The sequence below is a fragment of the Chungangia koreensis genome, assembly GCF_042651785.1.
Lineage (GTDB): Bacteria > Bacillota > Bacilli > Bacillales_A > Planococcaceae > Chungangia > Chungangia koreensis.
On record NZ_JBHSEC010000019.1, the window covers coordinates 646,130 to 748,867 of the forward strand.

98 protein-coding genes, 1 other RNA gene and 1 pseudogene (1 of these 100 running past the window's edge) are annotated in these 102,738 nt (G+C 40.1%); 30 read left to right on the forward strand and 70 right to left on the reverse strand.

Going from position 1 to position 102,738, the window contains the following annotated elements:
• Positions 1-61: the beginning of a CAP and S-layer homology domain-containing protein gene (locus ACFOZY_RS12450; RefSeq protein WP_378155916.1), read on the reverse strand. It extends 1,013 nt beyond the left edge of the window; 61 of the gene's 1,074 nt are visible here — the first part of the coding sequence; the start codon lies at positions 59-61; the stop codon falls past the left edge of the window.
• Between the two features lie 200 nt (positions 62-261).
• Here ACFOZY_RS12450 and ACFOZY_RS12455 point away from each other — a divergent pair, with 200 nt between their 5' ends.
• The 11 genes from ACFOZY_RS12455 (at position 262) to ACFOZY_RS12505 (ending at position 9,874) form a co-directional block, all read left to right on the forward strand.
• On the forward strand, positions 262-1,497 hold the full coding sequence (locus ACFOZY_RS12455; RefSeq protein WP_378155919.1) for a substrate-binding domain-containing protein: 1,236 nt from the start codon (positions 262-264) through the stop codon (positions 1,495-1,497).
• Positions 1,498-1,591: 94 nt separating this feature from the next.
• Complete coding sequence (locus ACFOZY_RS12460) at positions 1,592-2,365, forward strand: ABC transporter ATP-binding protein (protein WP_378155921.1); 774 nt, start codon at positions 1,592-1,594, stop codon at positions 2,363-2,365.
• Positions 2,343-3,080 carry an ABC transporter ATP-binding protein gene (locus ACFOZY_RS12465; protein WP_378155923.1) on the forward strand — a complete coding sequence of 246 codons (738 nt, stop codon included), beginning with the start codon at positions 2,343-2,345 and terminating at the stop codon, positions 3,078-3,080. The genes ACFOZY_RS12460 and ACFOZY_RS12465 overlap by 23 nt, the downstream gene beginning before the upstream one ends.
• A complete protein-coding gene (locus ACFOZY_RS12470) occupies positions 3,064-3,924 on the forward strand; it encodes a branched-chain amino acid ABC transporter permease (protein ID WP_378155925.1) in 861 nt (286 codons plus the stop codon). Before ACFOZY_RS12465 ends, ACFOZY_RS12470 begins: the two co-directional genes overlap by 17 nt.
• A gap of 4 nt (positions 3,925-3,928) precedes the next feature.
• Complete coding sequence (locus tag ACFOZY_RS12475; protein ID WP_378155928.1) at positions 3,929-4,933, forward strand: branched-chain amino acid ABC transporter permease; 1,005 nt, start codon at positions 3,929-3,931, stop codon at positions 4,931-4,933.
• Positions 4,930-5,940 carry a 3-oxoacyl-ACP synthase gene (locus ACFOZY_RS12480; protein WP_378155930.1) on the forward strand — a complete coding sequence of 337 codons (1,011 nt, stop codon included), beginning with the start codon at positions 4,930-4,932 and terminating at the stop codon, positions 5,938-5,940. Before ACFOZY_RS12475 ends, ACFOZY_RS12480 begins: the two co-directional genes overlap by 4 nt.
• A gap of 13 nt (positions 5,941-5,953) precedes the next feature.
• Positions 5,954-6,835: an intracellular short-chain-length polyhydroxyalkanoate depolymerase gene (gene phaZ, locus ACFOZY_RS12485; protein WP_378155932.1), complete on the forward strand. Its 882-nt coding sequence runs from the start codon at positions 5,954-5,956 to the stop codon at positions 6,833-6,835.
• A gap of 12 nt (positions 6,836-6,847) precedes the next feature.
• Positions 6,848-7,588: a 3-oxoacyl-ACP reductase FabG gene (gene fabG, locus ACFOZY_RS12490; protein ID WP_378155934.1), complete on the forward strand. Its 741-nt coding sequence runs from the start codon at positions 6,848-6,850 to the stop codon at positions 7,586-7,588.
• A gap of 21 nt (positions 7,589-7,609) precedes the next feature.
• Entirely contained in the window at positions 7,610-9,091 is a 1,482-nt protein-coding gene (locus ACFOZY_RS12495) for an AMP-binding protein (RefSeq protein ID WP_378155936.1), read from the forward strand.
• Between the two features lie 46 nt (positions 9,092-9,137).
• Complete coding sequence (locus ACFOZY_RS12500; RefSeq protein WP_378155938.1) at positions 9,138-9,563, forward strand: acyl-CoA thioesterase; 426 nt, start codon at positions 9,138-9,140, stop codon at positions 9,561-9,563.
• Positions 9,563-9,874: a hypothetical protein gene (locus ACFOZY_RS12505; protein ID WP_378155940.1), complete on the forward strand. Its 312-nt coding sequence runs from the start codon at positions 9,563-9,565 to the stop codon at positions 9,872-9,874. Before ACFOZY_RS12500 ends, ACFOZY_RS12505 begins: the two co-directional genes overlap by 1 nt.
• 67 nt (positions 9,875-9,941) lie before the next feature.
• Here the strand turns inward: ACFOZY_RS12505 and ACFOZY_RS12510 are convergent, their stop codons facing one another.
• On the reverse strand, positions 9,942-10,229 hold the full coding sequence (locus ACFOZY_RS12510) for a HesB/YadR/YfhF family protein (protein WP_378155943.1): 288 nt from the start codon (positions 10,227-10,229) through the stop codon (positions 9,942-9,944).
• 38 nt (positions 10,230-10,267) lie between these two features.
• Complete coding sequence (plsY, locus tag ACFOZY_RS12515; protein WP_378155946.1) at positions 10,268-10,870, reverse strand: glycerol-3-phosphate 1-O-acyltransferase PlsY; 603 nt, start codon at positions 10,868-10,870, stop codon at positions 10,268-10,270.
• Between the two features lie 271 nt (positions 10,871-11,141).
• Between plsY and parE the strand changes: the two genes are divergently transcribed.
• The 5 genes from parE (at position 11,142) to ACFOZY_RS12540 (ending at position 18,127) form a co-directional block, all read left to right on the forward strand.
• Positions 11,142-13,112: a DNA topoisomerase IV subunit B gene (parE, locus tag ACFOZY_RS12520; RefSeq protein ID WP_378155948.1), complete on the forward strand. Its 1,971-nt coding sequence runs from the start codon at positions 11,142-11,144 to the stop codon at positions 13,110-13,112.
• Positions 13,109-15,547 (forward strand): DNA topoisomerase IV subunit A, encoded by a 2,439-nt coding sequence (parC, locus tag ACFOZY_RS12525; protein WP_378155950.1) that lies wholly within the window; start codon positions 13,109-13,111, stop codon positions 15,545-15,547. Before parE ends, parC begins: the two co-directional genes overlap by 4 nt.
• Positions 15,548-15,767: 220 nt before the next feature.
• Complete coding sequence (locus tag ACFOZY_RS12530) at positions 15,768-16,004, forward strand: hypothetical protein (protein ID WP_378155952.1); 237 nt, start codon at positions 15,768-15,770, stop codon at positions 16,002-16,004.
• Positions 16,005-16,069: 65 nt separating this feature from the next.
• Entirely contained in the window at positions 16,070-17,293 is a 1,224-nt protein-coding gene (locus ACFOZY_RS12535; protein WP_378155954.1) for an MFS transporter, read from the forward strand.
• A gap of 441 nt (positions 17,294-17,734) precedes the next feature.
• The gene (locus tag ACFOZY_RS12540) at positions 17,735-18,127 is read left to right on the forward strand and encodes a DUF1259 domain-containing protein (protein ID WP_378155956.1); all 393 of its coding nucleotides are present in this window, start codon (positions 17,735-17,737) and stop codon (positions 18,125-18,127) included.
• A 73-nt stretch (positions 18,128-18,200) separates the two neighbouring features.
• Here the strand turns inward: ACFOZY_RS12540 and ACFOZY_RS12545 are convergent, their stop codons facing one another.
• The 14 genes and pseudogenes from ACFOZY_RS12545 to ACFOZY_RS12610 form a co-directional block, all read right to left on the reverse strand.
• Positions 18,201-18,470, reverse strand: a complete 270-nt coding sequence (locus ACFOZY_RS12545; protein WP_378155958.1) for an excalibur calcium-binding domain-containing protein — start codon at positions 18,468-18,470, stop codon at positions 18,201-18,203.
• A gap of 182 nt (positions 18,471-18,652) precedes the next feature.
• Complete coding sequence (locus ACFOZY_RS12550) at positions 18,653-20,032, reverse strand: sensor histidine kinase (RefSeq protein ID WP_378155960.1); 1,380 nt, start codon at positions 20,030-20,032, stop codon at positions 18,653-18,655.
• Positions 20,010-20,723, reverse strand: coding sequence for a response regulator transcription factor (locus ACFOZY_RS12555; protein WP_378155963.1), 714 nt, complete (start codon positions 20,721-20,723; stop codon positions 20,010-20,012). The genes ACFOZY_RS12550 and ACFOZY_RS12555 overlap by 23 nt, the downstream gene beginning before the upstream one ends.
• A 25-nt stretch (positions 20,724-20,748) precedes the next feature.
• Complete coding sequence (locus tag ACFOZY_RS12560; RefSeq protein ID WP_378155965.1) at positions 20,749-21,438, reverse strand: polysaccharide deacetylase family protein; 690 nt, start codon at positions 21,436-21,438, stop codon at positions 20,749-20,751.
• A 7-nt stretch (positions 21,439-21,445) separates the two neighbouring features.
• Complete coding sequence (locus tag ACFOZY_RS12565; protein WP_378156161.1) at positions 21,446-22,000, reverse strand: glycosyltransferase; 555 nt, start codon at positions 21,998-22,000, stop codon at positions 21,446-21,448.
• A 144-nt stretch (positions 22,001-22,144) separates the two neighbouring features.
• Positions 22,145-22,637, reverse strand: a pseudogene (locus ACFOZY_RS12570) (MGDG synthase family glycosyltransferase); the annotation flags it as partial.
• A gap of 20 nt (positions 22,638-22,657) precedes the next feature.
• Positions 22,658-23,833, reverse strand: coding sequence for an MGDG synthase family glycosyltransferase (locus tag ACFOZY_RS12575; protein WP_378155967.1), 1,176 nt, complete (start codon positions 23,831-23,833; stop codon positions 22,658-22,660).
• Between the two features lie 179 nt (positions 23,834-24,012).
• Complete coding sequence (locus ACFOZY_RS12580) at positions 24,013-24,600, reverse strand: DedA family protein (RefSeq protein ID WP_378155969.1); 588 nt, start codon at positions 24,598-24,600, stop codon at positions 24,013-24,015.
• 208 nt (positions 24,601-24,808) lie between these two features.
• Positions 24,809-25,912, reverse strand: coding sequence for a VTT domain-containing protein (locus ACFOZY_RS12585; RefSeq protein WP_378155971.1), 1,104 nt, complete (start codon positions 25,910-25,912; stop codon positions 24,809-24,811).
• 421 nt (positions 25,913-26,333) lie between these two features.
• Positions 26,334-27,443: an acyltransferase family protein gene (locus ACFOZY_RS12590; protein WP_378155973.1), complete on the reverse strand. Its 1,110-nt coding sequence runs from the start codon at positions 27,441-27,443 to the stop codon at positions 26,334-26,336.
• A 409-nt stretch (positions 27,444-27,852) separates the two neighbouring features.
• The gene (locus tag ACFOZY_RS12595) at positions 27,853-28,596 is read right to left on the reverse strand and encodes an ABC transporter ATP-binding protein (RefSeq protein WP_378155975.1); all 744 of its coding nucleotides are present in this window, start codon (positions 28,594-28,596) and stop codon (positions 27,853-27,855) included.
• Position 28,597: 1 nt separating this feature from the next.
• Entirely contained in the window at positions 28,598-30,229 is a 1,632-nt protein-coding gene (locus ACFOZY_RS12600) for an ABC transporter permease (protein ID WP_378155977.1), read from the reverse strand.
• Between the two features lie 71 nt (positions 30,230-30,300).
• The gene (locus ACFOZY_RS12605) at positions 30,301-31,365 is read right to left on the reverse strand and encodes a Fe(3+) ABC transporter substrate-binding protein (protein WP_378155979.1); all 1,065 of its coding nucleotides are present in this window, start codon (positions 31,363-31,365) and stop codon (positions 30,301-30,303) included.
• 484 nt (positions 31,366-31,849) lie between these two features.
• Positions 31,850-32,752, reverse strand: a complete 903-nt coding sequence (locus ACFOZY_RS12610; protein WP_378155981.1) for an aminoglycoside phosphotransferase family protein — start codon at positions 32,750-32,752, stop codon at positions 31,850-31,852.
• Positions 32,753-32,905: 153 nt separating this feature from the next.
• On the opposite strand from ACFOZY_RS12610, the gene hpaB reads away from it, so the two are divergent.
• Positions 32,906-34,372, forward strand: a complete 1,467-nt coding sequence (hpaB, locus tag ACFOZY_RS12615; protein ID WP_378155983.1) for a 4-hydroxyphenylacetate 3-monooxygenase, oxygenase component — start codon at positions 32,906-32,908, stop codon at positions 34,370-34,372.
• Between the two features lie 720 nt (positions 34,373-35,092).
• Here hpaB and ACFOZY_RS12620 read toward each other — a convergent pair.
• The 4 genes from ACFOZY_RS12620 to ACFOZY_RS12635 form a co-directional block, all read right to left on the reverse strand.
• A complete protein-coding gene (locus tag ACFOZY_RS12620; RefSeq protein WP_378155985.1) occupies positions 35,093-35,266 on the reverse strand; it encodes a hypothetical protein in 174 nt (57 codons plus the stop codon).
• Positions 35,267-35,350: 84 nt separating this feature from the next.
• Complete coding sequence (locus ACFOZY_RS12625) at positions 35,351-35,692, reverse strand: hypothetical protein (protein ID WP_378155987.1); 342 nt, start codon at positions 35,690-35,692, stop codon at positions 35,351-35,353.
• A 41-nt stretch (positions 35,693-35,733) separates the two neighbouring features.
• Entirely contained in the window at positions 35,734-36,918 is a 1,185-nt protein-coding gene (locus ACFOZY_RS12630; protein ID WP_378155989.1) for an AI-2E family transporter, read from the reverse strand.
• Between the two features lie 48 nt (positions 36,919-36,966).
• Positions 36,967-37,926 carry an LCP family protein gene (locus ACFOZY_RS12635; protein ID WP_378155991.1) on the reverse strand — a complete coding sequence of 320 codons (960 nt, stop codon included), beginning with the start codon at positions 37,924-37,926 and terminating at the stop codon, positions 36,967-36,969.
• A 129-nt stretch (positions 37,927-38,055) separates the two neighbouring features.
• Between ACFOZY_RS12635 and msrA (ACFOZY_RS12640) the strand changes: the two genes are divergently transcribed.
• Both msrA (ACFOZY_RS12640) and ACFOZY_RS12645 read left to right on the forward strand, forming a co-directional pair.
• Positions 38,056-38,583 (forward strand): peptide-methionine (S)-S-oxide reductase MsrA, encoded by a 528-nt coding sequence (gene msrA / locus ACFOZY_RS12640; RefSeq protein WP_378155993.1) that lies wholly within the window; start codon positions 38,056-38,058, stop codon positions 38,581-38,583.
• Positions 38,584-38,670: 87 nt separating this feature from the next.
• On the forward strand, positions 38,671-40,275 hold the full coding sequence (locus ACFOZY_RS12645; RefSeq protein WP_378155995.1) for an ABC-F family ATP-binding cassette domain-containing protein: 1,605 nt from the start codon (positions 38,671-38,673) through the stop codon (positions 40,273-40,275).
• Between the two features lie 40 nt (positions 40,276-40,315).
• Here ACFOZY_RS12645 and ACFOZY_RS12650 read toward each other — a convergent pair whose 3' ends face one another.
• Positions 40,316-40,804, reverse strand: a complete 489-nt coding sequence (locus tag ACFOZY_RS12650; protein WP_378155997.1) for a YkvA family protein — start codon at positions 40,802-40,804, stop codon at positions 40,316-40,318.
• Positions 40,805-40,911: 107 nt separating this feature from the next.
• On the opposite strand from ACFOZY_RS12650, the gene ACFOZY_RS12655 reads away from it, so the two are divergent.
• A complete protein-coding gene (locus tag ACFOZY_RS12655) occupies positions 40,912-41,607 on the forward strand; it encodes a hypothetical protein (protein WP_378155999.1) in 696 nt (231 codons plus the stop codon).
• A gap of 141 nt (positions 41,608-41,748) precedes the next feature.
• Here ACFOZY_RS12655 and ACFOZY_RS12660 read toward each other — a convergent pair whose 3' ends face one another.
• Together ACFOZY_RS12660 and ACFOZY_RS12665 are read right to left on the reverse strand one after the other, a co-directional pair.
• Entirely contained in the window at positions 41,749-41,949 is a 201-nt protein-coding gene (locus tag ACFOZY_RS12660; RefSeq protein WP_004230088.1) for a cold-shock protein, read from the reverse strand.
• A 207-nt stretch (positions 41,950-42,156) separates the two neighbouring features.
• Positions 42,157-42,462 (reverse strand): DUF1033 family protein, encoded by a 306-nt coding sequence (locus ACFOZY_RS12665; protein ID WP_378156003.1) that lies wholly within the window; start codon positions 42,460-42,462, stop codon positions 42,157-42,159.
• A gap of 203 nt (positions 42,463-42,665) precedes the next feature.
• Here ACFOZY_RS12665 and ACFOZY_RS12670 point away from each other — a divergent pair, with 203 nt between their 5' ends.
• Together ACFOZY_RS12670 and ACFOZY_RS12675 are read left to right on the forward strand one after the other, a co-directional pair.
• A complete protein-coding gene (locus tag ACFOZY_RS12670; RefSeq protein ID WP_378156005.1) occupies positions 42,666-43,319 on the forward strand; it encodes a 5-bromo-4-chloroindolyl phosphate hydrolysis family protein in 654 nt (217 codons plus the stop codon).
• Positions 43,309-44,499 (forward strand): toxic anion resistance protein, encoded by a 1,191-nt coding sequence (locus ACFOZY_RS12675; protein ID WP_378156008.1) that lies wholly within the window; start codon positions 43,309-43,311, stop codon positions 44,497-44,499. Before ACFOZY_RS12670 ends, ACFOZY_RS12675 begins: the two co-directional genes overlap by 11 nt.
• A gap of 45 nt (positions 44,500-44,544) precedes the next feature.
• Here ACFOZY_RS12675 and ACFOZY_RS12680 read toward each other — a convergent pair whose 3' ends face one another.
• The 8 genes from ACFOZY_RS12680 to ACFOZY_RS12715 all read right to left on the reverse strand — a co-directional run bounded on the left by ACFOZY_RS12680 (position 44,545) and on the right by ACFOZY_RS12715 (position 55,898).
• Positions 44,545-46,434: a vWA domain-containing protein gene (locus ACFOZY_RS12680; protein WP_378156010.1), complete on the reverse strand. Its 1,890-nt coding sequence runs from the start codon at positions 46,432-46,434 to the stop codon at positions 44,545-44,547.
• Positions 46,435-46,444: 10 nt separating this feature from the next.
• Entirely contained in the window at positions 46,445-47,308 is an 864-nt protein-coding gene (locus ACFOZY_RS12685; RefSeq protein ID WP_378156012.1) for an ATP-binding protein, read from the reverse strand.
• Between the two features lie 54 nt (positions 47,309-47,362).
• Positions 47,363-47,551 (reverse strand): DUF6501 family protein, encoded by a 189-nt coding sequence (locus ACFOZY_RS12690; RefSeq protein WP_465251164.1) that lies wholly within the window; start codon positions 47,549-47,551, stop codon positions 47,363-47,365.
• Positions 47,552-47,566: 15 nt separating this feature from the next.
• Positions 47,567-48,199, reverse strand: coding sequence for a DedA family protein (locus ACFOZY_RS12695; protein ID WP_378156017.1), 633 nt, complete (start codon positions 48,197-48,199; stop codon positions 47,567-47,569).
• A gap of 174 nt (positions 48,200-48,373) precedes the next feature.
• Complete coding sequence (odhB, locus tag ACFOZY_RS12700) at positions 48,374-49,618, reverse strand: 2-oxoglutarate dehydrogenase complex dihydrolipoyllysine-residue succinyltransferase (protein ID WP_378156020.1); 1,245 nt, start codon at positions 49,616-49,618, stop codon at positions 48,374-48,376.
• Positions 49,619-49,641: 23 nt separating this feature from the next.
• Entirely contained in the window at positions 49,642-52,446 is a 2,805-nt protein-coding gene (locus ACFOZY_RS12705) for a 2-oxoglutarate dehydrogenase E1 component (RefSeq protein ID WP_378156022.1), read from the reverse strand.
• 187 nt (positions 52,447-52,633) lie between these two features.
• Positions 52,634-54,679: a PAS domain S-box protein gene (locus ACFOZY_RS12710; RefSeq protein WP_378156024.1), complete on the reverse strand. Its 2,046-nt coding sequence runs from the start codon at positions 54,677-54,679 to the stop codon at positions 52,634-52,636.
• A 139-nt stretch (positions 54,680-54,818) separates the two neighbouring features.
• Complete coding sequence (locus tag ACFOZY_RS12715; protein WP_378156026.1) at positions 54,819-55,898, reverse strand: undecaprenyldiphospho-muramoylpentapeptide beta-N-acetylglucosaminyltransferase; 1,080 nt, start codon at positions 55,896-55,898, stop codon at positions 54,819-54,821.
• A 136-nt stretch (positions 55,899-56,034) separates the two neighbouring features.
• On the opposite strand from ACFOZY_RS12715, the gene ACFOZY_RS12720 reads away from it, so the two are divergent.
• The gene (locus ACFOZY_RS12720) at positions 56,035-57,381 is read left to right on the forward strand and encodes an MATE family efflux transporter (RefSeq protein WP_378156028.1); all 1,347 of its coding nucleotides are present in this window, start codon (positions 56,035-56,037) and stop codon (positions 57,379-57,381) included.
• Positions 57,382-57,428: 47 nt separating this feature from the next.
• On the opposite strand, the gene ACFOZY_RS12725 is transcribed toward ACFOZY_RS12720, so the two are convergent.
• From ACFOZY_RS12725 to ACFOZY_RS12765, 9 genes are all read right to left on the reverse strand, one after another.
• Complete coding sequence (locus ACFOZY_RS12725; RefSeq protein ID WP_378156030.1) at positions 57,429-58,514, reverse strand: Ger(x)C family spore germination protein; 1,086 nt, start codon at positions 58,512-58,514, stop codon at positions 57,429-57,431.
• Positions 58,511-59,533, reverse strand: coding sequence for a GerAB/ArcD/ProY family transporter (locus ACFOZY_RS12730; protein WP_378156032.1), 1,023 nt, complete (start codon positions 59,531-59,533; stop codon positions 58,511-58,513). The genes ACFOZY_RS12725 and ACFOZY_RS12730 overlap by 4 nt, the downstream gene beginning before the upstream one ends.
• Positions 59,530-60,960, reverse strand: a complete 1,431-nt coding sequence (locus ACFOZY_RS12735) for a spore germination protein (RefSeq protein ID WP_378156034.1) — start codon at positions 60,958-60,960, stop codon at positions 59,530-59,532. Before ACFOZY_RS12735 ends, ACFOZY_RS12730 begins: the two co-directional genes overlap by 4 nt.
• 241 nt (positions 60,961-61,201) lie before the next feature.
• Positions 61,202-62,074, reverse strand: coding sequence for a CAP domain-containing protein (locus ACFOZY_RS12740; protein WP_378156036.1), 873 nt, complete (start codon positions 62,072-62,074; stop codon positions 61,202-61,204).
• Between the two features lie 160 nt (positions 62,075-62,234).
• The gene (locus ACFOZY_RS12745) at positions 62,235-62,510 is read right to left on the reverse strand and encodes a hypothetical protein (protein WP_378156038.1); all 276 of its coding nucleotides are present in this window, start codon (positions 62,508-62,510) and stop codon (positions 62,235-62,237) included.
• Positions 62,503-63,408 (reverse strand): CobW family GTP-binding protein, encoded by a 906-nt coding sequence (locus ACFOZY_RS12750; protein WP_378156041.1) that lies wholly within the window; start codon positions 63,406-63,408, stop codon positions 62,503-62,505. The genes ACFOZY_RS12745 and ACFOZY_RS12750 overlap by 8 nt, the downstream gene beginning before the upstream one ends.
• A gap of 9 nt (positions 63,409-63,417) precedes the next feature.
• Entirely contained in the window at positions 63,418-64,959 is a 1,542-nt protein-coding gene (locus ACFOZY_RS12755; RefSeq protein ID WP_378156044.1) for a lmo1851 family serine protease, read from the reverse strand.
• A gap of 69 nt (positions 64,960-65,028) precedes the next feature.
• Positions 65,029-65,733 carry a purine-nucleoside phosphorylase gene (gene deoD / locus ACFOZY_RS12760; RefSeq protein ID WP_378156046.1) on the reverse strand — a complete coding sequence of 235 codons (705 nt, stop codon included), beginning with the start codon at positions 65,731-65,733 and terminating at the stop codon, positions 65,029-65,031.
• A gap of 81 nt (positions 65,734-65,814) precedes the next feature.
• Positions 65,815-66,042 (reverse strand): YozE family protein, encoded by a 228-nt coding sequence (locus ACFOZY_RS12765; protein WP_378156048.1) that lies wholly within the window; start codon positions 66,040-66,042, stop codon positions 65,815-65,817.
• A gap of 105 nt (positions 66,043-66,147) precedes the next feature.
• Here ACFOZY_RS12765 and ACFOZY_RS12770 point away from each other — a divergent pair, with 105 nt between their 5' ends.
• Positions 66,148-67,995, forward strand: a complete 1,848-nt coding sequence (locus ACFOZY_RS12770) for a methyl-accepting chemotaxis protein (RefSeq protein WP_378156050.1) — start codon at positions 66,148-66,150, stop codon at positions 67,993-67,995.
• A gap of 422 nt (positions 67,996-68,417) precedes the next feature.
• On the opposite strand, the gene msrB is transcribed toward ACFOZY_RS12770, so the two are convergent.
• From msrB to ACFOZY_RS12790, 4 genes are read right to left on the reverse strand one after another with little or no spacing between them, the layout of a single operon-like run.
• A complete protein-coding gene (msrB, locus tag ACFOZY_RS12775) occupies positions 68,418-68,840 on the reverse strand; it encodes a peptide-methionine (R)-S-oxide reductase MsrB (RefSeq protein ID WP_378156052.1) in 423 nt (140 codons plus the stop codon).
• On the reverse strand, positions 68,833-69,366 hold the full coding sequence (gene msrA / locus ACFOZY_RS12780; RefSeq protein WP_378156055.1) for a peptide-methionine (S)-S-oxide reductase MsrA: 534 nt from the start codon (positions 69,364-69,366) through the stop codon (positions 68,833-68,835). The genes msrB and msrA (ACFOZY_RS12780) overlap by 8 nt, the downstream gene beginning before the upstream one ends.
• 1 nt (position 69,367) lies before the next feature.
• Entirely contained in the window at positions 69,368-69,949 is a 582-nt protein-coding gene (locus tag ACFOZY_RS12785) for a YpmS family protein (RefSeq protein WP_378156057.1), read from the reverse strand.
• 14 nt (positions 69,950-69,963) lie between these two features.
• Positions 69,964-70,779 (reverse strand): GDSL-type esterase/lipase family protein, encoded by an 816-nt coding sequence (locus tag ACFOZY_RS12790; RefSeq protein WP_378156059.1) that lies wholly within the window; start codon positions 70,777-70,779, stop codon positions 69,964-69,966.
• 186 nt (positions 70,780-70,965) lie between these two features.
• Between ACFOZY_RS12790 and trhA the strand changes: the two genes are divergently transcribed.
• Positions 70,966-71,601 (forward strand): PAQR family membrane homeostasis protein TrhA, encoded by a 636-nt coding sequence (trhA, locus tag ACFOZY_RS12795; protein ID WP_378156061.1) that lies wholly within the window; start codon positions 70,966-70,968, stop codon positions 71,599-71,601.
• Positions 71,602-71,692: 91 nt separating this feature from the next.
• Here the strand turns inward: trhA and ACFOZY_RS12800 are convergent, their stop codons facing one another.
• The 10 genes from ACFOZY_RS12800 to ACFOZY_RS12845 all read right to left on the reverse strand — a co-directional run bounded on the left by ACFOZY_RS12800 (position 71,693) and on the right by ACFOZY_RS12845 (position 79,580).
• Positions 71,693-72,175 carry a dihydrofolate reductase gene (locus ACFOZY_RS12800; protein WP_378156063.1) on the reverse strand — a complete coding sequence of 161 codons (483 nt, stop codon included), beginning with the start codon at positions 72,173-72,175 and terminating at the stop codon, positions 71,693-71,695.
• Between the two features lie 18 nt (positions 72,176-72,193).
• Positions 72,194-73,138, reverse strand: a complete 945-nt coding sequence (locus ACFOZY_RS12805) for a thymidylate synthase (protein WP_378156065.1) — start codon at positions 73,136-73,138, stop codon at positions 72,194-72,196.
• A 116-nt stretch (positions 73,139-73,254) separates the two neighbouring features.
• Positions 73,255-73,926 (reverse strand): YpjP family protein, encoded by a 672-nt coding sequence (locus ACFOZY_RS12810; RefSeq protein WP_378156067.1) that lies wholly within the window; start codon positions 73,924-73,926, stop codon positions 73,255-73,257.
• A 180-nt stretch (positions 73,927-74,106) separates the two neighbouring features.
• Positions 74,107-74,880 (reverse strand): class I SAM-dependent methyltransferase, encoded by a 774-nt coding sequence (locus tag ACFOZY_RS12815; RefSeq protein ID WP_378156163.1) that lies wholly within the window; start codon positions 74,878-74,880, stop codon positions 74,107-74,109.
• A gap of 2 nt (positions 74,881-74,882) precedes the next feature.
• Positions 74,883-75,320, reverse strand: a complete 438-nt coding sequence (locus tag ACFOZY_RS12820; protein ID WP_378156069.1) for a BrxA/BrxB family bacilliredoxin — start codon at positions 75,318-75,320, stop codon at positions 74,883-74,885.
• A 346-nt stretch (positions 75,321-75,666) separates the two neighbouring features.
• The gene (locus ACFOZY_RS12825) at positions 75,667-75,828 is read right to left on the reverse strand and encodes a hypothetical protein (RefSeq protein WP_378156071.1); all 162 of its coding nucleotides are present in this window, start codon (positions 75,826-75,828) and stop codon (positions 75,667-75,669) included.
• A gap of 97 nt (positions 75,829-75,925) precedes the next feature.
• Entirely contained in the window at positions 75,926-77,047 is a 1,122-nt protein-coding gene (locus tag ACFOZY_RS12830) for a conserved virulence factor C family protein (RefSeq protein ID WP_378156073.1), read from the reverse strand.
• A gap of 18 nt (positions 77,048-77,065) precedes the next feature.
• The gene (locus ACFOZY_RS12835) at positions 77,066-78,946 is read right to left on the reverse strand and encodes an ABC-F family ATP-binding cassette domain-containing protein (protein WP_378156075.1); all 1,881 of its coding nucleotides are present in this window, start codon (positions 78,944-78,946) and stop codon (positions 77,066-77,068) included.
• A complete protein-coding gene (locus tag ACFOZY_RS12840; RefSeq protein ID WP_378156077.1) occupies positions 78,943-79,221 on the reverse strand; it encodes an HD domain-containing protein in 279 nt (92 codons plus the stop codon). Before ACFOZY_RS12840 ends, ACFOZY_RS12835 begins: the two co-directional genes overlap by 4 nt.
• 77 nt (positions 79,222-79,298) lie before the next feature.
• Positions 79,299-79,580: an HD domain-containing protein gene (locus ACFOZY_RS12845; RefSeq protein ID WP_378156079.1), complete on the reverse strand. Its 282-nt coding sequence runs from the start codon at positions 79,578-79,580 to the stop codon at positions 79,299-79,301.
• Positions 79,581-79,736: 156 nt separating this feature from the next.
• Here ACFOZY_RS12845 and ACFOZY_RS12850 point away from each other — a divergent pair, with 156 nt between their 5' ends.
• Positions 79,737-79,946, forward strand: a complete 210-nt coding sequence (locus ACFOZY_RS12850) for a cold-shock protein (RefSeq protein WP_378156081.1) — start codon at positions 79,737-79,739, stop codon at positions 79,944-79,946.
• Positions 79,947-79,987: 41 nt separating this feature from the next.
• Here the strand turns inward: ACFOZY_RS12850 and ACFOZY_RS12855 are convergent, their stop codons facing one another.
• Positions 79,988-80,188, reverse strand: coding sequence for a zinc-finger domain-containing protein (locus tag ACFOZY_RS12855; RefSeq protein ID WP_378156083.1), 201 nt, complete (start codon positions 80,186-80,188; stop codon positions 79,988-79,990).
• Between the two features lie 172 nt (positions 80,189-80,360).
• Here ACFOZY_RS12855 and ACFOZY_RS12860 point away from each other — a divergent pair, with 172 nt between their 5' ends.
• Positions 80,361-80,753, forward strand: coding sequence for a ribonuclease HI family protein (locus ACFOZY_RS12860; RefSeq protein ID WP_378156085.1), 393 nt, complete (start codon positions 80,361-80,363; stop codon positions 80,751-80,753).
• Between the two features lie 4 nt (positions 80,754-80,757).
• Here the strand turns inward: ACFOZY_RS12860 and ACFOZY_RS12865 are convergent, their stop codons facing one another.
• The 6 genes from ACFOZY_RS12865 to ACFOZY_RS12890 all read right to left on the reverse strand — a co-directional run bounded on the left by ACFOZY_RS12865 (position 80,758) and on the right by ACFOZY_RS12890 (position 88,375).
• Positions 80,758-81,948, reverse strand: a complete 1,191-nt coding sequence (locus tag ACFOZY_RS12865) for an MFS transporter (RefSeq protein WP_378156087.1) — start codon at positions 81,946-81,948, stop codon at positions 80,758-80,760.
• 5 nt (positions 81,949-81,953) lie between these two features.
• Entirely contained in the window at positions 81,954-82,358 is a 405-nt protein-coding gene (locus ACFOZY_RS12870) for a MarR family winged helix-turn-helix transcriptional regulator (RefSeq protein WP_378156089.1), read from the reverse strand.
• A gap of 117 nt (positions 82,359-82,475) precedes the next feature.
• A complete protein-coding gene (locus ACFOZY_RS12875; RefSeq protein ID WP_378156091.1) occupies positions 82,476-83,066 on the reverse strand; it encodes a metallophosphoesterase family protein in 591 nt (196 codons plus the stop codon).
• A gap of 19 nt (positions 83,067-83,085) precedes the next feature.
• On the reverse strand, positions 83,086-83,778 hold the full coding sequence (locus ACFOZY_RS12880; RefSeq protein ID WP_378156093.1) for a DUF421 domain-containing protein: 693 nt from the start codon (positions 83,776-83,778) through the stop codon (positions 83,086-83,088).
• Positions 83,779-83,947: 169 nt separating this feature from the next.
• The gene (locus ACFOZY_RS12885; protein WP_378156095.1) at positions 83,948-84,760 is read right to left on the reverse strand and encodes a sulfurtransferase; all 813 of its coding nucleotides are present in this window, start codon (positions 84,758-84,760) and stop codon (positions 83,948-83,950) included.
• A 3-nt stretch (positions 84,761-84,763) separates the two neighbouring features.
• Positions 84,764-88,375, reverse strand: coding sequence for a dynamin family protein (locus tag ACFOZY_RS12890; RefSeq protein ID WP_378156097.1), 3,612 nt, complete (start codon positions 88,373-88,375; stop codon positions 84,764-84,766).
• Positions 88,376-88,527: 152 nt separating this feature from the next.
• Here ACFOZY_RS12890 and ACFOZY_RS12895 point away from each other — a divergent pair, with 152 nt between their 5' ends.
• On the forward strand, positions 88,528-88,983 hold the full coding sequence (locus ACFOZY_RS12895; protein WP_378156099.1) for a chemotaxis protein CheX: 456 nt from the start codon (positions 88,528-88,530) through the stop codon (positions 88,981-88,983).
• A 126-nt stretch (positions 88,984-89,109) separates the two neighbouring features.
• On the opposite strand, the gene ACFOZY_RS12900 is transcribed toward ACFOZY_RS12895, so the two are convergent.
• The 8 genes from ACFOZY_RS12900 to ACFOZY_RS12935 form a co-directional block, all read right to left on the reverse strand.
• Positions 89,110-90,612 carry a carboxypeptidase M32 gene (locus ACFOZY_RS12900; RefSeq protein ID WP_378156103.1) on the reverse strand — a complete coding sequence of 501 codons (1,503 nt, stop codon included), beginning with the start codon at positions 90,610-90,612 and terminating at the stop codon, positions 89,110-89,112.
• 49 nt (positions 90,613-90,661) lie between these two features.
• Positions 90,662-92,581, reverse strand: coding sequence for an ATP-dependent DNA helicase (locus ACFOZY_RS12905; protein WP_378156106.1), 1,920 nt, complete (start codon positions 92,579-92,581; stop codon positions 90,662-90,664).
• Positions 92,582-92,636: 55 nt separating this feature from the next.
• Positions 92,637-93,770 (reverse strand): THUMP domain-containing class I SAM-dependent RNA methyltransferase, encoded by a 1,134-nt coding sequence (locus ACFOZY_RS12910; RefSeq protein ID WP_378156108.1) that lies wholly within the window; start codon positions 93,768-93,770, stop codon positions 92,637-92,639.
• Positions 93,771-93,922: 152 nt separating this feature from the next.
• Positions 93,923-94,301, reverse strand: an RNA gene (gene rnpB, locus ACFOZY_RS12915) — RNase P RNA component class B.
• Positions 94,302-94,360: 59 nt separating this feature from the next.
• A complete protein-coding gene (gene gpsB, locus ACFOZY_RS12920) occupies positions 94,361-94,651 on the reverse strand; it encodes a cell division regulator GpsB (RefSeq protein ID WP_378156110.1) in 291 nt (96 codons plus the stop codon).
• Positions 94,652-94,712: 61 nt separating this feature from the next.
• Complete coding sequence (locus tag ACFOZY_RS12925; RefSeq protein WP_378156112.1) at positions 94,713-96,011, reverse strand: ribonuclease H-like domain-containing protein; 1,299 nt, start codon at positions 96,009-96,011, stop codon at positions 94,713-94,715.
• A gap of 1 nt (position 96,012) precedes the next feature.
• Positions 96,013-98,286, reverse strand: coding sequence for a DEAD/DEAH box helicase (locus ACFOZY_RS12930; protein WP_378156115.1), 2,274 nt, complete (start codon positions 98,284-98,286; stop codon positions 96,013-96,015).
• The gene (locus ACFOZY_RS12935; RefSeq protein ID WP_378156117.1) at positions 98,273-98,644 is read right to left on the reverse strand and encodes a YppE family protein; all 372 of its coding nucleotides are present in this window, start codon (positions 98,642-98,644) and stop codon (positions 98,273-98,275) included. Before ACFOZY_RS12935 ends, ACFOZY_RS12930 begins: the two co-directional genes overlap by 14 nt.
• A gap of 199 nt (positions 98,645-98,843) precedes the next feature.
• On the opposite strand from ACFOZY_RS12935, the gene recU reads away from it, so the two are divergent.
• Together recU and ACFOZY_RS12945 are read left to right on the forward strand one after the other, a co-directional pair.
• A complete protein-coding gene (gene recU / locus ACFOZY_RS12940) occupies positions 98,844-99,455 on the forward strand; it encodes a Holliday junction resolvase RecU (protein ID WP_378156119.1) in 612 nt (203 codons plus the stop codon).
• A 34-nt stretch (positions 99,456-99,489) separates the two neighbouring features.
• A complete protein-coding gene (locus ACFOZY_RS12945; RefSeq protein WP_378156120.1) occupies positions 99,490-102,147 on the forward strand; it encodes a PBP1A family penicillin-binding protein in 2,658 nt (885 codons plus the stop codon).
• The last annotated feature ends 591 nt before the right edge of the window (positions 102,148-102,738 follow it).

Genomic DNA, 102,738 nt, shown 5'->3' on the forward strand with positions numbered 1-102,738 from the left:
CCGGAATTATTAACGATATCGTCAGAATTGATGCAACAACCTTCTGTTTCCAGTTCCTCACAAACCATCATCCCCTTTTACAGTATTGATAGAGATTCCCATCCATTACCACCACTATAAGAGATTCCTAAGGAAATTAACAGAGAAAGGGGAAAACTTGCGCTTAAAACATAAATTTGCAACTCATTTGTAACTCTCTTTTTCTATGATGATAGCGAGCAAGGAAAACGCTTACATTCCACAAAGGGAAAGGGGATTACTATGAAAAGAAAACCGTGGTTGCTTGCCAGCTTGGCTTCATTACTATTGTTCAGTGCAGCTTGCAATAATTCGGGTACAGGTACAAGTTCAACTGATGGAGACGAACCAGCGGAGGCAGCTGAAGGCGGCACGATCAAAATCGGTGTCTTAGCCTCCTTAACTGGAGCTCTTGAATCCTACGGAAAACAAACGAAAAACGGATTCGATCTTGGACTCGAATATGCTACTGGAGGAACAAATGAAGTAGCAGGAAAGAAGATTGAAGTTTTCTACGAAGACACCGAAACAAAACCTGAAGTAGCTGTTCAAAAGGCGACAAAGTTACTTGAAGAGAATGAAGTAGACTTCTTAGTCGGTTCTTCCAGCTCTGGAGATACATTGGCTGTTCTACCTCTTGCTGCAGAATACGAAAAGATTATGATTGTTGAACCTGCAGTAGCTGACAGTATTACAGGTTCAGAGTTTAACGAATACATTTTCCGTACTGGACGTAACTCTTCTCAGGATGCTGTAGCGGGTGCTGCTGCGATTGCTGGCGAAGGAGTGAAAATTGCTACATTCGCACCTGACTATTCATTTGGTTGGGACGGAGTAGCAGCATTTAAGACAGCTGCTGAAAAATTAGGCGCTGAAATCGTATTGGAAGAGTATGCTGATCCTGCTGCAACGGATTTCACATCCAACTTGCAAAAGATTATTGAGGCAAAACCTGATTTTCTATTCGTTGTTTGGGCGGGAGCTAACTCTCCTTGGAACCAAATTGCGGATATGAAGCTACAAGACAAAGGGATTAAAATTTCTACAGGGGCACCTGATATTCCGGCACTTAGCGTTATGGAACCACTTGTTGGAATGGAAGGGTTCTCAGTTTACTACCACACACTTCCTAACAATAAAATCAACGACTGGTTAGTTGAAGAGCATAAGAAGCGCTTCGATGGGGCAGTACCTGACCTCTTCACACCGGGCGGCATGAGTGCTGCAATCGCGATTGTTGAAGCATTGAAGAAATCCGAGGGGGATGCGGATGCGAGCAAGTTGATCGACATTATGGAAGGTATGTCATTTGACACACCAAAAGGAACGATGACATTCCGTGAAGAAGACCACCAAGCATTACAACCGCTCTATTCGATCCAGCTTGAAAAACAAGATGGTGTAGATTATCCGGTACCAGTCCTAATCCGTGAACTATCAGCGGAAGAGACGGAGCCGCCAATCTTAAACAAGAAATAAATCAGTTGGGGCAGCCTTCCATTGGAGGGCCTGTCCCTCTATATACGAATAGGAACTCTCGCATATAGAGGGATGGCAGAAAGGGGATGACCACATGGAACCAATAGTGAAAACGGAAAATTTAACGATTCGTTTCGGCGGCCATACAGCAGTCGATCATGTCAATTTTGAAATGCCAGAGAAGCACTTCAAGTCGATTATTGGCCCGAATGGTGCCGGGAAGACGACTTTTTTCAATTTAATCAGTGGTGAGCTGAAGCCGAGCGAGGGAGAGGTCTACTTTAAGGGACAGCCGTTAACAAAGCTTTCTTCAGTAGAAAGAACAAGACTGGGGCTTGGACGTTCATTCCAGATTACGAATGTTTTCCCGAACTTGACGGTCCTTGAAAATGTAAGGTTGGCGGTTCAATCCAAGGAAAAGATCCGTTATCAGATGTTGAAACATTTCCGTAGCTATCAACTTATTACGGAGCGTGCCCATGAGCTGCTCGAGCTTGTACTCTTATCCTCGAAAGCGGATGCTTTTGCAAGCCAATTATCACACGGTGAAAAGCGAAAGCTTGAGATTGCTATGTTACTTGCATTGGAAACCGAAGTTCTCTTATTAGATGAACCGACAGCCGGTATGTCATTGGAAGAAGTACCTGCCATTCTGGAAGTCATTCATCAAATTAAGAACCGTGGTGATCGAACCATTTTACTCATTGAACACAAGATGGATATGATTCTCGATCTTTCCGACTCTATCATGGTGTTATTCAACGGCAAGTTGCTTGCTGACGGAACACCGGAAGATATCATGAACAATGAGACGGTCCAAAATGCGTATTTGGGAGGGTTATACGATGACAGTCTTGTTAAAAGTTGATGATGTCCATACACATATCGGCCAATACCACATCCTTCAAGGGGTTTCATTTGAAGCGAAGAAGGGAGAAGTAAGTGTTTTGTTAGGGCGGAATGGAGCTGGGAAAACGACAACTTTAAAAACGATTATGGGGCTGACTCCGAATTCGAAAGGGAAGATTCTTTTCAATGGCGAAGAAATTTCTAAAAAGCCTACATACAACATTGCTAATGGCGGAATCGGCTACGTTCCGGAGGATCAAGGCATATTCGGTCCACTGACTGTTGAGGAAAATATGAAAGTTGCCATGCGTAAAGAAGATGATGCCGCATTTGAACGGCAGGAATACGTACTAAACTTATTCCCGGACTTAAAAAAGTTCTGGAAGAAGGACGGTGGCCATTTATCCGGTGGGCAGAAGCAAATGCTCGCCATGGCCAGAGCTTTTGTCAATGACAGTAAGTTGCTTCTAATCGATGAACCATCGAAAGGACTGGCTCCAATCGTTGTAGAAAAGGTAATGGAAGCAATAGTGGAAATGAAGAAAAGGACAACGATTGTTTTAGTAGAGCAGAACTTCATCATGGCCAGCCGGATTGGTGATACGTTTACTCTGATCGACGATGGTGAAACGGTTGAATCGGGCAGGATGTCAGAGCTAATCGAAAATGATGAATTGAAACGTAAGTACTTAGGAATTGGGCAAAGGGGGGCTGAGCATGGAGTTGCTCATTAACTTAACCATTAACGGACTCGCGACAGGCATGCTCATCTTCTTACTGGCAGCAGGACTAACCCTCATATTCGGTTTAATGAGCGTCTTGAACTTTGCACACGGAGGCTTGTTTGCCTGGGGAGCTTTTGCCGGGGTCTGGGTCTACGGGATGACTGGCAACTTCTTTATCGGAATTGCAGGTGCACTCATTACAGGTGCAATCCTCGGATTCTTTACAGAGAAATTGATCATTAAGCCGGTTTATGGCAACCATGTTCAACAGATCTTAATCACTCTCGGTCTCATGCTCGTTTTGCAGGAGATGATTAAGGTAGTATGGGGCCCGAACCAGATTGCTGTTAAAACACCGGACTATTTAGCGGGCAGCTGGGAAATCGGAGATGTCATTTTGATCAAATATCGACTTTTCATTATCATAGTAGGAATGATTGTTTTTGGTATCTTCCAGTATATCTTAAAACGTACAAAAATCGGGCTGATCGTCCGTGCCGGAGTCATCAACAAGGATATGGTCCAGGCGCTCGGCATTAACATCAAACGTGTATTTTTACTTGTATTCATGACCGGTTCTGCACTTGCTGCACTTGGAGGCGTATTGATGGCCCCATACTCAGGTCAAGTATATGCGGAAATGGGAATGGAATTTGCTATCTTAGCGTTCATCGTCGTTGTCATCGGCGGAATGGGGTCTTTCCCTGGTTCGCTATTAGCGGCTATTCTAGTCGGTCTTGCAGGAAGCTTCATGGCTTACTATGTTCCGGCACTATCACTTGCGGTCAATATGATCCTGATGGCAGTTGTATTAATCTTCCGTCCGCAAGGTCTATTTACCGCAAAGGGGTGACGAAATGAAAAAATTTCAATTTAATTACGTAATTCTTTTACTAATCGTCACGGCACTGGCAATCTTCCCATTTGTCATGGAATCGCGCACATGGACGATATTGCTGACTCAAGTATTCATTTTCGGTATTTTAGCTATGAGCTACGACATTCTTCTTGGATATACCGGGATTGTGTCTTTTGGGCATGCCATGTTCTTCGGAATGGGCGCCTACACTACAGCAGTTATGTTAGATCGAATGGAACCGACAATCGGTTTGTTCGTTCTCTCCATCATTGCAGGTATGGCGATTGCTGGTGTCATCAGTTTTGCCGTTGGACTCTTGACACTACGGCTAAAGAGCCACTTCTTCGCTATGCTGACCATGGCATTATCAGGACTATTCTTAGTCCTTGCGGAAAAATGGCGAAGTTTAACTTTCGGCAACGATGGATTCACATTCAAGGCACCGGAAGTCTTCCGTGATCGGATTGTTTTCTATTTAGTCGCATTAGGTTTGCTCGTCGTCATCTATTTGTTCTTACGTAGATTCGTGAATTCTCCATTAGGTAAGATTCTTGTTGCCGTCCGGGAAAACGAACCGCGTACTCGTGCCTTAGGGTACAATACCCTTCATTACAAAGTTATTGCATCAGTTGTTGCCGGTGTTGTCGCCAGCTTGGCGGGATCGCTTTACGCTGTATCACTACGATTCGTCAATACGAGCGTATTAACAATGGATATAACACTTGATGCCCTACTTATGACGATTATTGGCGGGGTCGGAACACTGATCGGTCCTTTACTTGGAGCTGGAATCATCGAACTGGCACAACATTATTTATCTGACTTGGCCTCCACGCATCCGATTTTTGAACGCTGGATTATCTTCTTTGGGATTATTTACATTTTAGCGGTTATTTTCTTCCCGATGGGGATCGTCGGGTTCTTCCGAAACCTTAAAATGAAACGAAAAAAACGAGTAGAAGCTTCCGTCATATCTTCTAAGAGCAAGGAGGCTGCATCATGAAAGTCGGAATCGTAAGCACGGGAATATATTTGCCGGAAAAAGTGATGACAGCTGAAGAAATCTCTTCCAAATCCGGTGTACCGGTAGGTGTCGTGAGAGAGAAGCTGGGGATTATCCAAAAACCAATCCCCGGTCCAGAAGATCATACGGTGGCAATGGGAATAAAAGCTGCAAGGGAAGCACTCCGAAAAGGAAATGTCGATCCGAAAGAAATCGATCTCATCATTTATATCGGAGAAGAGTATAAAGAATATCCGCTATGGACCGCAGCCATCAAGATGCAAGAAGAGCTTGGTGCGTTTCATGCATGGGGATTCGATGTTGCGCTTCGATGCGGTACAACGATTATGGCCATGAAAGTGGCTAAAAGCATGATGGAATCGGATTCATCCATTCGTACAGTTCTCTTGGCAGGTGGCTATCGGAACGGGGATTTTATTGATTACGAAAACGAAAGAACACGGTTCATGTTCAATTTAGGAGCCGGTGGTGCAGCAATGATCCTTCGAAATGGTCACCAGGAGAATATCCTCTTGGAGTCTGAGATTGTCACAGACGGTTCTTTTTCCGAAGATGTAGTGGTTCCCGTTGGTGGAACAATGCATCCTCTGACAGCAGAGTCTCTCACAAACGGCGAGTACCGACTTGACGTATTGGATCCTGAAGGAATGAAGGCACGGTTAGAACAAAAGTCGATGCAGAACTTCCTTCAAGTAATTCGTAGTTCCGTAGAGAAAAGTGGATTCAAGGAATATGACATTGATTACTTGGCCATTTTGCACATGAAACGTTCTGCGCATGATTATGTTCTTCAGGAATTAGGGCTATCAGAAAACAACTCAACCTATTTGAATGAATACGGCCATATCGGACAGATGGATCAAATTCTTTCATTAGAACTTGCCGAACAAAAAGGGCAGCTTAACGACGGTGATCTTGCAGTATTAGTTAGTGCTGGAATCGGCTATGCATGGGGAGCCATCACAGTTAAATGGGGCAAATCATAAGGGAGGAAGAGTAATGGCACTTCAAAAAATCATGCTTGAAAACAATGAGGTTATTACATATCGGGAACGATATGGCGGAGAAAAAGTAATAGTTTTAGTTCACGGTAATATGACATCATCCAAACACTGGGACGTTCTGATGGAAACGCTAAGCCCGAAATATAAACTCTATGCTTTGGATTTAAGGGGGTTTGGCGGTTCTTCCTATAATAGCCGCATTACTTCCATCAAAGACTTCTCAGATGATTTAAAAGGATTTGTGGATGCACTTGGACTCGAGGACTTCCATCTGATTGGCTGGTCTACTGGCGGAACAGTGTGTTTGCAATTTGTAGCGGATTATCCAGGGCTATGCGACAAGTTAGTATTACTTGCGTCTGGCTCTACAAGAGGGTATCCGATGTATTTAACAAAAGAGGATGGATCTCCCGACTTAGAAAACCGATTGAAAACAATCCAAGAAGTAGAAAAGGATGGCAAGACCATTGGGGTTCAAGGGCTCTATGATACGAAGAATCGTGATGGCCTGAAAGCTGTCTGGAATGCAGTAATTTACACGCATAACCGACCGGATGAAGAAAAATATGAAGAGTATATCGATGACATGTTCACCCAGCGAAATTTGGCTGATGTCTACCATGCACTCAATACATTCAATATCAGCTCACAACATAATGGAGTGAACGATGGAACAAATCAGGCAAAAGATGTAACAGTACCAGTATTAATCTTAAGAGGTGACCGCGATTATGTGGTGACCGAACAAATGACCCAAGAAATCGTAGAAGACTTGGGAAACAACGCGAAGTACGTTCCATTAAATGATATGGGACACTCCCCATTAGTTGATAATTTGCCAGTGTTAAAGAGAGAAATCGAAGAGTTTTTAGGATAGGAGTTTGGAAGAATGAGATTATCTGAAAAAATAACAATCATTACCGGAGGAGCGAATGGAATCGGCCTGGCTGCAGTCAGGCGTTTCGCTTCCGAGGGGTCGAAGGTCATTATGGCAGACTTTGATGAGAATGCAGGAAAAGAGCAGGAACAAGCCCTTCGCAAGGAAGGGTATGACGTTACATACGTACAAGTGAATGTCGCAGATCGAGAAAGCGTTGATCAAATGATTGGAAAAACGATCGAAACGTATGGAACGATCGATATTCTCATCAATAATGCCGGAATTACCCGAGACGCTATGCTGACAAAAATGGAACCCGCTGATTTCCAACGTGTTCTGGATGTCAATTTGACCGGCGTTTTCAACTGTGCACAAGCAGTCATTCCTTACTTAATCGAAAAAGGAAAAGGAAAAATCATTAATACTTCATCCGTTAGTGGTGTGTACGGGAATGTGGGCCAGACAAACTATGCCGCTACAAAGGCTGCGGTAGTCGGAATGACAAAGACTTGGGCAAAAGAATTAGGGCGCAAAGGTATAAACGTAAACGCAGTAGCACCAGGTTTCACCGCAACTGCTATGGTTGCGAAAATGCCTGAAAAGATTATCGATCAGATGAAATCAGTCGTTGCATTGCAACGCTTAGGACAGCCGGAAGATATAGCGAACGCATACCTATTCCTGGCAAGTGATGAATCGGACTATGTCAACGGGCATGTTCTTCATGTCGATGGTGGAATCATGATGTAAATGAGAAAGGGGGGAACGCTCGTGTTAACAGAACTGAATTGGATTATAAAACGTGCCGCGATGTCTCCCACACACACCGCTTTAGTGAATGTTCATTCCGATGAGCACTGGACATATAAAAAACTGATTGGCCGCATATCATTCTGGCGCAACGTTTTTACAACTGAAGGACTAAGTAAGGGAGATCGGATTGCAGTCCTTTCTCCTAATCATCCGGAACTTTTCGCGATTCTATTCGCCTGTGGATTGGATGGATATATCTACGTACCATTGAACTGGCGTTTTAGTGTTCATGAGTTGCAATATGTAATAGGGGATTGTCAACCTTCCTATATAGTTTTTGATGAATTAATGGAAGATGTCGCAAACCAATTGAGTGTCTCCACTTCGCGCTCATTATCAAACAGTGATGCTACCGTACAAGAGGTATTCCAAAGTTCAGTAGAGCTCAAACCGGAAGACCCTTGGCTTCTCATTTACACAGGTGGAACAACCGGTAATCCAAAAGGAGTCATTCTTTCATTTGAAGCTGTCAACTGTAATTCCATCAATACGATTATCAGTTGGGGATTAACCGAAGAAGATACCACGATCAATTATATGCCGTTATTCCATACAGGCGGAATCAATGCATTAAGCTTGCCAATTTTAATGGCTGGCGGTACGGTCGTGATCGGTAATCGATTCGATGCGGATATGGCATTACGTGCCACGGACCGATACGAGGCTACGATTTCCTTATTTGTTCCGACGATGTACCAGCAGATGATCCAGGAAAATTATTTCAAACAATCATCATTTCCGTCTATGAAGGTCTTTCTTTCGGGTGGTGCTCCTTGTCCACAAACGATCTATAATCGATTCACTGAACGGGGATTTAAGTTTAAAGAAGGCTACGGGTTGACTGAAGCTGGACCAAACAACTTTTTTATCCGCCCGGAGCTAGCTGAAACTAAGAAAGGTTCAGTCGGTAAAAGCATGATCTTCAATTCTGTGAAAGTCGTGGATGAAGAGGGTAATCCTTGTGGACCAGGAGAAGTAGGCGAATTATATTTGTCAGGCAAGCATATTTTCACGGCATACTGGAATAAGCCGCTTGAAACTTCGGCTGCGTTCGATGATGGATGGTTAAAGACAGGAGACTTAGCGAAATTCGACGAAGACGGAGATTATTATATCGTCGGACGGAAAAAGGAAATGATCATTTCAGGCGGTGAGAATATTTATCCGCAGGAAGTGGAGCAATGCCTGATCCATTTCTTAGGGATCCGGGAAGCAGCAGTAGTTGGGATTCCCGATGAAAAATGGGGTGAATCGGTTACGGCCTTCATCGTCTTGGATGATGGTATTGAGTATGAAGAAGAAGCCTTGCTGATCCATTGCAGAAAGTATTTAGGCTCTTATAAAGTACCCAAAAAAATAGTCATCTTAAGTGAACTTCCAAAGACACATGTCGGAAAAATCGATAAGAAGAAGTTGCAGGCATTCGAGCCATCACGTTGAGCCTCTTCACCTTTCTCCTGTATAATATGGAGAGAGGTGATTTTTCATGTTTGTTAGCGAAAAAGAGATTGAGGTCCGTTATGCTGAAACGGATCAGATGGGAGTCGTTTACCATGCGAACTATCTGGTCTGGATGGAAATCGGACGGACAAGTCTTATTCAGGACCTCGGGTTTACATATCATCAGCTGGAAGCAGACGGCTACGTATCCCCGGTAACGGATTTAAATATTCAATATAAGAAAGCGGTAAAATATGGCGATCGACCGACTGTCCGTACATGGGTAGAGACACATGGTAAACTACGGACGGTTTATGGCTATGAAATCGTTCACGAAGATGGAACGTTAGCGGCAACAGCGAAGTCAGAGCATGTCGTGATTCGGAAAGATAATTCAAGGCCAGTACCTCTCTCTAAATTAGATCCAGAATGGAATGCGAAGTATACGGAAATTGCACGGAGCGGCAACTAATGGCATTCGGAATTAAACGGGAGGAGCTTCAAGCTTGGAAAGCGGCCGTGAAAAATGAGGAAATTGCCTTTTTGACCCACTACTGGCTTGATGATCGTTTCCCAGGCTGCAACACTGTTACTAAAGTGGGTTGTGCGAATTTGACTAAGCTGATGGAATGGGGAAAGAAATACGACTTGAAACCGGAATGGATCGATCAGCGGGGGAACTATCCACATTTTGACCTATTCGGAATTCATCAAGAACGTATTTTAAAGAACGAAGGTTTAGGTGAGCAATTGCTAAAATTTAAGAAATGGGAGGGATCCTGAACGGGATCTCTTCTTTTCTTGCCATTAAAAAATCTCCAAACTACGATGAGTTCGGAGATTTTCTATGCTATTCATAACGGTAGGACAGTTCGTTTTTGGTTTCGTCGACACCGACATACAGATCATGGCCGCTAAAATACCACACATCCTTTTCCTCAATGAAAAAAGTGATGTCATTCTCTTTCGTTTCCACCGCTGCTTCCATAGGCTGATCAATCATAACGCCCAACGAAAAACCTTCATGTAATGGGCTTGAACCACCGTAGCGGGCATAAAAGCGTACCATATCGCCTGGTTCCGCATCCATTTCATCTTGAAACCATTTCTTCGCCTCGTCGGAAATATGGATTTTCATACGAGTCACCAACTTTCAGTCAAGTTAGTTCTATTATATTATATCCATTTTATTTTTGGCTCAGTTCCTGCCTTGATCCTCTTAATATTCTCTCGATGACGGTAGAAAATGAATATCGACACAATAAGAATCAATAGAAGGAGGGAATAATCTCCCGTATTGATTGTGTAAATGATAGTATAGATAGTTGCAATGATCGTCATAATCATAGACGACAGCGATACCATTTTCGTGATTTTCAAAAAGATGAAAAAGCTAATGATTAAGATCAAGAATAGAGGCCAGTGGTAACCAAGTACCACTCCTCCAGAAGTTGCTACAGCTTTCCCGCCGCGGAATCCTGCGAAAATCGGATACATATGTCCGATCACCGCAAGCGATCCTAATATGAGCGGATGAACAGGTGAATCTGCAAAAAAAGGTATGAGTGGAAGTAGAGTTGCTGCTGTTCCTTTTAAGATATCAATGATCGTAACAATGAGACCAGCTGTCTTTCCTAAGACACGAAATGTATTCGTACCGCCTAAATTCCCGCTGCCGTGCTGCCTTATGTCCGTTTTATAAAACCACTTTCCAATCCATAGTCCGGACGGTATTGATCCAAGCAGATAGGCTATCAATATGATCATGACTGTTTCCAATGTGTTTGCTCCTTTTCCGTTCGAGTCATTAGGACTTACTCCTAACAGTTAGCATTAGTTTACCATGTTCATAGAGTCTTCTACAACGGAAATTTTGTAGCTCAAGATTACGGAAACAGCGTCATATCGGGAAATTGAATTGCCAAGATCGTTCGAATTGATTTACAATGAATGAAGCCACATAGCAATCAGCATGAAATTGACATGCTTTTGTATAAGCTGTACGATTAAAAGAAAATAGGGAACAAACGTTTTGTTTGGGGGCGAGATTTTGGCAAAACAGCAAGCTTCAACGGTATATAATGATGATTCCATCCAGGTCTTGGAGGGATTAGATGCCGTTCGTAAACGTCCAGGGATGTATATCGGTTCAACCGATGCCCGGGGACTTCACCATTTAGTATATGAAATCGTAGATAATGCCGTTGACGAGGCTTTGGCCGGTTACGGAAACCATATCATTGTGAACATTCACGAAGACCAAAGTATCAGCGTACGGGACTTTGGCCGTGGAATGCCAACAGGGACCCATAAGACAGGTAAATCTACAGTTGAAGTCATTTTAACCGTCCTGCACGCCGGAGGTAAATTTGGCCAAGGCGGCTATAAAACAAGCGGCGGACTCCACGGGGTCGGTTCATCAGTCGTCAATGCACTTTCTTCTTGGTTGGAAGTGACCATTCACCGTGAAGGAAAGCTCTTCCGCCAGCGTTTTGAAAACGGTGGTAAACCGGTAACGCCATTAGAAGAAATCGGGAAAACGAAAGAAACAGGAACTATTGTACATTTCAAACCGGATCCTGCTATTTTTTCTGTCACGAAATATAATTTTGATACGCTTAGCGAGCGTCTCCGTGAATCTGCATTTCTTCTCAAAGGCCTGAAAATTGAATTACATGAGTTAGCTACCGAGAAAACGGAAGTCTATTTTTATGAAACAGGCATCGAAGCGTTTGTTGAATATTTGAATGAAGAAAAAGATGTGCTGCACCCGGTTGCTTTCGTGGAGGGTGATCAGGATGAAATAGAAGTAGAATTTGCATTTCAATTCAACGACGGTTATTCAGAAACGATTCTTTCCTTCGTCAATAATGTCCGTACGCGGGACGGCGGGACGCATGAAACAGGTGCAAAGACTGCAATGACCAAGGTCTTCAATGAATATGCACGAAAAATTGGCCTTCTGAAAGATAAGGATAAAAACTTGGAAGGTTCTGATATCCGAGAAGGGGTCTCAGCAGTCATTTCAGTCCGGATTCCGGAAAATCTGTTGCAATTTGAAGGGCAGACGAAAGGTAAGCTTGGGACAAGCCAGGCAAGAACAGTAGTCGATTCCGTCGTTTCACAGAAGTTGATGTACTTCTTGGAAGAAAATGCGGAGCTTAGCGCATCATTAGTCCGGAAAGCAATCCGTGCCCAACAGGCTCGCGAAGCTGCTCGTAAGGCACGCGAAGATGCCCGTTCCGGGAAAAAGCGTAGAAAAGATACGCTCCTTTCAGGCAAGTTGACACCTGCCCAATCCCGAAACGCAGCTAAAAACGAATTGTTCTTAGTTGAGGGTGACTCTGCAGGGGGATCTGCCAAACAAGGCCGTGACCGTTCATTCCAAGCGATCTTGCCGCTCCGTGGAAAGGTCGTTAATACGGAAAAAGCGAAATTGCAGGATATTATGAAAAACGAAGAAATATCGACGATTATCCATACAATCGGCGCAGGAGTCGGTCCGGAATTCACCATTGATGATGCTGCCTATGACAAAGTCATTATCATGACCGATGCTGACACGGACGGGGCACATATCCAAGTGTTGCTCTTAACATTCTTTTATCGCTATATGCGTCCGTTAATTGAGGCAGGGAAGGTCTATATTGCCATGCCACCGCTGTACAAAGTCTTTAAAGGTTCAGGCAAGAGTGAAAAACTTGAGTATGCTTGGACGGAAAAAGATTTGGATGCAGCCATCAAGAAAATCGGTAAAGGTTATATGCTTCAGCGCTATAAAGGTCTTGGAGAGATGAACGCCGATCAATTATGGGAAACGACGATGAATCCGGATACCCGGACATTGATACGTGTTCAGATTGACGATGATACACGCGCGGAACGCCGGATCACGACATTGATGGGTGATAAGGTAGAACCGCGCCGTAAATGGATTGAAGCGAACGTCGACTTCAGTTTGGAAGATGAAACAAACATCTTGGAAAATGATTTATTGGTTGTAGAGGAGGAACATGAATGAGTCAAACCGAGCGCTTACAGGACTTACCGTTAGAAGAGGTGATCGGTGACCGGTTTGGCCGCTACAGCAAATACATCATCCAGGACCGGGCTTTACCAGATGCACGAGATGGCTTGAAACCCGTTCAACGACGGATTCTCTATGCCATGTTTCATGAGGGAAATACGAGCGACAAAGCGTTCCGGAAGTCTGCAAAGACCGTAGGTAACGTAATCGGTAACTATCACCCGCACGGAGACTCCTCCGTATACGAAGCAATGGTCCGGATGAGTCAGGACTGGAAGGTCCGCCACGCATTGGTAGAAATGCATGGTAACAACGGTTCCATCGACGGTGATCCGCCTGCTGCGATGCGTTACACTGAAGCGAGGTTATCAGCGATAGCCGGAGAACTATTGAGGGATATCGGAAAAAGAACGGTTGAATTCATTCCCAACTTTGACGATTCCGAAGTTGAACCGACAGTATTACCTGCAAGATTCCCGAATTTGCTCGTAAATGGCTCAACCGGTATTTCTGCCGGTTATGCAACGGATATTCCACCACATGCACTTCATGAGGTATTGGATGCAGTCCTCATGCGTATGGACAACCCTGAAGTGACAGTCGATGAACTTATGACTGTCATCAAAGGGCCGGATTTCCCGACTGGCGGTATTATCCAAGGGATTGACGGAATTAAAAAGGCTTATGAAACTGGAAAAGGTAAAATTGTTGTCCGTTCCAAAACAGAGATTGAAGAGCTCAAGGGCGGAAAAGAACAGATTGTCATCACAGAAATCCCTTATGAAGTGAACAAAGCGAACTTAGTGAAGAAAATCGACGAAATTCGCTTTGATAAAAAGCTTGATGGCATTTCTGACGTACGTGATGAATCCGACCGTTCCGGACTTCGTGTCGTCATTGAATTGAAGAAAGAAATCGATGCGAATGGAATTCTTCAATATCTCTTTAAAAATACGGATCTCCAAGTAACTTATAACTTTAATATGATTGCCATTAACGATCGACGTCCGATGCTTATGTCACTTCCAAAGATGCTCGATGCATATATCGGACACCAAAAGGATGTCGTTACAAAGAGGTCCGAGTATGACCTGATTAGAGCAAAAGACCGTCTACATATCGTAGAAGGCTTAATGAAAGCTCTAAGCATTTTAGATGAGGTCATCCAAACAATCCGTAAATCGCAAGACAAACGGGATGCAAAACAAAACTTGACGAAAAAATTCGACTTCAGCGAAGCTCAAGCTGAAGCGATTGTTTCCTTGCAGCTTTACCGTTTGACGAATACGGACATTACAGAGCTTCGTTCGGAACAAGAAGAGTTGAACAAACTGATCGAGGAATTGTCTGCAATCTTAAACAGCGAGAAAAAGCTCATTAAAGTCATCAAAAAAGAATTGCTCGATATTCGTAAACGATACTCTGAAAGTCGCCGATCAGTCATTGAAGATGAAATAGAAGAGATCAAGCTTACTCTTGAATTGTTAGTGCCAAGTGAAGATGTCGTAGTAACAGTTACAAAGGATGGGTATGTCAAACGGACAAGCCTTCGTTCCTATAATGCTTCGAATGGGCAAACCTTCGATATGAAGGAAAGCGATTATTTGTTATATGAAGCGACGATGAATACACAACACCAATTGCTGTTATTTACATCGCACGGCAATTATATTTATCAACCTGTCCATGAGATGCCGGATATCCGCTGGAAGGACCTTGGCCAGCATATTTCAAGTATTGTCGGACTTGAACCGAACGAGCACATCATTTCAGTGGTGGGTGTTGAATCATTCGAAGAAAATGAGCAACATATTCTGAGTGTATCTAAAAATGGTATGGTGAAGCAATCCAAACTGTCTGACTACAAAGTGCAGCGTTATTCAAAGACCTTAAAAGCAATGGGTCTAAAAGGCGACGATGAAATGCTCACGGCAATTCCTGTGAATGGAACAGAAGATGTGTTCATTTTCACTCACAATGCATATGCAGTCAGATTCCCGCTCAGTGAAGTTCCTGTATTAGGAGTTAAAGCAAGCGGTGTCAAGGGCATTAATTTGAAAGACAGTGACTATGTCGTTTCTGCTGCAGCCGCGAACGAGCAAGCTGATTTGTCTATGTTGCTCATCACACAACGTGGTGCCGTTAAACGGATGAAGCTGAGCGAATTGGACGCTGGAACTCGTGCGAAACGGGGAGTCGTAGTATTGAAGGAACTTAAAGCGAATCCACACCGGGTAGTCACAGTCGATATTGTAGATGATCAAGAAGTGTATGTTTTGGAGACAAATAATGGCGGACGCGTTGATGTTGAAGCATCCACCATCAGATTTGTAGACCGCTATTCTAACGGAACCTTCAAGGTAGATGAGAAGGAAAGTGGTACCGTCGTCCATGTATTTAAAAAAGTGAGTCTACCTGAAACTAAATAAGTTAATATTACCCCTGGGTCATTTCGGATCCAGGGGTATTTTCATTGAAATAGTTGATAGTTATACAATGACCTTCGCACCTTTTCTATGTATACAAGACAAGCAGTATTTCATAGTTTAATAAAAGTGAATTTTTTAGCTGCTACTCTAACAACGTAAATAGTTATGAATTCAAATGATCTTATTTTTATTGCATTTATAAATTATTAGGCGGTGTACTGTGAAAAGGGATTTACCTTTAATGTTAGGTGCCGTTTCCATATTGCTTGCGATTCTTCCATTTTTCCCAAGGATTTTCTTTGCAATCGGGGCACTTGCTGGCTTTTTAGGTATCGTTTTAACGTTTAACGATATGAAGAGATACCGTCGGCAACATACTAATATGTTAAGAGTTGCCCAAGGTTTGTGCTTTGTCGGTACTGCTGCATGTGTATTCATTCTCATTTATTTTGTCTAAATACTTAATGACAAACTTCGAAATCCGAAGTATAATAGGCCGACAGATAACAGAAAAAATGGGGAATGGGTATGTGGAAGGACCGGAATGTTTGGATCATTCTTTGCGGAGAAATGATCGCGGGGCTTGGATTATGGACTGGAATCATCGGAAACTTAGAATTCATGCAAGAAAAGATTCCATCGGATTTTGTAAAGTCACTGATTATGGGTCTTGGACTTCTTGCTGGAATCCTTGTAGGACCGTTAGTAGGCAAGATTATTGACCAGTCGCGCAAAAAGAACATATTACTTTTAGCTGGGGCAGGAAGGCTTGTCAGTGTCGGATTCATGCTAATAGCCATTTGGACCGGCTCCATTTGGTGGATGGTAGCCTTTATGGTAAGTATCCAATTGTCAGCAGCATTCTATTTTCCGGCATTACAGGCTGCAATTCCACTTGTGGTGAAGGAAGAGAACCTGTTGACGATGAATGGGTGGCATATGAATGTAGCAACCATCGCACGAGTAGCAGGAACAGCGTTAGCAGGTGTTTTACTGGTCTATTGGCCAATATCAACGCTTTACCTAATATCCATGGTAGCTTACGTAGGACTTTTGTTCTTTACATGGATGCTGCGCATTGATGAAGGAAAGGGGAGGGAGGCACAGGTCAAAACGACCGCAAAAAGCGGTGGTTTCATGGAAGTGTTTCCTGTGTTGAAGTCATATCCAGTCGTAACAATGACGGTGATCATGACGTTAATCCCGCTATTATTTTTAGGATCATTTAACTTGATGGTTATCAATATAAGTGAAATCCAAGATTCTTCAGCCATCAAAGGAATGATTTACGCCACAGAAGGATTTGCGTTTATGCTTGGGACGATGACCGTGAAATATCTTGCCAATAAATGGAAAACTCAAACAATCTTATTTATATTCGTGTGCCTAATTGGTTTTGCTGAAATGATGTTAGTCTTTGCTGATCAGCAATTTTTGACATTAGTAGCATTCGCGATATTCGGATTTTCCATTGGATGCTTTTTTCCAACAGCAATGGTCATTTTCCAAAAACAAATGCCAAAAGAGTTCCATGGGCGATTTTTCTCGTTTCGTAATATGTTAGAACGAGTTGTATTCCAAATCGTATTACTGGCAACCGGGGCGTTGCTGGATCTAATCGGGCTTCAATCGATGGTCGTTGTTTTCGGTACAATGAGCTTAGGCTTAACAGTAGTATTCTTTATACAACTAAAACGGAAAAATATCATATTAGATCAAATGAAACCAGCCGCTAAAAGTGCATAACTTTTGGTGGTTTTTTCTTTTCTGTCTCACTATTTCAAGTATACTTTGAAACGAGATTCAACTTCCTATAATTTATATTATGTAAACTAAAATTTAAAAAAAGAAAAAGGAGGCTTTTTAACCTCTTATACCTTTCGCCTGCTTCTAATTTCATTGTGTTTTTAATTCCTGTATTGTCTAATTTCTATTTGTAAAATATTTTTTCTTTCAAGAAATAAATCGCTGTGATTATAAAACCTCTTACTTGATCTTCCATCACTAATATAAACTCTAAAATGATTTGTATGTTTAATAAGATTTGCTTCAAAATCCTGTTCTTCCAAGTTCTTCATTAAGCTAAAGAATGCTCCTGTTTGTATGCTGGCTAAAAAAACATCTACCTAATTTACACACAATAAAGTTAATGGGCATAAACTTATACATGATGATTGGAGGTTAAAGATGACTGATTTCAAGGAATTATGCCAACAATTCTCCTCCATTCTTGGTGGAGAATTGAATATTAAAAAGGGCGTATGCACAGTTCAAAAAAAACGTTCCCATATTAATGTAAAAATCATGGGAAGACCCGCTAACTCTGTTCTTCAATCTTTTTGCTCGTTTGAATCAATCGACCACCAAGGGAAAGCTTTAAACTTAGGAGAAATAGCACTTCTTCAAGAAGAGGTTTATCCATTTACCTGGAGCTTACAAAGATCCGGAATAATATTGACTGCCTTGCATAATCATTGGTTATTTGATAATCCACGTATTTTGTATGCACACTTCATTTCGGTCGAAGATCCATTATCTTTTGCACATAAAGTTGCTGAAGCATTTCAATTGCTCAAATGATATTCCAATACGAACGATGTAGTTACAAGTGAAAGAATCTAATGTTCCATCGCCCATGATAAATTTCAATTCATTAACGTTCACACGCTATTGAATCTTTATCCCGATCCATCTTTTTATTCGCGTCATATAAAGCTTGAGAAACAAATGGTGTATATTTTGTCTTTCCGCCTTTGTTTTTGACGTTGGCCGCTCTTGCCAATCCGCCTTTATACACCTTATTCAACTCAGTGCAGTTTTTGTATGTCACGACTTTCTCACTTTTCGCTTCAACAGATATATTGCCTGCTGCGAAAATAAGTGTAAGCAATATAGCAGAACAGATAATCGCCATCTTCTTCATAACAACAGCCCCCTATTTCCTAAATATTCCTCATATCTAAAAATACAATAAACTATTAACTCTATATTGTCCAAGCAAATTTCTATACGTACTCTAACAGCCATATAAAAAAATCCCGAAAAAATCAGGATTTTTGGAGTATCTGCATCATTCATTTGAACATTGGGCTTGTTAAAATCATTCTATTGATGTAAGTTGTCTTCCGAACTATTCGATATAATTAACTCTACAACCGTTCCCTCATTTTCCACGCTACTGATCTTTATCTCCCCATGATGTAATTTAATCATCTTTTTAGCAATATGAAGGCCTAATCCCGAACCTCCTGTTTCACGATTTCTTGCCTTATCAACTCGATAAAAACGGTCAAAAATGTTTTTAATCTCTTTTTCTGGAATACCAATACCATAATCGGTCACACGAATAATTGAAAATTCTTCATTACCCTCTAAACAAATTTCAATTTTGTCCTGACTATATTTAATCGCGTTGTCGAGTAAAATAATGATGACCTGCTTGAGTTTTAATTCATCTGCCATTATAAGTATCGGTGATTGATTGTAATGCAGAAGGATATCTCTTTTATAGACCTCTTTCATTTGTTTTATAATCTCTTGACATAGCAATACAAGATTCACTACGTCTAAGTCGAGTTCAACTTCTTTTTCTAATGAAGCCACTGCCAAAAAAGTCTCTGTCATTTGCTGAATTCTTGTTGCTTCAGAGTGTATAGCATGGATCGCTTCCTCTGCTAATTCTTTATCATTAAGTCCATGCCGTCTTAACAAATTTGCATAGCTTTTTATCACTGTTAATGGTGTCTTTAATTCGTGGGAGGCATCTGAGACAAATTGTGATTGCTTTTCAAAACTCCCCTCCAGTCTATCAATCATCCGGTTAAACGTATTTGCCAGCGTTTCAAGTTCATCTTTAGTATCATTCACAATGTTAATCTTCTTAGGAACGCCACTGCGTTCGATATCTTCCATCGTATTAATCATGTTGGTAATTGGACGCATAATAATATTCGACAGCCATTTGCCGCTCAACAACGACAAAATAACAGCCAGCAATGTACTAAATCCCAGAATCCACAAAAGAATATCTTTTCTTGTTTCAAGGCCTACCAATTCTTCCCCAATTTCGATACTCCCGTTTAAACTTGGTATATTTTCGATTGGAGAACGAACAATGATTATTTGCTTTTCTTTTTTTCCAACCTTTATTGCACGTCTCTCAGCTTTCTGTGTTTGAACAAACTTACCCTTAACTTTGTCCGATAATTCCTCATTATTGGTTATTTCATATAAAACCTTTCCATCAGGCTGTAAAATTCGAATATAAGAATTCTCAGTGAGATTATTCTTCACATCAGCATTAATTTGAACAGTTTCATTAACCTGGATGTTTTCAATAAGATCTGCTGCTTTTTGAAAAACCCTATCCTCTTCCATATTAACAGTCGTTTTCATAAACAATATAAAGACTAAAATATTAATCAAAATTAGTATTAAAAGCATCCATGCGGTTGTTAAAAGATTAATCTTTTGGGTAATCCTCATCTACGTTCTCCTTTATAGTATAGCCAATCCCTCTAACCGTGGTTATTAGAGGTTTAGCAAAACCTTCTTCAATCTTTTTTCGTAAATGTCGGATGAACACATCAATCACGTTGGTTTCTCCTTCATAGTCGTAGCCCCAAACATTAAAAATGATGTTTTCCCTTGTTACAACTTTGCTTTTATTTTCTATTAAAAACACTAATAAGTCGTATTCTTTCGGTGTTAATGGAATGGTCGTTCCATTTCTTTTAACATCCCGAGTATCAGTATTAATAACGAGATCCTCTATTGAAAGAATTGAATCATTCATTGGTTGTTCATGAGAAGAATAATGACGGAAACATGCACGAATTCTTGCCAAAAGTTCTTCAATTTCAAATGGCTTTGTAACATAATCATTCGCGCCCTGATCAAGTCCTGCAACCTTATCAAATGTAGTATTTCGAGCTGTTAAAAGAATAACGGGTATGTTTTCCTTTTCCTTTCTTAATCTTCTTAGTACCTCTATTCCGTTTAATTTTGGAAGCATTACATCTAATATAATGAGGTCAATATCTGTGTGTAATGCCGTTTCCAAGCCCGCCTTACCGTTATATTCCACTGTGACTCTGTAGCCTTCATATTCTAATTCCATTTTGAGAACTCGGGCTATTTGAATTTCATCCTCTACTACTAAAAGATGTTTTTTCACTTCTCTCCCCCCAATGATAAAACCTTTAATTCAATTCATCTACGCGAACACAAGTATACCCTTTTGCCCTCACAGTTAATAATACATCCTTCAAAGCATTAATCGTGTTCAAAGGTGCATCAATTTCTGCTCCGGGTGTATCTCCACAATCATGAAGAAGAATGATGTCACCGCCCTTTATTTTTGATAATCGGTTCTTAATCTTATTAGATCCGCCAGAAGTCCGCCAATCTTCCGCCATGATCGACCAAAGGATAATTCTATATTTCCCCTTATTGACCATATCAAATAGATTAAGCATTCCCCACGGCGGACGATAATAGGAAGATTTAATGCCAGTAATTCCTTCAATTATTTTAGCAGTATTCTCTACACCTTTTCGTACTCTCCATGGAGACATAAACCAATTCGAACGGTGAACATAATTGTGTATACCGATCAAATGGCCTTCATTATGCATTCGCTGAATGATTTCTGGGTGCTTTTCCGCTTTTGAACCAACAACAAAAAATGTGGCTTTCACATCATTTGTCTTTAAGAGATCCAGAAGCATATGTGTATAGATCGGATCCGGGCCATCGTCAAATGTAAAGGCTATCTTATTCTTTTCGTGTCCTCTTTTTAATACATTAAGCCCTAACCCTCTTGATAAGGCATATGGAATTACCGTATACAATAATAATAGAAAAATAAGTACCGAAATTATCAATCCCATAATATTTTCATCTCCACACCAAGTTCTTCTTCACTATGCTTTTGTTTTTAATCTTAGGTGATTGACCACGATTTTCCGCCTCAACAATCAGATGAATTGCATCTCTTGCTGAAGATGTAGAGTGATTTTGCTCGATTCTCACTTTCATCCTTCTTAATGGTGCTGAATCATAAATAAGCTGATTAATTAGTTCACTCAAATCTTCTTCAGTTTTCGCAATGAATGCGTAGCCAGAACGATATAAAAACTCCATATTTTCTTCTTCCTGACCGGGGAGATGGTGAAATATCAATAGCGGCAAATCCATTGCCATGGCTTCCGAAATTGAAACTCCCCCAGGTTTTGTAATCATTAGATCCGAAAGGGCCATTAATTCCTGGATATTCTCAGAGAATCCAAAAATTTTTACATGATGCTTGGAATTTATCAATTCCACTTCCAATTGCTTTCTCAGCTTATTATTCTTGCCGCAAACGATCAAAAACTGAATTGGCACTGAAATTGATTCCAGAAATCGGAATGAGGGGAATTCTTTATTAAACAAACCGTCTCCCCCTCCCATAATTAAAATAGTGAACAAATTTGGATTTACTTTATATTTATCGGCAAGAATTTTCTTAGTTGGAACATCGTTGAATTTTTTCCTAACAGGAATTCCGGAGTGGATAATATTATTACTCTCTATTCCTAACGAAATTAAACCCTCACGTACGTCAGCCGATCCAACCACATATAAATCGGTATAAGGATAAATCCAAAATGAGTGATTTGTGAAATCAGTGATGATTGTAATCGCCGGAATATCGATCAGCCCCTTTCTCCTTTAACTTTGACATAATACCGGCAGCAAACGGATAAGTGCTAATGACCACTTTCGGTTTTATTTCTTGGATATGCTTAAGTACTGTTTTCATCCCCAATAAAAATAATAAATTCAATTTAACTGAAAATGAATTTCTTTCATAGGTTTTCCTATACAAAAAGCTATAAACATAAGGAAATTTTTTGATTCCTTTTGTATAGATGAAATTACTAATTGGATAGGAATAGGGATGAATAGATTTCATGATATCAATGATGATCGGCTCTGAATTAGCCAAGCTCTCAATGGATTCGCTTATGGCATTTGCCACCTGATTATGTCCTTCGCCATAAGTTGCAGATAAAATTAGATATTTGTCGTTTCCATGTTCGTTCATTCCAGTTTCCTCCAAACAACTTATGCTCTTGCCAAATGGTAGACTTTTGAATCAATACGTTTTCTTGCTGGGCTAATAGAATCAATGTCAAGAATCTCTCTCAAAAAACCCACAATTTCCTCTGAGTCTGCCAGTTCAATACTATTTTCAAAAGATTGGATGGATCTTTCCCAATTACTCATAAGCTCCTTGTTTTGTAAGAAACTTAATAATTCCACTTCTGATAAATCTTTCTCATTCAATTGAAAAACAAGTCCTTTTTCTAAAAGATACTGTAAGTTAATCTCTTCCTGACCTGGAAGTACGGAGTGGACAAAAATAGGCAACCTCTTTTGTAGTGCCTCACTAATCGTAACCCCACCGGGTTTTGTTACAATCGCATCCATTTCATCATATAAATGGTTCATTTCTTCTCGTGACGAAATATAAGGAAGAGGATGAATATGTTCCGATTGCCATGAACTTATTTGATTGAATAGTCTACTGTTCTTTCCACATAAAACATAGAAATCGCATCTTGAATCATGTCTGGATTCTCCCAATAATTGAGCTATACCTCCAAGACCATTATTTCCTCCGGACATTAATATCTTTGGTCTGTTTAAAGACTTTTTTATTGAAGTGTTTTTAGTTATATCCTGGTGAACCGGTATGCCGGTAACAACTAATCTTTGTCCTTGTATTTGAACCTTTTTACTAAATTCTTCTTTATTATCTTTATGAGGAAGGAAATGATATTCGATTTCCTCTCGTCCCCAAACTTTATTAATAAAGAAATCCGTATACGCGTTTACTACAGGAGTATTGCATTTTCCTCTGCTTTTTAATTGGCTCAATAAATAGGATGGGAAACCATGTGTACAGACAATTAAGTCTGGTTTCTCTTCCATTAATAATTGCTCCAGTTTTTTGTAAAAGTAAAAAAAGTACCACTTCTGTGAATGTTGAACGCTTCTGGACGGTGAAAAGAATAATTTCTTGTAAACGAGATCATATGTGGATGGAGCATAGTTGATCCAATTCAGATAAGATGAAGTAATTAACTTTTCCATCATTGGGCTGGCATAGCTCATGAGATCAACTTTTTTCACAAAAATCCCTTGTGTTTGTGTTTGAACCATATCCATTAATGCCTCGGCAACTTGATGATGACCAGACCGCATTTGTAAAAATGGTAAGAATAATATTTTTTTCATTTTCTTCATCTCCTGTTCAAAAGTCATTTTAACTATGATTTCTACCCATTTAATGTAACATCAAACTTTTTACAACCTACCTTTTTCATCAATTTTTAATGGACTGAAAAGATAAAATTAAGACAAACAAAAAAGCGTCAAGTGCTCCATCTGGCACAAGACGCCTTAAACTTCCAAGGTTAAGTATTTCTTTTTTTAGAGTACTTTACGATACCAAAAACGATAAAGAGCAGCATGAGGAACAATCCTATATAGGGCATATACTCCAGATTAATATTAAATACACCGGATGTATAATAACCGATCAGAATAAAAGGCATTGTCCACACTAACGTTCCCAATACGGATGTATAAAGGAACTGCATAAAAGGGACCTTATTCATTCCCGCAAAATATGGACTTATTTGACGGATTCCAGGAATATAAAATCCAAACACTATCGTTTTTTTGATATTTCCTTTATACTTTTCTTTTACTTTTATCCAACGCTCTTCAGTTATTCCAACATATTTCCCATATTTATGAACAAAAGGCATTCCTACATATTTTCCGATTGCATAGGCGAATATCATGCCTGAAAAAGCTCCAAAAAAAGCCGACAGTCCCGCAGGTATGAATGCTAAACTACTTTGGTCAATTAGCACTCCAATAAAAAACAACAAAGACTCTTCCGGTGCAGGAATACCAACGATGCCAAAAAATAAAAATATACAAATAATAATATAACCATAGGTATTAATATAGCTTAAAAAAGTTTCAATACTCATAGTTCCCTCTTTTGTACAAAGTTTTTTAAAATCCTCTTCGAAATGGCAGGAGTATTGTTATAGGTTATTTAGTCACACTCTCTCCATCTCTACCTCCTTCAACAGTTTTAATATCTCGATAAAAATAATATTCACGCCTAGCCAGACTCCTCCAAAAACATACCCGGCAACAATGTCACTTGGAAGATCGATGCTAAAGAACAAGCGGCTAATGGCAATGAACATTAAAAAAAAGTAACGTAATGATTGGAATAATAGTTCGATAGTAGACAGGTTTTAAGGAGCGGACAACTATTAAAACCGCAAAGCCGTAAATGACGAAATTCATTAATGATTGTTCACTTGGGAAATTACTAAATAGATGTTCCGTAAACGAATAGGAAATAGGAGATAAGTTTTGAAAAACTCTCCTTAAAATTTCTTCGTAAATTTCTCCACCAAGGATCACAATGATAAGCGAAAGTAATTCTAATGTTTTTTTCTCGCTTTTCCATAAAATCAAAATGAAAGTAACTCCAATGATGAAAAATTGTATTTCCCTTGATCCTAATAATAAAAATGCTTGCATAATCTGTGTCCAATCATTATTGAACACCGACTGAATCAATATACGTGTGGCTGTATTGAAAGTGGTGAATTCATTTCCAAGATAATCCTGGATTAAACCAAACATGAAAATCGAAAGAACCAATGATAGGAAGGAAGTGATGGTTATTAGGAGTACTACCCTTCTTCTTGTATGAAATATGGTTAAAACCAGATTTAAATATTCGATAATTTTCTGTTTAATCTCAAGATGATATTTTTTGTAGATGTAAATAGCAATGAGTATAAAGGCTGCTGCAATGCCCCCTATAATGAGGTATCTTTTAATGGAGCTATGAAATGTTTCCCATTGGGGGCCCAATAATTTTCCAAGTGAAATAAATACGCTTACCCATATGAATGCACCAATATATGCAAAAATGGCATAAGTCCGGTATGGAAGCCGGGTCGCTCCTGAAAAATATCCCGTAACATGTCTAATTCCAGGGATAAAATAGGCAATCAGCAGTAATTTAGCCCCATATTTACTAAACCAGTAGGAAAGTTTTTTATAACGTTCCGGGCCTAAATGAAATCGATAACCATATTTTTTGAAAAATGGTTGTCCTAATTTATACCCGACCCAATAAGAAATAGTCATTCCGATACAAGATCCCACACCAGCTATCAAAATACTGAGTATCCAGTTAAACTGTCCTTGGAAAACAAGGTAACCTGCATAACTCATAAGCACTTCTCCTGGCAAGGGAAGTGCGATTAATTCCAATAACAGTGCTACAAAGAGAACAATGTATCCGAACTGGTCGATATAAGATGTTATAAAACCCACCACTTATCACCCTCTATTTTCTGATTGTTTCCCAATTCGATCACATCATCTTCATCTTTTAGCATTACTTTTTCATCTTTGTCCTTATCTTAATACATTCAAAACAACAGGTTTTACTCTTAACCGAACATTAATCTTTTATTAAGGAAAAGATTAGATTTCAATTTTCGATTCAACAAACTTTACTTCTCAAGTGAAATACTCGGTATTTATAAAGAACTAAAAATAAACTGATTGGTGTCTTAGTACCAAATCAGTTTATATAATAGTGGCTTTCCCTTCAAATAGTGTTTATATGTGTGAATAACATTTGATCGTTGGCGTTTAATCTTTAAAGAGTCAATCTAAGATTACTTTCCTATCCTAACACTCGTCTCGTATAAGGAATTAACCTGAGAACATGCGCAAAAGCAAATGTAGTTACAAGTGAGAGCAGGCTAACAATTACAAACTTACTGATCGCTGGAATGTCCAATGTATGAAACAATATAGACCAGCTCACTATGACAGGAGGATGCAAAATGTAAACTGTAAATGCATTATCTGATAACCATTTTATGAAATTAGGCATATCATTATATTTCTTCTTGAATAGTTCTATCAGGAGTATTGATAATCCAATACAAACAAAAGGCTCCCAAAAAGCATAAATAATCGCTTGGCTGTTCCATCCCCCATTCACCTTTAGAGGGCCGCTTAATGCGCCAGTAAAGACCAAACCAATTGGGAAAATAGGAATTGCAATGAGAGTAATCCATTTCCATATTTGCAGCATTTCTGACGTTATACTTTCTATCCAATCATTCCGATACGCAACAATGCCAATATAAAACAACAAAATATAAGACGGAAAATAGCCAAATTGCAGCCCTAAGATTCCAGTACCCACCGGAAAGACTAAGCGTATTGCAAAGGCGGCAATACCTAATAAAATCGCAGTGCCCAAAAGTACTCGGTTAGTCGGGAAACACAGAGATTTACTTGGCTTTTTTATAATCTTTTTATAAAGTACATAGACTATCGTGAAAATAAGCAATGCTTCTACGAACCAAAGCGGGCCTATGAAAAATTGATGGAAAGATAAGATTTGTGAACGGTAAAATTCTACCAAGCTCATTTGATGTTTAACGTTGAGGAAATACTGGATGAGAGGTCCTATGATGAATAGATAGAATAACAGTGGTATGCCAAGACGAATAAAACGATCCTTTAAAAATTTGCCTGTTCCCTTTCGTTCGTAAGATCTTGGCACAAAATAACCAGATAGGAAGAAGAAAAGTCCCATAAAAAAAGCCTGATTTATAGCTGTGAATAAGGAAAGCATGATATTGGTCACTGTTGTACCTTCTTCGGCATCTATAAAAATCCATGACCCTGATGCTCCATAGGCAATTGCTGTATGATGCAAGATTAAAAGAAACGTTAGAAAGACACGCAATCGATCTAAAAAATATAAACGATTACTCAAGAAACATCCCCCTTGAATGAGAAAAATGGACTAACCGAAATAATGGTACCATAGAACCAAATTAAGGTATATAAAGATTTTTAGAGTGGTTTATTGAATTGAGTTTTACTCTTGAAATTTTGTAATAAAAAACAAAATAATTGTCATACCATTCCTCAACGTTCATTTTTTTGTTCAACGCTCCCCCCTCCCCCCTTCTAATAACATGATAAGAATTACCTCATACGAATTTTACCAGTAGCATCCACTCGTATATTGCTTCCCTGTATTTTAAATTATTCTAAAAAACTGTAGGCAAAACGGACTTCCCTCCGTTTGCCTACAGTTTTTTTATGGAATATAAATGCCCTGTTAATACGCTTGTGGCGGCACTCGCAAACTTGTTTGCTACCTCAATCCAAAAAATAATTCAAACACTTTGCAATTCCAACTCGTGTTGTAACAGGTCAGTTGGTTTCATGGACTGCTGTCCGTCAACAAGCAAATCGCATGGACGTCCGACAACTTCAATACAGCCGTCTTTCAATTTTACGATGCGATCTGCTATTGCATAGGCATCATTTTCGTCATGTGTAACTAAGATTGACGTTATTTTGGCTTTTTTAAGAATATCCCGTAATTCTTTCCTAATTTTGACTTGTAATTCTGCATCCAGATTACTGAAAGGTTCATCCAACAAGATCAAATGAGGATTCGGTGCAATTGCTCTCGCTATAGCCACACGTTGTTGCTGTCCCCCGCTAAGCTGATGAGGATAGCGTTTTTCAAACTCTTGAAGTTCCACTAATTCCAAAACTTCCCGAAGCCGTTTTTTCTTTTCTTCATTTTTCAATTGTGACAATCCAAATAGTATATTTTCACGGACCGTCATATGAGGGAACAATGCATAATCTTGAAATACCATTCCGATTCCACGTTTTTCAGGCTGCAAGAATGTAGTACCATCAAAAACCACTTGTTCTTGTATCGTAAAGGAACCTTTTGTCGGTGCTTCAAGACCAGCAAGGAGGCGTAGCATGGTGCTCTTACCGCTTCCACTTCTACCTAATATGGATATGACTTCCCCTTTTTCAATTGTTAATGAAAAATGATCAATGGTTGCCCGATTTGCATTTGGGTACGAGAAACAAACATCTTGAATGGAAATTGACATGTCAATCCGGCTCCTTTTCGAGAAACTTATAAAAAACAATGATGGCAAGGGCACTTATACAGACAATTACTAACGAAGCTTGTGAGGCTTCCATAATCTTCTCATCACTCGCATATTGGAATGCTTTTGTTGATAGTGTATCGAAATTAAAAGGACGTAAAATCAGGGTCAATGGAATTTCTTTTAAAATATCAATAAAGACTACAATAAAACCACTGATAATGGCGCCTTTCAGCATGGGTACATCGACTTTAAAAAATGTTTTTGTAATCCCCGCTCCAAGCAGTCTTGAAGCATCCCTAAAATCAGTCCCTATTTTATCGTATCCAGATTCAATTGAATTATAACCAATTGCAAAGAACCTAATAATGTAGGCCGCGATTAACATCGTTAGGCTTACGCTAAGCACAAGTGTGGTGCCAAGGCCCAATATACCATATATAGGAGCTAAAAAACGATCCAATGCTATAAAAGCAGTTACAACAGCTACTGCGATTACAGCCCCAGGAATTGAATAACCAAGAATCGTTATTTTAGGCAGAAGTTTCGCAACTTTACCATGCACCAAACGGTTGAAATTACCTACAATCAAGGCGAAGACGATGATCACCGTTGCACTGATTCCTGCTACTGTTACCGAATTTTTGACGTAATGAAGAAAATCTTCAGTCGGAATGGTTCCAAATGTTAAAAGCATCCAATCAATCAGCTGAACAACAGGAATGATAAATCCCAAGGATAAAATAATCAATCCATAGCTCGTAGCCATGAAAGCTTTCCAACCCTTTAACTGAATTAGAGGCAATGGCCGAACTTTAGTGGTCGAATAACTGTATTGCCGTTTGCCACGTAATAATTTTTCAATTATGAGTACAAAGATGACAAACCCCATGAGGGATGCAGCAAGTTTAATTGAAGTCTCGATATCACCTAAACCAAACCACGCTTGAAAAATTCCCGTTGTAAATGTTTGGATCCCATAGTACTTTACAACACCATAATCATTCAACACTTCAAGCACTACTAAACTTGCTCCACCAATAATAGAGACCCTGGAAATAGGAATAACGACTTGAAAGAAAATACGCAAAGGACCCTTTCCAAGCATGCGTGCACTTTCGATTAAGGAAGCAGATTGTTGAGATAGGAAAATCCTCGTAATTGTATATACATATGGATATAAAAACATTGTATAGATGAAAATGGCACCAGGCATATTCATGATATCAAAGTACGCAGGATTTAGTTCCAAGCCAAATGTATTCCGAAGTGTAGTTTGGATGATGCCAGTGTAGTTGACAATACCATGGTACGTATAGGCCCCAATAAACGGCGGTATGGATAATGGAAGTATCAATGCCCATTTTAAAAATCGGCGTAAAGGAAACTGATATTGGGCTATAATCCAAGCCAAGCTCAAACCGATAATAATGGTTAATACGGCTGTAGCACTTATTAGGATTAGCGAAGTTGTAATGAATGATTCTAAAACAAATTCCTTCATATGTGCCCAGTTTTCATTTGATGGAGAAAAAATGCCTGTGACAATCGTTAAGTTGGGCAACAGTAATAGAATCATGATAATCATCGCCGTGACCGTCCATATGTTGATATTTGCCAGTCTACGTTGCATATCCGAACACCTCAATCTATCTACAAGAAATCCCTTGTCGCGTCTTACTAACGACAAGGGCATATTAATTATTATTTCCAGCCGACTTCATTAAATATTAAAATCGCTTTTGCGTTGTTGTCGCCCAGAACGGATAAAGGAATATCCTGTTCTTTGAATTCACCCCAGGATTTAAGCAATTCAGTTGGTTCAACTGCTTCATTCACTGGGTATTCGTAGTTAGCTTCTGCAAATATGCCTTGAGCTTCAGGTGAAGATAGGAACTCAAGTAATTTAATTGCATTTTCTTTATTCTTCGCTGATTTTACAACACCTGCACCACTAACATTTACGTGCGTGCCCGTTGTGTCTTGGTTAGGGAAGAAAATACCGAGATTTTCTGCTACTTTTACTTCTTCCGGATCTTCGGAATTCAGCATTTGACCAAAATAGTATGTGTTCATAATCGCCACATCGCCGATACCAGCTGCAATTGCTTTCGCTTGGTCACGGTCGCCGCCTTCAGGATCCCGGGCAAAGTTCTCTACTAACCCCGCTGCCCACTCTTTTGCTTTTTCTTCGCCATTAATTTCGATGAAAGACGCTAACAAAGATTGATTATACACGTTTTCGGAGCTTCGAATCAAGACACGGCCTTTCCATTTGTCATCTGTCAACGCTTCATACGTTGATAATTCCTCAGGTTTTACCGTTTCTTTGTTATAGATAATTACACGTGCACGTTTTGTTAAGCCATACCACATTTGATCTTTATCTTGGAATTTCGCTGGAATTTGTTCATTCAATAGATCACTTGTTACAGGTTGCAGTATTCCGTCAGATTTTGCACGGTGTAATCTACCAGCGTCAGCCGTTAAAAATAGATCAGCTTGAGATGCATCCCCTTCACGTTTAATACGCTCAAGCAATTCATCGGCTTCCCCTTTTATGACATTCACTTTAATACCTGTTTTTTCTTCGAATTTTTTATAAAGCTGGTCGTCAACATCATAATGACGGGCTGTATATAGGTTTACTTCTTTACTTTCTTCTTTTTTGGTTTCATCATTTGCATTATTTGTGGAAGGTTTTTCATTTCCACACGCAGACAATGCGAGTAACGCAATAGTTAAAAATAAAATTAATACCTTTTTCACTTAAAAATCCTCCTTATGAATGGTTCATCACCAGTTGAAAATGATTCTCAATATCAATTATAGATACTTCACTTTTAAAGTCAACAAATATATTGAAACGTTTTCAAACAACTTTACCAATCATAATAGCTTTATGTACATAAACCTAAGTTATTAAGCGCTTAACTAAAGGATGGGTTACTTTAATCATTTAATACCATCACATTTAATGTCGCGAATACAGCTGCAATCATAATATCAAGACTTATTTGACAAAACATCAAGAGATATATCTTTGTACATATTAGTTAATGATTAACAATGACACTTTTAATTTATTTAAACGTTAACATTTCTCGTAGCTGATATTGATAATGCCACTTCCCTTGCCAAGTCGCTTCTAAGCAAATAAAGAAGCAATTCCCCATGTGAAAAACTAAGGAATTGCTTGTGTGTATATCAATCTATCTATAGTATGATCAATAAATTTCTAAGCCCTTTTCTCCTATTTACAAGTACTACTTAAAATAAACTCATCTAACCACTCTGCACATGTAAAAGTATTTAGTGCCCCTTCGTTATCCTGATCTTCCATACCCCAGCAGGCGTAAAGCATCGCCATTGCAAAGGAGGCTCTCAAAAAACGGTCCCTGTCCAAATTTAGTAAGGAAATTAATCGATTGATCCGAAATTCGAATACGCTTTTGGGATTCGCCTTTTCAAATAGATGATTCGTAAGAAATGAGGTCAGGTCAAAATATGGATCACCGACAACACCTTTTGGATCAATAGCGGACCATCCCTTCTCATCCGAATAAAGAATATTTTCATGATGTAAATCGCCATGCAGTAACTCCAAGTTTTCTGAAGTCTTCATCAAGTCATCAAAGATTGCTTTTGCTCGCTTCACCATTTTGACAGGAATCCTTTCTTCAGATGATTTTACGTAATCCAAATAGCGGTCTAAACCCTTTGACCAGTCCAATATTGTCGGAAATGGCCAGTCTGGAGGGAAAGGTCGTCTAATCGACTTCCATACTTCTGCGAAATGCTCTACTGCTTCCTTTTCACTTAGTTCAAAGAGCATCATACCCGGTTGAAGCCTTTCTAAAAGCATAGCACCTGCTTGGACATCCTCTCTCAATAACTTCGCGCAGCCTTTTCCATTATATGCCCGTACAGTAATTGCCTCATTTTTAAAATCAAAATTAGCAACTCCTATTTTCAATATCACAGGCATAGAGTTTTGATCAATCGCTTTAGCAACATAGTTGTAAGAAAGATTTTCAACATGCCCTTCAATCGTTAAATCCCAGTGTTCAGAAATTTTTTTGATCTTCTCCTCTAAACCTTTTAAGAACTCTTCTCCCTCTTTCCCGAATGCCCCAATAATTTTTTGAGTAAACACGTTTGGCAGCTTCAAATACAACAATCCCCTTTTTACTTTTCATTATTTTATCGACTTGTATTCTTACCATCTCTTTTAATAAACGTAACAGACTTTTATCTTCATTAATATGATAAAAAATGGACGCTTCCTTCAATGAACAGGAGTGGATATATGGGAGTTATAAACGGAAAACAATTTATTGACAGGCTAAATAATCTGGAAACGGAAATATGGATGGATGGACAAAAGCTCACAGGATTGAAATCTGAACATCCTGCTTTTAAAGGCATGCTGCAAACGAAAGCTTTACTCTTTGATTTACAGCAAGATCCGGATTTTAAAGAGGAAATGACATTTGTTGATCCGAAATTCAATGAAGATATAGGTCTTTCATTCTTGCGGCCGAAAGTAAAAGAAGATCTAATCAAGCGAAGAAAGATGATGGAGCACTGGGCTAAACTCACGAATGGCATGATGGGAAGGACTCCGGATTATTTAAACTCTGTAATCATGAGTTTCGCTGCCTATGCACCTTCCCTACAAGGAAAGGTTAACTGCTTTCCAGAAAACATTATGAATTTATATGAACTTGCAAAGAAAAATGACTTAACGTTCACTCATACATTTATTACGCCACAAGTGAATCGATCCTTATATTATTTTCGAACATCACAAGATCCGGTTACAGCAACAGTTATTGACACGAACGACCGAGGAATCATCATTAAGGGAGCACGCCTACTTGCAACCCAAGGTGGTCTTACAGATGAAGTATTAGTCTTCAGTATCCCAAATTTCAACATCGACGAGAACGAAGCGTTTGCCTTTTCAATCCCCTCGGATACCAAAGGCATAAAATTTATATGCAGGGATTCTTTTGTAGGCGGATCTTCCTCATTCGATCATCCACTGAGCTGCAGATATGAAGAAATGGACTCCATTGTTGTCTTTGACCATGTTCTTGTACCATGGAATCGTGTGTTTTTTTACGGAAACATAGAAGCATCGGCAAACTTCATAAGGAAGTGTCCCTTCAACTGCTTTGCTCTTTTTCAAGCAGTAAATAGACAAATTATCAAACTTGAGTTTATGTTGGGACTTGCGGAAACTATTGTCGACACGATTAATGTAAGCGAATATCTCCATATACATGAAAAAATGTCGGAAATCATTATTGGCCTTGAAACGATGAAAGCTTTACTTGATCGAGCTGAAAATGAAGCTGAGGTGGATGAATACGGTACTTTGCGCCCTAATAGCCTACCGCTCCAAGTAGCCAGTAACATATTTCCTAAAATCTATCCCCGTTTTTGCGAAATAATCCAGTTGATCGGGGCCAGCGGATTGGTCTCGCTGCCCACCGAAAACGCGTTCAACTCAGAAAACCGTCATGACTTGGACCATTATCTACAAGGTGCAACGAAAACAGCCGAGGAGCGGGTAAAAATTTTCCGATTAGCTTGGGACCTTACGATGAGTCCATTTGGAACGAGGCAAACCCAATATGAACGTTACTTTTTTGGTGATCCGGTCAGATTGTCTAGCACATTGTATAAAACGTATAAGAGTGATCAATATGTAAAAACTGTTTTAGATTTTCTTAATATAACTAAAGATGGTATAACTCCTGAAGGATAGAGATGTTACATCTTTTGATTAAAACTATTATCGAATAATAAGTAGCCATCCCCGCTGTTATGAAACGGAGATGGCTTTTAGTCCTATCATAAAGTAGTACTTCTTACGGACAAGTTTATAAAAACCGGGGCTAAACTTCTCAATTCCCAATCCATAACAAATTTAATTTAACAGCTATTCCATGCCAAAGGTACATTTTTTGTTGTTTGGACAACTTTATTGTCATATTTTTCTCCATGCGAACATATATATGTATAATAACCAAAGTATATCCATTAACTACCATTTAGTTTTTATTTAAAGTAAATAATCCCAAAAAATTTACAATCGCATACTGGGCGGACGGTTGGCTGCTTCTATCGTGAATTGCATGAAAACTCGCGAAAGCGAAAGGAATGCATAACCCGTTTAACGGGCACCGGAGGTGGTTACAATGACGATCTATGAAACGATGAGTTTGTTGTTTCAAGCATTTGCAGGAGTCATTACATTGTTGTCTTTAATGGTTACATTAGTAGTAGTAATAACCAAAAAGAAATAGCCGTCCCCCGGTAAAGGTAGACGGCAATGTCTGGAACTCAATGGCCTCCCGCGTGTCATGCCTGATTGGCATAACTCGAATCTGCCCGGTCAGCAATTGAAAGGAGTTAGTGTTCGAGCACTAACTCCTTTTTATCTTATGCGATGAATTGACAAAAATACCTGCAAACTATGAAACTTTTACACACCCATTTTTCTTCGAGTAGTACCGACCTTTTTAGACTGCTGACTTTTCATTTTCATAGAAGGCTGATCATTAAATCCGACTTTCCCGCCAGAAGCTTTAGATTTTTTAGCTTCAAGTTGTTGCTTAACGAGTTCTTGCAAGCTCTTTTTTTCCTTTTGCGTGTCCATATAATCCCTCCCCGGGTGTTTGAGAAGATTATAGCACGTAACACAATTGACATCTAAACTTTATCCAATACTTTTTTGAAGTTTTTAACCGTACGTGATTTCCACTTCGCCTAAAAGATCTTGGTTCAACCTTTTTAGCGTTTGTAGAATGATTTTCTGTTCCTCAGTAACTTCCCACCGTTCATCCGGTATAAACATGAATGGGATTTTTCTGACTTCCTTTGATACATTATCCCCTACCGGATTCAAAGAAATCGTATCAAGTACTTCATCTTCTCCATTTTTCTCACGTTTAATGACGACTATATCAATTTCCCCATCAAAAGGCTCAGGCTCACTTAAATAGACCGAACCAGTGATGGTTTCACCTAATTCGAAGTGGGATAAATCCACAATTGTTTGTACTTTCACTTGGCTATTTTCCATAGTTCTCCTCCCGATGCATAGCAAGGAGCTATTCCACTCTCTTACTTTTCATACGTCCGATATTGCTTGAGAGGATCGAATTCGTATCGATCATATCGACGTTGGAACAATTTAAAGAGATGTGAAACAACTACTTTTAATAATGCATACCCTGGAATCCCTAAAATTACACCAAATACACCGAATAGGGAACCGGCTGTTAAGAGAACAAAAATAATCGTAATCGGATGGATGTGAAGCGATTTACCCATAATTTGTGGGGATATGAATTTCCCTTCGATTAATTGAACACATGTCCAAACAATCAGCAACTTAACCAGCATAAATGGAGAAGTTACGAGTGCGATAATCGCTGCTGGTGTTATTGCGATGACTGGCCCCAAGTAAGGTACCACACTTGTTAACATTGCCAGCACACCTAATAATAGCGCGTATTCCAATCCGATGATTCGGAACCCGATTGTTACCATGATTCCAATACAAATCGAAACTAAAATTTGTCCCTGTATATACGAACTAATTTGGTGGTCTGCCTCTCGCATGACTTCCTGCGCATCGTCACGTAATCGCGGCGGCAAAATACGGTAGATAAATTTCGGCAATTTTTCTCCTTCTAAAAGTAAATAGAAAAGGATGAACGGAACGGTCACAAGTGAGAGAACAAAACCTGCAAATGCTGAGATGAAATTTGTGATTCCAACAGCCAATCCTGAAATGGCACCGGTCAAGAAACCTGAGATCTCCTGAATTTTTTGTTCGACAAGCTTTGGAATATTAACATCCAACTCAGTATAATAAGGAGCAAAGATGGAGTTCCGTAAGAAATGATCAATATCTAAAAGAAGCTTCTTGAAATACATAGGGAAATCTTTGATTAAATCTTGAAATTGTCCCTTTAAAAATGGATAGATAACGACTACCAATGTTGTCAGAATACCGATTAAAATTAGAAAGAGTAGTAAGATTGCCCATACTCTTGGAATCTTTAACTTTTCGTTCATGATTTTGACTATCCCTCTAAGTAAATAATACGCAATCGTGGCTACAATTAAAGGAAAAACAATTGTCGAAATCAAAACAATAATCGGTTCGAATATGAAGGATATTTTACTGAAAACAAAAATGATCAGACCTAACAAAAGAATACTGATCAATAAAAACAATGTATTCTTTCCGCCTAAAAAGCGGATGAAATTTGTCGCAAACAGGGATTTCTCTTTATCCATCCTTAAGCCTCTCTTTCTATAATGAAACAAATGTGGAATACCCCTCTATCATCTTAGCGGCATCCCGATAAATTTGCTGATGGCCTGTTTGTTCTGATCCAGGTCAAGTTCGATTACGGAACCAGCGTGACTATAAGAAGCAAATGAGTAGCTTCCTTCTACAGGAACGGTCATTTTATCAATTTCAAGACCTCCTCCTGCCATGATTTCGATTACTTTCCGAATTTCTTCCCCCGTCGTCAGATCAGTCTGTATATAGCCATTGACTGCACCGGCAAGTTTAGGGATTCGTGGTAAGCTGGAAGGTGATAATAATTCCTCTTTTAACGCTTCAATTACTTTCTGCTGACGCGCCACACGGCCGAAATCCCCTTCCTGGTCTGCACGGAATCTCGCATAGCCCAACAGCTCTTTACCAGATAACTGCTGAGTACCAGGCATTAAGGTAACGCCGATCTTCTCGGACATTTCTTTCTCGACATTGACCTCTACGCCATTAGGAGCTGCAATGTCGATCAAAGTCTCGAAATTATCAAAATCGATTAATGCGTAATGATGGATTGGAATCCCGAACATTCCAGTCAATGTGTCTTTTAATAATTGTACACCATCAAGATAGTAGGCGGTGTTCAGCTTATAGGATTCGTAACGTGGTATATCTGCATAAATATCTCTCATGAAAGAAATGAGTTTTACAGTATCATTATCCTTATTCCATGATGCCACAATCATCGTGTCAGATCGTGATTTGCCGCTTCCATCGTCATCTACACCAATTAATAAGATGTTCTCAATATGCATATATTTCGGATCCTTCGTGTCTCCGGTGAAATCCTCATCTTCAGATGCTCCATTTTCACCCGCCAGATTTGAACCTTCCCTATACTGTAAAACAGAAAAGGTGGCCATTCCGACGACTGATAGCAATAGAATCAGAAAGAAAAATCGTCCAAAGCGGAATCGCCTTTTCCTTCTCCCGGTTCTTGTTTCTTTATGTTCAATTTCCATGATGGTTCCTCCAAACGAAAACTTCACAACTAATGACGAAATGCGTGTTTTTAAGTTCCTGCCGTATTGTAGTGCATCCCGTCAAAATGCTACAATACTCCTTGTATAGGTACAAGGAAGGTGAATAGTATGTCTAATCGTTTAGAAAAAGCGACATTTGCAGGCGGTTGCTTCTGGTGTATGGTCAAACCATTCGATCAATGGGACGGTATTTCATCCGTCATTTCCGGTTACATGGGTGGTCATTTAGAAAACCCAACTTATGAGGACGTGAAAACAGGTGATTCCGGCCACTTGGAAGTGGTTGAAATAGAATTCGATCCTACTGTTTTTCCGTATGAAAAACTGCTTGAAATCTTTTGGCAGCAAATTGATCCAACCGATGAGGGCGGACAGTTCCATGATCGTGGTGATTCCTACCGTACTGCTATTTTCTATTATACAGAAAATCAGAAAGAGAAGGCGGAAAAGTCTAAAAATGACTTATCCGAAAGCGGAAAATTTTCCAAGCCCATCGTAACAGAAATCCGTCCGGCTGCCACCTTCTACCCGGCAGAAGATTATCATCAAGATTATTATAAAAAGAACAAGTCGCATTATGAAGAAGATCGGGAAAAATCCGGCCGGGATGAATTTATTAATAGCCATTGGAACTAACCCCCTATACTGGGGGTTTTCTTACGAATGCCCACTTTCCCAATCCATGCTATAATAGTAGTCATTGTAAAGTAGGAGGAAGATTGAATGATCCAAGTTAATAATGTAAGTCTCCGTTTCGGCGACCGGAAACTTTTCGAAGACGTCAATATAAAATTCACGCCGGGCAACTGTTATGGTTTAATCGGCGCAAATGGCGCCGGTAAATCTACATTCCTAAAGATTCTATCTGGGGAATTAGAGCCTCAAACCGGGACAGTTTCGATGAATAAAGATGAACGATTAGCCATTTTAAAACAGAACCATTTTGAATACGAGGAACATGTCGTACTTGAAACGGTCATTATGGGGCATGAGCGTTTATATGCCATCATGCAAGAAAAGAACGCCATTTACATGAAAGAAGACTTCTCTGATGAAGACGGCATGCGTGCTGCTGAACTTGAAGGTGAATTTGCTGAGCTTAACGGTTGGGAAGCCGAATCGGAAGCTGCAATTCTACTTCAAGGATTAGGTTTACCAGAAGAATTTCACAACAAGACATTGGCGGAACTTTCCGGTTCTGATAAGGTAAAAGTTCTTTTGGCCCAAGCCCTATTCGGAAAACCGGATGTTCTATTGCTCGATGAGCCGACGAACCACTTAGACTTAAATGCGATTCAATGGTTGGAAGAGTTCTTGATCAACTTTGAAAACACAGTGATTGTTGTATCCCATGACCGTCACTTCTTGAACAAGGTTTGTACGCATATTGCCGATCTCGATTTCAGCAAAATTCAAATCTACGTCGGCAACTATGATTTCTGGTATGAATCCAGCCAATTGGCACTAAAAATGTCACAGGACCAAAACCGGAAGAAGGAAGAGAAAATCAAAGAACTTCAAGCCTTCATCGCCCGTTTCAGCGCGAACGCATCAAAATCCAAGCAGGCCACTTCCCGTAAGAAAATGCTTGATAAGATTTCTTTGGATGATATTAGACCTTCTTCACGTAAATATCCATATGTTAACTTCCAAATCGGCCGAGAAATCGGAAATGATGTGTTGTCTGTAAAAGGATTGTCCAAATCGTTGGAAGGCGAACAAATGTTTAAAGATATTTATTTTAATATGAACAAGGAAGATAAAATTGTCCTACTTGGTAATCCTCTCGCTAAAACAGCGCTATTGGAGGTTTTAGCAGAAGAATCGCCAGTTGACGAAGGAGAATTCCGATGGGGAGTAACGACTTCTCGTGCATACTTCCCTCTCGACAACTCGGAATACTTTGAGGGTGATGAACCATCTTTAGTTGATTGGCTTCGCCAATTCTCACCAGAAGACGAAAGTGAAACATTCTTGCGCGGCTTCTTAGGACGTATGCTATTCTCAGGTGAAGAAGTAAAGAAGAAACCGTCCGTTCTTTCAGGTGGAGAGAAAGTTCGCTGTATGTTGTCTAAAATGATGCTTTCAAACTCAAACGTTCTTCTATTAGATGAACCGACAAACCATTTGGACTTAGAATCGATTCAAGCATTGAACAATGGATTGACTGCATTTAAAGGTGCCATGATATTCACAAGTCATGACCATCAGTTCATTCAAACTATAGCTAATCGCGTCATTGAAATCCGTGAAGACGGATCTATATTAGATAAACAAATGTCTTACGATGAATTCCTCGAATGGAAAAAAGCTCAAGGGCTTTCATAAGACAAAAAATGTGCTTTGGCATTCCTGCCAAGCACATTTTTTATTTCTTTTTCTTTTTTATAAAACGACCAAGCAAAGATCTTGAAGGCAGTTTTCCTACTACGGTATTGCCAGTTTCAGAGATTTTCTGCAAAGTAAATAATAATTTTTTATCTCCTGCCCAGTTTTCCTCTAAGACTTCCGGGGCAAACTTATTTAATAATGTATTTACGACAAATGCCGCTACAATCACATCATCCATGAAGCCGCCAGGTCCGACGAGCCCTTCCGGCAAGACATCAACCGGTGATATGAAGTAGAGCAATCCACTTCCGATTAGCGCTTTACTTTTAGCGTCGATACGATTGTCCAACATAGATTTCATAAGCAAATGAAAAAGGTCCGGAGCAAACAAAATATATTCTCCGAATTTGCTTGTTCTTCCCGATTTTGTATGTAACCAGTCTGTAATCCGAATACGGAGTTTTTCATAAAAATCTTTTTGTTCATCTTCGGAAGGCAAAGGTTTTTTTAACTCGATTTCAGACATACTAATAGTCCCCTTTCCTGTATTACTGTTTTTACTATACCAAATAAACCTTATTTTGAAACTGCTGAATACTTGTCAGCGTCTCATGAGCAAAGGAGATGAATGAAATGAAAAAATTACTACTATTATTTTCGTGCTTCTTTCTTCTGGCCGGCTGTACAAATAACAACCAAGAAACAGATGATCCGGCAAAAGATCAAAACGATAATAGCGCTCAAGGAGATAATTCAAATGACACCGGCGATGGAGAATCAGGGTCAATCGTTGATGCGGATGAAGAAGATGCAACAGATAATCTAATGTTCTTATCATATTTCATGAAAGATGGGACTGTTGCCCATTTTGAAGGTGAAGGAAATGAATATGCGACCTACTCAGCTCGCACAAAATATTTAGATGATAATTACATCAGTATTTATGAGGATAATGGCGGAACAGTCATGCTAAGAATCTTCAGGGTCGAAGAAGACCAAGTTCTTCTTGTCTTTGAACAAGGTGAACGCTATGAAGAATTAAAACCAAATGAACTGGCTCTTGAATCACTTGAGCCTATAAGCGTTTATTTGAAAGCACCTTTGGAAAAAGGTTCAGAATTTGACGGTTGGACGGTTATTGATACTTCTTCGTCTTTAAATACACCAGTCAAAGATTTTGAAAATGTCTTGGTGATTGAGAAAAAAGGTGAGGATGGAACGAATCGTCGATACTTTGCAAAAGGATATGGGGAAATTAAACGCGAGTTCATTATGACTTCCAATGGTACGGAATCCAAAGTGACATCAACTTTATCGAAAATTGATTAACATGGGATTGTATGTAAAGCCGCTCCAGGCGGACGCTTTCCAAAGGCGATCCGCAAGCCTCATTGGAGAACTTTCTTTGTATAAAATTGAAACAGAAAAAACGAGGCATCGCTTAATGGATGCCTCGTTTTGTTTGTCGGATTAAAGTTTTGTAACGTTAGCTGCTTGTGGTCCACGGTTTCCGTCGACTACTTCAAATTCAACTTTTTGACCTTCGTCAAGCGTTTTGAAACCTTCGCCTTGGATTGCGCTGAAGTGTACGAATACGTCGTTTTCGCCTTCAACTTCGATGAATCCGAAGCCTTTTTCAGAGTTGAACCATTTTACTGTACCTTGTTTCATTGAAATACCTCCAAAAATTAAAAAGTAAACAATATGGAATTTTCCTACCGAGAATAAAAAAATTCACATATTATAAAAAGTACCGTTTCAGCCGATCACTTTTTATAATATGTGAATACTGTGTTCCGGTAAATCAATTTCAATTGTTGTCTATAGTATATCATCCGTTTAAAAATTGTCAAACATTGTTCATAAAATTTTATTTGTTCACTGATGTTCGAAATTTCCGACTGGTTCACCATCCCTCAGGACCATGATTCCGTGATAAATTTGAAGAATGTCATCACAAGGAATGCAATATTCCTTCTCATCCTCTGACCAAAATGCCCAAAAAGCTCCGTTTTTAGTAGCCTCATGTGTATATTTTGCCCGAAATTCAGTAAGTAAACCTGTTAAGTGGAATTTTACTTCTTCCAAATTTTCGAAGCTTTTCTTATCGATTACTTGCTCTTCCCAACCCTCGAATAACCACCATGGTTCAAAATCGGCTTTCATATAGATGACTTCATACAAGATGCAACAACCCTCTTTTTCTTACGTTCTCTTTCGTAACATTATTTTACCAAATGAATGAATTTAGTCCATTGAAATGACTTCCATATGGAACGGTTTCATTGAAAAAATATGGGTTCTACGATAAGTTTAAGTAGTGAAATGAAACCTTTAGAACAGCTTATACGTATAAAGTACCAGTTAACATATTAGGAGGGTTATATATGCAGGATGCAGGCCAATTCATACTTCGACATGCCTTTTCACTCCTGATTAGTATCATTGCTGCCATTACCTTTTTGACGATAGATTGGGGATTTTGGATTTCGACTGTCCTCTTTATCACGGTGTATTTCATCAGTTCATTTTCAATCAAACAATTCCAGCTACACAATAAATTGAAAAAGTTCGGTTTGACAAGAGGCGAGTATCGTCATATCAAATCACAGCTATCGGAAGCGAATAAGAAAATCCGTGAATTGAATCGACAGTATGGAAAGGTTCGATCCATTCGTGCATTCAAGCAACTGTTCGAAATGAATCGCTTAGCAAAACGGATTTTCTCAATTGTTAAAGGTAATCCGAGAAAATTTTATTCAGCTGAAAAGTTCTTTTACTCCCATCTTGACTCAGCAGTGGAATTGACATCGAAGTATTCATTGCTTGTTTCTCAGCCAATCAAAGATGCTGATATGAAGATAGCACTTCAACAAACAAGAGATACACTTGAAAGTATCAATGATGTGATGGAAGATGATCTTCGGAATGTCCTTTCAAATGACATTGAAGAATTAAAAATGGAACTAAGTTACGCTAAAATTTCTATAAAACATGAAGAACCGTTGAAATTGAAAGGGGAAATGCCTCATGACCGATAAACAAACACTACAAACTGATTTAAAATCTGTTGATGACTTGTTGGGCGATCCATTCAAGATGGACATGGACATGCTCTCCCCTGCTCCGCATCAGGAACAACCGGCTCAACCAGTAAAACTAATTGACCGCCTTTCTGAAGAGGAACAGCAGAAGGCAAAACAACTTGCTCAGCAAATTCCCGCAGGAAACTATGAAGCAATCCTGACTTATGGGTCGAATGCCCAAACGCAGTTATCCCAGTTTTCCCATAAGATGCTCGATCACGTTCAGCGGAAAGATATCGGTCCTGTAGGGGATATACTTAAAGACTTGATGAACAAATTATCCGAATTAAATCCTGAAGAACTGAATACTAAAAAGAAATCCGGTATTGCAAAATTTTTCGGGAAAGTCTCTCGATCTGTTCAGGAACTTATGACAAAATATCAGAAGCTTAGTACTCAAATAGACCGGATCGGTATACAACTTGAACATTCAAAGCGTGGTCTCTTGGAAGACGTTCATATGTTAAACCAGCTATATGATCAAAATAAGAACTACTTCCAAGCATTAAATGTCTATATAGCTGCAGCGGAATTAAAACGCGATGAAATCATTCACGAGGTCCTCCCTGCTTTAAGAAAGAAGGCAGAAGAATCGGATGATCAGATGGCTTATCAGGAAGTAAATGATATGGCCCAGTTCCTGGACCGACTTGAAAAAAGAATTTATGATTTACAATTATCCCGGCAAATCACCATCCAGACAGCTCCACAGATCCGGATGATTCAACAAACTAACCAAACACTTGCTGAAAAGATTCAATCATCTGTAATGACATCTATTCCATTATGGAAGAACCAAATTGCAATTGCTCTTACATTGAACAGGCAGATGAAAGCCGTGGAAGCTCAAAAGCAAGTATCCAAAACAACTAACGACTTGCTGCTTAAGAATTCAGAAATGCTTAAGATGAACAGTATTGAAACTGCGAAAGAAAATGAACGCGGCATTGTAGAAATCGATACACTGAAGAAAACACAAGAAAACCTACTCCAAACAATTGAAGAAACGTTAAGAATCCAAGCAGATGGCCGAGCGAAGCGAAAAGCTGCAGAGGTCGAAATATCCCGTATGGAAGAAGAGTTGAAAAATCGTCTCTTAATCATTCATGAAAGTCGTCAAGAAGGCAGCAGATAATTATGCAAAAGACCCAAGAATGTCATGAAACATTCTTGGGTCTTTTTAATGGGATTGAACAACTAAGGTCAGCATTTTCCGTAGTATGCGTAACGTCTGATCGCTAAAATCTTCCACAGTATCGGAAGCAGCTGACTTTGCTCCATAAATCATCCTGAAGAGTTCCTTCTGCTCTTCCGAAGGCGCAACTGTATTTAAAAATAAATGGAGTACGGATATTCCCGCTTTCTCCGCCTGAATAACAGCCTCTGCAGTATCGAGTATTCCATTTTGATCATAACCGAACGCAGACGGTTCTCCATCCGAGAAGACCAACAAAAATTTATGTTTTTCCTGCTGGTTTTTTAATCGTTCCACCATCCATCTAATAGCAAAACCGTCACGATTATCTTCATGGGCATTAACTGATAAGATAGCATGTCCGGAATCCTTTACTCCATCTTCCAATTTGTGAACCCATTCGAACGTATTAGGCTGCATCGTCGCAGTTGCTTCAAATGCATCTTCATAGAACAGAACGATTTCATGGCGTATTTCCAATCTCCTTAAGATGTCATGGAATAACAGGACAGCCATTTTCGTTTCCTCTAATTTATCGGTCATGGATGCTGATCCATCAACGAGCAATCCAAAAACCGCATCCAAATTTTTAGAAGGTGCCTGTTTTCTATAAAATGGTCTGGGTCTTTCCTCTGTGACTAATGGAAGAATATTAGACGACAGTCTTCCGATAGAAAGATGATCCCGCCGACTTCCTCGTTTCAGATCGATACGCCTTCTTAACTCTTTCACGAAAGCACGCACATGAGGTTCCTGCGCCAACCTCCATTTCTCCAAAAGTCCCGCCTTCTGCTCATCCTTCGTATAGTCAATCCGTTTTTCTTCATACACAACATATGCATGGTTCTCACCAAAGATGGACCCATCTTTCTTACTAAAATCGACCCGGTCGCCCTCCCTTTCAGGTATACCTCTTTTGGGCTTTTGCTTGCCTTCGGAACGTCCTAACCCGATTTCTGTTATGTCCGTATCCTCGTGACCCTGTCTTGCGTCTGTACCACCTCGACCGGATTGTCCATTTTCGAGTTCGAAATTGAGATGTACACCTTTTTCAGTTTGGTTTTCGCGATGCCATGTCCTAAAAATCTCTTCAATCGTATCTTTTTGTTCCTCATCTCCAATATCCGCATCTTTTACACCTGCATGATAATGGAATGACTCGTCTTTAGACAATTCATCCCCTAACGAGTAATAAGTATGAACGAGATCCCGCTCAATCCATTCTTCAGCTAACTCTGCAATGAGTGTGGCAAGTGACATATTTGACTTCGTATCTCGTTGATCGTAAATTCTTTCAATCGGTTTGACCAATATTGAAAAGAAGTCTGGACCTTCTAAAGATGAACTGAACATAGTTCCTTTATGGACTGAAATATATATATAGTTCAACAAGGCATCCGCAACGAACCCTTTTCTACTGTTTTCGAAAAACTGTTCTCTATGGTGGTGGACCATAACGTCCGTTCGAATAGTAAACAACTCACTTGTACCAGGCCGCTCTTTTATAACTTGCTCCATTAGACGAAATTCTTCAAACAAAACCCCGATCTGAATTGCCAAATTCCGGAGAGGATGCAAAACAACTGTTTGCAATAATCGTTGATAGGAAGCAATGTCAAAATCACGCCAAAAACCGGCTGCTAACAAATATATATCCGTTTTTTGCCCAGCCCTCTCGATTTCTTCAGAACGATGTTTCCAAAAGAAACTGAATGAAATCGCTCCCTCCGATGGCCGAAACTCCATCAGCTTCCGCTGAGTCACCTTCAAATACGTTGCACTAGACAAAGCACGGGCTAACAATTCATAAGACAAGAGCTTCTTAGCATCCACTTGTTCATTATTGAATTTGATAAAACGATTAAAGGATGTCATGTATTCGCCCTCATTTCACCCACGTCTTCGTTAAGTCCATCACTAATTCACGTTCCCCGCGGTCGTCTAATTTTTCCGCAATTGAATATTGAACGGCACGAATGGGGCCGATATGCTGAGCCAATTCCGTAGCATCCATAAGACTTCGAATGGATGCAGCTTCATCGCTTAATAAGCCGTTTTTCACCTGATTGACCAAGTCTTGCGAAATATTTAGCATCGTATTGATGAGCTCAGCCGGTGCTTTTTGAAACTCTCGAATTAGTAATTGTTTCAATAGTTCCCCGTTGATATACGGAATTGAGAAGGAGATAAAACGGTTTTTAAGTGCCTCATTCATGGGGGCAGTACCGATATAACCTTCATTAATCGCTGCTACAACCGAAAAGTCCGGATGTGCATGAATGACTTCTCCCGTAAAGGGATTCGTCAACATACGCCGATAATCCAAAATACTATGAAGAATAGGAAGAGTTTCCGCTTTAGCCATGTTGATTTCATCGATATAAAGTAGGTGACCAGCCTTCATTGCCTTTACTACGGGTCCCTCAACAAATTCGATTTCTGTCTTTCCCTCTGATTGGACAATTGTTTTAAACCCTAATAATGATTCTGCATCCAAATCGACCGAACAGTTGATACTGTGCATCGGTTGCTGAAAAAATGAGGAAATGGAATCTGCTAATTTTGTCTTCCCTGCACCTGCAGGCCCTTTCAATAAAACAGGTTTTTTCAAAACAACACTAAGGAGCACATCCTCCCACAAATATTCATCTGGAGAAACATACCCTCCTTCACGGATGAGAGCGGACTCCTTCTTTGAATAAGAGCGAACAATCCTCTGATCGCGTTCAGCATTAATCAATGTATTCATTACAAAAGCCTCCAATTAAAAAGCCGATGAGCAGCTCATCGGCAATCATGTTTATCATTCAAAATAATTCTTGTAGAATCCACCGACATTGCCAGTATTGTCGATGATGAAAAGGAATTCTTCAGTCTCGTTCTTCACTTCATATTCCTTTCCAACTGTGAGAACATTCGAAACTAAAAACTTTTCAGCTTCTGTATTCGTACATGTCACTTTTTTAATAGTCGGTGCTTCTTTCCAATTCAAGTGTCTCATTTTATATCAGCCTTTCTTTCCATATCTATGTTTAGTATAGGGTTCATTGGTGATCTTTTCAATTCTAATCTTCCGGAGAATCCAATATAGAAGAGCACCGAAGATAATTACAGAAATTGAAATAAGGAACGGCTGAATTCGCTCAATAATATAGTGATAAGCTGATGGGAAAGCTCGTCCTAAGGAGAAATAGATAAGCATCCAAAGAAAGGCTGCTGGATAAGCATTGACTATAAAAGATTTTAAAGGGAAACGATTAGAACCAACAACGTAAGGCATCGCCCAGCGGATACCAGGTAAAAAGAAGCTTGTAGAAATTGCCCACTTTCCCTTTTGTTCGAGAAACATACCGAACTGTTCAATCGTTCGGTGGAGAAATGTTTTCCGTAGTCTAATAAGTATTCTTTCTCCCCATCGGTAACCGATAAAGTATGCAAACGTAGTGCTTGTAATCAGCCCGGCATACGCTGTTAAAAATGCGGGGATCACCCTGAATCCTGCCACTTCGGTCATCATTCCTGAGACAGCCGCAGCAACCTCATTTGGAATAGGTACTCCGAATATAAGCAGCCAATTAAAAAGAAACATGCTGAAATAACCGAATTCTTTTATCAAGCTGATTAATAGTGACTGATCCATGGCACTCCCGCCTTCTGTTCATATGTCTCATTTTGCCACATAAAAACGAAAACCAGCAAATATTATGCCGACTATCTATAACTACCTTATTTCCATTAAAAGCTACTCTCAATCCTACAAATACATCCCCATTAAAAAAAGGCAGCACCCGCATGGGTACTGCCTCGATTGTTATTAAGATTCAAGAAGTAAATCTTCTGGGTTTTCAAGCAATTCCTTGATTGTCTTTAGGAATCCTACAGAATCCTTACCATCGATCACGCGGTGGTCGTAAGACAATGCAATATACATCATTGGACGAATTTCAATTTGGTCTCCGATTGCTACCGGACGTTTTTGGATGGTATGCATACCCAAAATACCAACTTGAGTTCCGTTCAAGATTGGTGTGGACATCAATGAACCGAATACCCCACCGTTTGTAATGGTGAATGAACCGCCAGACATATCAGAAAGCTGAAGTTTTTTATCTCGTGCTTTTTTCGCAAGTGACGCAATGTCCGCTTCAATCTCAGCAAAGTTCTTACGATCAGCGTCACGAACGATTGGAACTACTAATCCTTCTTCAGTTGATACGGCAATTCCTACATCGTAGAAGTGTTTCATGATCAACTCATCACCATCGAGTTCAGAGTTGACATAAGGATATTTCTTAAGTGCTGCAACTGCAGCTTTCGTGAAGAATGACATGAAGCCAAGGCGTACGTCATGATCTTCGAAGAATTTATCTTTTTTACGAGAACGAAGAGCCATCACATTTGTCATGTCGATTTCGTTGAAAGTTGTAAGCATTGCTGTATTTTGGCGTACTTCCAAAAGACGTTTTGCAATTGTTTGGCGTCGGCGTGACATTTTTTCGCGAGTAGCACGACCGTCTTCCTGTTCTGGTGCAGCAGCTGGTTTAGCTGCAGGTGCTGGTGCTGCTTTAGGAGCTGAAGTGTGAGCCTCAACGTCCTGAACGCGAACACGTCCCATTGGATCTACTGGAGAAATTGCAGCCAAGTCAATTCCTTTTTCACGAGCCAATTTACGTGCTGCCGGACTTGCAATCGTACGATCAGAAGACGAAGAAGACTCTTCTGTTGCTTGTGGTGCTGGTGTTGGTGCTGATGCAGCTTCCTGAACAGGAGCTTCTGCAGCAGGAGCTTCAGTTTTTGCAGGTGCTGATGCAGCCGGAGCACCGGATCCTGCCCCAACAATTGCGATAACTTGGCCAACTTCAACAGTATCTCCTTCTGCAGCCAATAGTTCTTGTACTACACCTGCTTCTTCAGAAATAACCTCAACGTTTACTTTATCAGTTTCAAGTTCAACAATGAACTCACCTTTTTCGACAGTCTCACCCGGTTGTTTGAGCCACTGTGCTATTGTTCCTTCTGTAATGGATTCCGCCAATTCTGGCACTTTAATCTCAGCCACAATAATTTCCTCCTTTGAATTGATTAAGAACGGGTTACCGCTTCATCAATGATTCGGTTTTGTTCAAACTTATGGGAATCTGCGTCACCCTCTGCAGGGCTTGAACGGACAATACGTCCAACATATCGTATGTCTTTTCCATCAGCTATTTCCTGTAGATATGGATATGCAAAGGACCATGATCCCATGTTCTTCGGTTCTTCCTGTACCCAAACCAATTCTTTTGCATTCGGATAACGATCAAGAATTGCTTTAATTTTTTCAGATGGGAACGGATATAACTGTTCGACACGTACAATATGAAGCCATTCGAAACCTTTACCATCTTTCACTCGATCAGCCAGGTCGATTGCCATCTTACCGCTTGCGAAAAGAACTCTTTCTACTTTCTTAGGAGAACCACCTAAGCCCGGTTGTTCAAGAATCGTTTGGAAGTGTCCTTCAGTCAAATCTTCAACTTCAGCTCCCACTAACGGATGGCGCAATAGCGATTTAGGTGACACAATTACGAGTGGTCGGATCGACTCTTCCCCGAGCATTGTAGCTTGTCGTCTTAAAATATGATAATAGTTTGCTGCACTTGAAAGGTTAGCGACAGTCCAGTTATTCTCTCCAGCTAATTGTAAGTAGCGTTCAAGTCTTGCACTGGAGTGTTCAGGACCCTGCCCTTCGAAACCGTGAGGCAGAAGCATGACAAGACCAGATTTTTGACCCCATTTAGAACGGCTGGATGAAACGAATTGGTCAAACATGACTTGAGCCATGTTCGCGAAGTCGCCATATTGAGCTTCCCAAAGAACTAAAGCATCTTCGTTCTCAATTGTATAGCCAAATTCATAGCCAACAATTGCCGACTCTGTTAAAGGACTATTGTAGACCATAAACGATGCATTGGAATCTGAAATATGATGCATTGGAACATACTCTTCACCGGTCTTTTCGTCATGCAAAACCAGGTTCCGATGTGCAAACGTACCACGTTGAGCATCTTGCCCAGTTAAGCGGATCGGTTTACCGTCTTGAAGAATCGTACCGAACGCCAATGCTTCCGCATGAGCCCAATCGATTTTACCTTTACCTTTGAATGGTTCCTCACGGCGTTTTAAAATTCTGTCCAATTTCTTAAACACATTGAATTCCGAAGGCCAAGTCAACAACTCTTGGTTCATTTTTTCAAGTCGTTCGCGCTCAACGCCAGTAGGGACTTCCGGATATCCATTCAAAACTGCCTCAGGAATTACACTTTCCTGATATTCAGTTTGAGGAAGTTCTTTTACGCGATCATAAGCTTCTTGCATCATTTTAAATGTTTCTTCATCAAATTTTACAGACTCTTCAAGTGTTAACACATTTTCAGAGGCCAGTTTGTGGGCATAGATTTCTCTAACTGTCGGATGATTATGAATCGAATGATACATAGTCGGATTTGTAACAAGTGGCTCATCCATTTCGTTATGTCCAAATCGACGATAACCAAGAAGATCAATCAAAACATCTTTTCCGAATTGTGAACGGTATTCAAATGCCAAACGTGCTACTGCTAAGACTGCTTCAGGACTATCCGCGTTGACGTGGATAACTGGTACTTCATAGCCCTTCGCTAAATCTGAAGAATAGAACGTTGAGCGGGAATCATAGTACTCTGTCGTAAAACCGATCATATTGTTTGCGATAATATGAATGGAACCGCCAGTACGATAGCCTCTAACACGACTATAGTTGAATGTTTCCGGTACAATTCCTTGACCAGGGAATGCAGCGTCACCATGGATTACGATCGAATAAGCCGCATTTGTATCTTGTTCAGGCGCACCTGACGTCGTTGTGATTTCTTGGGCAGCCCGTGTTTGACCATTTACAACAGGGTTCACTACCTCTAAGTGGGATGGGTTATATGCAAGTTTCAATTTAAGTCCAGAAGGAGCCTTATACGTTGCACCCATATGGTATTTAACATCACCGAACCAGCCGCGTGTCATTTCAAGCGACCCGTCTTCAGGTAGGAATGATTCAGTTGGAACATGTGCAAATTCACCAAACATCATTTCATACGGTTTGTTTAACACATGAGTTAAAACATTCAAACGGCCTCGGTGTGCCATACCGATTAATACTTCTTTCACGCTTTTCACTTCAGATTGGCGAACCAGTTCATCTAATAAGACAACTAATGTGTCTAATCCTTCAACAGAAAAGCGTTTCGCCCCTACAAAGGTGCGATGAAGGAATTTCTCAAAACCTTCAATCTTTGTAAGACGTTTTAGAAGTTCTACTTTTTCCTCTTTCGGTAACTGAATTGATAAAGAGTCGGATTCAATGCGAGATTGAAGCCACTGTCTTTCTTCAGTAGAAACAATATGGCTGAATTCATAGGCAATTTTATCCGTATACACGGATTTCAAATAATTGATCGCATCTAAACCATTTGATACGTTAGAAGGTGCGTTTTTCATTAGTAACGCAGCTGGGACTTCACGTAAATCCTGTTCAGAAAGTCCATAATAGCTAGGTTCAATTCTCTCCGCAGCTTGTGGACGGTCATTTAACGGATAGATATCCGCTGCCAAGTGTCCATGAGTACGAATAGCATCCGCTAATTGGACAGCAGCCAGCACTTTACCGAATTGATCCGGTTCAACTTGTGCAGTCGCATTGTGTCCAGGGGATGAAATTACTGGTGCTCCATACTCTTTAAAGAGCGCGGCTAACTCCGGTTCTACTTCATCCGGTGATTGGGTATAAAGGTCGTACATTTCCATAACATACCCGAGGTTCGGTCCCGAAAAGGATTTCCAAGGCGAAACTCCGGTTGCACGATTGTTTGACATTTAGTAAAACCTCCACTTTTGCCTCCAGGCATTTCCTTTGTTTTACTTTTGCAATCGTTGTCATTTTATCACGAAGATTGAGGATGACAAAGTAATTGCAATCGATTAAATTCCATTTCAATCTTACTACTCTGCGTAAAAAAAACAATGGTTTTTGTGAAATTAATCACACAACTTTATGAATCTGCTAAACTCGATGACTCTCGGGTTTACAATAAATGCAAAATTGGTCTTTCCCATACTTTTTCGCTTCATAAAGAGACTGATCTGACTTGTCTAACAGTTCATCCAATGAACTTCCATGATCAGGATAAAATGATACCCCAATGGAGGAAGTTGGGGAGAAATCGATACCTCCGATTGACCATCCTTCCATCAAGTTCCTTTTGATACGCTCAACGATGATCATCGTATCTCTTTCCCTCTCAGCGGAATTGAGCGGCAAACCAGTCAATAGGATGACGAACTCATCTCCCCCTAATCTGGATACCAAATCTTCTGTTTGAATGCTCCGTTTTAAAGCGAGACCGAATTGGCGGATGAATTCATCCCCCACTTCATGGCCAAAAGTATCATTGATCAGCTTAAAGTTGTCACCATCAAGATATAGTACTGCAACGGAATGAGTCTCTGATTTGGCTTTTTCTGCAATAATCGGGAATTCCTTCAACAGGAAGCTACGGTTAGGCAGGTTTGTCAAGCCGTCATGATACGCCATATACCGAAGGTTTTCTTCCAATTTCTTGCGTTCAGTGATCTCCCTGGACATGATTACATGTTGATATACTTGACTGCTTTCCATATCTTTTACTGGTGTGATAAAGGTCTCAGTCCAAAGTGAATCACCATTCTTGCAAATGAGTTCATATTCACCAATGACACTTTCCCCGGCACTGATTTTCTGAATGGACTCATCCAGCCATCTCCTCCTACTTTCTTCAGAAAGCAAATCAGTATAAAAAGTACCGAGTTTCTCTTCTTTTTCAAGTCCTAGCCTCTTTTCATGGGAGGGTGAAGTATATAGGACAAATCCATATTCATCTGTTATCGCAATCAGATCATTCGTATTCTCCGTAATTAGATTGAAGGTTTTTTCGATATTCCTTAATTCCGATAGGACTTTCTTTTTTCCAGTAATATCGAATTCAATGATCAGAAACTTTTCGATTTCCTCTTCCCCATCGTTTAAGGGAATGACAGTCGCATCCACCCAGTATGACTGGCCATCTTTTTTACGATGTTTCAGTTCTCCGGTCCAAACGTCGCCTGCATATACCTTATCCATAACTTCATGATGAAATGGATAAGAATGATTGTCATTAAAAATTTTATGATACGTATTCAGCAACTCATTTTCCTTGTATTGGGAAGTTTCAATATAAAGGTCGTTGACATGCTGGATCTTGCCGTGCCGATCTGTGATCGTCACGATAGCAGCAGTAGAAATCCCTTTCTTATACCCTTCCAAGATATTTAAAGTTGCTTTAAGATCTTCCTTAAGTTTCATCTCTTCTGTAATTTCCTGGAATAGTATGAAAATCGCGATGACCTCTTCTTCTTTCTTAATAGGAGAGAAACTGGTCAAAAAAGTTCCAATTTGACCGTCTGCCTTGATCCTCTTATTCAATATAGAAGATTTTCCTTCACCTTCTAATGCCTGTTGGAAATTCGACTGAACATTATTTACATCCTGAAAGGAATGAATGGGTAGCTTAATATATGGAGTTCCTTTATATTGATCGATCGGCAGTCCGAATATCTCCTCAAACCGATTATTCATATCAAAAATGGTTCCATCTCTTCTAACGACAACTGTCGGATCAATGGACACAGTTAAAAGAGACTGGAAGAAAAGGTACTTTTCCTCAATCTCTTTCTGTCTAGATACTTCTTTTGTAATAGCCAGAATGTAAACATCGTCTCCCTTAAAAACTGGAGTAACAGTTGTTTCATTCATTCGTTCGTGGTCTGAAAAAAGATAGAAGTCCCGATACGTTAAAACTCTTCTTTCTCGAACCGCCTTTTCGTAGTTCTCCAAGATCGGCTTTGCATGTTCAGGAGAAAGGAATTCATCAATTCTTTGACCGATTGGTGATTGTATGAACACATCTTTTGTAGGATTATTCAAGTAAATATATTCATAACCTTCTTCTACCTGTTTTAAAAAGAACACATAATCTTCGCTTAATCCAAACAAAGCATTAAAATGTTCGTAAGTAAAAAATTGTTCCACCAATAGGCCCTCCTTCCAAACCACTCCGTTTTCGCTTTGGAAACTCTCTAACACGTTACTAATGTCCTATATTCAATCATAAATCGAATTATAGTTAAATACAATCAGAATATTATTCATAATTACATTAATTACATTCTTATAGTTGTTTATAATCCAAGATGAGTGAAACCATTTCATCTGGGGTTTTCGGTTGTTTAGCCTTTTGCATGGATGCAATAAATTCAGAAGAATGATTTTGTACTATAGCAATGGATTCTTCTAAGCTTTGCTCTGTAAGTTCTTCTTCCATTAAAACTTCAGCAAATCCTAGCTTTTTAAATAACTTTGCGTTTAAAATTTGATCTCCCCTACTTTGCTGAGCAGATAACGGGATCAGTAACATCGGCTTCTTCAATGCCAAAAATTCGAATATGGAATTTGAACCAGCTCTTGATATGATGATATCAGAAGCAGATAACAAATCAGATAGCTCTGTTGTAACATATTCAAGCTGCTTATAGCCTTTTACACCTTCCAATGAAGAATCGAGCTTTCCTTTTCCGCATAGATGAAAGACATCATATTCAGTTAATAAGGTAGGTAAAAGTTTACGCACTGCATCGTTTATAGTTACAGAGCCTTGACTGCCACCCATGATGAGAATGACTTTTTTTGTCCCATCAAATCCCCCGACTTTTAACCCATTGCGGGGATTTCCTTTAAATAGACCGGGGCGGATCACTGCTCCCGTACAAGTGGATTTACCGGCAGGAAGGTGTTCCAATGTTTCTTCAAATACTGTGAAAATATGCTGGGCAAATGGCAAAGCAAGTTTATTGGCCAATCCTGGTGTAACGTCAGACTCGTGGATGACAACTGGAATATTTGCAAGTTTCCCTGCCATTACAACGGGAACTGATACAAATCCACCTTTTGAAAAAATGACCTCAGGTTTTAATTTGCGCAGCAAGAATAGTGATTGCATAGCGCCGCTTAGAACTTTAAAAGGATCTGAAAAATTCTTCACTGAAAAGTATCTACGTAGTTTCCCGCTACTGATCGGATGATAAGTTACTTCTGGAAAAGAATCGGTGATCAACTCACGTTCGATGCCATCATGTGATCCAATGTAGTGTAATTCATAGCCTCTATCCATAAAAAAAGGAATCAGCGCCTGATTCAAGGATACATGGCCTGCTGTTCCTCCTCCTGTCAACACAACTTTAGGGGTTTTCATTCCATTTCTCCTAACATTCAATAATCATGATTTAAAGTATGACAGCGAAAAGCTTATATGCCTTAAGCGATCAGAAGATGCTATACTTTAATTTAGTCTATTAGAAGGGAAATGTAAAATGGTTGAAACTGCATCTATGAAGAACAAATGGTCCAAAATGATAAGTATCATCTTCCCGATTTTAATCACTCAAGTAGCCATGAATCTTATTTCATTTTTTGATGTATTTATGTCAAGCCGCTACGGTACTGATGATTTGGCGGGTGTCTCGATCGGTTCTTCGATTTGGCTACCGGTCTATACAGGACTTGCTGGAATCTTATTATCTGTCTCTCCTTTAGTGGCTCAGCTATCAGGAGCAAAAAATAAAAAAGAAGTACGATTCACTGTACAACAGGGTATATATGTTGCAATCGGATTGGCACTAATTGTATTTATACTTCTACAGCTTATTAGTCATGCCTTTTTAGTTAGAATGGATCTCGAGCCTGCTGTAATCCGGATTGCAAGCGAATATTTGTTTTCCATGAGTTTTGGACTTTTCCCTCTTTTCATCTATAGTACCATCCGCTCTTATATAGACGCTTTAGGAATGACAAGGGTCACGATGTTCATAACTTTAATGTCTGCGCCAATCAATGTTCTCTTTAACTATCTTTTCATCTTCGGAAAGTTTGGCTTCCCTGAATTGGGTGGTGTAGGTGCAGGGGTGGCGTCTGCCATTACATATTGGTTGATTCTCGGAATTTCCTTGTGGATTCTTAGAACAATGCCAACGTTTTCAGAGTATCAAATATTAAATGGATGGTCCAAAGTTTCCTTTGGAAAGATGAAAGAAATCATTACACTCGGAATCCCGATTGGAATATCCATTTTAGCGGAAGTGAGCATCTTTTCTGCGGTAACCTTAATGATGGGTAAATACGGAACAGAAATTATTTCCGCTCATCAGATCGCTATGAACTTCACTTCACTTCTTTATATGGTCCCTCTTTCTGTTTCGATGGGGGCAACGATTCTGGTCGGTCATGAAGTCGGAGCAAAAAGATACCATGACGCCAAACAGTATAGCTGGATGGGTGTAACTGCGGCAGTTGTTTTCAGTTTCTTTTCCATTGCAATTCTTCTCCTCTTCAGAGGGCAAATAGCCAGTTTGTATTCGTCCGATCAGGCTGTGGTCTCCTTAGCTATACAGTTCTTTGTCTTTGCAGCATTGTTCCAGCTGTCTGATGCTATTCAAGCACCGGTTCAAGGAGCGCTTCGCGGATATAAAGATGTCAATGTAACCTTTATAATGGCTATCATATCTTATTGGATCATCGGGCTTCCAACCGGTTATTTACTATCCGAATATACTGACCTCGGACCATTCGGTTATTGGATTGGTTTAATAACTGGATTGACAATAGGAGCGGCAACTTTGTCAGGAAGGTTACTACGTCTTCAAGCGAAAAGAAAGTCTAATGATAGTGTACAAGCATAACCAAAGCCCAAGAAAATTTTAATGTTTTCTTGGGCTTAATTAATTGATCATTGGAGTATGCCTGTTGAATAGATCGTTGACTTAACTTTCACATCAAAATCTATCTTCTTATAAGTATCATGCCATTTCCCCTCTTTCCAAATGTTCGGATGAAAGGCACGTACTTGCCTACCTATTCCTAAAGCATCACTTTCTGCATCTTGAATTTTCTGGAATATCCCCTTCATATCCCCCTCTATTTTTTCATTCAGAAATTTTTCTAATTCATTTATGGTCTCTTTTTTAGCTATACTTTGCACAGCCAACTCATTGATTGAAATATTTAAGTTATACGTAGCGTGTAGTTTTAAATTTTCTCCGTCTATTCTCCACTTTTTCTTAGCTTTTTCCACATCTATTATCAGTGGATACTCTTTCCCTTTATGATTCCACTGATATGTTAGTCTTGCTTGTTTACCAATTTGGTCTCTCATAATGTTCAGTAAAACCGATTCCTTGGTTGTCAAATACTCTCCGGTATAAACCATGTCACTGAATAATGCAGCGCCACCAAGCTTGGGGTTAGAAGATTCTTTGTCAATCTGCAAATAAGGAAGGGTCAAATCAATCCCTGGGTCAAATAAAATGGTACATGCCTTTTGAAGTGTGACATCTATCGATTCAGATGTTAATACAGAACTTTCAATCAAATCACTATAAAAGTCAGGTAATTCAGCTGTAAGGTTCAACTGTTCGTTTATATAGTCATCCATTGAACCTTCTACAATTACCAGCCTTGCATTTAATCGATTTTTTGGGATGCGGTAGAACGGATCAAGATAATCGTATATGTTATGGGTAACGGTTTCATCCGACATTAACGCAACTTCTAAAACAGAAAGGTCGAGTAACTGGTTAGTCTTTTTATTTGCCTGTATTCTTGCTGCATGTAATGATATTCCCTCCCCTTTAATAACCAGATATTCTATATTATCTTTACTGATTTTCGGATAAGAAAAGTATGCGGTTATTTCCCCAGGATCCCCTTCATAGCCTACCATTTGTACAATTGATATGTTCTTGAATAATTGTTCATCCCAACAACCACCGAGTAAGAAAACGACAAAAAGTATGGGCAACCATTTCTTTTTCATTTTTGTCTTTTCCTCCATCCAATGAGTATGACGAAAAATGGAATGATCATTGAAAATAGAATGTAAAGGGGGATAATGACATATCTCAAGATATTCATCACTTCCAACCTTATTAGGAAACTAGGAATAATGATCAAGAGCAAATGACAGACGATGGTGTACACTCTTTTGTGACGCTTGTTATTGTGCCGATGGACTAAAATTTTTGTGAAACTCAACATCGTAAAAGTGACTATGCTCCAAATGATCCAAATATATAAGAAAAAAAGATCCAGCCTCTCTAAAAAGGTAACCTCTTGAGATTTCAAAACATAAAGTAACGGTTCCTGAATGATTTTGATCTCGGCCATACTGAAATAAAGTAATACGATCAAAATCGAACCTAATAAAAAGACTGTTACAGTAAACCAATACCAAAAGAGAGGTTTTTTCATTCGCTCATCAGATGCATTGACATACTTTCGATAAATTAGATACACTTCCGAACCTAAAAAGACAATTTGTGCATATAATAGCCCTTCACCCCATTGTTTTAATGTTGAAGTTCCTAACGGAAGAATATTTGTCCAGACCAGGTCATCATAGGCCAGTAAAAGAAACAAGACAAATAAAGCGATTAAAGGAATGAAGATTGCTCCAAGATTAAGTACAGTTTCCGGACGACCCATATTTGCGTAAAATGAAACAAGAACCATTAATGCGATGATGATGAAATGAGGAGTATTAGGAAAAGCCCAAATTGCTAATATATAGTCAACCGTTACAATAATTCCTATATTAACGATTAGCCAGTAGATTTCATACATCCACGATAAAATGCGTCCTAAGTGAAAATAATGATAACCTTTTTCGTACAATAGAAGTTGAATGTAAAACAGTATAGAGGCAAGAATGAAAATCAGCCAAGCATCCCTGCCGCCATAATTGATAATTGATGATTGAAAAGTGATAAACACAACGCCGGTTTGGATTATAAAGACGAGTAAGAAAAATTGAATCCTCGACAAAATGATTTTCATATATGTTTATCCTCTTGATCCATAGGCATCTTATAATTATCCGTCTGTCGTTTAGGCTTTACAAAAGGCATTCGTGAGAAAACTTTTGCGAATTCTTTTGGTTGAAAAGGTATAAATGGCGATAAGTACGGTTGTTTTAAAGACGAAAGATTTAATAGATGAATGTAAAGTAATAAGGAACCAATGGCAATGCCGAAAAAACCGAAAATCGAAGCTGCAGCCATAAAAGGGAATCTCAATAACCTAATTGCTGTATTCATTTCAGCTGATGGAATAGTAAAACTGGCTAATGCAGTCAAGGCAACTACAATAATCATGACATTGGAAACAAGCCCCGCATTGGCAATAGCATCTCCAATTACTAGACCGCCTACAATTCCAATCGTTTGTCCGATTGGAGCAGGTAACCGGATACCTGCCTCCCGGATCATTTCAATCATCAATTCCAAAATCAGGGCTTCAAATATTGGCCGATACGGTATTTCGTTTACTACTTGCTTGATTTGCCTGCTTAATTCAATTGGAAGGATTTCAGGATTGTAGGAAACAACAGCGATATAAAAACTTGGCAACAGCACTGCAATTCCAAACCCTAAAATTCTGAGCAATCTATAAAAGGACCCAATCAAAGAGCGGCTGTTAAAATCATCAATAGTTTGGTAAAACGAAAAAAAAGTTGCAGGGCCAATGAGGGCGGTTGGTGAGCTATCGATTAAAATAGCCACTTTCCCTTCCTGCAAGTTAGCGATTACCCGATCTGGCCGTTCTGTATTCAATAGTTGCGGAAATGGTGACCATACGTGTTCCTCCAAATAATCCTCCAATAATCCGGGGCTTGTCATAGTGTCGGACTTAATCAAATTTATTTTCTTTTCTACCAATTGAATAACATCTTGTTCCGCAATAGTGTGCATATATATTATGGTTACGTTAGTTTTAACAAGATCACCAACCATAAAATTTTTCACGACTAAATCTGAAGTAAATACTTTTTTTCTTAGTAAAGATATATTCATATCAATACTCTCAACAAAACCCTCATGACTTCCTCTGACTACTTGCTCGTTTGCAGGTTCAGAAGGAGATCGGACCGCTACCTTTTGCATTTCAAGTGACATCATTAAGTTTTCAGAAGGAAATATTACGACTGCATTTCCCTTTGTTACTTTATCCCGCAAGGTTTCCATCCGGAATGCTTCCACATTAGAGATAAAAGTTTCTCCGAAATGGTCTTCTTGAGACCAATGTTTTTCAATAAAAGTTAATTGTTCATTCATTAGGGCTTTATCCACAACGGTAGAATAATAACAAATAATGATGGATTGTTTGCTCCACTGCATTTCTCTAACAATTAAATCTGCAGTATTATTAAAGCTTTTACGTATATATGAAATCAGTTTCTCATTAAATAGTTCTGAAGATGGCATACGATTCACCTCTTCAGACAGTATGTTCTTCTGATACTTACCTTAAACAGAAAATGCCGACAGGATTGAAAGAGAAATTGTAGACAAAAGTATTTCTTCAAATTTAATATCGGTAAAATCGATTACATTAATTACCATTGAACGATTGTTACATTTATATTACAATAGTATTACATTTAAAAGACAAAAAAGCACTGCAAAGTGCAGTGCGATTAAGAATTAACACTATTCAAGTTTTCTCTTATTTTTGGATGAATTGTTGTGTCCAAACGTTTCCGTTTTCAACATATCCGATACCGATATGTGTGAAGTCAGCTTTCATAATGTTAGCACGGTGTCCTGGAGATTCCATCCAAGCTTTTACCACTTCTTCTGGTGTACGTTGCCCCTTAGCAATATTTTCACCAGCAGAACGGTAATCAATCCCGTTTGCTTTCATTTGATCGAATGGAGAACCTAAAGTCGGACTATTGTGATCAAAATAACCGTTTTTCGCCATATCTGCTGATTTTTCCTCAGCTGAATTCATCAAAGGCATATCGATCGCTAATGGTTTTAGTCCTTCTTTTGCACGTTCAGCGTTAGTCAAATCAAGAACTTGTTGCTCAAAATCGCCAATTCCCTGAGTGGCAGGTTTTTCTTCAGCTTTTGGAGCTTGCGTTTCTGTTCTAGCTTGTTGAGTGTTTGAAGGAGCTGGAGCAGCTTGTTTTGGTTGTTCAGCTTTTGGCGCTTCTTTTACTGGTGCTTTTTCTGCTTTGAAGTCTTCTTGAGAAGGCGCTTTTTCTGCTTTAGGAGATTCTTTAACAACCTCTCTTTTTGGAGCTTGTTGTTCTGTTACTTTGCCATTTTCAAAGTTGAATGAGTTTCCTTCAAAGCCCTGAAGTTGAGCAAGAAGATTTTGTAATGCTGCTTTGGAAGCTTTCAAGTCTTCCAAGCTATTTAAATCGGTTGAGATTTTTTTAACCTCACCGTTTACGTAAAAATTGATAGTTGTGTCTGAATTCCAGACTTTATATTCTTTTGTATATTCATGATCAAACGATGAAGCCTCAGCATTTAAACCTGGTGTTACAATTGCTGTAGAAAGCATAATGATTGGTAACCATTTTTTCATATGCTTATTCCTCCTCTCTGCGAATATCTTAACGCAGAGTTAAGAGAAAGATAGAGCCATTCCTTTCCAGTAGTTCCATTAGGAAAGGAATGGCTCTATTATGAGGGCAAGAATAAGATGATAATTGGTTACTATTGTAAATGATTTAACTTATTGGAAGTCAATTCGGGTTGACAGTCTTTACTATGGAGGCCAACTCGTTATGATATAAACGAATAAGCTCACACTTGACCGCTTCCACAACCTCCAATTTCTCAATCCGCGCAATCGCCAACTGATACTTCTCACTCGGCGTCCTACGTACTCGAGGATGGGTAAACTCATCGTTTAATTCAGAACGAATTAGGTTTCTTACATCCTTTAGTGAACCACTTTTCACCGAACTCCGATCACGCCACATCAGTGCAAATGCCTCTACAATCTCACGATCATGCATGTGCCATTCCTCTGAGCCATTCGATTTCTTTCAAATTCTCGCCTATTAAGACAATTTGAGGTTCCATTTTTATATACTCAGGGAGCCATTGAACCATTCCATAAGCATATTGGAAAAGCATTGGATACTTCTGACCTTCAATCAATACATGCCCTTTCATACGATAGACAGTAGAAGGCAGGTTTCTTACCCAATTCTCAAAGTTCTCCATTTTAACAGTGGACTCAAACTTTATTAGCTTAGCCGATAGATGTAATTCGTTTCCTATTCTTGTCTTCGTTACATCTGAATTGTTCACGTTAGGAATCATTTGCTTTAAAAATGAAAGAGGAAGCTTCCCGTGTACCGTTTGAATAACCATGGCGTGATCATTAATCATTTGGATACCTGATGTAACAGTTGAAAGTTCATTTTCATCCAGAAGATCACTTTTATTGAGAAGTATTAGATGTGCATGTCGTAATTGTTCCAAGAAGAGCATTCTGACTTGGGGAGATAACTTCTCCTTTTCGAGCCACAACTTGCTATCTGCCACAGATACGATCCCTTTAAATTGTAATCGATCCGCATACAGAGGTGACATGACGGCATCCAATGCTTCCACTGGATGAGCTGCTCCAGTTGTTTCGATTAAGATAACATCCGGATTATGCTCAAGCAAAAGCGATTGAATTTGAGCTTCGGTTTTTTCAGAGCCAGTACAACAAATACACCCTTGTAAGAGCTCTTTTAATGGTACATCACCATCCACTGCCCCAGAGTCAAATGGCAGTTTACCGAATTCATTCATGATGACTGCCGGCAGCTTCCCTTCTGCCTTCCACTGTTTAATCAGATGTTGAAGAAGGGAAGTTTTCCCGCTGCCCAAAAATCCACTTAACAAATATACATCTATCACAGTTTCCACCTACTTCGTTGAATCAGCACGACCAAGTTCTTGTAGTAAAACTTCCTTCGCCTTTAAAAGTTGGGGGTCATCCTTTTGAACCTTTTGGCGAAGCTGATCCATTAAGGCATAGGTCGTATCCCCTTTTAAGACTCCGTCAACCTTGATTTTTTGGTCATCCTGCAATGCTTTCACTGCTTCTTCCGTAGAATCATCATACAAACCGTCTACTTTACCAGGATCATAACCAACAGCTGTTAGCATTTCTTCCGCTGCTTGGATAGAACTTGAAAGCATACCGTTTTTCAGCTCGATGGACGGATCTAAAAATGGCAGTGACGCATATTTAGGATAATCCACTTTATAATCTGGAGCGATTCCTTTTTCATGAATCCAATTTCCTTCCGGAGTCAACCATTTGGCAGTTGTGAATTTCAGATTGGATCCATCTGGAAGGTCATTTGCTGTTTGGACTGTTCCTTTACCAAATGTCTTCAAACCTACTAGTGGTGCTCCAGCTGATTCCTTTAATGCCCCTGCAAGAATTTCAGAAGCTGATGCACTTCCTTCATCGATTAGCAGCGCGAAAGGAACTTTCACTTTAAGCCCTTCTGTTGCTACAAAAACCTCAGGTTCTTTGTCTTTTTCCTGAACTTGCAGAATCGGATCTCCCGTATTTACAAATAGGTTGGAGATTTCAATAGCGGCATTTAGTAGGCCCCCTGGATTTTGACGAACATCCAGGACCATCGCCTTCATGCCTTCCTCTTCCATTTTAGCAATGGCGTCTTTCAGTTCCTCATACGTGTGTTGTGAAAAGCTTGTAATTTGGATATGTGCAACCCCGTCTGCCAACATTTCGGAGTAGACTGTCTCAATCGGGATTTCATCACGAGTGATTGTTACTTCCATTGGTTCGCTATTTTCGCCACGTTGAATTGTAAGTTTCACATCTGTCCCTTTTTCACCACGAATCAGTAGCACAGCTTCTGAAGCACTTTTACCTTGAATGTTTTGACCATCAACCGCAATAATTCGGTCATTCGGTATAATACCCGCTTTCTCGGCCGGTGAATTTTTAATAGGTGAAACAACGGTAATAAAACCATTACGTTCTTGTATTTCCGCTCCAATCCCTTCAAAGCTTGAAGAAATGGTTTCATTCAAATGGCCAGCTTCTTCCTGATTCATATAATCTGAATACGGATCACCAAGGGCATCGATCATCCCGTTGATGGCACCATTCACCAATTCTTCATCATTTAGATCCGAGTAATATTCTTCTTTCAATTGGTCGTACGTTTCAAACAACTTTTGAAACTCGTTTCGTTCGACTGTAACGGAACCCACTTCAACAACCTTATCATCCCCTGCTGTCAACGCAAAAATAGTAATCCCTGCAGTTAACAGGATTAGGCCGAATAACAACATAAGGAAATAGAATGGTTTGATACGTATGTAGCGGTTTGCCGGAGCGGCCGATTTCTCTTCCTCTACCTTCTCGGCATTTTCCGATTTCACCGGTTCTTGCTCTTCCAAGTTATCATGTTCTGAATTGCTCAAAAATCTCACCACTTTCAGAATAGGTTTGAAAAAGACCGCCAATAACATTGACGGTCTCACAGGATATCATCAATCTTCAATCGAAGCGTCAAGTGCAACAACAATCATATCATTGAAAGTTGTTTGTCTTTCTTCCGCCGTTGTCGCTTCGCCGGTAATGATATGATCACTGACGGTGAGGACAGTCAGTGCTTGTCGGCCATACTTGGCAGCAAGCGTATATAAAGCTGCAGCTTCCATTTCAACGGCAAGTACTCCATGTTCGGCCCATTTATCATGCTCTGCAAATTCATTGTAAAATAGGTCAGATGTAAAGACGTTTCCTACTTTTAGTGAAAGCCCTTTTTCCATGCCAGCTTGATAAGCCTTCAATAACAGGTCAAAATCAGCAATTGGGGCAAAGTTTACTCCATTAAAGATGGTGCTCATGATGCTGGAATCGGTAGTAGCTCCTTGAGCAAGAATTACATCACGTACTTTAACATCATTCTGGATCGCGCCGCAAGTACCTACTCTTATCAATTTTTGCACATCATAATCCTTCATCAATTCTGTAACATAAATCGAAATAGACGGTACACCCATTCCAGTTCCTTGAACCGAAATCTTCTTTCCTTTGTATGTCCCTGTATATCCGAACATATTTCTTACTTCATTATACTGTTGGACATCCTCTAAAAATGTCTCCGCAATATATTTTGCACGAAGGGGATCTCCCGGAAGAAGTACTGTATCCGCTATTTCGCCTTTCTTAGCACCAATATGAATGCTCATGTAAACAACCTCACTTTTGTACGATATCCGTTTTATCATACTGTTTTTCTTACCTTCTTGCAATAAAAGACCTTTGCTCTCTTAACCTAAACTTCTTAAGTCATCATACTCTTTCCATAAATCATCAAAAACTGATGCCGGCATTTGTGGATCAGCTATTTCTTCGATATATTTCGAAAGCGGGTCAAAAGACTCTTCGTATTTCGGAAAACCATGATCCTTAAACATGGACTCTGCAAAGACTGCTTTCATGTCTCCTTTAGGACCTCCGCGGTATTTAAGTACAAAATGATAAAACGAGTGATTCATAAGACCTATCCCCCAACTGGTAAATTAGTATCTTAAAATTTCAGAAAGATATAGATTATTTTGTCATAAGTTAGTACACTAATGACAGCATATCAATAAGAAAAGATGGTGAAAGCTGTGTTCAACAAAAATCCACAAAAAATCAAACCCCCGAAAAAACAAAAAAAAGGGGAAAACAGAAAAGAAATAAAACAACTTCAGCTCTTTAAACGAAAGAAAACGAAAGATTCTATTAAGCCATCCAAAGCTCGCTTTTGGAGTTTAATACGTGGACGAATCGTTATTATTTTTTCAATTCTCATTTTAATTCTCATCTCAATGCTCTATGTTTCCAACCGCAACACTGCCCAGCTACAATCGGAACTGGAAGAGTATACAAAGAAAGATCTTGTCGAACAGATGAAACTTAATGAGCTTACCACGACAATTTCAGAAATGTCCAATGCAGAGCAAAGCTATGTGATCACTGGAAGATCCACTTTCTATAATACATACAAAGCGAAAAAAGATGAAGTTGACCGCGCGTTAAAGGAACTCACTGCTGTATTTCAAGGGCAGGAAGAAGAATTAAAAAAAATTGCTTCTATTAAATCTTTTTACAACAACTATGTTACATATGCTGACCGAGTCATCTCAACAAGAGACGAATTCGGCATTGAGAATGCACAAAGACTGGTCATGACCGGTAATGGTAAAACAGCAATGGACACTATTGATGTTCATATTGATATGATGAATGATTTGTTAAAAAAGAAAAGCGATGAAAACTTGGCTGCGATCCAACAGCAAACCAAGATCGCTACTGTTACCTTCCTGATTATCACAACAGTAGCCGTCCTGTTAGCAATCATTTTTGGATTCTTACTGTTCAGATCTATTCGTAGAAATACCCGTACAATCAATTCTTCAATCCTCGATATTGCTTCGGCAGGAGGAGATTTGACACGCCGAGTGAACGTTCGTACAAATGATGAATTTGCAATCATTGCGGGCAGTACAAATCAATTAATCGAATCGATTGCTGAACTTGTCAAAAAGGTTAGCATGCTGACTGAAAACGTATCTGCCGGTGGAGAAGAATTGATGGCTTCTGCCGATGAGACAGCATCTACAATTCAAGCAATTGCTGATTCGACAAATGAAATATCTGTAGGTACAGAACAGACTATGAAAAGTATGACGGGTGCTATGCAAAAGATGAATTCTCTCGAAGAATCCGTCCGTTACTTGAATAACCAAGCGCAAGCAGTCAGTGAAGCGACAGAACATATGAAAGACGCTACAGTAGTTGGTAACCAATCCGTACAGCAGTCTTCCAAAGTAATGATGACTATTGAAGAAACAATGGCCAATACGAGTTCTGCCGTACAATCTCTCGGAGAGAAATCTTATGAAATCACGTCAATTATCAATACAATTACAGGTATTGCCGAACAGACGAATTTGTTAGCGCTGAATGCGGCGATTGAAGCCGCCCGTGCAGGTGAACATGGACGAGGCTTTGCCGTTGTAGCGGACGAAGTACGCAAGCTTGCAGAACAATCGCAAAATGCTGCAAAAGAAGTTACGAAAATTGTTACATCGATTCAAATGCAAGTATCGGAGATTGTTACCCAAAATCACGAAGGTGTGGAGTCAGTCATCCGCGGTGTTGAAGTTTCAAATGAAACGACTTCTGCCCTATCGAAGATTATGGAACAAACGGAGTCTACGATTGAAGTCATTAACGAAATGGTGACTCATATTGAACAAACTCTTACTTATAGCCAAGATGTGGCCACTTCATTCATAGAAGTAAATCAGATTGCGGAAAATACGGCTTCAAATACTGAAACATCTGCAGCTGCAGCTCAACAAGGTTCAGCTGCTATGCAAGAAATCAATGCCTCTGCCATCGAACTTGCCAATCAGGCTGATGAACTACGAAAAGTAGTTGGAGAATTTAAGATCTAACATTTATGAGGACCTGTCCATAGACAGGTCCTCAGACTGTTCATAAAATAAATTAATAAGTAATTAACAAATAGCAGTTCCCGCCACTTCGCTTTCCGTGGGCTTGGCTTCAGCCTCCTCGTCACTTACGTTCCTGTGGGGTCTTCAGCTCAAGCTATTCCCACAGGAGTCTACGTGGCGGGAACTGCTTGATATAAACGTTGAATTTACCAAGTAACATTAAAACTTGTTTAACAAGTTGAAAAGAAATTAAAAGCTATATTAACGCTCTGCTATTAGTATAGCAGCACTAAAAAGCGGAAGGCGGCGACTCCTGCGGGAAAAGCAAGCGAACTGAGACTTGTCCATAGACAGATCCTTTTTCTATAGTCTCACTCGAAATTAGACCAAAACAAAAAGTCCGGCATTAGCCGGACTTTTACTTAAAACAGTTTCAAGTAGTCTCCATAACCTTCTTCTTCAAGCTTATCCTTCGGCACAAAGCGAAGTGCCGCGGAGTTGATGCAGTATCTTAGCCCATCTGGACCTGGACCGTCTGGGAATACGTGGCCAAGATGGGAGTTGGCTGTTTTGCTTCGGACTTCTGTCCGGCGCATTCCGAAGCTTTCATCGAAGTGTTCAGTAACTTCCGTTTCCTCGATCGGTTTTGTGAAGCTTGGCCATCCGCAACCAGCGTCATACTTGTCCTTCGAATGGAATAATGGTTTTCCAGAAACGATATCCACATAGATCCCTTCATCAAAGTGCTGATCGAAATCATTTCGATATGGCGGTTCTGTACCATTTTCCTGTGTTACATGATATTGCATAGGTGTCAGCTTATTTTTCAATTCTTCTTTATTCATGTTCTTCACCCCATACTTCCTGTTTGTAATGAGCTCTCCCTGAACCTACATGGTAACGGTTGTAATGTTGAGGGTTTTTCTTATAATAATCCTGATGGTACTCCTCTGCAGGATAAAATTCCTTTGCCATAAGAATTTGTGTAGCAATCGGCTGATCGAATTTACCCGAGCGCTCTAATTCTTCTTTAGTCTGTTCAGCGATTTCTTTCTGTTCTTCCGTATGATAATAAATGGCTGTTTGATACGATGTTCCCCGATCAAAGAATTGTCCGCCAGCATCAGTCGGATTAATTTGCTTCCAAAAAATGTCCACCAATTCCCTGTACGTAATCCGCTCCGGATCGAACGTGATTTGTACTGCTTCCTTGTGTCCTGTCGTTTCTGTGCATACGAGTTCATAGGAAGGATTCGGAATATCTCCGCCGGTATAACCGGAAATGACTGACTCTACTCCTTCGTAACGGTCGAACGGCTTAACCATACACCAAAAACAGCCTCCTGCAAAAGTCGCTATTTCCGTTGCCATGCTAAAACCCCCTATTCGGTATGATGATTTCCATGATGATTTGATCCTTCTCTAAATCGATTTCTTTCGCCTTTACTTTCACATCTGAAGTTACGGGCAGTTGTGACAAGTCAATGTATACCTCCTCTGCAGAAGGTCTAATAATCATCCATTGAGGCATTTTGACCGTATCTTGCATTAATGACAATACTGTTGAAGGTGGTATTTCCAAATTACCGACTTCAACAGTGGATTGTTCAAGTCTTAAATTGCCGTCATCTTCTACAAACGGATCGAACTCCATGACAACAGGAAGTTCAATTCCAAAAACGGTCAGTTGTGAAATGAGAACAATCTGATCCTCCACCAGAAGTTCTACAGGAAGCGGCTCGCCTTCTATGGCCTTTGAAATATACGTATTGGCGATTCCTTCTAAATCCTGTTTTGAGGCAGTTACCGTTAATACATTGCTATTACGCGGTGATTTCTCTGCAACAGGAATCGGTGGGTCCTCGGCCGGGTTGCCGATCCAATAAGCCAATGCAATGATGGATGTTACTAATATGGCAATTAATAAGAAAAAAGCGACTTTCCACCGATTCAATTCAACTCAACTCCTTAAAAATCCATTTCCCCATTTGTCAGATCGTATAAACTGCATTCTCCTAAGCTTTCGATAATCCGATCAGCCATTAACTGATAACCATAGCCGTTCGGATGGAAAAAATCTTTATGATACACCATATGTTCATTTGATTCGAATAGGTCTGTTACCGGTACATAACATGCATTGCCGTCGAGCTCTGCAACCCCTTCTAATACTGAATTCCAATCTCCTATAATCTCTTGAAATCCGTTCACTTCATCTGTTACAAGTGAAAAAGGGTTATATAAACCGGGCATAATAATCGGTGCACGGGCATTAGATAGTCGGATTTCATGAACCGTATCCAACATACGTTTTTCAAAATTGACGAGTTCTTCATAGAACGGTTCCTTCGTCAAATTGAAAAAATCCCGTTTAACAATTTTCATCATATCATTTCCGCCGACCGTTAGTACAATAATGTCCGCCCCCATAAGAGCGGTTTTAGAGAACTCATCTTCTTTTAGTTGTTTTAATAACTGATCGCTTCTTCTGCCTCGTTTTGCTAAGTTTTCGAGCTGTACGTCCTTTACGCCTTTCCAGCTGCTCATATGTGTAGATAATCGTCCTACGTATCCGCCTTTATTAAGTTCATCCCCGACACCTTCCGTTAATGAATCACCGAGAGCGACTACAGATATATCTTTCGGCACAAAATAAGGTGCAATTTCCCATTTGGTAAAGCTAATGGGCGGATGCACAGCTACATCTGGAGGTACTATACCCTCTTGGCTGCAACCGGATAGAATGATACAAAGCCCTATTATTAATCCGTGAATTTTTTTCAATCTCTCATCTCCCTTAAATCCGGATTATGAGTGTAAACAGCCATATTCCCTTATTCTTCAATCTATATGAAATTCCCTTCCAATATGAAATGTTTAAGTGGAATGGACAAAAGGTATTTATTTTTAGTGGAAATCTTCGCTTTTGAACCATTATTTTAGTATAGTTAAACAAAAGGAGGGGTTCATTTGTCCGAGGCATTTGACTATAAAAGTTGGAAAGAAGAAATATGGAATGCGATCACCCATGGAATTGGCCTTGTTCTAAGTATTCCAGCATTGGTTGTACTGATCGTCTTTGCTATCGATCGGGGTACTGTCGAACATATCGTTAGTTTTACCATTTTCGGAACGACGATGTTCCTACTGTATCTCATGTCGACATTACTTCATAGTATGCCGGCAAAATATAAACGAGTGTTTTCAATACTCGACCATTCTGCTATTTACTTATTGATCGCAGGCACATATACACCTTTTCTTTTAGTATCCCTTAATGGTGCTCTCGGTTGGACCTTGTTCGGGATTGTATGGGGACTCGCAATTTTAGGTATTTTGTTTAAGTGTTTCTTCATACATCGTTTTGAATTTGTATCGCTCATCTTTTATGTGTTGATGGGTTGGCTCATCATAATTGCGATTAAGCCCCTTTACGCAGAGATTTCGTTTGGAGGTTTGTCACTTTTAGTGACTGGAGGAATCTTCTATACGATCGGTTCCATATTTTACGCATGGCGGAAGCTTCCGTTCAATCATGCAATCTGGCATCTATTCGTCGTAGCAGGTAGTGCATTCATGTATTTTTGTGTTTTGTTTTACGTCTAAATATAAATTCAACGTACAACCATAAAGGGAAGCCTCCTGACTTTTACAGTTTGGAGGCTTTCCATTTGTTCATAGAGATTATTTTGAATGGTTATTGAGACCGTTCATAGACTAAGAATTTATAACGGGTGCCATCTTCATTTTCTTTTTCTTCGGATTCCTTTACAACATTCCATTCATCCCCATAATTCGGGAAGAACGTATCCCCTTCGTATTCCTTTTCGATCAGCGTAACGTATAACCGATCGGCTAACGGAAGAGCTAAGTTGAAGATTTCCCCTCCGCCGATGACCATTACTTCATCAGCGTAGTCTGAAGCGGTTTTTAAAGCTTCTTCGAAATCTTGAACGACTTTCGCGTCTTCCGCCTCATAGTTAGGATTCCTCGTAACAATTACAGTCAGTCGGCCAGGAAGCGCCTTTCCGATGGACTCAAAGGTCTTACGTCCCATCACCATCGCCTTGCCCATCGTCATTTTCTTGAAATAAGCAAGGTCTTCTCTAATATGCCAAGGCATTTTATTATCTTTTCCCATCACGAAATTCACGTCATGAGCGACGATTAACGATATCATAGCTTCTCCTCCAGACGATTACACAGCAATCGGTGCTTTAATCTTCGGATGCGGGTCATATCCCTCAACCTTTATATCCTCAGTCTGCAAATCGAAAATTGAATCTTTTTCTTCCGTAATGACCAACGTTGGTAATTTACGCGGTTCCCGTTGCAGCTGTTCTTTCACCTGTTCTACATGATTGGAATAAATATGGGCATCCCCTAAAGTATGAACAAATTCTCCTGGCTCAAGTCCACATTCCTTCGCAATCAAATGTGTAAGAAGGGCATAAGAAGCAATATTGAACGGCACTCCTAAGAATACATCTGCACTCCGCTGGTATAACTGGCAGGACAATTTGCCATCCGCCACATAAAATTGGAACAACGTATGGCAAGGAGGCAATGCCATATCATCCACGAATTCCGGATTCCAACCAGTCACTATATGACGTCTGGAATCCGGTGAATTTTTAATTTGGTGAATTACTTTTTGTAATTGGTCGATTGTCTTCCCGTCTGTAGTCGGCCACGAACGCCATTGTCTTCCATAAATTGGACCAAGATCACCGTATGTAAGTGCAAAGGTTTCATCCGAAAGGATTTTTTCACGGAAAATAATCATTTGCTCGTCTACCACTTGTTTGAATTCCTCATCTACAGCTGCCCTACGGCCAAAGTCCGTCATGTCCGGACCGTGGTAAACTTCACTTTTCACCCATTTTTCAAACGCCCATTCATCCCAGATCGGGTTGCGCTCTTCTATCAGTGTTTTGACATTCGTATCGCCTTTTAAGAACCAAAGAAGTTCAGATACGATTAGTCGGAAAGCCGTTTTCTTCGTTGTCATCAGTGGAAAGCCTTTATCCAAATCAAAGCGCATTTGATAGCCAAACACACTGTATGTACCGGTACCTGTGCGATCTTCCTTCTTAGTGCCTGTCTCCAAAATATGGCGGCATAATTGTAAATATTGCTCCATTCGGCTCACCCCATTTTTACTTTTAATTATGCACGAAAGTATTAAATTTGTCGAAAGCTGTCCTCCAAAATAATAAAAAGGAATCTGTAAAGAGAACTACAGATTCCTTTTTAGGTTTATGATAACCATTTAGGCGGTGTGTTCTTAGACCAATAAATATCGCCTAAAGCATAATGCTTAGAAAATTGGTCGTCTGCTGTATGGTAATGGAAACTGAAGAAATAACCGTCCTGTGGTTTTTTAAGCGTACGGACATGGAAACGGATGACATCCTTTTTTGTAGTAGTATCATAAATATGAAAAATCTTCTCGGAATAATCTCCAGCAGGCTTTTCTGTAATCGCTAACGTTTGCGGTTGTTCTTCTACGAAAGGTGTTAATGATAGTTCAATTGCCTCTTCAATTTTTGGCAAGATCACATCATTAAATTCATCCTCGATAACCGGTCCGATCTTTGAACCGAATTTTATGTAAGATTGTTCCTTTGCGGCAGTTTTTGCCTGACTCAAAAACGAAGGTTCTTCTGTTGCTTCGATGATTGGATAATAAGGTTCTTTTTCAGCAGAGAAATGCTTTGATTCATGTGTTTTATCCTCAAGCAAGTTTTCCCAAATGGCATGGCTCGGTGAAATGACACCAAAGGTCAATAAAGCCACAGCTAAAATCAATGTTTTTTGAATCCATTTTTTCATTTTTTCAGCACCCGCCCATTGTGTACGATTTGTTACCGATTCTATTGAATAACTACGTTTTCCGTAGCGAAATGGTTTCATCTTTCTATTTTTCATTGTACAATAACATTAAAAGTGTTTGTTGTTTTTTTCTAAAAAGGAGGATTTCTTCATGGATGTTTTAATTCCACTAGGACTTTTGGCAATGTTACTTTATATGACTTCTCTAAATTTCACTGACTGAGAAAACAAAAAGAATCTGTTCTGTTCCAATATGGAACGAACAGATTCTTTTTGTTATATGGTCATGGTCCCATAATGGAACTTAGATGCAAGCCTTACCTTACGTTCAAAGCCAAATTGCTCAAATAGATCTGAACGAAAATGAGCTTTAAGGATAATTCTTTTACGAGCTACCCGTTTCGCCTCATTTACCCATTCCTCTGAAAGCTGGGTGTGAAAGCCTGCTGCCCGTAACGATTGAAAATTGTCTGATTCCTCAATGACTTCTTCGAACATTGGGTCTAAATAGACTATGTCTACAGTTTTGTCCGGCTGTTCCTTCAAATACTCAAGTGAATCCCTTGGAATCACTTCAATCCTTCTCATAGCCTCTAAAAGCTCTTGACTTCCATCCTTATAAAGCCTCAGGCCCTCTTGCACAATAAATGCAATCACGGGATGGACTTCACAACCTCTGACTTTTCCTTGAGCTCCGGCAGCGAACGATGCAATTATGCAATCAGAACCCATGCCAAGTGTACAGTCCAAAATTGTATCTCCTTTGTCAATTCCCGCAGTTTCGACAAAAGGATCCACTTCCCCTTTCATCATCCGCTTTAGCCTAAACGCAGCAGAATTGGGATGAAAGAAGAATGGCTCACTCTCGGTTGAAGTATAAAAAGCATAGCGATTCTTTCCGGCCACCAATATTTCTGCTCCGTATTCTTGAATCATAGCAGAGACAGATCGTTTTTTTCTATCCTTAAATGGAAGGCTAAGTTTAATGCACGCAGCCTTGGCAAGAGCCATACTTTCTTCGTCTGGTCTTCCTGCAGTCGTAACAATCATGGTCAAGACTGGGAAACCTTCTTAATTCCTTCTTTTACATGTTCCTTAATTTCTTCAACTTCATTATATTCAATTTCCTCACGAGGAATAAAATAAGCTAATTTTCCGTCCTTCAAAATAGCGATTGAAGGTGAACTTGGAGGAACTTCTTCAAAGTAACTACGCATCCGTTCTGTCGCTTCTCGGTCCTGTCCGGCAAACACCGTTACTAAGTGTTCCGGTTTCACTTCTAATTCGTCAACTGCTTCCCTAACAGCCGGTCGAGCAAGACCAGCTGCACAACCGCAAACAGAATTTACTACTACGACTGAAGTGCCTTTAGCGTTTTCAATATGATTGTCCACCTCTTCAGCTGTGGTCAACTCTGTGAATCCAACATTCACAAGCTCCTCCCTCATCGGTTGAACAATTCCCTTCATATACTCATCGTACGCGTTCATATTATTTAATCTCCTTTCTATTGCTTTTATTTCTTAACTAAGCTCGTCCAAAATGAAGATCTACTGGAGTTTTAGTTACAATGATTTAGGCATTCTACTTGCGAACGTTCCCAAACGATCATATCTAAAGTAAAAAAATTTCAAAAGATCCACGAACATGATTTCAATAAGATTCCAGTTCACTGAGTGAATACCAAGGTTCACATTGAAAATAAAAGCAAGCAAGCAGGGTAATACTCCCCGTTACATACATGTGCATTGGGGTGATCCACTTGCTTGCAAAAATTGAAGAAGTCTTGACTCTTAAGTATCACTCAGCTAGATTAAATAGCTTTTTTTCACCAATCTAATATGGTGGGTACGCTGTAGGATTATTTACACCGGATCGATACTCTTGTAATGCAACTGCAAAGTTAATGCTGATGCCAATAAAACTGATTGCCGCACCAATAAAGATTAATAATGGCCCCGCTATTTCTGTCTCAGGCGAAACTCCGCTCGGATTCATCTCCCCACCTCACTCGTTCTACTCTATATAGTGTATTCTCCCTATCCTATTCGGTTCGAAAAGAATTCCTCAATACAGTTTAAGCATGAGAGGCTGATTATTTACCGGCTTTCCTTGCTTCAGTCATTTGCTTCCAAACGGATCCTTTTGCTTCCTCGCCTTCCTCGATACGAGCAAGCGCCATCTTAACTTGTAGTTTCACTTCAAACTCTTGATCATCTTCTGCTGCTTTTAAAGCAGGCAAAGATTTTTCTGTTCCAGTTTCATAGAGGAACATCGCTGCTCTCCATCTGACAAGTTTGTTTTTGTCCTTTAACGCTTCTATCATGGCGTCTTCAAATTCCTCGAACCCCAAATCACTCATACAGTCACCGGCAGTTCTTCTAACAGAAGCGCTCTTATCTTTCAAAGCTTTTTCAAGAAATGGAACAACGTCCGGATGATCGACCATTCCAAGGTAAACTGTAGCTAACCGGCGGATAGACATCTGTTCGTCTTCAAGCGCCTTATCCAACAAAGGAAGGTCTTCTACATCTGGATCGGCCATTTGATCAAGCAGTCGATAACGTGTTTGCCAATCATCGTTCATGAATTCCTCTAATGTCACTTTACGTCCGACCGGAGCAGCTTGCTTTTTCTCTTTGCTATTTTGAATTAGTTCTTTTAAGCGATCATCTGTATAAGCCGCTTCGATTTCTTTAAGTACATTTTCACCAATATCTTTTTTATCACCATAGCGGACACCATAGTCGGCCCATTTGCGTTGAAGAATGTAGTTCTCATCATCCGGGTCCATCGCTTGGTTCATCGCGTCAACGAACCGGTTGCTTAATCCGAATCGTTCTTCCGATGTACCGTCGAAGACCTTCACTTGAAGAGGAATCCCTTTGTATTGTTGAACATGAACATATACTTCTCCGTAATGCTCATCAATCTTCTCTTCGGATGAACCTTTCTCACCAGATTCTCCAAAAGCTTCACGAATTGAAGATAATATCGTTTCCCACTCATACTTAGGATGGCGGTCTACAGCAAGAAAATCCGCAACATGATAGACGCCTTTTACTCCTTCTATCGAAAGTATCGATGCAATGATAGGAGGCGCACTTTCAGCCTCTTCTTTTTTGTAGTTATGGCTCACCCCGAAAGGAAGCTCCTGATCCACCACTATTTTCATCGAGTTCGGACTTGGTGTAGGTTCAACAGTGAGAATATTCATCCTTTTTCCCTCCCAATTTTAAGATCCAGACAATTCTTCTAAATAAGCCCATCTTTCAATCAGTTGTTCATACCGCTCATTTAATCTGCTTAACTCTTCCGTTTTCTCTTGAAGTAAAGTAAAATCTGTTCCCGCTCCGTCTATTTCAGCCTCAACTGAACTGATGGTTTCTTCAACCTTGGAGATTTCATCGCCAATAGTTTCCCATTCTTTCTGTTCCTTGAAGCTCAACTTCTTGCGTTCTTTTTTTCGTTCCTGTTTTGGCTGTTCCTTTTGGACTTTCTCGACTTTCTCAGTCTTTTCATAAGACTTTTCCAATAAGTAATCTGTATAAACCCCTAGCCACAAATCAATATTTCCCTTACCGTCAAGTGCCCATAGCTTCTTCGCTGTACGATCCAAGAAGAAACGGTCATGGGAAATGGTAATGACGACTCCCATAAATTGTTCAATGAACTCTTCCAAAACAGATAGTGTTTGTATATCCAGATCGTTTGTCGGCTCGTCGAGCAACAGAACATTCGGTTGCTCCATTAAAAGTTTGAGCAAGTATAAACGTTTACGTTCTCCGCCTGACAACTTCCCTATAGGAGTACCGTGGACATTCAGCGGAAAGAGAAAACGTTCAAGCATTTGAGCAGCTGAATGCCGTGTGCCATCTGATGCTACAATATCATTCGAACTTTCCCTTACATATTCAATCATTCTCATCTTTTCATCCATGGGTGGCAAGTGCTGCGAAAAATGTGCAATTTTAACGGTTGGACCGACTACAATCTCTCCCGAATCAGGGACTATGCTTCCTGCAATCATTTTAAGAAGGGTACTCTTACCTGCCCCATTCGGACCTACGATTCCAATCCGGTCACCTTGTTGCAAAAGAAATGAAAAATCCTGAATGAGTGGTTGTTCGCCAAACTCTTTAAAAAGTGCTATTCCTTCAATCACTTTCTTGCCGAGACGCGTTGTTGTTAAATTCATTTGAAGATCGGTAGAATCGTCGCCTTTTACAACTTGACTACTTAGTTCATCGAAACGCTGGATACGGGCTTTCTGCTTTGTCGTTCTTGCTTTGGCCCCTCTTCTGATCCATTTCAATTCTGAACGGAAGCGGTTTTGCAGTTTTTGCTGGGTAGAGGCAGCCATTTCTTCCCGGATTGCTTTCGCCTCAATATAATCACCATAATTCCCTTTATGGGAATAGAGGGTCTGATCGGCTAACTCATAAATATGGGTGGATACTGCGTCCAGGAAGTACCGATCATGGGTAACGAATATAACCGCACTATCAGTCTTGCTTAATTGATCTTGAAGCCACTCGATTGCTGTAACATCTAAATGGTTCGTCGGTTCATCCAGCAAAAGTAAGTCAGCCGGTTCGATGAGGATTTTAGCTAACGCCGTCCGTTTTCTTTGACCACCAGAGAGTTCCCCCATCCGTTTGTCATATGTATCGATCCCCAGTTTCGTCAAAGCGGTTTTTGCAAGAGAGTTGATATCCCAACCGCCTTGCCTGTCCATCTCACTTTGCAGCTTCATAAGCCTTTCGATTAACTCTGGAGTTTCATTTTCACCAATTGACGATAATGTCTCTTCATACTCCCTATTTATCTTCAACAAGGGGGAATCTCCGCTAAAAACTGTTTGTAAAACAGTCATGTCTGCATTATATTCAGGATCCTGTGGTAAATAGGCAATCCTATAATCTTTCGGGTGATCCATTTCGATCGAGTCTGCTGGTTCATTCCCTGCAATAATCGATAGAAGAGTGGATTTTCCAGTTCCGTTAATACCAATAAGACCCGCTTTTTCCCCGGAATAACTAGTAAATTCGATATTTTTGAATAATGTCTTATCACCGACTGTCTTAGTTAAGCCGGATACGATTAAATGGCTCATGTCGTTCCATTCACTTCTTTCATTAACTGCTGTAAAAATGATACCATAAATAGATGCCGTTCTTCAGCCATTTGCTTCCCTTTAGGGGTAGTCATCAAATCTTTCAGCAATAATAGCTTTTCATAAAAATGGGTAAGCGTTGCGGTTTGCTTGTTTCTATATTCCTCCTCCGACATCTGTTTCCGAGCTGCTTCTTCAAAATCGTAGAGTTTTCTTCCCTTTGCACCTCCATATGCAAATGTCCTGGCAATCCCTACCGCTCCTATTGCATCCAAACGATCGGCATCTCTAACGATCTTCTCTTCAATCGTTTGAGCGATCCGCTCATTTCCGCCGCTAAACGAAACGGAAGCTATAATTTGCTGGATTTTTTTTTTTCTTCTTCTGTTAGACCAAGTTTTAAAAGTAATTCCTTTTCCTTAGATTTGCCGTCTTGGCCAGCGTACTTCGGATCGCTGACGTCATGGAGAAGAACCGCAATTTCGACAGTGAATCTGTCCGCTTCCGGTTCATCTTCCAAGATGATTTGGGCGTTATTCCATACTCGTTCAATATGCTGCCAATCATGGCTTGCATCAAATTGATCGTAAACGGATCGTACTAATCCCCTGAATTTTTCTATTTGATCTGTCATATTGTCCTCCTTTGTTTGCTTATTCTGAAAATACTTTCATTATGATTGACGAACTTATTCTTTTACTATATAGTAAAGCCATCCATTGTATGGTGCAATGGGCAGCTTTTCTATGGGAAAGATGACATTGAAGCTGATGGCGAGGAGGAACAGAACATGAATGTAGGTAAAGTGAAATGGTTCAGTAATGAGAAAGGCTATGGCTTTATCGAATCGAGTGACGGTGAAGACATATTTGTGCATTTTACCGGCATCTTAAGTGAAGGGTTCCGTACTCTCGAAGAAGGGCAGGAAGTTTCCTTTGAAATTATCGAAGGGAATCGCGGCCCACAAGCAGCCAATGTCCTGAAATTAGAGATGAGTTAAATGACATAATGAAACCCGCTGGGACGCTTCCAGCGGGTACTTTATTTTTGTCGTTCATTTTTGACTTTATTGAGTTCTTGGCCTAAAAATTTCAGCTGTTCCCCGACTGTACATTGTTCAATGCAGAAACGGTGAGCCGCTTTTTTTCCAAGATCAAGCTTGTTCTGTTTCTTTAAAAAACATTCTTCGCAATAATTCAATAACAATTCATCTATTTCCATCATTACCGATGATTTATCCATTGACTCACCTCAGATTCAGCATTTTATTATTTTACTACCACTTTAGAATTGTATTCAAGTTCTTTGTTTACGGACCTGGATTTTGAAGAAAATGATAAAATTTTTAAAAGCCTCTTAAGTCAGCTTTCACTTTGAACGTTAACTATACTTTTTATCATAATGAGGTGTTACTATGCTTGAAGTTTATATAGATGCAGCAAGTGCCGGTAATCCAGGACCAAGTGGAATTGGTGTCTACATTAAAGGGGAAGGCCATATCGTCAAAATCTCTGAACCGGTTGGGATCACGGATAATCACACAGCGGAATTTATGGCGCTGTTGCGTGGGGTACAAGAAGCAGAGAAATTATCAAAAGGATTTATATCAATACGTTCTGATTCCCAAGTAGTTGTCACAGCTGTTGAAAAGGAGTACGTCAAAAAAGAGGAATATAAAAGATATTTGGATGAGGCGTTGAAAATTGCAAATGGATTCGACTTCTTCTTCATCAAATGGATTCGGGATGAAGAAAATGGAGCTGCAGATCAGTTGGCACGTGAAGCAATCCAAAAAAACAACGGGTGATGATTTACCCGTTGTTTTTCAGTTGGCCAGCACTTCTGCGGGCGACTATTAAATAGAAAAGCAAAGCTACAATAACGACGAGTGCCGCTGTAAAGTAAAGATTCTCATACCCAAAGTTGGCTGCAATCATTCCAAGTACATAGGAACCGATCGCCATCCCCAAATCGAACAATGTGAAAAATGTCGCAGTTCCATAACCGCTACGATGAGGACCCGCATCCTGTACAGCTTTTGTTTGAAGACTTGGCACAAGTGCTCCATAGCCTAATCCGATCAGTACACCAGATAACAGGAACATGAAGGGATTGTTTATGAATGACATCAAAAGCAATCCCCCGCCAAATAAGATGAAGCCTGGGATGATAATATAGCTTGGACCCTTCATGTCAAAAATACGGCCAGTAAATGGTCGAGAAAGAATCATCGCTGCTGCATAGACTGCAAAGAAGAATGTAGCGATCTCTATTAATCCCTTCTGTTCAGCATAAATGGAAACAAAAGAAAGTACACTGGCGTAGGAAAACGATGTAATACATGCAACAAGAGCCACCGGCATAGATTTACGTTCAAACAAATCATTCAATGTGAATTTGAAATTGCGTTCTGCAGGTTTGTATTGTTCTTCTGGCATCAATTTAATGGAAAGGGCAGCTAACGAGCCTATAATGAGAGAAATACTTAATGTTAAAAAGAGCAGATCATAGCTGAAATGCTGAACCACAAATAAACCGACAAGCGGTCCTAAAACGATGGAGAGGTTTGTCGACATAACGAAATATCCGAGACCTGCCCCTCTTCTTTCAGGTGGAACTATATCAGCCGCGATGGAACCAGTGGCGGTAGTCGCAATACTAAACCAAATTCCTTGGAAGAACCGTAATACGAGTAACAGTCCAAATGGCTCGATAAAAATATATAAAATAGTACAAACTGTGTAAATGACCAAGCTCGTTAAGAGCATTTTCTTTTTATCAAATAAGTCCAATAGTTTACCGGTAAATGGTCTTACGATAATTGCTGATACAAGAAAGATTGATAATAATAGTCCTGCCTCTTCATCCGAACGGGATAATTCGTTTATTGCGAATAGAGGTAAAGTTGTTACCAGTCCATAGAACGTCAAAAAGATCGTTATATTTGTAAAGAATAGACTGATGAACCGTTTTGTCCAAATTGCTTTATTATTCTTTTCCACTTCGTTCATCCTTCTATTTTTAATTTTAACAGTATATTTCGTAATATCTCCTGTTCTTCAACGCTAATCCGATTAATGACTCCTTCTTCAAAGCGAACAACAGAATCACTTATTTCATTGAGTTGTAGCAGAGCATGTTCTGTAAGATGGACAATCTTCTCTCTCTTGTCCTCCCCTTCATGCCTCTCCACCAAGTTTAATTGCTCAAGTCGGGTTACTGTTCTTGAAATAGTTGGCGCCTCCACATTAAAGTACTTGCTTATGGCTGAGATCGCCATCGGTCCGTTGTTCTGAATGCAAAACAAAATGGACCACTGTGAGTGAAATAAATCATATTTCTTTAATTCCTCATTCAACTCTTTAGATAACACCCGAACAGTTTGAAACATTTCATGCAGTAAAGGATTCATCCTTACCTCCTCATATACTTACTTAGGTAAGTAATTATTTATCTATTATATTTCGCTTTGCGAAATTTGTAAAGAATAAAAGAAAAAAAGAGCTCATCGGCTCTTTTTCATTTGTTGTTACTTTGCTTTTTGAAAAGTGACGGATTGGGTATCTGAGTCAAATAGCACCCATTCACGGTTATCGATCACTGAACCTACATTAATCCCTGCTTTTTTACCTTTAAATTCATAAGTGATCCCAAATTGAGGCACTTTCCAGTCACCATCCATGTAATAGGCACTTCGATGACTGTGTCCAAAGAAGACTAATTCGTTATGTTCAAATGGTATAAAAGGGAGCCATGGATTTCCTGACCATTCCCATTGATGCCCGTGAATGACCTTAGCACCAGGTATTTCAATTACTTCAGGGTATTGAACTATTTGTTCCAACAAAGGGTCTTTTCCACTCATGATGATTTCAATTCTTTCTTCCTGGTTCCCTCTTACCGAAGGAAATGTTAACAGTTCTTCAAATCCATTCGGACGTGCCATGACATCATTTATGCTATTAAAACGCTCCGTAATTCGCGTTTTACTGATCACACATTCGTACAGATCACCGAGTCCTATTATCTCTGAACTCGGTGCAATTTCCTTTATATGGTTTAACACCGATTGTGTATCGTTAATAGAGGAGTGAAGATCTCCTAACATTGCAAACTGCATTTAACTTCCTCCACATAAATTATTGATCAATTGATTCATCATATGATTTCAAGAAAAACCCATCTACTTCAGACCACTCACAATAAATGATGGATTCGATTTTCGAGTAACCTTCTTCTTGAAGTCGTTCAACAAGCCAATCGTGGTTTTTACCTAAGTTTTTTAAACTTGCCTCATTAATTTCTCCTTCATCAATCAATAGATGACTTGGTATTTCTTGTTTAGGCTCTAAATTAAGCATTTCGGCTGTTACATTATTATATTTGGCGTACTTATTAATACTGACAGTACCACCTGGCTCAATATATAAATCACGTATTTCCCGAAGAGAAAAAATGCCTTGTTGGCGAAGCATCGTACGGATTTGTTCCATTTCAAGCTGGTTCTTTTTTAACTCATGGAGATTGAACTTCCCTGCAGAAATAATGATTGCAGGTTCCCCCTTCAGAAGAATTCGTGCCTTTTCGCTCCTTTTAGCTATATATTCAATGATAAAGATGGCAAGTGCCCATAAGATCAAAGCAAAAACTAAATGATGAACTTTGACTTTATCATCAAATAAACTTTCTTCAACAATACCACCGAGTACAAGTGTATAAATGATATCAAATGGAGTGAATTCTCCTAAATCTTTTTTTCCGAGGAGCCGAACTACTACTAAAAGCCCCAGCATTCCGATTAACAACTTTAAAGCTATTTCGATATACATCATGCCAATGACCTCCTCACATAGAAGTCCTATACCCTGGTTTACTTTTAATGAAGCAATCCATTAATTGGAGGTGAAAATGAAAATAGCTGTCCCCCATGACGTAAGAGACCAGCTAATTTCAAGATTCCGACGCATGATATGTCCGTTCAAGTCAAAGGCCGGGTGATACTTATGAACGGCCCTTTTCAATTCGTTCAGTGCGAATCCAATCACTAAAACCACCTACATAGAGCTTCACATCAGAATAACCGGATTGTTTTAACATGGCAAAAAGAGGAGCGGCTGTAACACCACTGCCACAGTAAACTGTAATCGGTTCCTCTTCTTTTAATGCGGCTTTTAAGTTCGGATCACTTTTCTTGAATCTTCCCGCTTCTTTCAAACGCTCCCAATTATAGTTAAGCGCTCCTGGAATACGTCCAGCTATTGGATCAATCGGTTCATATTCACCGAAATAACGTTCTTCTGAACGTGCATCTACTAACAATCCACCTGAATTTTTTGATACAACTGCTTTTACCTGTTCTTTACTCATTTGAATATCTTCATTCCAAATGATGTCCAACTGCTTCTGTACTGGTTGGGCTATAGAAGAATCGAGAGGAAGGGAAGACCTTTTCAGCTCCTCCCACCCTTCATGCAAGATATAAGCATTTTTAAAGTTAGCATAGGTTAACATGAACCAGCCTCGCGGCGCAAAAGGCTCACCGCCATGATCATATAGAACAATGAAATCATTTTGGTGAAGTCCAGAGCGCTCAAACAGTTCCTTCAAGTCCGACTGGGAAGGCATCGGATGTCTTCCTAATTCAGAGGACATGTCCGACAAATCTTTTTCAAGATCCCAATGTACAGCACCGGCAACATGTTCCTGTTCATATTGTTTTACGCCACGGCTTGGATCTTGAAGTGAAAAACGGCAGTCGATCCATTTTACATTGCCTTTCGGGATGTCACTTAAGGATATGAACGGTGTACTCATGATTTATCCCCTCCGATTCAATTTCTTGAACGCTTCTTTCCAATGATCCAGTGCAGTTCCTTCATTCAACAGTTCACGCTCTGTAGAAATTTGAGCAGAGGCTAATTTCAGCAAATACTTGTTTAGACCGATGGTTTCCTTTTCTAACCACTGCTGCGACCATTCCAGGATGTTCTCCTTTTGTTCGTCCACATAAGCTTCTGCGTCCGGCTTTGTAAGAGCTTCTAACGCTTCTTTAAGTTTTTCCCGCTCATTTTGCTCGAAGAATGCTTTACTATTACGGAATGTTGACCTCACACTTTGGTAAGGTGCAACGTCCTTGAATGGTCCTTGGAAGTTGAGTGTTTCCTGTTCACTCGTTTCATAAGGCGGGAAGGTGAAGGAAGGATTTAATTCCTTCAACTCAATTGTTTTTTCCTTGAATCTCTCACCTATCATGCGATCATTCAGCCTTCCAATTCGTAAATTGGTGACACGCATTTCTTGCTCAAAATCAAAACTTAACATTTGGAGGACTTCCTTCAAAGCGATTTCTAAAGCTTGCTGTGCCTTATGCCTTGAAAATAATCCAGGGTAATACGCTTCTCGGAAGAAGTCCGGATAGCGGTAATAGACCCGTTGAACTACATAATAGAGAAGCTCACTCAGTTCCCGCTCCACATTTTGGACCATTGCAGCCGTTGGGATATTCGTTAATATTTGTTCAAATGTATTCTCGATTTGATTCAGTTCCTCTAAACGATCTTCTTTACGTTTCAAATTTTCTTCTGTAGACCGAATAAGGGTTTCAAGACGTTCTACAGCCTTTTCGGTTTCCTCATGCAATGATTGGACAGCCATCATACGCAGATCCTCTGATAGGAATCGAAGGAAATCTTCTTGGAATTGCTCCATCTCTTCATTTAATATTCTTCCGTGCATCTTCTCATGCAATGAACGAAGACTGGAAACGCCGTAAAGTTTCGGGAAACGGATGCCGAACCGCTGTAATTCGCTACGAACATAACCCTTTACTTCCTCAGCTTCTTCTGCGCTTGAGGCGAGGTCGATTGCATTTACGACAAAAAACATCTTATCGAGTTCAAAGGCATCTTTCACCCGTCCTAATTGAATAAGGAACTCACGGTCTGCTCGTGCAAATGCATGGTTGTAATATGTGATGAAGAGAATCGCATCCGCATTTTTAATGTACTCGAATGCTACCCCAGTATGACGGGCATTAATCGAGTCGGCTCCAGGCGTATCAACAAGTGTTACCCCGGTTCTTGTCAATTCGCAATCGTAGTAGAAATCAATGACATCGACAAAACAGCTTTTTTTCTCTTCTGCTACAAAGGATTCAAAACCTTTCTTGCCAGTGGTAATCACTGTTCCTAACTGTTCCTTAAATTGAGGGTACCCCTCTTGAAATGCAGATACAAAGGCTTTATGGATATGTGCTTTTTCATCAAGCCCTTTTGCGTTCAAAGCTGCAGGTGCTTTTGCAAACGCATCTTCCAAAGATTGAACCTTTACGTTCAATTCCGCAAAGGAACGGCTGACATCTTCAGTCATCTGTTCAACCGTTTTTAGAGTTACATCCGCCGTTTCATTTTGGTTGCCTCCCTTTACCGGTTTAATGCGAGTAATGGTCGCAGTCGTCGGGTTTGGGGAAACCGGCAGAACGGATGAACCGAGCAAAGCATTCGAGAAGGAAGACTTCCCTGCACTAAATGCTCCGAACAAGGCAATTGTAAATTCCTGATGCTGCAAACGTTCTGCTTTATTTTCTAAATATTGAGCAATCTCACCAAAACCACTAACTTCTTTCAAGACATTTGCAGTTTTCATCGCTTCTAACATCGTTGATTCTGTAGAATGCTCTGGAGTTTTAGTGGAAAGTTTCAAGTGATCATCTTGGGCTTCTTCCTCATCGGCTAATTTGATCATGTTTGGATTAAATGCTTCAAAGTCATTCAATACTTTCCCATATTGTAAAAGCCAGTCCGATAAGATGGATCGACTAACTTTTAGAAATTCTAAAGAAGGTGCTTGGATTTGTTTGTTGAACACCCGAATGGAATCTTCCACGCTCTCAACCGCTTGAATGATAGACACTTTCTCTTTTAAAATGTTTACTTTCGCGTTCAATTGAACGTCGCTTATTTCAGATTTGGCTATTTCCTCTGCCATTGTAGATTTCCATTGGTCCGTCTGATCTTTCATCCACTTTTTCACTGCTTCTGTTAAGCGCTCGGACATATTCAAAACAGTTTCACCTGTCGTAACTGTTGGGGTTCCGATTACCTCTTCCATACGTATGATTGGAATGGATAGATCGAGTTTGCCGATTTCCAAAGATTTCTCCTCAGATAGTAAACCAATCTCTTTTAACGAAGTTTTCATTATATCCAACACGTGAACGGCCATGTTAGAATGGGCTTCCTTTTTCAATAAATCGTAAAGGTCCTGTAAGCGCCGGTTCCGTTCTTCCTCTGTTTTCTTGCCGCTGAATAAGAGACCCACTTTAAAGTCAGGCTGCTTTGCTTCCATGTATAATCGTAGCAACTCACGAAGTTCATAATTCATGAAGGAAGTTTTTTTGAACACGTCAATACGTTTCTCTTCAAATGCTTTAACCCATGCTTCCGGAGAAAGGAGTTCCACTTGTTTCGACAGTTTTTGATACTGCTCTATAAGTTCACTCCGTTCTTCCCACTCTTTTTCGGTAATGATCGACAATGATTGTTCATACCGCTCATTTCTTACTTCTTCCAAATACTGAAGATGTTCATCTTTCAGCTTTAGCAAGATACCTTCGGACCCTTGGATAATCTCATCATCGAGATTTCGAAAACTATTTAAAATCAGCGAACGAACTGTGGGGAAATCATTCTCGGGAAATTCCTTCTCTTTTAAGGATGTATAGAAAATCCCCTTCGGTTCAACTCCCCAAGCACTAAATGAATTTGCCACAACTTCCTTAAAGGTTTCGAACGATAATTCGTCTTCACGGTGCTTATCTATCTGGTTAACGATTAAATACACATTCGGGTTATACTTCATTAGTTGCTTTGTGAACTGGAAATTCAATTCGGATTGAACATGGTTATAATCCATTACATAGAAAACGATATCAGCCAGATGCAGTGAGGATTCGGTTGAAACACGGTGGGCATCATCAGTAGAATCTACCCCAGGTGTATCCATAAACGTGACATCAGCTGGCAGATTTGAGGACATATGACCAATTTCTATTTGGGATACAGTGCCCCCATCCTTTCCAAGAGCCTTAACAGTAGCTAGTTCATATTCACCTGAAAATCGGACTGTCCGCCCATCTGAAAAATGAACAAGTGCGTAGTTCTCGTCAGACTTTTTTACTTTAATGATATTTGCACTAGTGGGAATCGGGCTAGTAGGAAGCAATTCCTCCCCGGCTAAAGCGTTCACCATACTTGATTTCCCTGCAGAAAAATGACCGGCAAATCCAATTGTATATTCACGTTTCACAATTTTTTCAGCGAATAAATCTATCTTGCCAATTCGTTCTTGATCTCCCGACTCCTGGAATAATGCTTTTAATAAAGATGCTTGGTCCAGAATGGTCTTGGATTTTTCTTCGTATGTATTCATGAGGCTTAAGTAACTCCTTTTTCATTATAAAAACATCATATCATGTTTCTGTTTCCGCCCGAGATTTTTCTACAAATTTCGACAAAAGAACTTCCTTATACCTATTGAACATGCTAAACTTAATAAGAATTTTTAAAAAAGGTGGAGTACAATTGAGTTCATCCTATCATGTCCAGACTGTTTTGAATGGCACGATTAATTCTTTGAAATCCGTTTTGCCATTTGAACTTAATGTCCAGCCACCAAGTCTTATGGCACAACCATTCGAACAGGATGAAATCGGTGTACTAATCGGGATGATTGGGGATATTAAAGGCCGAATTATCATCAACTCGACGGAAAAAGTGTTTGGATCGATTGGCCAGTCCATGTTTGGTATGGCCATCGAAGGTGAAATGCTGGAATCATTTACAGGTGAATTAGGAAATATGATTGCCGGAAACCTTTGTACAATCGTAGAGAGCAGCGATATGAAACTTGATATTACGCCTCCAACTGTGATGGTCGGAAAAACGAAATTCTACGGTTTCACACATGCATTCAAGCTACCTGTTCAAATAGATCAAGCAGGAACGATGAATATTCTACTAACGATTGACGAAGAATAAGAAGAAGGTAGTCCTGTGGCACGGTATGTGCTTCGCAGGACAACCTTCTTTTGTTATACTCACCTTTATAAAAACTATGAAAAATCATAAGAAACCGGCACACAAAATCTGCGTGCCGGTTCTTTTTTAGTTCAGTTGATAAACTTTTTCATATTTACTTCGTAAATGGTTTACTAAATGTTCCGCATTTAGTCCCTCACCTGTCGCTTCCTGCAAGATTTCAAGTGGTTCTTTCATCTTGCCGTGACGATGGACCTTTTCTGTTAACCAGCTCAAGATCGGAGCGAAATCTCCACTTCTGCAAAGGTCATCGAAGTTCGGAATATCTTTTAACATTGCCGCTTTCAATTGCGCAGCATACAAAAAGCCTAACGCATATGATGGGAAATATCCGAATAGACCGCTCGACCAGTGGACATCTTGAAGAACACCTTCCCCATCACTTTCAGGGCGGATTCCCAAATACTCTTCGTACTTGTCGTTCCAGATTTGTGGCAGATCGGCAACCTGTAGATTTCCATTGAAAAGACCTTTTTCAATCTCATAGCGAATCATGATGTGGAGCGGGTATGTTAATTCATCAGCGTCAATACGGATTAGAGAAGGCTTGGATTCGTTAATTGCCCTAATGAAATCCCCAAGCTCCACATTTCCAAATTGTTCTGGAGAATGCTGCTGCAAAAGATGATAATTATGAATCCAAAAGTTTTCGTTCCGACCAATGAAGTTTTCATAAAACAATGATTGAGATTCATGTATTCCCATAGACGTACCGGTGGACAACGGCGTCCCGTCCAATTCCTCGGAAACATTCTGTTCATATAATGCATGCCCGCATTCATGGATTGTTCCGAAAATGGCTGAGCGGAAGTCGTTTTCATCGTACTTTGTCGTAATTCGAACATCCCCACGGTTCAGCGTAATTTGGAAGGGATGAACTGTTTCATCCAGGCGCCCTGCATCAAAATCATAGCCAAGCTGCTTAAGCAATTCATGACTGAATTTTTCTTGTTGATCTTTCGCAAACTTTTTCGCTAAAAAGTCTGTATCCGGTTTGTTTGCTGATTCTGCAATTTGTTTAACGAGCGGAACAATCTTACTGCGTAAATCCGCAAAAACTTCATCCAGAATTTCAGTTGTCATGCCCGGTTCATATTGATCTAAAAGTGTGTTGTACGGATTACCGTCTTTAATTCCCCAATATTCTATGAATCGTTTGTCAGTTTCAACAATTCTTTCCAAATAAGGAGCGAACATCGCGAAATCGGATTTTTCCTTGGCCTCTTCCCAAACGGATTCGGCTTTAGATAATAGCACCACGTACTCTTCATATTCCTTCTCAGGAATTTTACTGTTGAGGTTATAATTTTTACGTTCTACTTCAACCGTTTTACTGATTAAAGGAGAGAGTTCATCCCTTTGTTCCTCGAGTTGCGTAAGCATTTGGTCCAATTCGTTCGAAGTGGACATCCGATATAACTCTCCTGATAACACTCCGACAGTTTCTGAGCGTCGATCAAGCCCCTTTTTTGGTGCTCCGGTTCTCATATCCCAATACAAAACTGATAGAGCTTCATTGTAAGCAGACATCTTCTTTACGTAATCCATAAATCGTTGTTCAATAGACACAGCCATCCCCCACTTTCTCTGTTTACCCCTTCATTCTACCATAATTTTCTTACTTTACTGACGATTTTTCGTGTGAGATGGTAACTGGTAAAATATCTTCCCAGCGCTTTTGTAGTTCCATTTCAAAATCATTCAAAATGAGATGGATGGACCCTCGATCATTAGCCGTCCTTATAAGTCTGCCTATCCCTTGTTGAAGTCTTAGCAGCATATATGGCAAATCGACATCATGGAACGAATCCTCAGCAAACTTTCTACGGGCTTCGAATATCGGATCATTCGGTGGAAACGGCAAATCGAAAATGATAACCCTTGTCAAGGCTTCACCAGGTAAATCCAAGCCTTCCCATAAATGATAGGAACAAAGGGTCTGGTATTCACCATTTTGGAACTCTTTGATCAGAGTGGAAAGCTCTCGAATTCCTTCGAATGCTATTCCTTGTAAGCCGTTTGTTTCTGCAAATTGTTTAAACTGCAACATGTCATATTTGGATTTAAACAATAGTAATGACTGTTCTTGCTTTTGAAGTAATCTCTCCACTGTTTGATTCTTTTCTGATCCAGCATGATGCGCATATATAGACATGACTTCTTCGTAATCGAAAGGTGAAGGAACTGAGAATGATTGATGTGACTCAATTCCTAAACTAGTTGCCAAATAAGAGAAATCTCCATTTACAGATAAAGTGGCAGAGGAGAATATGATAGGCAGTTTCAGTGAAAATAATTTTTCATTTAAAATATCTGTCACAAGACGCGGCATGATCGTTAATGTCTCAAACTCATCACCAGTTTGCAACCAATCGATTGCATCGCCATTTTCAATGAATAAATTTAATGAAAATGAATATTGCTCCAAGTATTCTTCAGCCATACGCAAGTCGTATTCAGGGATAGCATACAATTCGGCTTCAAAAACGAATTCCTCAAGCAAATCATCTACTGTTCGGATGATCTTTTTCCCAAGCGATAATAGCTTTTCATTCTTGTTTATTTTTTTCCGTTCTAATTCGACACCTTCGGATGATTCTTTCAAAAGATCAAAGAAGGCGATGTGTTGTTCGATCAGATGCTCCATTAACAGCAGCGTTTTTTCCCGGATATCATCCACCATAACACGCTCAAGAAGATTAAGAATCGTTGTTTCCTGTACTTCGTAAGTCAATGCCTTTTGGGCTGCAAACTCCAGTAAATGCCCTTCATCTAAAATCATCATCGACACTTCAGGTAAAAGGGGAAGCTGGCCTTGCCGCTTTCGCGATTCCTTCGTCCATAGATGCTCCATTAAGAAATCTTGTGAACAAATGATTAAGTCAGATGATTCCCTGTAGAAATTCCGGTGTAGAGTTTGGCCGCACCGATTTCGCAAATCACAAACATTGCACTGTTGTACAGCATTGAAATTCACTTTCGACCACTGTGCATCTTCAATATCTGAAAAAGAACTGCGGTCTCCGTATGGTGTTGTAGAGCTCAAAACCTGATTTCCATTGACATAGGGGGGTAGAGAGTTTTTAATGTCGAAGACGAACTCTTCAGGTGAAGTTTGTTCAGCCTCCTCCAGTCTTTTTAGACAAAGATATTGATTCCTGGACTTCGCAAGACGTACATCCATCTCCAAATTCAGTGCTTGTTGAATTCTGTCGATATCTCCGCCTTCTTTGACCAATTGATTGATCAGCGTTTCATCTGCACAGGCAACCAACACAGGCTTCCCAGTGTAGCGTGCATAAGCGATTGCGGGTAATAAATACGCAATGGTTTTACCTGTTCCAACTCCAGCTTCTGCAAATAATGTATTTTTCTCCTTTAAGGATTTCACAATCTGATATGACATGAAGATTTGTTCATCTCGGATATCGTAATCCTTTTCAGGTAAGACCTCGTAAAAGATATCACCAAGCCAATCACTCAATGACTCAAAAAAGGATTTTTCCTTCGATAGAGGAAAAGGTATCGAACGTCTCATTTCTATCTCCTTTCAGTTGAAATGACGGAAGAGGTATCCCCTTCCGTCATTAGTGTTATCGATCTGATCGCTGACCCCAGAACTGATAAAAATCTGTTTTGATAAAACCATTAAATAACTTTCTTTTTTTCGTTGCCTTATTCCCATATAGTTCTTCAAAGTTTTCCATCGATGAAAGCATGTACACAGACCACGACGGATAGCTCTTCATAACTTTGCCCATTTCCCGGATCATCCGTTCAACTTCTTCTTTCTCACCAATCCGTTCCCCATATGGCGGATTTCCGACCATAACACCATCCGTTAAGTTTGTAGTGAAATCTTGTACTCGCATCTGTTTCCATGTGATCAAATCTGCAAAACCAGCTTCCACTCCGTTTTCAGAAGCCATCGATACCATTCGGTGATCAATATCGTATCCGAAAATTTGAAGAGACTGATCGTAATTCGCCAAGTCTTCTGCCTCCATCCTTACTTCATTCCAGATGGATTCTTTCATCCATGGCCATTCTTCAGAGATAAATTCACGATTGTAGCCTGGTGCGATATTTTGACCAATCATCGCCGCTTCCAACGGAATCGTACCAGAACCACAGAATGGATCAACAAATGGCCGATCGGGATTCCAACGCGTAATTTTAACAAGAGCTGCCGCAAGTGTTTCCTTCAAAGGGGCCTCGCCTTGTATTTGACGGTAACCTCTCTTATGCAAACCTGCGCCACTCGTATCGATCGTCAAAGTTGCCACATCTTTTAAAATACTGATTTCCACTTTGAATGTTGCCCCGGATTCATCTAAATAACCTAATCGTTTATACGCCAATTTTAAACGTTCAACAATAGCCTTTTTAACGATTGCCTGGCAATCGGGTACACTGAAAAGTTTTGACTTGACGGATTTTCCCGAAACAGGAAATGCTGCGTCAACTGGTAATAACTTTTCCCAAGCAATAGCTTTAGTACTTTCAAATAATTGATCGAATGTAGTTGCAGGGAACTGTCCAACGACAATTTTCACCCGATCAGCTGTTCTGAGCCAAAGGTTAGCTCGGGCAATAGCTCGCTCGTCTCCTTCAAAATAGACTTTCCCATTTTCAGTTCTTGTCTCGTATCCAAGTGCTTTCACTTCATCTGCCACGATAGACTCAAGTCCCATTGCAGCTGTAGCGACTAATTGGTAAGTTGCCATGCCATAATTCCACCCTTTCAACTTTTCGGGTTACATCGTTTCTTAACCTCAACATCATATGTAGTTTTCCATTAAAGAACACTATGTAAACAGAAAGAAAGCCCTCCGATCTGGAGAGCTTTATACTTTTCTCATATAGACACACGCGAAAACTCAATAAGCCATGTTTTGTCCCCCGGTACTCGAACGGCCGAAGCCTCGTACGTATGGGGTAGTAATCATCTATCTACAGGCATTTGCCTGTCCCTCCATCCGTTCATTTCCATCAGGAGAGTGCCCCTACCATAATTTGGGTTTCTCACTCGAGGGGTTTACCGCGTTCCACCTGTACCGTTTCCGGTACAGCTACGTCACTGTGGCACTTTTCAGGGAACCTCGGCCGTATCCAAAGGACTTAGGCCTTATTCCCGCCGTCAGCCAAAAGGCTGCCCCAGCTTATCTTTTCGCTGAGCACGAACACTACGGTCATCTCAGAGCCGTGTGAGCATGGACTTTCCTCTACAATTTACATTGCAGCGATTACCTGAATTTTCGTCATGGTATATACGAGTATACTAAAAATAACGGATCATTACAACTGTAAATAATTGTTATTCGTAAAGCTTGCTTCCAAAAACATGCTTCTCTAAATTTGATAAGCGTTTCAGAATATCAAAATTCGTTGTTCCTGCTTGTGATGCAGGTTGGCGTTTAGGCATCTCTTCAAGCTCTTCTTTTAAACGTTTATTTTCGGCTTTCAATTGGGAAATCGTCTTTTCAAACGCTTCGTAGTCTTGGATGATATCGTCAAGAAACTGATCGACATCATCCTGATTATAGCCGCGCATGCTCGTTTTGAATTCTTTTTCTAAAATGTCTTTGGCCGTCAATTTAAGGTCCATCTCACTCGCCCTTCCCATCTCTTACATTGAAAACAGTATAGCATATCTTGTCTTAATTTGTTTATTCCTGAAAGGAATTTTCACCATTTCCTGTCGAACACTGCGCTTCCCCGGGAAATACTTTTTTCATTTCCAAACGCACTAATCTCTTATTCAACTCCGCTAACAGTTTCTCACGGCTCTCGACCCTTGGGAAATAGTGATTCTCAGCAAGTTCATTTGCCGATTCAGCCGCACGTGAAGCTTCAAGAAAATCTTTGAATTGATGTTCATAGATCTTCGATAACTCAATGTACGCATCTATTTTCTTCCTGCCAACTAACCCCTCTAAACTATGTTGGAATGAAACGGCTGCCTCTTTGTAACGTTTCTCTCTTTTTAATTGATAGCCTAAATAATAAAATGCATAGGATGTATCGTTTGAAAATGATTCCGTTACATATAGGAATAAATCTTTCCCTTTCGAATTCACTTTAAGGTCGGCATACCATTTTCCGATATTAGTATATGTAACGGCAGATTCGTTTTCAGGTTCTGAAAGAAGCAGACTTGTGGATTGGATGAATAAAGTGAGAAGCGATAAAATATCCCATTCATTATGCTTTAGGACTTTCATTAATAATTCGGGATTACCCGATTTTACCGCGTCCATATAGATGACTGGTGCTAAATGGCCCGGAATATCTCCTTTTCTATGGAAACCAAGTTTCTCCTCTTCCACTTTTGTCAGTTTGAATCTTTCCATTTCATCCTTCCACATACGCCGAGTTCCTACAAGTAGATCGACATGTCGGTGTTCCTTTAACTTTGGCAATTCGTTGCGATTCAGTGTCCATCTCGTTTCAATTTGTGGCCAATCGAAGCTTTTGCCATTGTATGAGACTAACGTCATCGGCTTTTTCCATAAGTCCGTTTCAAATAGGAATGCCGCTTCGTTTGCTGGATCTGCGAGAACATATTGGACTAATTCTACTGCCTCTTCTCTCACTCTCAAGAAACCGATTAAAAAGATCAACGTGCCGGTCCCTTTTAAACCGGTAGTTTCTGTATCAAAAAATACAATCTCTTCATCATCCGTTAAATGGAATGGATGAACTTCTCCGGCGTCATGCCATTGGTCAAGTGCTCGGTGAAAACCATTCAATTGAATGTTCCCGTGGACATGATCTAAAGGGTATAGCGTCTTCTTACGAAACACTAATCCATAATCGTTTTCCAACGACTCAAGTCCTGCTCTAATCCATCTATCCGTATACTCCGGTTTTACCGGTTTTTTTCTTAGCTGTTTTTTCTCTTCTTTCACGATTGGCGCTTTCTTTAACAGGCTTTTCATCTGCAACAGCTTATTTTCGTAAGACATATCATTGTCCCTCTGCTAACGAAGAGAGTAATTTAAATACCGAATGTTTGATGAACCGATTTGCATCTTGAGGTCCGATACATACAGGGCATCCACTTTCACATGGACAATTTGACACATGAGCTGCAGTACGTTGGAGTAACTCCCTCCAAATATCATATATACCTTCACTGATTCCTATTCCGCCAGGGTAACTATCATATATAAAGAAGGTAGGTTCTCCGGATTGTACAGCCTTGACTTGTGGAACAACATGTATATCAGTCCTATCACACTGAACAAACAGAGGTATAAAAGAACCGATGGCGTATGCTGCACCTGTCATGGCATCGGTTAATGTGGACTCTGACCAACCGTCCGGACGTTTAAAAGAAATCCATGTTGAATTTGTATGCAACTCTTCCGGTGGTAAGGTAATGGGTCCAGATCCAATATTGTCATGTGTGCCAAATCGGATTTTCTTGAAAATGGTCGGCATTGCAAGTACAGATATATCTCCATATGAAACGTTGACAGTTCCAGTTTCATCGCTTTTATCTTGAGCTATGACTTTTAACTCAACCGCAAGATTAGCATCCGTATAATAGTCAACATCTACTTGAGTTACATACGCTTTTTTCTCTTCCCAATCCAGTGTCTCAACTTGGTATTGTACTCCCTGATGCAGGTAAATCGCTTCCTCATGTAAGAGCGTCATGGCACTATAGCGGTCCATTTCGCCGATTACCTTCGTCCCTTTTGGGATTGTCTGATCTATGATTACTACATTTTCTTGTGAAGCAGATCTTAAGCTAATGTCATGTGCAGGGAATCGATCACTCATCCAATGCCATTGATCTGAAACGCGCATTAGTACCCCTTCATTTTCAAGGTAAGCCAACAGTTCCTGTATTTCAAATTCGCCATATTGTTCTGTCATGGAGAACGGAAGCTCAAATGATGCACATTTTAGATGGTCCATTAGAATAATCAGATTATCAGGATGGATCCTAACTTCTTCCGGCGATTGTCCTAAAAAATAGTCCGGATGCTCAACAACGTACTGATCGAGAGCCGTGGATTGTGCGACATAGATGACTAACGCTTCATCCTGTCTTCTGCCCGCTCTTCCCGCCTGCTGCCAAGCACTGGCGATATTACCGGGATACCCGGTCATAATACATGCCTGAAGCTGACCAATGTCAACACCGAGTTCTAGTGCGTTCGTACTAACAACCGTCTGAATCGTTCCATCCCGAAGCCCTTTTTCAATCTCTCTCCGTTCAGAAGGAAGATACCCCCCACGATAACCGCGGATTGTCTGGTCAGAAAGTTTTTTCTTCGTTAAATCATTCAAGTAAGTGACGAGCATTTCAACCCGGACTCTGCTTTTGGCGAATACAATTGTCTGTACGCCCTCCTTATAAAGTTTTGAAGCTACATCCCGAACTTCTAAAATAGCGCTTCTTCTTACGCCGAACGTCGGATGAATAATAGGAGGATTGTAAAATATGAAATGCTTTTTTCCTGAAGGTGCACCATTCTCTGAAATCAGATGATGGTCAGTATTCGTCAAACTATCTGCAAGCACTTTCGGATTGGCAATAGTCGCGGAAGTACAAATGATGATCGGATTGCTTCCATAATAGGCACAAATCCGTTTCAATCTGCGTATGACGTGGGCAACATGACTTCCGAAAACTCCTTTATATGTATGCAATTCGTCGATGACGATATACTTCAAGTTTTCAAAAAGCGAGACCCATTTTGTATGATGTGGCAAAATACCTGAATGGAGCATATCAGGATTCGTCATGACGATATGTCCGGACTTCCTTACTTTTTGACGGATTCCTGGACTTGTGTCCCCATCATACGTATAACTTAATATTTCCTCTCCGCTATGCTCGATGAGTGTGTGAAGATCACTCTTCTGATCTTGAGCAAGAGCTTTTGTCGGAAATAGATAAAGTGCACGGGAAGAAGAATCATTTAAAATCGATTGAAGGACCGGTAAATGATAACAAAGTGACTTGCCTGATGCTGTTGGTGTAATGGCGGTAAACGATTTTCCTTCCATCGCCAGATCGAAAGCTTCCCTTTGATGGGAATACAGCCGTTCTATCCCTCGTTCCCGCAAAGCTTTTTGAATGGATGGATGGAGAACTTCCGGAAAGTCCGCATATTTAGCCGTCTTCGCTTCGACTGTGTGCCAATGGGCTATGCGTTCCTTCATTTCCGGGTCTTGCCTCCATTCAGAAATGACTCCCGATAATCCCTTTTTACTTCTGATCATCTTCCCCCTCCTCTCGTATTGCCCTCAAAAGCGTCTCTAACGTGTATTGAACAGCTTGAATCGATTGGACAAACCGTTTCTTCCCAGTTTCTTTATAAAACGACTGTACTAAAAATTGTTTCATCATATCTACGGCATGGTCGATTTGCTGAACTCTCACATGCTTCGGTCGATACGATGCAATCCATTCTTTACTTTGCTTTTCCCACTCATCAATCTTTGCATGGAAATGATCCACATGGGGCTTGACCTCCCCGAAAAAATCAGGAGAGCGATCTTCTTCCCTCATACGTTTATGTCGATTGAGGCATTCCTCGCACTCATTAAATAGTTTTATAGTTAATTGTTTTAGCGACATGTTTTCTGACACCTTACTCTTTTTTCCTTTAGTGTAACAAATTTTACGATGTAACTCCATAAAGACCGAACAAATATTCCTTTATTATAGGATTAGCGACAAAATTATGAGATAATGGTGGGTAGTATTATTGAAACCTAACTGGAAGAGCAACGTCTTCTCTTATGGTATGATAGGTTTCGGATAAGAGGTGCATATTATGGTTATACGTTACCCAAACGGGAAATCGTACAGTCCGCCCGTATCAAATCCTAAAAAAAACAAACAGTCCAAGAAGGATTACTCTTTTAGTAATCGGGGAAAAACGTTAGAGGATGAAATCAATGAAACGAATGAGTTTTACTTAGACCGTAACATTGCAGTCATTCATAAGAAACCTGTTCCAATTCAAATCGTCAATGTAGAGTACCCGTCCCGTAGTGCAGCCGTTATCCGGGAAGCTTATTTTAAAACACCGTCGACAACAGATTATAACGGCGTATGGAAAGGATACCATATTGACTTTGAGGCGAAAGAAACAGAAAATCCGACTTCTTTCCCGCTTAAAAACATCCATCCCCACCAAGTCGAACATATGAAAAGCGTAATACTGCAAAAGGGAATTGCTTTTCTGATTATTAGATTCTCTTCAGCTGATAAATATTATGCAGTCCCGTATTCTATGCTCGAAGAAAAATGGAAAAGGATGCTTCAGGGCGGCAGGAAGTCTATTCCTCTGAAAGAATTTGAACAGGAAGCAATCGAAATAAATACCGGATACAGTCCCCGTATCAACTACTTGGAGGCTGTAGAACAAATGCTCGGCAAGTAATTGCCGAGCATTCATAGAAAGTGAGGAAAATACTGTGGCTGATAGAAAAATGTCAAGAGAACAGCGCAGGAAAGAGCTTGAGAAACAAAAGAAAGCAAAAAAACCGGCGAAGGGCATATTTAAAAAGATTGTCACATTGATCGTTGCTGTGTGCCTACTATTGTTCATAGGTGGTGCCGTACTCTTTACTGTATATGCAAGCAGTGCACCTGAATTAGATGAAAAGTCTTTAAAGGATCCCATATCTTCAATCGTACTAGATAAAAACGGCGACCGCTTTGCAGTAATAGGTGCGGAAAATCGAAAGTATATCCCCTATGAAGAAATACCGCAAACAATGGAAGATGCCATATTAGCAACAGAGGACGTCCGCTTTTATAATCATATGGGAATCGACTTATTCCGCCTTGGTGGTGCTGTCCTTGCCAACTTTACGCAAGGCTTTGGATCCCAAGGGGCAAGTACAATCACTCAACAGGTGATCAAGAATTCATTCCTGAAAAATGAAAAGACATTAAAACGGAAAGCACAGGAAGCTTATCTTGCGATTCAGCTTGAACGGGAATATGAAAAAGAAGAAATATTTGAAATGTACTTCAACAAAGTTCTCATGTCCGGAAATCGATACGGATTCGGAACGGCGGCTGAATACTTTTATGGCAAAGAATTGAACGAACTGGAACTGCAAGAAATGGCATTATTAGCTGGCATGCCACAAAGCCCGAACAACTATAATCCATTTAAAAATCCAGAACGTGCTGAAAAAAGAAGAAATATTGTATTGAGTCTCATGCACCAACACGGGAAGATATCGGAAGAAGAAATGAAAGCTGCACAAGCGATACCTGTCACTGAAGGATTGAAGCCTGAAGACCAGCGAAAAATGGATTCAGACAATAAATACGAAGCCTTCTTAGATGTTGTTTTAGAAGAACTTAGGGTACAAGGCGATGAACAATTGCTTGCAGAAGGTATCACGATCCATACGACTCTCGATCCGAAAGCACAGCAAACGGTGGAAAATCAATTAGCCAATTATGACTTCCCTACCGAGACATTAGAAACTGGAATTGCTGTCATCGATACAAAAACCGGAGGAATTGCAGCGATTGGCGGTGGACGGAATTACATCTTCCAGAACTGGAATTATGCACAGGACCTGAAAGACCGACAACCAGGTTCTACCATTAAACCGTTATTGGATTATGGCCCGGCTATTGAATATTTAAGCTGGTCTACAGGACAAACGGTAACGGATGAGCCATATAAATATAAAGGAACAGATCAAACGATCCGTAATGCGGACGGTAAATACAAGGGCGATATTCCACTACGACAAGCTTTGTATGAGTCCCGAAATGTTCCATCCATTAAAGTGTTTGAAGAAGTCGGCACAAAACGTGCTGGTCAATTCATCAAGAAACTAGGCATTGACGTAGGAGACTTGAACTCCGCTGTCGCGATTGGTGGATCAGAAAAAGGAATCTCTCCTATCCAGATGGCTGCTTCCTATGCCGCATTTGGAAATAAAGGTGTCTATACAAAGCCGTATTCAATTACTAAAATCAGTTACCGTGATGGTCAAACTGAAAAAACATACAAGTCGGAACCAGTAGTTGCAATGAAAGATTCTACTGCATACATGGTCACTGATATGTTACGTGACGTCATTAATCATCCGAACGGATCAGGCAGGCGTGCTGCTGTTCCTGGAGTTGATGTCGCGGGTAAAACTGGAACGACAAACTACACAAAGAAAGAATTTGAAGAGTATAACTTGAAATCCGGTAGTGTTCCGGATTCATGGTTTTCCGGCTACACAACTGATTATTCAATTTCAATATGGAGCGGTTATAAAGACAAGAAAAATGCAATGACGACTTGGGATGAACGCCGAGTTCCTCAATATTTGTTTAGAAATATCATGGGTGAAATCTCTGAAGGAACAGCAAGTTTCAAAAAACCAAGTTCCGTTGTTGAAGCGACAGTTGAAGTTGGTACAAATCCATTGAAACTGGCCAGCGACTATACCCCGGATGAACTGAAACGAACTGAACTATTCGTAAAAGGCACTGAACCGAAAGAAGTATCGGAAGAATACGATATTGTTGAAGTAGGTGCACCAATCAATCTGCAAGCTGACTATAATCCTGAAGATCAATCAGCACTCCTTTCTTGGGATCACGAATCGCCGGATGAAGACCTCCAAATCGGATTTGTGGTTTCTGTAACAATAGACGGCGCAGAAAGCAAAGTCTTATCGACCCAACAGGAGAAACAACTCAAAGTTGATGGCATCCAGCCGGGTAGCAACTATACGTTCAGTGTTGTAGCCTTTGTAGATGAAGTTCAAAGTTCCCCTGCTACCGTTTCACTCCGAATCTCCGCTTCTCCGGAAGATGAAGGAGATAAAGGTAATGATAAAGGTAACGGGAATGGTCAAGGCAATGGGAACGGAAATGGAAATGGTCAAGGCAATGGGAACGGGAACGGAGAAACACAACCTCCGCCAGATGGCAGTGAAACACCTCCTGAAGATGGTGGAGCTGGAGAAGAACCACCTCCTGAAGAAGGGACTCCTCCTCCAGATGATGGTGGTGGGGATGATTCCGGAACCGGAACAACATCTGGAAGTAGTATCGGTACCCCTGAAAGCGACGGAACAGGTGAAACACCGCCAACTAACCCTTAAATAACTATACAAACTGAAGGACTCCATTTTAGGAGTCCTTCAGTTTGTTGACAAGAGAATTTTTATAAATTCCAATGTATATAATCTTTAATCTGGAGCCATCGCTCCAGTCGGACGCTTTCCGCGGGCAAGCACCGAGCCGCTTAGGGTCAACAGGATGTTGATCATGGAGGCGTTGCCGCAGGACGCGGCGAACTTAGCCTCTCTTCCTTAACAGCTCGTGCAGGGTCTCGCTTCGCTTGCTATTGGGCCCGCACGAAGCGGGTCATGCGTCCGTTGCCACAGGACGTGGCGATCTTAGGACGCCAACCTTAAAGGAGTCGCCGACTTCCGCTATTTTTACACTTATACTTAAAGAATGAATAGTAAAGCGGTGATCGCCACGAAGACTCCTCGAAAATGCTTCACATTTCCTTCGTGCGGTGTCTATTCGAGGAAGCTATTGCAATGTCCTGTGGGAATAGCTTGAGCTGAAGACCCCGCAAGGCACGTCAGTGACGTTAGTTATTGAACAAAGTCTAAGTGCGCCGCGTCCTGCGGCAACGCCTTTGTGACCAACTTCCTGTTGGCCTAAGCCCACGGAAAGCGAAG

Excerpts from the sequence above, each read along its gene's own strand:
- ACFOZY_RS12455 (WP_378155919.1), top strand. The coding sequence starts at position 262 with ATGAAAAGAAAACCGTGGTTGCTTGCCAGCTTGGCTTCATTACTATTG.
- ACFOZY_RS12460 (WP_378155921.1), top strand. The coding sequence starts at position 1,592 with ATGGAACCAATAGTGAAAACGGAAAATTTAACGATTCGTTTCGGCGGC.
- ACFOZY_RS12465 (WP_378155923.1), top strand. The coding sequence starts at position 2,343 with ATGACAGTCTTGTTAAAAGTTGATGATGTCCATACACATATCGGCCAA.
- ACFOZY_RS12470 (WP_378155925.1), top strand. The coding sequence starts at position 3,064 with ATGGAGTTGCTCATTAACTTAACCATTAACGGACTCGCGACAGGCATG.
- ACFOZY_RS12475 (WP_378155928.1), top strand. The coding sequence starts at position 3,929 with ATGAAAAAATTTCAATTTAATTACGTAATTCTTTTACTAATCGTCACG.
- ACFOZY_RS12480 (WP_378155930.1), top strand. The coding sequence starts at position 4,930 with ATGAAAGTCGGAATCGTAAGCACGGGAATATATTTGCCGGAAAAAGTG.
- phaZ (WP_378155932.1), top strand. The coding sequence starts at position 5,954 with ATGGCACTTCAAAAAATCATGCTTGAAAACAATGAGGTTATTACATAT.
- fabG (WP_378155934.1), top strand. The coding sequence starts at position 6,848 with ATGAGATTATCTGAAAAAATAACAATCATTACCGGAGGAGCGAATGGA.
- ACFOZY_RS12500 (WP_378155938.1), top strand. The coding sequence starts at position 9,138 with ATGTTTGTTAGCGAAAAAGAGATTGAGGTCCGTTATGCTGAAACGGAT.
- ACFOZY_RS12505 (WP_378155940.1), top strand. The coding sequence starts at position 9,563 with ATGGCATTCGGAATTAAACGGGAGGAGCTTCAAGCTTGGAAAGCGGCC.
- ACFOZY_RS12510 (WP_378155943.1), bottom strand. The coding sequence starts at position 10,229 with ATGAAAATCCATATTTCCGACGAGGCGAAGAAATGGTTTCAAGATGAA.
- parC (WP_378155950.1), top strand. The coding sequence starts at position 13,109 with ATGAGTCAAACCGAGCGCTTACAGGACTTACCGTTAGAAGAGGTGATC.
- ACFOZY_RS12535 (WP_378155954.1), top strand. The coding sequence starts at position 16,070 with ATGGGTATGTGGAAGGACCGGAATGTTTGGATCATTCTTTGCGGAGAA.
- ACFOZY_RS12540 (WP_378155956.1), top strand. The coding sequence starts at position 17,735 with ATGACTGATTTCAAGGAATTATGCCAACAATTCTCCTCCATTCTTGGT.
- ACFOZY_RS12545 (WP_378155958.1), bottom strand. The coding sequence starts at position 18,470 with ATGAAGAAGATGGCGATTATCTGTTCTGCTATATTGCTTACACTTATT.
- ACFOZY_RS12550 (WP_378155960.1), bottom strand. The coding sequence starts at position 20,032 with ATGAGGATTACCCAAAAGATTAATCTTTTAACAACCGCATGGATGCTT.
- ACFOZY_RS12560 (WP_378155965.1), bottom strand. The coding sequence starts at position 21,438 with ATGGGATTGATAATTTCGGTACTTATTTTTCTATTATTATTGTATACG.
- ACFOZY_RS12565 (WP_378156161.1), bottom strand. The coding sequence starts at position 22,000 with ATGGGAGGGGGAGACGGTTTGTTTAATAAAGAATTCCCCTCATTCCGA.
- ACFOZY_RS12575 (WP_378155967.1), bottom strand. The coding sequence starts at position 23,833 with ATGAAAAAAATATTATTCTTACCATTTTTACAAATGCGGTCTGGTCAT.
- ACFOZY_RS12580 (WP_378155969.1), bottom strand. The coding sequence starts at position 24,600 with ATGAGTATTGAAACTTTTTTAAGCTATATTAATACCTATGGTTATATT.
- ACFOZY_RS12595 (WP_378155975.1), bottom strand. The coding sequence starts at position 28,596 with ATGTCAATTTCCATTCAAGATGTTTGTTTCTCGTACCCAAATGCAAAT.
- ACFOZY_RS12600 (WP_378155977.1), bottom strand. The coding sequence starts at position 30,229 with ATGCAACGTAGACTGGCAAATATCAACATATGGACGGTCACGGCGATG.
- hpaB (WP_378155983.1), top strand. The coding sequence starts at position 32,906 with ATGGGAGTTATAAACGGAAAACAATTTATTGACAGGCTAAATAATCTG.
- ACFOZY_RS12620 (WP_378155985.1), bottom strand. The coding sequence starts at position 35,266 with ATGGACACGCAAAAGGAAAAAAAGAGCTTGCAAGAACTCGTTAAGCAA.
- ACFOZY_RS12625 (WP_378155987.1), bottom strand. The coding sequence starts at position 35,692 with ATGGAAAATAGCCAAGTGAAAGTACAAACAATTGTGGATTTATCCCAC.
- ACFOZY_RS12630 (WP_378155989.1), bottom strand. The coding sequence starts at position 36,918 with ATGGATAAAGAGAAATCCCTGTTTGCGACAAATTTCATCCGCTTTTTA.
- ACFOZY_RS12635 (WP_378155991.1), bottom strand. The coding sequence starts at position 37,926 with ATGGAAATTGAACATAAAGAAACAAGAACCGGGAGAAGGAAAAGGCGA.
- msrA (WP_378155993.1), top strand. The coding sequence starts at position 38,056 with ATGTCTAATCGTTTAGAAAAAGCGACATTTGCAGGCGGTTGCTTCTGG.
- ACFOZY_RS12645 (WP_378155995.1), top strand. The coding sequence starts at position 38,671 with ATGATCCAAGTTAATAATGTAAGTCTCCGTTTCGGCGACCGGAAACTT.
- ACFOZY_RS12650 (WP_378155997.1), bottom strand. The coding sequence starts at position 40,804 with ATGTCTGAAATCGAGTTAAAAAAACCTTTGCCTTCCGAAGATGAACAA.
- ACFOZY_RS12655 (WP_378155999.1), top strand. The coding sequence starts at position 40,912 with ATGAAAAAATTACTACTATTATTTTCGTGCTTCTTTCTTCTGGCCGGC.
- ACFOZY_RS12660 (WP_004230088.1), bottom strand. The coding sequence starts at position 41,949 with ATGAAACAAGGTACAGTAAAATGGTTCAACTCTGAAAAAGGCTTCGGA.
- ACFOZY_RS12670 (WP_378156005.1), top strand. The coding sequence starts at position 42,666 with ATGCAGGATGCAGGCCAATTCATACTTCGACATGCCTTTTCACTCCTG.
- ACFOZY_RS12675 (WP_378156008.1), top strand. The coding sequence starts at position 43,309 with ATGACCGATAAACAAACACTACAAACTGATTTAAAATCTGTTGATGAC.
- ACFOZY_RS12680 (WP_378156010.1), bottom strand. The coding sequence starts at position 46,434 with ATGACATCCTTTAATCGTTTTATCAAATTCAATAATGAACAAGTGGAT.
- ACFOZY_RS12685 (WP_378156012.1), bottom strand. The coding sequence starts at position 47,308 with ATGAATACATTGATTAATGCTGAACGCGATCAGAGGATTGTTCGCTCT.
- ACFOZY_RS12695 (WP_378156017.1), bottom strand. The coding sequence starts at position 48,199 with ATGGATCAGTCACTATTAATCAGCTTGATAAAAGAATTCGGTTATTTC.
- ACFOZY_RS12705 (WP_378156022.1), bottom strand. The coding sequence starts at position 52,446 with ATGTCAAACAATCGTGCAACCGGAGTTTCGCCTTGGAAATCCTTTTCG.
- ACFOZY_RS12715 (WP_378156026.1), bottom strand. The coding sequence starts at position 55,898 with ATGAAAACCCCTAAAGTTGTGTTGACAGGAGGAGGAACAGCAGGCCAT.
- ACFOZY_RS12720 (WP_378156028.1), top strand. The coding sequence starts at position 56,035 with ATGAAGAACAAATGGTCCAAAATGATAAGTATCATCTTCCCGATTTTA.
- ACFOZY_RS12725 (WP_378156030.1), bottom strand. The coding sequence starts at position 58,514 with ATGAAAAAGAAATGGTTGCCCATACTTTTTGTCGTTTTCTTACTCGGT.
- ACFOZY_RS12730 (WP_378156032.1), bottom strand. The coding sequence starts at position 59,533 with ATGAAAATCATTTTGTCGAGGATTCAATTTTTCTTACTCGTCTTTATA.
- ACFOZY_RS12735 (WP_378156034.1), bottom strand. The coding sequence starts at position 60,960 with ATGCCATCTTCAGAACTATTTAATGAGAAACTGATTTCATATATACGT.
- ACFOZY_RS12740 (WP_378156036.1), bottom strand. The coding sequence starts at position 62,074 with ATGAAAAAATGGTTACCAATCATTATGCTTTCTACAGCAATTGTAACA.
- ACFOZY_RS12745 (WP_378156038.1), bottom strand. The coding sequence starts at position 62,510 with ATGCATGATCGTGAGATTGTAGAGGCATTTGCACTGATGTGGCGTGAT.
- deoD (WP_378156046.1), bottom strand. The coding sequence starts at position 65,733 with ATGAGCATTCATATTGGTGCTAAGAAAGGCGAAATAGCGGATACAGTA.
- ACFOZY_RS12765 (WP_378156048.1), bottom strand. The coding sequence starts at position 66,042 with ATGAATCACTCGTTTTATCATTTTGTACTTAAATACCGCGGAGGTCCT.
- ACFOZY_RS12770 (WP_378156050.1), top strand. The coding sequence starts at position 66,148 with ATGGTGAAAGCTGTGTTCAACAAAAATCCACAAAAAATCAAACCCCCG.
- msrB (WP_378156052.1), bottom strand. The coding sequence starts at position 68,840 with ATGAATAAAGAAGAATTGAAAAATAAGCTGACACCTATGCAATATCAT.
- msrA (WP_378156055.1), bottom strand. The coding sequence starts at position 69,366 with ATGGCAACGGAAATAGCGACTTTTGCAGGAGGCTGTTTTTGGTGTATG.
- ACFOZY_RS12800 (WP_378156063.1), bottom strand. The coding sequence starts at position 72,175 with ATGATATCGTTAATCGTCGCTCATGACGTGAATTTCGTGATGGGAAAA.
- ACFOZY_RS12805 (WP_378156065.1), bottom strand. The coding sequence starts at position 73,138 with ATGGAGCAATATTTACAATTATGCCGCCATATTTTGGAGACAGGCACT.
- ACFOZY_RS12810 (WP_378156067.1), bottom strand. The coding sequence starts at position 73,926 with ATGAAAAATAGAAAGATGAAACCATTTCGCTACGGAAAACGTAGTTAT.
- ACFOZY_RS12815 (WP_378156163.1), bottom strand. The coding sequence starts at position 74,880 with ATGATTGTTACGACTGCAGGAAGACCAGACGAAGAAAGTATGGCTCTT.
- ACFOZY_RS12820 (WP_378156069.1), bottom strand. The coding sequence starts at position 75,320 with ATGAACGCGTACGATGAGTATATGAAGGGAATTGTTCAACCGATGAGG.
- ACFOZY_RS12825 (WP_378156071.1), bottom strand. The coding sequence starts at position 75,828 with ATGAATCCGAGCGGAGTTTCGCCTGAGACAGAAATAGCGGGGCCATTA.
- ACFOZY_RS12830 (WP_378156073.1), bottom strand. The coding sequence starts at position 77,047 with ATGAATATTCTCACTGTTGAACCTACACCAAGTCCGAACTCGATGAAA.
- ACFOZY_RS12835 (WP_378156075.1), bottom strand. The coding sequence starts at position 78,946 with ATGAGCCATTTAATCGTATCCGGCTTAACTAAGACAGTCGGTGATAAG.
- ACFOZY_RS12845 (WP_378156079.1), bottom strand. The coding sequence starts at position 79,580 with ATGACAGATCAAATAGAAAAATTCAGGGGATTAGTACGATCCGTTTAC.
- ACFOZY_RS12850 (WP_378156081.1), top strand. The coding sequence starts at position 79,737 with ATGAATGTAGGTAAAGTGAAATGGTTCAGTAATGAGAAAGGCTATGGC.
- ACFOZY_RS12855 (WP_378156083.1), bottom strand. The coding sequence starts at position 80,188 with ATGGATAAATCATCGGTAATGATGGAAATAGATGAATTGTTATTGAAT.
- ACFOZY_RS12860 (WP_378156085.1), top strand. The coding sequence starts at position 80,361 with ATGCTTGAAGTTTATATAGATGCAGCAAGTGCCGGTAATCCAGGACCA.
- ACFOZY_RS12870 (WP_378156089.1), bottom strand. The coding sequence starts at position 82,358 with ATGAATCCTTTACTGCATGAAATGTTTCAAACTGTTCGGGTGTTATCT.
- ACFOZY_RS12875 (WP_378156091.1), bottom strand. The coding sequence starts at position 83,066 with ATGCAGTTTGCAATGTTAGGAGATCTTCACTCCTCTATTAACGATACA.
- ACFOZY_RS12880 (WP_378156093.1), bottom strand. The coding sequence starts at position 83,778 with ATGATGTATATCGAAATAGCTTTAAAGTTGTTAATCGGAATGCTGGGG.
- ACFOZY_RS12885 (WP_378156095.1), bottom strand. The coding sequence starts at position 84,760 with ATGAGTACACCGTTCATATCCTTAAGTGACATCCCGAAAGGCAATGTA.
- ACFOZY_RS12890 (WP_378156097.1), bottom strand. The coding sequence starts at position 88,375 with ATGAATACATACGAAGAAAAATCCAAGACCATTCTGGACCAAGCATCT.
- ACFOZY_RS12905 (WP_378156106.1), bottom strand. The coding sequence starts at position 92,581 with ATGAGACGTTCGATACCTTTTCCTCTATCGAAGGAAAAATCCTTTTTT.
- ACFOZY_RS12910 (WP_378156108.1), bottom strand. The coding sequence starts at position 93,770 with ATGGCAACTTACCAATTAGTCGCTACAGCTGCAATGGGACTTGAGTCT.
- gpsB (WP_378156110.1), bottom strand. The coding sequence starts at position 94,651 with ATGGACCTTAAATTGACGGCCAAAGACATTTTAGAAAAAGAATTCAAA.
- ACFOZY_RS12925 (WP_378156112.1), bottom strand. The coding sequence starts at position 96,011 with ATGTCTTACGAAAATAAGCTGTTGCAGATGAAAAGCCTGTTAAAGAAA.
- ACFOZY_RS12930 (WP_378156115.1), bottom strand. The coding sequence starts at position 98,286 with ATGATCAGAAGTAAAAAGGGATTATCGGGAGTCATTTCTGAATGGAGG.
- ACFOZY_RS12935 (WP_378156117.1), bottom strand. The coding sequence starts at position 98,644 with ATGTCGCTAAAACAATTAACTATAAAACTATTTAATGAGTGCGAGGAA.
- recU (WP_378156119.1), top strand. The coding sequence starts at position 98,844 with ATGGTTATACGTTACCCAAACGGGAAATCGTACAGTCCGCCCGTATCA.